At 63.7% G+C, this 113810-nt stretch carries 107 protein-coding genes and 2 tRNA genes (1 of these 109 running past the window's edge); 68 read left to right on the top strand and 41 right to left on the bottom strand.

The features are described 5' to 3' along the window. Positions 1–293: 293 nt before the first annotated feature. From tgt to coaD, 5 genes are all read right to left on the bottom strand, one after another. Entirely contained in the window at positions 294–1448 is a 1155-nt protein-coding gene (gene tgt, locus BA190_RS26560) for a tRNA guanosine(34) transglycosylase Tgt (protein ID WP_068295402.1), read from the bottom strand. Beyond that, a complete protein-coding gene (gene queA, locus BA190_RS26565; protein WP_068295032.1) occupies positions 1442–2500 on the bottom strand; it encodes a tRNA preQ1(34) S-adenosylmethionine ribosyltransferase-isomerase QueA in 1059 nt (352 codons plus the stop codon). The genes tgt and queA overlap by 7 nt, the downstream gene beginning before the upstream one ends. Before the next feature lie 189 nt (positions 2501–2689). Next, entirely contained in the window at positions 2690–3160 is a 471-nt protein-coding gene (locus tag BA190_RS26570) for a peptidylprolyl isomerase (protein WP_068295034.1), read from the bottom strand. Positions 3161–3256: 96 nt separating this feature from the next. Beyond that, the gene (locus BA190_RS26575) at positions 3257–3799 is read right to left on the bottom strand and encodes a peptidylprolyl isomerase (RefSeq protein ID WP_068295036.1); all 543 of its coding nucleotides are present in this window, start codon (positions 3797–3799) and stop codon (positions 3257–3259) included. Positions 3800–3876: 77 nt separating this feature from the next. After that, entirely contained in the window at positions 3877–4395 is a 519-nt protein-coding gene (coaD, locus tag BA190_RS26580) for a pantetheine-phosphate adenylyltransferase (protein ID WP_068295038.1), read from the bottom strand. 605 nt (positions 4396–5000) lie between these two features. On the opposite strand from coaD, the gene BA190_RS26585 reads away from it, so the two are divergent. Beyond that, positions 5001–5282: a hypothetical protein gene (locus BA190_RS26585; RefSeq protein ID WP_068295041.1), complete on the top strand. Its 282-nt coding sequence runs from the start codon at positions 5001–5003 to the stop codon at positions 5280–5282. Positions 5283–5428: 146 nt separating this feature from the next. Here the strand turns inward: BA190_RS26585 and gyrA are convergent, their stop codons facing one another. The 4 genes from gyrA to BA190_RS26605 form a co-directional block, all read right to left on the bottom strand. Next, positions 5429–8083, bottom strand: coding sequence for a DNA gyrase subunit A (gene gyrA, locus BA190_RS26590; RefSeq protein WP_245314967.1), 2655 nt, complete (start codon positions 8081–8083; stop codon positions 5429–5431). Between the two features lie 468 nt (positions 8084–8551). Continuing rightward, positions 8552–9274: a class I SAM-dependent methyltransferase gene (locus BA190_RS26595; protein WP_068295049.1), complete on the bottom strand. Its 723-nt coding sequence runs from the start codon at positions 9272–9274 to the stop codon at positions 8552–8554. A 78-nt stretch (positions 9275–9352) separates the two neighbouring features. Further along, positions 9353–10327: a quinone oxidoreductase gene (locus BA190_RS26600; protein WP_068295051.1), complete on the bottom strand. Its 975-nt coding sequence runs from the start codon at positions 10325–10327 to the stop codon at positions 9353–9355. A gap of 156 nt (positions 10328–10483) precedes the next feature. After that, entirely contained in the window at positions 10484–11185 is a 702-nt protein-coding gene (locus tag BA190_RS26605; RefSeq protein ID WP_245314965.1) for a phosphatidylcholine/phosphatidylserine synthase, read from the bottom strand. Between the two features lie 336 nt (positions 11186–11521). Here BA190_RS26605 and BA190_RS26610 point away from each other — a divergent pair, with 336 nt between their 5' ends. The 9 genes from BA190_RS26610 to BA190_RS26650 all read left to right on the top strand — a co-directional run bounded on the left by BA190_RS26610 (position 11522) and on the right by BA190_RS26650 (position 19683). Then, on the top strand, positions 11522–12457 hold the full coding sequence (locus BA190_RS26610) for a TerC/Alx family metal homeostasis membrane protein (RefSeq protein WP_068295062.1): 936 nt from the start codon (positions 11522–11524) through the stop codon (positions 12455–12457). Between the two features lie 306 nt (positions 12458–12763). Further along, positions 12764–13225, top strand: coding sequence for a 30S ribosomal protein S6 (rpsF, locus tag BA190_RS26615; protein WP_068295064.1), 462 nt, complete (start codon positions 12764–12766; stop codon positions 13223–13225). A gap of 2 nt (positions 13226–13227) precedes the next feature. Next, the gene (rpsR, locus tag BA190_RS26620; protein ID WP_068295067.1) at positions 13228–13467 is read left to right on the top strand and encodes a 30S ribosomal protein S18; all 240 of its coding nucleotides are present in this window, start codon (positions 13228–13230) and stop codon (positions 13465–13467) included. A 125-nt stretch (positions 13468–13592) separates the two neighbouring features. Further along, complete coding sequence (locus BA190_RS26625; protein WP_068295070.1) at positions 13593–14588, top strand: DUF2232 domain-containing protein; 996 nt, start codon at positions 13593–13595, stop codon at positions 14586–14588. Positions 14589–14607: 19 nt separating this feature from the next. Then, positions 14608–15180 carry a 50S ribosomal protein L9 gene (gene rplI, locus BA190_RS26630; RefSeq protein WP_068295073.1) on the top strand — a complete coding sequence of 191 codons (573 nt, stop codon included), beginning with the start codon at positions 14608–14610 and terminating at the stop codon, positions 15178–15180. A 154-nt stretch (positions 15181–15334) separates the two neighbouring features. Further along, positions 15335–16840: a replicative DNA helicase gene (locus BA190_RS26635; protein ID WP_068295076.1), complete on the top strand. Its 1506-nt coding sequence runs from the start codon at positions 15335–15337 to the stop codon at positions 16838–16840. 75 nt (positions 16841–16915) lie between these two features. Continuing rightward, positions 16916–18022, top strand: coding sequence for an alanine racemase (alr, locus tag BA190_RS26640; protein WP_068295405.1), 1107 nt, complete (start codon positions 16916–16918; stop codon positions 18020–18022). A gap of 56 nt (positions 18023–18078) precedes the next feature. Beyond that, positions 18079–18465, top strand: coding sequence for a VOC family protein (locus tag BA190_RS26645; RefSeq protein ID WP_068295078.1), 387 nt, complete (start codon positions 18079–18081; stop codon positions 18463–18465). Between the two features lie 213 nt (positions 18466–18678). Then, on the top strand, positions 18679–19683 hold the full coding sequence (locus tag BA190_RS26650) for a sterol desaturase family protein (RefSeq protein ID WP_068295081.1): 1005 nt from the start codon (positions 18679–18681) through the stop codon (positions 19681–19683). 28 nt (positions 19684–19711) lie between these two features. On the opposite strand, the gene BA190_RS26655 is transcribed toward BA190_RS26650, so the two are convergent. Beyond that, a complete protein-coding gene (locus tag BA190_RS26655) occupies positions 19712–20026 on the bottom strand; it encodes a polyhydroxyalkanoic acid system family protein (protein WP_068295084.1) in 315 nt (104 codons plus the stop codon). A 192-nt stretch (positions 20027–20218) separates the two neighbouring features. On the opposite strand from BA190_RS26655, the gene radA reads away from it, so the two are divergent. The 4 genes from radA (at position 20219) to BA190_RS26675 (ending at position 24977) form a co-directional block, all read left to right on the top strand. Continuing rightward, positions 20219–21622 carry a DNA repair protein RadA gene (gene radA / locus BA190_RS26660; RefSeq protein ID WP_068295087.1) on the top strand — a complete coding sequence of 468 codons (1404 nt, stop codon included), beginning with the start codon at positions 20219–20221 and terminating at the stop codon, positions 21620–21622. 303 nt (positions 21623–21925) lie between these two features. Next, positions 21926–22570, top strand: coding sequence for a CvpA family protein (locus BA190_RS26665; protein WP_068295090.1), 645 nt, complete (start codon positions 21926–21928; stop codon positions 22568–22570). 142 nt (positions 22571–22712) lie between these two features. Continuing rightward, positions 22713–24176, top strand: coding sequence for an amidophosphoribosyltransferase (gene purF, locus BA190_RS26670; RefSeq protein ID WP_068295094.1), 1464 nt, complete (start codon positions 22713–22715; stop codon positions 24174–24176). 60 nt (positions 24177–24236) lie between these two features. Continuing rightward, complete coding sequence (locus BA190_RS26675; protein ID WP_068295096.1) at positions 24237–24977, top strand: SDR family NAD(P)-dependent oxidoreductase; 741 nt, start codon at positions 24237–24239, stop codon at positions 24975–24977. An 86-nt stretch (positions 24978–25063) separates the two neighbouring features. Here the strand turns inward: BA190_RS26675 and der are convergent, their stop codons facing one another. The 3 genes from der to BA190_RS26690 form a co-directional block, all read right to left on the bottom strand. Further along, positions 25064–26470 (bottom strand): ribosome biogenesis GTPase Der, encoded by a 1407-nt coding sequence (gene der / locus BA190_RS26680; protein WP_068295099.1) that lies wholly within the window; start codon positions 26468–26470, stop codon positions 25064–25066. Positions 26471–26472: 2 nt separating this feature from the next. Next, complete coding sequence (locus BA190_RS26685) at positions 26473–27132, bottom strand: tetratricopeptide repeat protein (protein ID WP_068295105.1); 660 nt, start codon at positions 27130–27132, stop codon at positions 26473–26475. A gap of 234 nt (positions 27133–27366) precedes the next feature. After that, the gene (locus tag BA190_RS26690) at positions 27367–28239 is read right to left on the bottom strand and encodes a DUF2167 domain-containing protein (protein WP_068295107.1); all 873 of its coding nucleotides are present in this window, start codon (positions 28237–28239) and stop codon (positions 27367–27369) included. A gap of 164 nt (positions 28240–28403) precedes the next feature. On the opposite strand from BA190_RS26690, the gene BA190_RS26695 reads away from it, so the two are divergent. Then, positions 28404–29882 (top strand): AMP nucleosidase, encoded by a 1479-nt coding sequence (locus tag BA190_RS26695; RefSeq protein WP_068295109.1) that lies wholly within the window; start codon positions 28404–28406, stop codon positions 29880–29882. A gap of 231 nt (positions 29883–30113) precedes the next feature. Here the strand turns inward: BA190_RS26695 and panB are convergent, their stop codons facing one another. Continuing rightward, positions 30114–30935, bottom strand: a complete 822-nt coding sequence (panB, locus tag BA190_RS26700; RefSeq protein WP_068295110.1) for a 3-methyl-2-oxobutanoate hydroxymethyltransferase — start codon at positions 30933–30935, stop codon at positions 30114–30116. Between the two features lie 470 nt (positions 30936–31405). Here panB and BA190_RS26705 point away from each other — a divergent pair, with 470 nt between their 5' ends. Continuing rightward, positions 31406–32860: a hypothetical protein gene (locus BA190_RS26705; protein ID WP_068295114.1), complete on the top strand. Its 1455-nt coding sequence runs from the start codon at positions 31406–31408 to the stop codon at positions 32858–32860. Positions 32861–32979: 119 nt separating this feature from the next. Here the strand turns inward: BA190_RS26705 and BA190_RS26710 are convergent, their stop codons facing one another. After that, positions 32980–34371 (bottom strand): Nramp family divalent metal transporter, encoded by a 1392-nt coding sequence (locus BA190_RS26710; protein WP_371260412.1) that lies wholly within the window; start codon positions 34369–34371, stop codon positions 32980–32982. Positions 34372–34569: 198 nt separating this feature from the next. On the opposite strand from BA190_RS26710, the gene mntR reads away from it, so the two are divergent. Continuing rightward, positions 34570–35025, top strand: coding sequence for a manganese-binding transcriptional regulator MntR (gene mntR / locus BA190_RS26715; protein WP_068295122.1), 456 nt, complete (start codon positions 34570–34572; stop codon positions 35023–35025). Positions 35026–35394: 369 nt separating this feature from the next. After that, complete coding sequence (locus BA190_RS26720; protein WP_082980056.1) at positions 35395–38253, top strand: phosphoenolpyruvate carboxylase; 2859 nt, start codon at positions 35395–35397, stop codon at positions 38251–38253. A 100-nt stretch (positions 38254–38353) separates the two neighbouring features. On the opposite strand, the gene BA190_RS26725 is transcribed toward BA190_RS26720, so the two are convergent. The 9 genes from BA190_RS26725 to BA190_RS26760 form a co-directional block, all read right to left on the bottom strand. Beyond that, complete coding sequence (locus BA190_RS26725) at positions 38354–38557, bottom strand: heavy-metal-associated domain-containing protein (protein ID WP_068295128.1); 204 nt, start codon at positions 38555–38557, stop codon at positions 38354–38356. Between the two features lie 89 nt (positions 38558–38646). Next, positions 38647–39492, bottom strand: a complete 846-nt coding sequence (locus BA190_RS26730; protein ID WP_068295130.1) for a protein-L-isoaspartate O-methyltransferase — start codon at positions 39490–39492, stop codon at positions 38647–38649. A gap of 257 nt (positions 39493–39749) precedes the next feature. Further along, positions 39750–40025 (bottom strand): hypothetical protein, encoded by a 276-nt coding sequence (locus BA190_RS26735; RefSeq protein WP_068295132.1) that lies wholly within the window; start codon positions 40023–40025, stop codon positions 39750–39752. Further along, a complete protein-coding gene (locus BA190_RS36615) occupies positions 40022–41296 on the bottom strand; it encodes a hypothetical protein (protein ID WP_068295137.1) in 1275 nt (424 codons plus the stop codon). Before BA190_RS36615 ends, BA190_RS26735 begins: the two co-directional genes overlap by 4 nt. 4 nt (positions 41297–41300) lie before the next feature. Next, positions 41301–41576 carry a hypothetical protein gene (locus BA190_RS26745; RefSeq protein ID WP_068295141.1) on the bottom strand — a complete coding sequence of 92 codons (276 nt, stop codon included), beginning with the start codon at positions 41574–41576 and terminating at the stop codon, positions 41301–41303. Next, positions 41573–42004, bottom strand: a complete 432-nt coding sequence (locus BA190_RS26750; RefSeq protein ID WP_082980057.1) for a hypothetical protein — start codon at positions 42002–42004, stop codon at positions 41573–41575. The genes BA190_RS26745 and BA190_RS26750 overlap by 4 nt, the downstream gene beginning before the upstream one ends. Next, positions 42001–42171: a hypothetical protein gene (locus BA190_RS36155; RefSeq protein ID WP_156771711.1), complete on the bottom strand. Its 171-nt coding sequence runs from the start codon at positions 42169–42171 to the stop codon at positions 42001–42003. Before BA190_RS36155 ends, BA190_RS26750 begins: the two co-directional genes overlap by 4 nt. Next, the gene (locus tag BA190_RS26755; RefSeq protein WP_068295144.1) at positions 42158–42427 is read right to left on the bottom strand and encodes a hypothetical protein; all 270 of its coding nucleotides are present in this window, start codon (positions 42425–42427) and stop codon (positions 42158–42160) included. The genes BA190_RS36155 and BA190_RS26755 overlap by 14 nt, the downstream gene beginning before the upstream one ends. A gap of 65 nt (positions 42428–42492) precedes the next feature. Further along, positions 42493–43104: a LexA family transcriptional regulator gene (locus BA190_RS26760; protein ID WP_068295149.1), complete on the bottom strand. Its 612-nt coding sequence runs from the start codon at positions 43102–43104 to the stop codon at positions 42493–42495. A 110-nt stretch (positions 43105–43214) separates the two neighbouring features. Here BA190_RS26760 and BA190_RS26765 point away from each other — a divergent pair, with 110 nt between their 5' ends. The 17 genes from BA190_RS26765 (at position 43215) to BA190_RS26835 (ending at position 51793) form a co-directional block, all read left to right on the top strand. Continuing rightward, complete coding sequence (locus BA190_RS26765; RefSeq protein ID WP_162275223.1) at positions 43215–43463, top strand: helix-turn-helix domain-containing protein; 249 nt, start codon at positions 43215–43217, stop codon at positions 43461–43463. 188 nt (positions 43464–43651) lie between these two features. Next, a complete protein-coding gene (locus BA190_RS26770) occupies positions 43652–44110 on the top strand; it encodes a hypothetical protein (RefSeq protein WP_068295157.1) in 459 nt (152 codons plus the stop codon). Then, entirely contained in the window at positions 44107–44418 is a 312-nt protein-coding gene (locus BA190_RS26775) for a hypothetical protein (protein WP_068295161.1), read from the top strand. Before BA190_RS26770 ends, BA190_RS26775 begins: the two co-directional genes overlap by 4 nt. Then, complete coding sequence (locus tag BA190_RS26780) at positions 44415–44804, top strand: helix-turn-helix domain-containing protein (RefSeq protein ID WP_068295164.1); 390 nt, start codon at positions 44415–44417, stop codon at positions 44802–44804. The genes BA190_RS26775 and BA190_RS26780 overlap by 4 nt, the downstream gene beginning before the upstream one ends. Beyond that, positions 44801–44995 carry a hypothetical protein gene (locus BA190_RS26785; protein WP_068295167.1) on the top strand — a complete coding sequence of 65 codons (195 nt, stop codon included), beginning with the start codon at positions 44801–44803 and terminating at the stop codon, positions 44993–44995. Before BA190_RS26780 ends, BA190_RS26785 begins: the two co-directional genes overlap by 4 nt. Then, entirely contained in the window at positions 44992–45720 is a 729-nt protein-coding gene (locus BA190_RS26790) for a hypothetical protein (protein WP_068295169.1), read from the top strand. Before BA190_RS26785 ends, BA190_RS26790 begins: the two co-directional genes overlap by 4 nt. After that, positions 45713–46102 (top strand): hypothetical protein, encoded by a 390-nt coding sequence (locus BA190_RS26795; protein WP_068295172.1) that lies wholly within the window; start codon positions 45713–45715, stop codon positions 46100–46102. Before BA190_RS26790 ends, BA190_RS26795 begins: the two co-directional genes overlap by 8 nt. Next, positions 46102–46452, top strand: coding sequence for a hypothetical protein (locus tag BA190_RS36160; protein ID WP_156771712.1), 351 nt, complete (start codon positions 46102–46104; stop codon positions 46450–46452). The genes BA190_RS26795 and BA190_RS36160 overlap by 1 nt, the downstream gene beginning before the upstream one ends. Beyond that, positions 46449–47555 carry a toprim domain-containing protein gene (locus tag BA190_RS26800; RefSeq protein WP_068295175.1) on the top strand — a complete coding sequence of 369 codons (1107 nt, stop codon included), beginning with the start codon at positions 46449–46451 and terminating at the stop codon, positions 47553–47555. Before BA190_RS36160 ends, BA190_RS26800 begins: the two co-directional genes overlap by 4 nt. A gap of 4 nt (positions 47556–47559) precedes the next feature. Next, positions 47560–48471 carry a hypothetical protein gene (locus tag BA190_RS26805; protein WP_068295180.1) on the top strand — a complete coding sequence of 304 codons (912 nt, stop codon included), beginning with the start codon at positions 47560–47562 and terminating at the stop codon, positions 48469–48471. Between the two features lie 21 nt (positions 48472–48492). After that, positions 48493–50313: a hypothetical protein gene (locus BA190_RS26810; RefSeq protein ID WP_068295186.1), complete on the top strand. Its 1821-nt coding sequence runs from the start codon at positions 48493–48495 to the stop codon at positions 50311–50313. A gap of 1 nt (position 50314) precedes the next feature. Further along, positions 50315–50557: a hypothetical protein gene (locus tag BA190_RS36165; RefSeq protein WP_156771713.1), complete on the top strand. Its 243-nt coding sequence runs from the start codon at positions 50315–50317 to the stop codon at positions 50555–50557. Between the two features lie 20 nt (positions 50558–50577). Further along, positions 50578–50823, top strand: a complete 246-nt coding sequence (locus tag BA190_RS26815) for a DUF2312 domain-containing protein (protein WP_068295189.1) — start codon at positions 50578–50580, stop codon at positions 50821–50823. Positions 50824–50827: 4 nt separating this feature from the next. Continuing rightward, a complete protein-coding gene (locus tag BA190_RS26820) occupies positions 50828–51097 on the top strand; it encodes a hypothetical protein (protein ID WP_156771714.1) in 270 nt (89 codons plus the stop codon). After that, positions 51090–51368, top strand: coding sequence for a hypothetical protein (locus BA190_RS26825; RefSeq protein ID WP_068295200.1), 279 nt, complete (start codon positions 51090–51092; stop codon positions 51366–51368). Before BA190_RS26820 ends, BA190_RS26825 begins: the two co-directional genes overlap by 8 nt. A gap of 3 nt (positions 51369–51371) precedes the next feature. Beyond that, positions 51372–51602: a hypothetical protein gene (locus BA190_RS26830; protein ID WP_068295202.1), complete on the top strand. Its 231-nt coding sequence runs from the start codon at positions 51372–51374 to the stop codon at positions 51600–51602. Next, the gene (locus BA190_RS26835) at positions 51599–51793 is read left to right on the top strand and encodes a hypothetical protein (RefSeq protein WP_068295205.1); all 195 of its coding nucleotides are present in this window, start codon (positions 51599–51601) and stop codon (positions 51791–51793) included. Before BA190_RS26830 ends, BA190_RS26835 begins: the two co-directional genes overlap by 4 nt. On the opposite strand, the gene BA190_RS36170 is transcribed toward BA190_RS26835, so the two are convergent. Next, complete coding sequence (locus BA190_RS36170) at positions 51756–52058, bottom strand: hypothetical protein (RefSeq protein ID WP_156771715.1); 303 nt, start codon at positions 52056–52058, stop codon at positions 51756–51758. The two genes, BA190_RS26835 and BA190_RS36170, sit on opposite strands and share 38 nt — an antisense overlap. Before the next feature lie 583 nt (positions 52059–52641). Between BA190_RS36170 and BA190_RS26840 the strand changes: the two genes are divergently transcribed. The 17 genes from BA190_RS26840 to BA190_RS26920 all read left to right on the top strand — a co-directional run bounded on the left by BA190_RS26840 (position 52642) and on the right by BA190_RS26920 (position 74461). Then, complete coding sequence (locus BA190_RS26840) at positions 52642–53211, top strand: hypothetical protein (RefSeq protein ID WP_156771716.1); 570 nt, start codon at positions 52642–52644, stop codon at positions 53209–53211. 322 nt (positions 53212–53533) lie between these two features. Beyond that, positions 53534–55120: a hypothetical protein gene (locus BA190_RS26845; protein ID WP_068295219.1), complete on the top strand. Its 1587-nt coding sequence runs from the start codon at positions 53534–53536 to the stop codon at positions 55118–55120. Between the two features lies 1 nt (position 55121). Beyond that, on the top strand, positions 55122–55553 hold the full coding sequence (locus BA190_RS26850) for a hypothetical protein (RefSeq protein WP_068295221.1): 432 nt from the start codon (positions 55122–55124) through the stop codon (positions 55551–55553). Between the two features lie 2 nt (positions 55554–55555). Next, on the top strand, positions 55556–55777 hold the full coding sequence (locus BA190_RS26855) for a hypothetical protein (RefSeq protein ID WP_068295224.1): 222 nt from the start codon (positions 55556–55558) through the stop codon (positions 55775–55777). A gap of 4 nt (positions 55778–55781) precedes the next feature. Beyond that, complete coding sequence (locus BA190_RS26860) at positions 55782–57383, top strand: portal protein (RefSeq protein ID WP_068295227.1); 1602 nt, start codon at positions 55782–55784, stop codon at positions 57381–57383. Then, positions 57380–57748, top strand: a complete 369-nt coding sequence (locus BA190_RS26865; protein WP_068295236.1) for a hypothetical protein — start codon at positions 57380–57382, stop codon at positions 57746–57748. The genes BA190_RS26860 and BA190_RS26865 overlap by 4 nt, the downstream gene beginning before the upstream one ends. Positions 57749–57750: 2 nt before the next feature. Then, positions 57751–58674, top strand: a complete 924-nt coding sequence (locus BA190_RS26870) for a hypothetical protein (RefSeq protein WP_068295245.1) — start codon at positions 57751–57753, stop codon at positions 58672–58674. Between the two features lie 158 nt (positions 58675–58832). After that, the gene (locus BA190_RS26875; RefSeq protein WP_068295252.1) at positions 58833–59714 is read left to right on the top strand and encodes a phage capsid protein; all 882 of its coding nucleotides are present in this window, start codon (positions 58833–58835) and stop codon (positions 59712–59714) included. 57 nt (positions 59715–59771) lie between these two features. Further along, positions 59772–60077, top strand: coding sequence for a hypothetical protein (locus tag BA190_RS26880; RefSeq protein WP_068295254.1), 306 nt, complete (start codon positions 59772–59774; stop codon positions 60075–60077). A 63-nt stretch (positions 60078–60140) separates the two neighbouring features. Beyond that, positions 60141–60797 (top strand): hypothetical protein, encoded by a 657-nt coding sequence (locus BA190_RS26885; RefSeq protein ID WP_068295256.1) that lies wholly within the window; start codon positions 60141–60143, stop codon positions 60795–60797. 2 nt (positions 60798–60799) lie between these two features. Further along, the gene (locus BA190_RS26890; RefSeq protein ID WP_068295259.1) at positions 60800–63247 is read left to right on the top strand and encodes a hypothetical protein; all 2448 of its coding nucleotides are present in this window, start codon (positions 60800–60802) and stop codon (positions 63245–63247) included. A 26-nt stretch (positions 63248–63273) separates the two neighbouring features. After that, a complete protein-coding gene (locus BA190_RS26895; protein WP_068295262.1) occupies positions 63274–63837 on the top strand; it encodes a hypothetical protein in 564 nt (187 codons plus the stop codon). Between the two features lie 6 nt (positions 63838–63843). Beyond that, positions 63844–66504 carry a hypothetical protein gene (locus tag BA190_RS26900; RefSeq protein ID WP_068295264.1) on the top strand — a complete coding sequence of 887 codons (2661 nt, stop codon included), beginning with the start codon at positions 63844–63846 and terminating at the stop codon, positions 66502–66504. Then, positions 66501–69077 (top strand): hypothetical protein, encoded by a 2577-nt coding sequence (locus BA190_RS26905; protein ID WP_068295273.1) that lies wholly within the window; start codon positions 66501–66503, stop codon positions 69075–69077. Before BA190_RS26900 ends, BA190_RS26905 begins: the two co-directional genes overlap by 4 nt. A gap of 9 nt (positions 69078–69086) precedes the next feature. Continuing rightward, entirely contained in the window at positions 69087–71615 is a 2529-nt protein-coding gene (locus BA190_RS26910) for a hypothetical protein (protein WP_068295279.1), read from the top strand. A 39-nt stretch (positions 71616–71654) separates the two neighbouring features. Beyond that, positions 71655–72542, top strand: a complete 888-nt coding sequence (locus BA190_RS26915) for a hypothetical protein (protein ID WP_068295281.1) — start codon at positions 71655–71657, stop codon at positions 72540–72542. Then, positions 72539–74461 (top strand): hypothetical protein, encoded by a 1923-nt coding sequence (locus tag BA190_RS26920; protein ID WP_068295284.1) that lies wholly within the window; start codon positions 72539–72541, stop codon positions 74459–74461. The genes BA190_RS26915 and BA190_RS26920 overlap by 4 nt, the downstream gene beginning before the upstream one ends. Here BA190_RS26920 and BA190_RS26925 read toward each other — a convergent pair. Together BA190_RS26925 and BA190_RS26930 are read right to left on the bottom strand one after the other, a co-directional pair. Next, entirely contained in the window at positions 74454–74693 is a 240-nt protein-coding gene (locus tag BA190_RS26925) for a DUF2188 domain-containing protein (protein WP_068295287.1), read from the bottom strand. The genes BA190_RS26920 and BA190_RS26925 overlap by 8 nt on opposite strands. Before the next feature lie 3 nt (positions 74694–74696). Next, on the bottom strand, positions 74697–75392 hold the full coding sequence (locus tag BA190_RS26930) for a class I SAM-dependent methyltransferase (RefSeq protein WP_068295289.1): 696 nt from the start codon (positions 75390–75392) through the stop codon (positions 74697–74699). A gap of 167 nt (positions 75393–75559) precedes the next feature. Here BA190_RS26930 and BA190_RS26935 point away from each other — a divergent pair, with 167 nt between their 5' ends. From BA190_RS26935 to BA190_RS26950, 5 genes are read left to right on the top strand one after another with little or no spacing between them, the layout of a single operon-like run. Beyond that, on the top strand, positions 75560–76225 hold the full coding sequence (locus BA190_RS26935; RefSeq protein ID WP_068295294.1) for a TIGR02594 family protein: 666 nt from the start codon (positions 75560–75562) through the stop codon (positions 76223–76225). A 10-nt stretch (positions 76226–76235) separates the two neighbouring features. After that, entirely contained in the window at positions 76236–76469 is a 234-nt protein-coding gene (locus BA190_RS26940; protein ID WP_068295297.1) for a hypothetical protein, read from the top strand. Then, positions 76466–76696: a hypothetical protein gene (locus tag BA190_RS36175; RefSeq protein ID WP_156771717.1), complete on the top strand. Its 231-nt coding sequence runs from the start codon at positions 76466–76468 to the stop codon at positions 76694–76696. The genes BA190_RS26940 and BA190_RS36175 overlap by 4 nt, the downstream gene beginning before the upstream one ends. 10 nt (positions 76697–76706) lie before the next feature. Continuing rightward, positions 76707–76844 carry a hypothetical protein gene (locus tag BA190_RS36180; protein WP_156771718.1) on the top strand — a complete coding sequence of 46 codons (138 nt, stop codon included), beginning with the start codon at positions 76707–76709 and terminating at the stop codon, positions 76842–76844. Positions 76845–76861: 17 nt separating this feature from the next. After that, positions 76862–77257, top strand: a complete 396-nt coding sequence (locus BA190_RS26950; RefSeq protein ID WP_156771719.1) for a hypothetical protein — start codon at positions 76862–76864, stop codon at positions 77255–77257. A gap of 130 nt (positions 77258–77387) precedes the next feature. Here BA190_RS26950 and BA190_RS26955 read toward each other — a convergent pair. Next, positions 77388–77463: transfer RNA gene (locus BA190_RS26955), tRNA-Lys, on the bottom strand. Positions 77464–77676: 213 nt separating this feature from the next. Between BA190_RS26955 and gnd the strand changes: the two genes are divergently transcribed. The 5 genes from gnd to sseA are packed head-to-tail and all read left to right on the top strand — an operon-like array spanning position 77677 to position 83335. Beyond that, on the top strand, positions 77677–78669 hold the full coding sequence (gene gnd / locus BA190_RS26960; protein WP_068295306.1) for a phosphogluconate dehydrogenase (NAD(+)-dependent, decarboxylating): 993 nt from the start codon (positions 77677–77679) through the stop codon (positions 78667–78669). A gap of 3 nt (positions 78670–78672) precedes the next feature. Continuing rightward, complete coding sequence (gene zwf / locus BA190_RS26965) at positions 78673–80193, top strand: glucose-6-phosphate dehydrogenase (protein WP_068295309.1); 1521 nt, start codon at positions 78673–78675, stop codon at positions 80191–80193. Then, positions 80190–80915, top strand: a complete 726-nt coding sequence (gene pgl, locus BA190_RS26970; protein ID WP_068295312.1) for a 6-phosphogluconolactonase — start codon at positions 80190–80192, stop codon at positions 80913–80915. Before zwf ends, pgl begins: the two co-directional genes overlap by 4 nt. Positions 80916–80948: 33 nt before the next feature. After that, the gene (locus BA190_RS26975) at positions 80949–82481 is read left to right on the top strand and encodes a tetratricopeptide repeat protein (protein ID WP_156771720.1); all 1533 of its coding nucleotides are present in this window, start codon (positions 80949–80951) and stop codon (positions 82479–82481) included. An 8-nt stretch (positions 82482–82489) separates the two neighbouring features. Continuing rightward, positions 82490–83335 carry a 3-mercaptopyruvate sulfurtransferase gene (gene sseA, locus BA190_RS26980; protein WP_068295324.1) on the top strand — a complete coding sequence of 282 codons (846 nt, stop codon included), beginning with the start codon at positions 82490–82492 and terminating at the stop codon, positions 83333–83335. 106 nt (positions 83336–83441) lie between these two features. Here sseA and BA190_RS26985 read toward each other — a convergent pair whose 3' ends face one another. Next, positions 83442–84596, bottom strand: coding sequence for a septal ring lytic transglycosylase RlpA family protein (locus tag BA190_RS26985; protein ID WP_245314966.1), 1155 nt, complete (start codon positions 84594–84596; stop codon positions 83442–83444). A 680-nt stretch (positions 84597–85276) separates the two neighbouring features. Between BA190_RS26985 and BA190_RS26990 the strand changes: the two genes are divergently transcribed. The 4 genes from BA190_RS26990 to BA190_RS27005 are packed head-to-tail and all read left to right on the top strand — an operon-like array spanning position 85277 to position 94375. Then, entirely contained in the window at positions 85277–86662 is a 1386-nt protein-coding gene (locus BA190_RS26990; RefSeq protein WP_162275225.1) for an efflux transporter outer membrane subunit, read from the top strand. Positions 86663–86721: 59 nt separating this feature from the next. Continuing rightward, positions 86722–88086: an efflux RND transporter periplasmic adaptor subunit gene (locus BA190_RS26995; RefSeq protein ID WP_068295337.1), complete on the top strand. Its 1365-nt coding sequence runs from the start codon at positions 86722–86724 to the stop codon at positions 88084–88086. Next, positions 88083–91271 carry an efflux RND transporter permease subunit gene (locus BA190_RS27000; RefSeq protein WP_068295343.1) on the top strand — a complete coding sequence of 1063 codons (3189 nt, stop codon included), beginning with the start codon at positions 88083–88085 and terminating at the stop codon, positions 91269–91271. Before BA190_RS26995 ends, BA190_RS27000 begins: the two co-directional genes overlap by 4 nt. After that, positions 91268–94375, top strand: coding sequence for an efflux RND transporter permease subunit (locus BA190_RS27005; protein WP_068295349.1), 3108 nt, complete (start codon positions 91268–91270; stop codon positions 94373–94375). Before BA190_RS27000 ends, BA190_RS27005 begins: the two co-directional genes overlap by 4 nt. On the opposite strand, the gene BA190_RS27010 is transcribed toward BA190_RS27005, so the two are convergent. Beyond that, positions 94372–95052, bottom strand: a complete 681-nt coding sequence (locus tag BA190_RS27010; RefSeq protein WP_068295352.1) for a haloacid dehalogenase type II — start codon at positions 95050–95052, stop codon at positions 94372–94374. The genes BA190_RS27005 and BA190_RS27010 overlap by 4 nt on opposite strands. 118 nt (positions 95053–95170) lie before the next feature. After that, positions 95171–95977: a bifunctional 2-polyprenyl-6-hydroxyphenol methylase/3-demethylubiquinol 3-O-methyltransferase UbiG gene (locus tag BA190_RS27015; protein WP_068295355.1), complete on the bottom strand. Its 807-nt coding sequence runs from the start codon at positions 95975–95977 to the stop codon at positions 95171–95173. A gap of 387 nt (positions 95978–96364) precedes the next feature. Here BA190_RS27015 and BA190_RS27020 point away from each other — a divergent pair, with 387 nt between their 5' ends. Then, positions 96365–99166 carry an aminotransferase class I/II-fold pyridoxal phosphate-dependent enzyme gene (locus BA190_RS27020; RefSeq protein WP_068295357.1) on the top strand — a complete coding sequence of 934 codons (2802 nt, stop codon included), beginning with the start codon at positions 96365–96367 and terminating at the stop codon, positions 99164–99166. A 174-nt stretch (positions 99167–99340) separates the two neighbouring features. On the opposite strand, the gene BA190_RS27025 is transcribed toward BA190_RS27020, so the two are convergent. The 6 genes from BA190_RS27025 to BA190_RS27050 form a co-directional block, all read right to left on the bottom strand. Next, positions 99341–100561 (bottom strand): ROK family protein, encoded by a 1221-nt coding sequence (locus BA190_RS27025; RefSeq protein ID WP_068295360.1) that lies wholly within the window; start codon positions 100559–100561, stop codon positions 99341–99343. Between the two features lie 227 nt (positions 100562–100788). Then, the gene (locus BA190_RS27030) at positions 100789–101550 is read right to left on the bottom strand and encodes an SDR family NAD(P)-dependent oxidoreductase (RefSeq protein WP_068295361.1); all 762 of its coding nucleotides are present in this window, start codon (positions 101548–101550) and stop codon (positions 100789–100791) included. Between the two features lie 23 nt (positions 101551–101573). Further along, a complete protein-coding gene (locus BA190_RS27035; protein ID WP_068295363.1) occupies positions 101574–102518 on the bottom strand; it encodes an ABC transporter permease in 945 nt (314 codons plus the stop codon). Positions 102519–102520: 2 nt separating this feature from the next. After that, complete coding sequence (locus BA190_RS27040) at positions 102521–104023, bottom strand: sugar ABC transporter ATP-binding protein (protein WP_068295422.1); 1503 nt, start codon at positions 104021–104023, stop codon at positions 102521–102523. Positions 104024–104034: 11 nt separating this feature from the next. Beyond that, positions 104035–104994 (bottom strand): ABC transporter permease, encoded by a 960-nt coding sequence (locus BA190_RS27045; protein ID WP_068295366.1) that lies wholly within the window; start codon positions 104992–104994, stop codon positions 104035–104037. A gap of 124 nt (positions 104995–105118) precedes the next feature. Further along, positions 105119–106210 (bottom strand): sugar ABC transporter substrate-binding protein, encoded by a 1092-nt coding sequence (locus BA190_RS27050; protein ID WP_068295369.1) that lies wholly within the window; start codon positions 106208–106210, stop codon positions 105119–105121. 348 nt (positions 106211–106558) lie between these two features. On the opposite strand from BA190_RS27050, the gene BA190_RS27055 reads away from it, so the two are divergent. Next, positions 106559–106648 (top strand) — tRNA-Ser (locus BA190_RS27055). Positions 106649–106930: 282 nt separating this feature from the next. On the opposite strand, the gene BA190_RS27060 is transcribed toward BA190_RS27055, so the two are convergent. From BA190_RS27060 to BA190_RS27075, 4 genes are all read right to left on the bottom strand, one after another. Continuing rightward, positions 106931–107869 carry a GIY-YIG nuclease family protein gene (locus BA190_RS27060; RefSeq protein WP_068295372.1) on the bottom strand — a complete coding sequence of 313 codons (939 nt, stop codon included), beginning with the start codon at positions 107867–107869 and terminating at the stop codon, positions 106931–106933. Positions 107870–107946: 77 nt separating this feature from the next. After that, positions 107947–108660, bottom strand: a complete 714-nt coding sequence (locus BA190_RS27065; RefSeq protein ID WP_068295375.1) for a M48 family metallopeptidase — start codon at positions 108658–108660, stop codon at positions 107947–107949. Further along, positions 108657–111854 carry a type I restriction enzyme endonuclease domain-containing protein gene (locus tag BA190_RS27070; protein ID WP_068295378.1) on the bottom strand — a complete coding sequence of 1066 codons (3198 nt, stop codon included), beginning with the start codon at positions 111852–111854 and terminating at the stop codon, positions 108657–108659. Before BA190_RS27070 ends, BA190_RS27065 begins: the two co-directional genes overlap by 4 nt. After that, positions 111847–113810, bottom strand: partial view of an N-6 DNA methylase gene (locus BA190_RS27075; RefSeq protein WP_202908527.1) — the 3' portion only. 361 nt of this gene lie beyond the right edge of the window; the window shows 1964 of its 2325 coding nt (coding positions 362–2325); its start codon lies beyond the right edge, outside the window; its stop codon occupies positions 111847–111849. Before BA190_RS27075 ends, BA190_RS27070 begins: the two co-directional genes overlap by 8 nt.

Below are 113810 nucleotides of genomic sequence, written 5' to 3' on the forward strand. Positions count from 1 at the left end.
CTAAGATAAGGCGAGAGGCGCGAGGCCGGCCACCCCTTCGCCCCGTTTACGGGGAGAAGGTAAGGATGAGGGGCGGCGCGACCTCACAAACTGACGCCTTCCGTAGCCCCTCACCTCCATCCTCTCCCCGTAAACGGGGCGAGGGGGCTCATATGTCGAGCTCGATCTCCAACCCCCCTCATCTCGCCCAACCCCTTATCTTAGCGCCTATGGACGTCTCGTCCGCATCTTCCTTCTCTCCAGCGGGGCGCTTCCAAGAGCGGACGAGACGTCCGCGCACCCGGGAAGAGGCTTTACAGCCTGGCGATGTCGCCCCGAGCCCAGTTTTCCTTGGTCTCCGCCTTGAACGCGGCAAAGCGCCCTTCGGCGATGGCGGCGCGCATGCCGGCCATCAGCTCCTGGTAGTAAGCCAGGTTGATCCAGGTCAGCAGCATCATGCCGAGGATCTCGTTGGCCTTGGTCAGATGGTGCAGATAGGCCCGGCTGTAGTCGCGCGCGGCCGGACAGGAGGAAGCCTCGTCCAGTGGGCGTGGATCCTCGGCATGGCGGGCATTCTTGAGATTGACCTTGCCGAAACGTGAATAGGCCAGGCCATGGCGCCCGGCCCGGGTCGGCATCACGCAGTCGAACATGTCGATGCCGCGCGACACGCTTTCGATCAAATCGTCCGGCGTGCCGACGCCCATCAGATAGCGCGGCTTTTCACGCGGCAGATGCGGCTCGACGGTTTCGATCATGTCCAGCATCACCGCCTGCGGTTCGCCGACGGCGAGGCCCCCGATGGCGTAACCGGGGAAGCTCATGCCCGAAAGAGCCTGCGCGGAGGCGATGCGCAGATCGGGAATGTCGCCGCCCTGCACGATACCGAAGATCGCCTTGCCGGGCTGGGTGCCGAAGGCGCGCTTCGAGCGTTCGGCCCAGTCAAGCGACAGCCGCATGGCTCGCTCGATGTCCTTGCGGGTCGAGGGCAGGCGCACGCATTCGTCGAGCTGCATGATGATGTCGGAATCGAGCAGGGTCTGGATCTCGACCGAGCGCTCCGGCGTGAGACGATGATGGGAGCCGTCGATATGGCTCCTGAAGGTGACGCCGTTCTTGTCGAGCTTGCGCAAACCCGCCAGCGACATCACCTGGAAACCGCCGGAATCGGTGAGGATCGGCCCTTGCCAGCGCGAGAATTCGTGCAGGCCGCCGAGCGCCGCGACCCGCTCGGCGCCGGGGCGCAGCATGAGGTGGTACGTGTTGCCGAGGATGATGTCGGCGCCGAGGTCCTTCACCTGGTCGATATACATCGCCTTGACCGTGCCGGCGGTGCCGACCGGCATGAAGGCCGGTGTGCGCACGCTGCCGCGCCCCAGATGCAGGGCGCCGGTACGGGCGGCGCCCTCGGTGGCGTGGATGGCGAAGGAGACCTCGGCGGTGGCGGTCGTTTCAGGAGTTTTCAGCATGGCGCCCGCCATAGCAGACTGGCATCGCCATAGGAATAGAAGCGATAGCCCGTGGCGATGGCATGGGCATAGGCCGCCTTCATGGTGTCGTAGCCGGCGAAGGCCGAGACCAGCATCATCAGGGTCGAGCGGGGTAAATGGAAATTGGTCATCAGGGCATCGGCCGTGCGGAAGTCATGGCCTGGCGTGATGAAGATGGAAGTCTCGCCGGCGAAGGGCTTGATGATTTCGTCCGCCGCAGCAGCGCTTTCGAGCAGGCGCAGCGAGGTGGTGCCGACGGCGATGATGCGCCCTCCCCTCGCCTTGCCTTCATTGAGCGCTTGCGCCGTCTCGGCGGTCACAACCCCGAACTCGGCATGCATCTTGTGTTCGGATAGATCCTCGCCCTTCACCGGCAGGAAGGTGCCCGCGCCGACATGCAGCGTGACGAAATGGCGGGCAATGCCGGCCGCATCCAGCCTTGCAAACAGGTCCGGGGTGAAATGCAACCCGGCCGTGGGAGCGGCTACCGCGCCATCAGCCTTGGCATAGATGGTCTGGTAGTCCTCGCGATCCTGGGCATCCTCGGCTCGCTTGGAGGCGATATAGGGCGGCAGGGGAATGTGGCCGACGGTGGCGATCGCCACGTCCAGCTCGGCGCTTTCGAGTGAAAATCGCAGTGTGACCTCACCGCCTTCGCCCTTTTCCTCGACGGCGGCACTCAGATCTTCACCGAATTCGATGGTGTCACCCACGGCCAGGCGCTTGCCGGGGCGGGCGAAAGCCTTCCACTGCGCCGGCCCGAGGCGCTGGTGGAGCATCGCTTCGATGGTGGCCCCTGCCCCGCCCGGGCGGCGACGCAGGCCATCCAGCCTGGCGGGGATGACCTTGGTGTCGTTGAAGACCAGCATGTCACCCGCACGCAGCAGCGTCGGCAGCTCGGACACGGTGCGATCGGCGAGCGTGTTGCCGAGGGGATCGACTTCGAGCAGGCGCGCCTGATCGCGCGGCTCGGCGGGGCGAAGCGCGATGTTTTCGGCAGGAAGATGAAAATCGAAATCGGAAACGCGCATAGTCAACGTCCAAGCAACCCAATTTGACGGTGCTTTGTTACAGGGCGTCATTGCGAGCGCCGCGAAGCAATCCAGGCTCTGCGTTTCATGGCACCTGGATTGCTTCGCGGCGCTCGCAATGACGTTTTAAACTACAAAGGGCATCACCGGATCTCTCCGGTGATGCCCGATCTTCTGTCTCGGCTTTGTTCAGGCGATGTCGGCCTGAACGCGCATCGAGACGATCTTGTCGGGGTTCACCACCGGCTCGCCGCGCTTGATCTTGTCGACATTCTCCATGCCTTCCACGACCTTGCCCCAGACCGTGTACTGGCGGTCGAGGAACTTGGCGTTGTCGAACACGATGAAGAACTGCGAGTTGGCGGAGTTCGGCATCGAGGAGCGGGCCATCGAGCAGATGCCACGCACATGCGACTCGTCATTGAACTCGGCCGGCAGGTTCGGGTGCTTGGAGCCACCGGTGCCGCGGCCATCGGGGCAGCCGGCCTGCGCCATGAAGCCATCGATGACGCGATGGAAGACGATGCCGTCATAGAACTTCTCGCGGGCGAGCAGCTTGATGCGCTCGACATGCTGGGGCGCAAGGTCCGGGCGCAGTTCGATGACGACACGGCCCTGCGTGGTTTCCATGACGATCGTGTTTTCGGGATCAGCGGCCATCGGCACGCTCCTTTCTATCGGAAAGCGAAGTGGAATGACGGCTAGATAATCTCTGGCCGCCCGTCTTGCAATTGGCGAATGCAGTCGATGCCGGCCTTACTTGGCCAGTTGCATCTTGATGATCTTGTCGGGGTTGCTGACCATGCCGTTGTCATTGGCATCGCCCTTCTTGATCTTGTCGATGGCATCCATGCCCGAAACCACCTCACCGACGATGGTGTACTGGCCATCGAGGCTGGCCTGCGGGGCATACATGATGAAGAACTGCGAATTCGCCGAATTCGGGTCGGAGGAGCGGGCCATGCCGACGACGCCGCGCACGAATTTGGCCTTGTTGGTGAACTCGGCCTTGAGGTCGGGCAGGTCCGAGCCGCCGGTGCCGGTGCCGGTGGGATCACCGGTCTGTGCCATGAAGCCTTCGATCACGCGATGGAAGACAATGCCGTTGTAGAAACCGCGCTTCACCAGCGTCTTGATCTGCTCGACATGCTTGGGCGCCAGGTCGGGGCGCAGCTTGATGGTGGCACGGCCATACTGGGTGTCGAGATAGACCGTGTTGGCGTCGGCCTGCGCTGCCTGGGCGGGAGCCGCAGCGAAGAGGCCGATCATCACGGCCAAAGCGGAAAGAAAACGAAGCAAGGATTGTCTCCCTCGGAGGCGGAATGGATTGCGGATAGTTGAAGCGTCGACCTCAAGATCGGCACTCCAATGGAACGTTAGGAGGCCGGCTTGGCGAACCGGGCCTTCAGGCGACGCAGCACGCCCGCCGGCACGAATCCGGAGACGTCGCCGCCCATGGCTGCGATCTGGCGTACAAGCGTGGCGGTGATAGGGCGCACGATCGGCGAGGACGGCAGGAAGACGGTCTGCACACCGGGTGCCAGGGCCGCATTCATGCCGGCCATCTGCATTTCATAGTCGAGATCGGTGCCGTCCCTGAGGCCGCGGATCAGCAGGGTCGCTCCTACGCGCCGGGCCGCATCGACGGCAAGATCGGCGAATGTGACCACTTCCAATCGATCGGGACCGAGCAACGGGCCGCAATCCTCGCGGATCATGTCCATGCGCTCTTCGGCCGTGAACAAGGGGGCCTTGCCCGGATGCACGCCAATGGCGACCACCAGCCGATCGGCCACGGCCGCGGCATGCCGGATGACGTCGACATGGCCGTTGGTCAGGGGGTCGAAGGAGCCTGCATAGAAGGCCGTCTTGGGCGTGGCATGGGCTGAGGTCATGGCGCTCTCATTGTTGGGGCCTGTCGTTCGTCATGGTTTCACGTTTGCGAAGAGGAATTCTAACCGAAGAGACGAAATTCGAGGACGCAAGTCCTACGGTTTGGTCGCTTCGCTTGCTGCAACGCGGCGCCTTGCCAGCATTTTCTCCCCCAGCCGGCCATTTCTGGCCTCATTGAGCTCTCCACACCATTACGAACGACACGCCCTTAGGCTTAAGCCGAAGATCCAGGCATCCAGAATGTTTCATTTTGGTACACTCTGCGCCGACCATTGAGATGAGGCTCGTCTGCCGAAGGCAACGAAAATCGTTCCGATGATCGATTGTTCAGGGAACTTTCTGGCTGGACACCGCATTATCCGAGGCACGACACAGTTCAAGCGAAATGCCTCGGAATTTGCAGTTCAACGGGTGAATCCTGCCCCAAAACGGTTGATGCACATGGCCCTCGCTGTTCTCATCTCCACCGCCCTTTCCCGCGCAGACGCCAGGTCCGCGAGGACGGCGTGTGCGAAAGCGCACGGCGAGTCACGGCCGCATCATGGTTAATGAGTCATAAGTGATCAAACAAGGTTGAGACATACCTGAACTGATAGGATGCATGGCTATGACAACCCTTCGCCCAGCCCTGGCAATCGGTGCAAGCCTCTTCGCTCTCGCCGCCGCCTCTCTTCTCGATGTGGCCCGCATGCAACCCCAGCAGGTTGCCGCCAGCCGCGGTGACAGGCTGAACGTTGCATCCCTCGCTGCCGATTGCAGCAAGAATTCAATCATTGCCGCCTGCGCAGGCGACGCCGCTGCCAAGCAGGCGATGCCGCCGGTGACGCTGGTCCAAGTTTATCAGGACACCGGCAAGACCACGCTGGTCAAGGTCAAGCTGCCGCAATGATCCCCTCATTATCCCTCGCATCATCCGTAACCTGCGGTGATGCGATGGCTTCCTCCCTCCAAGACCGCCGGTTCGGCTGATCGCAAAAGCCCTTCCGGAACTTACAAACGGCACCCTTCGCGGGGTGCCGCTTTTTTTGTTTGGGGCTATTCTTCGCCGCCTTCCTCGTCTTCGTCACCCTCATCGCTGACGCGCTCGACGGAGACGACTTTTTCCTCCTCGGCCGTGTTGAAGACGATGACGCCTTGCGAGCCGCGTCCGACGATGCGGATGCCCTCGACCGGGCAGCGGATGAGCTGGCCGCCATCGGTCACCAGCATGATCTGGTCGCTGTGCTCGACGGCATAGGAGGACACCAGCTTGCCATTGCGCTGGTTGACGGCCATGGCCACGATGCCTTTGCCGCCACGGCCGGTGATACGATATTCGTAGGAGGAAGAGCGCTTGCCATAACCATTTTCGGAAATGGTGAGGATGAACTGCTCCTCGGCCGAGAGCTGGGCGTAACGCTCGGTGGAGATTTCCACGGAGGTATCGCTCGTCTCCTCCGTCTCATCGACGCCGTTGTCGCCGTTTTCGGTCTCACCGGCCACGGCGCGCCGCATCTTGAAATAGGCGGATCGTTCCTCGGGAGAAATCTCGCGATGGGCGATGATGTCCATGGCGATGACGGTGTCCTCACCCTCCAGCCTGATGCCGCGCACGCCCATGGAGTCGCGCCCCTTGAACACGCGGACATCGGGCACTGGGAAGCGGATGCATTGGCCGAGAGCCGTGGTGAGCATGACGTCGTCTGCCTCGGTACAGATCGAGACGTCCCTGATCTGCTCGCCTTCCTCCAGCTTCATCGCGATCTTGCCGGCGCGGTTGACCTGGACGAAATCCGAAAGATCGTTGCGCCGTACCGTGCCGGATGAGGTGGCAAACATGATGTGCAGCGTCGCCCACTGGTTCTCGTCCTCCGGCAGCGGCATGATCGAAGTGATCCGCTCGTCCGCCTCGATCGGCAGGAGGTTGATGAAGGCCTTGCCGCGCGCCTGGGGCGCTGCCAGCGGCAGACGCCAGACCTTCTCCTTGTAGACGCGTCCCTTGGAGGAGAAGAACAGTACCGGCGTGTGGGTGTTCGCCACGAACAGATAGGTGACGAAATCCTCTTCCTTGGTCTGCATGCCGGAGCGGCCCTTGCCGCCGCGGTGCTGCGCCCGATAGGTGGAGAGCGGCACCCGCTTGACATAGCCGGCATGGGACACGGTCACCACCATGTCCTCGCGCTGGATCAGGTCCTCATCCTCGAAATCGGCATCCGAATCGAGAATCTCGGTCCGACGCGGCGTGGCATGGGCAGCCTTGATTTCCTCGAGTTCCGTGCGGGCGATCGCCATGATGCGCTCGCGAGAGCGCAGGATGTCGAGATAATCGCGGATCTGGTCGGCGAGTGTCTGCAATTCGTCCCCGATCTCGTCGCGGCCGAGAGCTGTCAGGCGGGCCAGGCGCAGTTCCAGGATGGCGCGGGCCTGAACATCCGAGAGGCGATAGGTGCCGTCCTCGTTCATCGGATGCTTGGGATCGTCGACCAGCAGGATCAGGGGGGCGATGTCCCCCGTCGGCCAGTCGCGCCCCATCAGGGCCTCGCGGGCCGTGTTGGGATCCGGGCTGGTCCGGATGATGCGGATGACCTCGTCGATATTGGCGACGGCGGTGGCAAGGCCGCACAGGACATGGGCGCGGTCGCGCGCCTTGTTCAGCAGATATTTGGTGCGGCGGCTGATCACGACCTCGCGGAAGTCGACGAAGGCCGAGATCATGTCCTTGAGGTTGAGCAACTCGGGGCGGCCGCCATTCAGCGCCACCATGTTCGCCCCGAAGCTGGTCTGCAGCGAGGTGAAGCGGTAGAGCTGGTTCAGCACCACCTCGCCGACCGCGTCACGCTTGAGTTCGATGACGAGGCGCATGCCCTGGCGGTCGGACTCGTCGCGGACTTCGGCGATGCCCTCGATCCGCTTCTCGCGCACCAGTTCGGCGATGCGCTCCTGCAACGTCGCCTTGTTGACCTGGTAGGGAATGGCGGTGACGATGATGGCGTCGCGGTCCTTGCGGATTTCCTCGATCGTGGCGCTGGCGCGCATGATGATCGAACCGCGGCCGGTGTTGTAGGCCGAGCGGATGCCCGAACGGCCGACGATGTTGGCGGCGGTCGGGAAATCGGGGCCCGGGATCAGTTCCATCAGATCGTCGATGGTGATGGCCGGATTGTCGATATAGGCCAGGCAGCCGTCGATCACCTCGCCGAGATTGTGGGGCGGGATGTTGGTGGCCATGCCGACCGCGATGCCGCCGGCACCGTTGACCAGCAGGTTGGGAAAGCGCGCCGGCAGGACGGACGGCTCTTCCTTGGTGCCGTCATAGTTTTCCTGGAAGTCGACAGTATCCTTGTCGATGTCGTCGATCATCGCCACGGCGGCCTTCGACATGCGCGACTCGGTGTAGCGCATCGCCGCCGGCGGATCGCCGTCCACCGAGCCGAAATTGCCCTGCCCGTCCACCAGCATCAGGCGCATGGAGAAGGGCTGGGCCATGCGGACCAGGGCGTCGTAGATCGACTGGTCGCCATGGGGGTGATACTGACCCATGACGGCGCCGACGATGTTGGCCGACTTGACGTATTTGCGGTCGGGCGTGTGGTTGTTCTCGTACATGGAATGCACGATGCGCCGATGGACCGGCTTCAGGCCGTCACGCACGTCAGGCAGGGCACGGCTCACGATCACGCTCATGGCGTAATCGAGATAGCTGCGCCTCATCTCGTCGGTGATGGAAGTCGAGCGGATGTCGGACGGTTCCCCGTCATCCGGCCTCTTGTCGTTTTCGTCAGTCAATGCACGGCCTCAAACCGATTCTGCGGCGTCCTCATGAACAAATCGCGTCTTGGGAAAACGCTCCTTGCTCACGCTCTTCGTTCTCGACGCGTCCCAAGGCAAAATGCGCTCAAGCATGAACGCCAATTTGCTCTAGCCCCTTGTTTCGACGCATCTTTGCGATTTGAAGTCGTCCGTTCAAATCGCAAAACGCTTTGGCGACTCTCAGTGATTCCATTAAATCGCCAAACGCTTTAGCCCATTCCGCCCCCCGGTACCACCCTGGCGCTTCCGGTGCCAACAGCATTCTTCGATTTGTCTTTCAAAGGGTTATTCGCGACTCTTACCGAATGCTCTGGAGCCGAAAAACATGGCATGCGTGAGGCGAGCGGCCCTGACGATGAAAGCACCTGCTCATGCGGGCTTGCGCCCGCATACCCCGGTTGCGCATCCGTAGAAGAACTTCCGGTAGTCAACCTGCAGACCTTCCGCCTCCAGCATGCGGGCGAAGGCGGATGCATCGCCGAAATTGGTGCTGTAGGTGCCGATCATGGCGAAGTCCTGGGCTCCCTTCAGCAGGAAGCGCTCGATCATGGGCAGCACCATCTTGAGATGGAACAGATAGAGCGGACGAAGCCACCATCCCTTGGGATCGGAGGCCTCGATCAGCGAGAAACAACCGCCCGGCTTGAGGCAGCGGGCGATCAGGGCTGCAAGCTTGCGATGCTGGGCAGGATTGAACGTCTTCAGACCGAAGGTCGAAATCACGAAATCCGCGCTGCTGTCAGGTAAATTGCTGGACAGGACGTCATCTTCGATGAAGGCGATCTTGTGGGCCCGGTGAGCATGAAGGCGGGCCATGGCGCGCTGATGCATGCCCGTGGAGATATCGACGGCGACGATGCTTGCGGTCGTCGGATGGCGTTTCAGGAGATGAGGCCAGACCTCGCCGGTGCCGGCCATGAGATCATAGCCCATGGCAGCCGGAGCTGGCGGCGCCGGCAGCGCCTCGACGCATTGCCGGCGCCAGCGTTCGGTGAAGCCGAGCGAACACCAGGTGCTGAACGCGATATATTTATCGGAACAGCGATCGAAGACGCCTTTTACGAATTGGGGGTCGTAGATGTCCTCGGCCATTCGCCACCGCCATCAGAGTTTCGTGACGCCAGAGTCCTGACCTCATCTCGACCTCAACCATGGTCCATGACACAGCCGCTAGGGCAGCAGGATCGAGGATCCTGTCGTGCCCCGCCCTTCCAGATCCTCATGAGCCTTGCGGGCATCCTTGAGCTGATAGCGCTGGTTGACGGGGATCTTCACCTTGCCGGAGGCGACCGTCTCGAACAGGTCGCCGGCCGTCGCCAGCAGGTCGGCGCGTTCGGCGACATAGGTTCCCAAGGTTGGTCGGGTAGCAAAGAGCGAACCCTTCTGGGACAGGAGCAGCATGGGAACCGGCTCGACGGGGCCGGAGGCGTTGCCGAAGGAAACCCACATGCCGAGCGGCCGCAGACAGTCGAGCGAACCGGGGAAGGTATCCTTGCCGACGCCGTCATAGACCACCTCGCATTTGTGGCCATCGGTGATGTCGGCCACCCGCTTCACCCAGTCCTCGCTGCGGTAGAGAATGGTGTGGTCGGCGCCGTTGGCGCGCGCCAGCGCGGCCTTTTCTTCCGAGCCCACCGTGCCGATCACCGTCGCGCCGAGCGCCTTGGCCCATTGGCACAGGATCAGCCCGACACCGCCCGCGGCCGCATGCACCAGGACCGTCTGGCCGGTTGAGACCTTGAAAGTGCGCCGGATCAGATATTGCGCCGTCATGCCCTTGAGCATCATGCCGGCTGCCTGCTCGTAGGAAATCGCCTCCGGCAACGGCACGAGCCGGTTGGCGGGATAGGTGCGCTCGGAGGCATAGCTGCCGACGGCACCGGCATAGGCCACGCGGTCGCCGGGCTTGAATTCGCCCACCCCCTCGCCGACCGCGATCACTTCCCCCGCCCCTTCCGCGCCGAGGGTGAACGGCAGGGACGGCGCCTTGTAGAGGCCGGAGCGGTAATAGGTATCGATATAGTTCACGCCGCAGGCGTGCTGGCGGATCAGGACCTCGCCGGCGGCGGGCAGCGGCGTGGCGACCTCCTCATAGGTCAAAACCTCGGGGCCGCCGGTCTGATGAACGCGAATGGCTGCGGGCATGGCAAATACCTGTGGTTGAAATCACGTGATGAAACGAAGGGGCGCTTTCAGGTGGCTTGCAGCATGGCTCGACGTCCTGCCACCCGACGATGTTACCGACGCTTGCGATGATGTCCAGGGCCGCCGGAAGTCATGTGAACACCCGGGCCTCGGATACTACTTGGCCATGCGATCATGAACCGGTGCCGTGCGGAAATATCCGAGGATCAGGAAATAGACGCCGATGATGCAAAGCGCCCAGGTGACCCAGGGGGCCGGATCGACATTCTCCCAGATCGCCATGATTGCCAGCACGGACCATACCACCAGCAGGATCAGCGTGGGCAGCCTCAGCTTGGCCACGCGCAACGGATGCACGAACACGAAGGACGCGAAGGTCATCAGGCCGAGTGCCAGCACCGCCAGGAAGATGATCGTCATGGAGAGGATCGTCGGCTCGGCCGGGCTGAGCAGGAAGAAATAGAACACGATCAGGTTCCACACCGCCGGAAAGCCCTTGAACCAGGCGTCCTCCGTCTTCATCTCGTTGTCGGCGAAATACATCGCGCTGGTGAGAAGAATCACGGCCATGGCGATGAGGTTGAGCACATTGCTCGAACCGCCCAGCATGCCCGAACTGTAGAGGGCATAGGCCGGGACGATGACATAGGTCAGGTAGTCGATGATCAGATCGAGAGCGACGCCCGACCAGCGGGGCGAGGCTTCGGTGATGTTGATCTTGCGGGCAATCGTGCCGTCGATGCCGTCCACGAACAGGGCGAGCGCCAGCCAGGCGAACATCGTGCGCCAATCGTGCTGGACAGCCGCTATCAGGGCAAGAAATCCCCACAGCACGCCGCTGGCCGTAAACAGATGCACACCGAAAGCCAGCCGCTTCTGCTGCGGGGTTATCGGATTGCCGGAAGATATAGGAGGTGATGAAGCCAACGCTGCTCGGATTCTCTACTGAAGGAGCGTCATCATATCGCCACATAACCCCGGCGCTAGAATATTTTCGTCTCCAGGCCCGGGTGCCCACAAGAACGTCTGCGCAGGCACGTCCGTCCACCATGCGATCTCGCAGGGGCGGCCAGCGGTTGACACATCCCCTCCCCGGCACCATCACTGCACGAACCACCCACATCGCCGAGTCGGAAGCCGAAAACGAGCGCGCGATCCATGGAATGGCCCGGACTATCTCTGGCGTCCACCGATATGCTCGGAGCGCCCCCGTGGTTCTGGGCGATCTTCGCATCGTCCATCACCGTCATTCTCATCTTCGATCTGGGCTATCTCAATCGCCGCATTCCGGTGCTGTCGCTCGGCCAATCGATTGGTTTGACGGCGGCCTATGCCGTGCTGGCCGCCATGTTCGGTTGCGGCGCATGGCTGTATTTCGGCCCGGAGAAAGGATCGCTGTTCTTCACCGCCTATGCGCTCGAGCAGTCGCTTTCGATCGACAATGTCTTCGTGATGTCGGTGATCTTCGCCTTTTTTGGCGTGCCTCGACGATATCAGCATCGCGTGCTGTTCTGGGGGATCGTCGTCGCCATCGTCCTCAGGGGCATCTTCGTCGGCTTGGGCGCGGCGATCGTGGCGCGATTTGCCTGGGTGCTCTATCCGTTCGGCCTCTTCCTGGTCGTGACCGGGCTGCGCATGCTGCGCGGCGTGGACGAACAGGTGGACCTCGACCAGAACAAGGCGGTTGCCTGGTTCATGCGCCATTTGCGCATGACGACGAAAATCGAGAACGAGCACTTCTTCGTTCGCCTGCCCGATGGCGACGGCAAGCCCGTCCTGCACGCGACACCCCTGTTCGCCGCCTTTGCGGTGATCAACGTGGCGGACATCGTCTTTGCCGTGGACAGCGTGCCGGCGGTGCTGTCCCAGACGCAGGATCCCTTCATCGTCTACACCTCGAACATCTTCGCCATTCTCGGTTTGCGGGCGCTCTATTTCGTCATCGACGCGCTCATCGCCAAATTTCGCTATCTGAAGGTCGCGTTGGCGGCATTGCTGGTTTTTATCGGCGTCGTGATTTTCTATGAGCGCCTCGTCGGCGAGTTCGACAATGTGCTGACCATGGCGATCACCTTCGCGACGCTGGGGATCGCCATCCTCGCCTCGATCGCGACATCCGCGAAAACCTGATCGCATCAACCGGATCGGGCGAAGCCCCGTCATGTCGATGTTCGAATTGATCGCATGCGACGGCCTGCATCTGGTATAGACAACTTAGTCCTTGCGCTGATGCGGCAAACTCTGTAAGGACCCGGCTTCGCTTCGGCCGGAGGCTGAACGGATGGCTGCGCTTGCGCAGAGGAACCCCCAGGGTTCCGGCATCCCGTGTCTTCGCCCTCTTAAGACATTCCTCGACGGCCTGCCGGGTCACGAGGGGCTTCGCGCCAGGCGAACGTGACAACCACGACGCGTTGTAACCAAAGGACAGGCCATCTCATGCCGAATTACGAGCATGTCTTCCTGGCTCGCCAAGACGTGACCTCCCAGCAGGTCGAAGCGCTGACCGCCCAGTTCAAGGGTGTCATCGAAGCGCATGGCGGCACCGTCGGCAAGACCGAATATTGGGGCGTCAAGTCCCTGCAGTATCGCATCAAGAAGAACCGCAAGGCTCATTTCACGCTGCTGAACATCACCGCGCCGCATGCGGCCCTGGCTGAAGTCGAGCGTCAGATGTCGATCTCCGAAGATATCCTGCGCTTCCTCACCCTTTCCGTCGACGAGCTCGAGGAAGGTCCCTCGGCCATGCTGCGCAAGTCCGATCGCGACGAGCGTCGCGACGACGACCGTGGCTTCGGCTTCGGTGGCGGCCGTGGCGGCCCCCGTTCGGGCGGCAATGATCGTGGCCCGCGCCGCGAGCGCTTCGAAGGCTCTTCTGAAGAGCAGCAGGGAGAAGAGTGATCATGGCTACCGCACCTGGACGCCGCCCCTTCTTCCGTCGCCGCAAGACCTGCCCGTTCTCGGGCCCGAATGCGCCGAAGATCGACTACAAGGACGTTAAGCTCCTGCAGCGCTACATTTCCGAGCGCGGCAAGATCGTTCCTTCCCGTATCACCGCGGTTTCGGCCAAGAAGCAGCGCGAGCTGGCTCAGGCCATCAAGCGCGCCCGTTTCCTGGGCCTGCTGCCCTACGTGATCGGCTGATGACTTTGCGGCGAGGCGCTTTTGTGCCTCGCCGCCTATCTCCAACGACAGTCAGCCGGGCGATCCGGCCATGGCTGGGGTCTTCACCACAAGACCTCTAACCGCGACAGCGGGACAGCTCGACGATGCAACGCGATATTCCTATCGGCCTTGGTGCCGGCCTTGCCGCAGCCATCCTGGCGCTCGCTCCCCTGAGCGGCTCGGGCTTCGGCATCTTGCTCTCGGTTCTCTCCGCGTTGCCGATCACCCTGGCCACGCTGTGCTGGGGATACCGTGCCGGCCTTGCCGCCGCCATGGCAGTGCTGGCCCTGGTTGCCTCGGGCGTCGCCGCCCAATCTCCCGATTCCTCCCCCTTCCGTCTCGCCCTGCAGTTCGGTGTTTCCCGAGCCCTGCCGGCCTGGGGACTGGCTTATCTCGCCGTCGCCGGTTATGGCGACAGTGCGATTGATCGTGCGCCCCTCTCGCTTGGCACCTTGGCGGTCGTCGCTGCCGTGCTGGGAATGGCAGGGACCCTTTTCGGCATCCTCGCACTCGGCTCGACCCCCGAACAGGCGCTGGCCAATCTGCGCACCGAACTCATGCAGGCCTATCGCATCATGATGGGCGGATCGAAGGATCAACCGATTCCCGCCAAGGATGGCGTGGATCCGGAAGCGTTCCTGCAGGTCTTCAGCGTGATCCTGTTGCCGCTCGCCGCCTTGTTCACCACGGTGTCCAATCTTGGAGGCCTGTGGCTGTCGGCACGCATTGCCCTGATCTCGGGCCGCCTGCCTCGTCCCTGGCCCGACGTGGCGGCTGAAATCCGCCTGCCGATCTGGTCGCTGGGCCTGTTGGCGATTGCCAGCGCCGTTTCGCTGCTTCCAGGCACGGTCGGCTTTGCCGGGCAGTTGCTGCTGGCAGCGTTGCTCGGTGCCTTCCTGGTCCAGGGATTTGCCGCGGTGCATGTCCTGACACGGGGCGGCGCCATGCGTCCGCTGATCCTGGCCGTGACCTATCTGCTGTGTGTGTTCCTGTCCTGGATCGCGATGCCGCTGATGATCGTGTTCGGCCTGGTCGAGACTTTCTTCAATCTGCGCGGCCGCTTTGGCGACCGCTCCAATACCCCCAGTACCCCCCGATAGACGAACAAAGGAGATAAACATGGAAGTCATTCTGCTGGAGCGCGTTTCCAAGCTTGGCCAGATGGGCGAGACCGTGAAGGTGAAGGACGGCTATGCCCGTAACTTCCTTCTGCCCAACAACAAGGCCCTGCGCGCCACCAAGGCCAACAAGGAGCGCTTCGAGAACGAGCGCGTGCAGCTCGAAGCCCGCAATCTCGAGCTCAAGAAGGAAGCCGAAGCCGTTGCCGCCAAGCTGGAAGGCCAGACCTTCACGCTGATCCGCCAGGCTGGCGAGACCGGCCAGCTCTACGGTTCGGTCACGGCTCGCGACCTTGCCGAGACCTCGACCACCGGCGGCTTCACCGTGGCTCGTTCGCAGTTCGTGCTGAACACCCCGATCAAGACCATCGGCCTGCACAAGGTGCTCGTCCACCTGCATCCGGAAGTGGAAGTCACCGTCACCGCCAACATCGCCCGTTCGCCCGAAGAAGCCGAGCGTCAGATCCGCGGCGAAGACGTGCTGGCTCCGCAGGACGACGAGGACACCTTCGAGAACCCCGAGGACATCGAGATCCCCGGCGTTCCCGGCACCGGCGAGCAGCCCGAGGTCTGATTCTCGGCCCTTCGACACGATCAAGAGCCGGGCGCTTGTCGCCCGGCTTTTATTTTGCGCGGTTGTGAATCACTGTGAATTGCCGATCAAAGGCCAAGGGGAGCGGTTAGCGTGCTAAGCTTGCCGCCCGACGAATCACGATCCCAAGAGCCTGATGTCCACACCTGTCGAAGCCACCGTACACAAGCTCGAGACCGGCCAAGCCGTGACCTTTCGGCAGGCCCCCAGCAATGTCGAAGCCGAGCAGGCCCTGCTCGGCGCCATTCTGGTCAACAACGAAGCATTCTACCGGGTTTCCGACTTCCTGCTGCCCGAGCATTTCTTCGACCCCTTCCATCGCAGGATCTTCGAGATCGCCTCGAGCCTCGTGCGCGCCGGCAAGATGGCGACGCCCATCACGCTGAAGACCTTTCTCGGTCCGGACCAGGACATTGGCGGGCTCACCACGCAGCAATATCTCATCCGCCTCGCCACTGAAGCGACCACAGTCATCAACGCGGCCGATTATGGCCAGATCATCTATGACCTCGCTCTCCGGCGCTCCCTGATCCAGGTCGGTGAGGAACTGGTCAACGTCGCTTATGACGCCCCCGTCGACATGACCCCCGGCGACCAGATCGAGGAGGCAGAGCGCCGGTTGTTCGCTTTGGCCGAGACCGGACGCAACGAAGGCGGTTTCTCGACCTTCTCGGATGCGCTGAAGGATGCCATCGACATGGCCTCCGCCGCCTATCAGCGCGATGGACAATTGTCGGGTCTTGCCACCGGCCTCGACGATCTCGACCGGATGATGGGCGGCCTGCAGCCCTCCGACCTGATCGTCCTCGCCGGGCGTCCCGGCATGGGCAAGACGTCGCTCGCCACCAACATCGCCTACAACATCGCCAAGAACTACAAGTTCGAGATCCAGCCCGACGGCTCGCGCAAGACCATCGATGGCGGCGCGGTCGGTTTCTTCTCGCTGGAAATGTCGGCCGAGCAGCTCGCCACCCGCGTCGTGGCCGAACAGGCCAACGTGCCCTCCTACAAGATCCGGCGCGGCGACCTTTCCGAGGACGAGTTCAGCCGTCTCGTCACCGCCAGCCAGGACATGCAGACGACGCCGCTCTATATCGACGACAGCGGCGGCATCTCCATCGCCCAGCTCGTGGCGCGTTCGCGCCGCCTGAAACGCCAGCGCGGCCTCGATCTCCTGATCGTCGACTACATCCAGCTCCTCACCGGCTCGGGCAAGAAGGGCAGCGAGAACCGTGTGCAGGAAATCACCGAGATCACCACGGGTCTCAAGGCGCTGGCCAAGGAATTGAACGTGCCGCTCATCGGCTTGTCCCAGCTCTCGCGCCAGGTGGAATCGCGTGACGACAAGCGCCCGCAGCTCTCCGACCTGCGTGAATCCGGCTCGATCGAGCAGGACGCCGACGTGGTGATGTTCGTGTTCCGCGAGGAGTACTACGTGAAGAACAAGATGCCGAAGGAAGGCAGCGAGGAGTTCTTCAAATGGCAGGCCGAGATGGAAAGCCTGGCCGGTGTCGCCGAAGTGATCATCGGCAAGCAGCGCCACGGTCCGACCGGCACCGTCAAGGTGCAGTTCGACGCCGATGTCACTCGTTTCGGCAATCTTGCCCGCACCGATCATCTGCCGATCCAGACTGGCGAATAGGCGTCGACCATCTGGAAGGCGCGATCTTTGCGGTCCCGCCTTCCGCCAGATTCCAACCCGCTCTATGGTCTGCGCATGACCGATTCCCTGCCTCCTGTTTATGCCCGCCTGACCATCGACACCGACGCCCTCGCCGCCAATTGGCGGCGTTGCGGGCAGCAGCGGCCCAAGGCCGAATGCGCGGCCGTGGTGAAGGCCGATGGCTATGGCCTGGGCATCGACAATGTCGTACCCGCCCTTAGCCGGGCTGGCTGCGCTACCTTCTTCGTCGCCCAGATCGACGAAGGTATTCGCGTGCGCAAGCTCGCTCCGGATGCCACGATCTATGTCCTGAGCGGCCTTGCGCCCGGCCATGGCGACAGGTTTGCCGCGAATGCCCTGAGGCCGGCCTTGGGCTCGCGCGAAGAGTTGCGGGAATGGTCCGCCTTCGTTGCCGCCACCGGCTGGCAGGGAGGTGCCGCTTTGCACGTGGATACCGGCATGTCCCGGCTCGGGCTGCGCATCGACGAAGCCCATGCCCTGGCCGCGGAGGGAGAGCTCTTCAGACCTTCCCTGCTGATGAGCCACCTCGCCTGCGCCGATACGCCCGAACATCCGCTCAATGCCAGGCAGTTCGAGGCTTTTGCCGGCGTCAGATCGCTCTATCCGGATGTGCCCGCCTCGCTCTGCAATTCCTACGGCACCTTCCTGCCGGCAGAGATCGGCTACGATCTGCTGCGTCCGGGCGTGGCGCTGTACGGCTCCAACCCCCTGCCCGGTCAACCCAATCCAATGCGGCCGGTCATCACCCTTTCAGCTCAGGTCCTGCAGGTTCGCAACGTGCTTCCCGGCGAATATGTCGGCTATGGCGCGACCTGGACGAGTCGACAGCCCGCCCGCATTGCGATGGTGGCTATCGGCTATGCCGACGGCTACATGCGTTCGGGCTCCTCCTCCGACGATTTCGACTCAGCGCTGGCGTATGTCGCAGGCAAATACTGCCTGATCGCCGGACGCATCTCGATGGACATGACGGCGATCGACGTGACTGATCTGCCGGCAGACACGGTGAAACGGGGCGATTGGGTTGAACTGATCGGGCCGCATCTGCCGGTCGATGAGGTGGCACGCCGTGCCGGTACGATCGGCTATGAGATACTCACCAGCCTGGGGACTCGCTATGATCGGCACCTGGCGGTCTAGGCGATAGCGCCTGCCCTTGCCGTCGGTCGCCACAGGCGTTGCTCGGGAAGAATGCAATGATCGACCATTTCGGTTTTCCGGTTCGTGACTATCGGCGTTCCCGCGCTTTCTACGATCAGGTTCTCGCGCCGCTCGGCTATTCGGTGCAAAAGGAAGTCACGCGGGAGATGACCGGCAGCACGGCCCATTGCGGCTATGGCGAGAACGGGCGGCCTCAGTTCTGGATCGGCGACGGCGAGACCAGGGAAGGCAGCTTCCACATTGCCTTTGCCGCGAAAAACAAGGAGGCCGTCGACGCCTTTTATGCCGCCGCATTGGCGGCCGGCGCGCGCGCCAATGGCGCGCCTGGAATTCGGGCCCATTACCATCCCAACTACTATGCAGCCTTCGTGCTCGATCCGGATGGCCATAATATCGAGGCGGTCTGCCACCTGCCCGGCTGACGGGGCTCTTCCTTGACGGACCGGTGAAGGTCGATGCCGTCGATCTTCGTTGCACACATGTGTCGCGTCGAGTGAGCTTGTTTCTCTACGAGATTGTTCCCGGGCTTCCCGCTTTCGACAGCGATGTTGACTTTCATCGCTGTCTTTGACAATCGAGATTTTGCAACACGCTGCTCTTAACCCCTCATTTGAGAGCTTACGGAAAGTAATCTCATGCCGATTGCATCGGATGTCATCGCTGCTATTACAGATTTTGCGATGGCGCGCATCAATATATTATTGATGATGGCGACGTTCGTATCGGGTGGAGTGTTTGCTTTCTTGTTCTTGCTGGCGGATACGGATGTAAGTCGCAATATTCGAGGGTTTCTTCGCTTTTTTATGCCTGCTTCGGGGTGGTTGAGCCACTCGACGAAAATCGACGTTCTCCTGTACTTCATCATCAAATTCTCTTTTCGATGGGTGGCTCTTTTCGCAGCGATCCTGACCACGTTCCTGGCTGAGAAGGCCGGTGCGGCGCTGAGTGCCTGGTTCCAGTTCGATCAGAAATTGCAAGCCGGGCCGGTGACGATTGTCATATTATGTATAATTATGTTTATGTTCTCCGATCTCGGAGAATTCATAAGTCATTATACCCAGCACAAAAATCGTTATCTTTGGGAATTCCATAAGATTCATCACTCGGCCACTTTCCTGACGCCGCTTACTGCCTCGCGCGTGCATCCGGTGGGTGTACTTCTCGATGCCGTATTCATCGGCCTATGCCGAGTCATACCGGTTACCTTGATCGTATTCTTCTATGGTCTTTCCATCGTCGAGCTCCTGGCGATGCAGGCGAGCGCATCGCTGATCTTCTCGCTGCTGACATTGGGTACGCTCCAGCACACGCATTTTTCCATCAGCTTCGGGATCCTGGACCGTATCTTCATCAGTCCCCGCATGCATCAGGTCCATCACAGCGTGGCCCGCAAGCACTGGGACAAGAATATGGGTTCGAGATTGTCGATCTGGGACTGGATCGCCGGCACGGCCTATCTGGCGTCGCGGGATGAAGTGCAGAAATACGGCATCGGCACGGTGGAGGACGAGCGCGGCGACTATCAGAGGGTCTGGTGGTGCTTTCTCGGCCCGATCGTGAAATGCGCTGTCGCCATGCGGCGTGCCGTCACGCGGACAAAGCGCGTGATACTGCGCCCGGAGCGGGCCGGCGGCGAGTGAGGCTGCTGCTCGGGAATGCGGCTGGGCCTTAGCTCTTGTGTTCCAGCAACACCTGGCCGCGCTGTTGTATCAGCGTGGTCACCTTGTCTGCCAGCATGGTCAGGAAGATCGGCAGCAGGATGCTCACCGTCACCGTGTCGTCGCCGACATCGACGCTACCCGAAATGGTCTGCTTGAACACGCTCAGGCGGCACTCGAACCTGTCACCGTTCCAGGTTTCCTCGAGCGCCGTGAATTGCCCGGCATAGCTGTCGCGCAGTTGCGCAATGCCATCTTCGATGCGCTTGCGGGCAGCTGCACGGCCAAGGCTGTGAGGAATGGTGACGGTCAGCGGGCGCGACATGGGCTGTTCCAGGGTGTGGTGCGTGGTAGCCAAGATATAGGTTGTGGCTCGACGTGCCTGCAAGGGGAGGTCGTTCCTGGCCTGTGGGTTCAATTCTTGGCCTGTGGATTGCACTTGCAGGCCTGGGCGGCGGCAGGCCAGGGGCGGTCTGTCGGATTTGATCAGACTCGACCCGCCCGCTAGAAGGGCATCATGGCCAAACGAAGCCCCTCCTTCATCTGTCAGAATTGCGGTGCCGCCTATAATCGCTGGCAGGGCAAATGCGATGCCTGCGGCGAGTGGAACTCGATTGCCGAGGAAACCAGCGCCATCGCAGCCGTTCCCGCCTCGCAGCGTCCAAAAGGACGGGGACGCGTCTTTGCGCTCGAAAGCCTGACGGGATCGACCGACGAAGCGCCGCGCCTGGTCTCGGGGATCGGGGAACTCGACAGGGTCACCGGTGGAGGCTTCGTGCGAGGCTCGGTCCTCCTGTTGGGAGGCGATCCCGGCATCGGCAAATCCACCCTTCTGATCCAGGCCTGCGCGGCGCTTGCCAACCGCAACGCCCGGGTCATCTATATTTCGGGCGAGGAAGCTGCGGCGCAGGTGCGGCTGCGGGCGGAGCGGCTGGAGCTTGCCAGTGCACCGGTGGAACTGGCCTCCGAGACCTCGGTCGAGGACATCCTGGCGACCTTCGAGCACGGCCCGCCGCCGCGCCTGGTCGTCATCGATTCGATCCAGACCATGTGGACGGACACGGTCGAATCGGCGCCTGGTACCGTCACGCAGGTGCGCGGTTCGGCGCAGGCCCTGATCCGCTACGCCAAACGGTCCGGCAGTACCGTCATTCTCGTCGGCCACGTCACCAAGGACGGGCAGATCGCCGGCCCGCGCGTCGTCGAGCATATGGTCGATGCCGTGCTGTCGTTCGAAGGCGATGGCGGGCGTGATTTCCGCATCCTGCGCGGCGTGAAGAACCGCTTCGGTCCCACCGACGAGATCGGCGTGTTCGAAATGACCGGGCTCGGCCTGCGCGAGGTGACCAATCCCTCCGCCTTGTTCCTGTCCGAACGCGACCTCGGATCACCAGGCACGGCCGTGTTCGGGGGCATGGAGGGTACGAGGCCGCTTCTGGTCGAGATGCAGGCCCTGGTAGCGCCGACGAGCCTCGGTACGCCCCGGCGTGCGGTCGTGGGATGGGATTCCAGCCGCCTGTCCATGGTGTTGGCCGTGCTAGAAGCCCATTGCGGCGTCAAGCTGGGGGGGCACGATGTCTATCTCAACGTGGCCGGCGGCTTGCGCATCCAGGAGCCCGCGGCCGATCTTGCCGTGGCGGCAGCTTTGATCTCCTCTTTGACGGGCGCTCCCCTGCCCGCGGATGCCGTGTATTTCGGTGAAGTCTCGCTGTCTGGATCCGTCCGTCCGGTTGCGCATATGGGCCCCCGTTTGAAGGAAGCGGCCAAGCTCGGTTTCCATCGAGCCGTCTGTCCTGTGCCCGGAAACGAGTCGGGTTCGGACAGTGGCATGCGGGTGAACGGCGTTGCCTCACTTGCGACACTTGTTGCGGATATTGCCGCCTCCAAGCAAAATTCTCGCACCTCGCCCGCAGGCGGGTGAGGTGCGAGAATTTTGCGGATGTTTGAAACCTTGTCGATTCTCCGAGCGTGACCTGCCGGGCCACGCTCGGAGAATCGACTTGTGAAAGCCAAAGGCGGAAATCCACTAAAGTTTCGCCATGAAGCGGGCATTTCCGCCGATTGCGCTGCAGCAAATGGGTGACGCCGTGTCGAACCGTCGTTATAGAAAGGCGCGCGGCCTTGTCTGTCGCGTCGCCTATGCAGGTATTTGCAGTGTTTCCCGGTAAATCCCATTCGTGGGCTTTACCGGGAAACACTGCTTCCAAATCAGGATAGACCGCCAATGCCCGTAACGCTGCTGGATCTGATCGTCATCGGCGTCATGCTGATTTCGGCCCTTCTCGCAATGGTACGAGGCTTCACCCGCGAAGTTCTGGCCATTGCCGCCTGGGCCGCTGCCGCAATAGCCACCTTGTTGCTGTTCTCGCGGGTGCTGCCGCTGGTCACGCCCTATATCAAGAACGATACGCTGGCTCGTATCGCGACAGGTGCCGGCATCTTCCTGCTCGTTCTCCTGATCGCCTCCTTCATCACGATCCGTATCTCGGACATGATCCTGGACAGCCGGATCGGGGCGATCGATCGGACCTTCGGTTTCCTGTTCGGTGCGGCCCGCGGTCTTCTGCTCGCCATCGTCGCCTTCATCTTCTTCAGCTATCTGGTGCCGCCCAAGTCGGAGCCGACCTGGGTGCAGGATGCCAAATCCCGCCAGCTTCTGGTGTCCGGGCGCGACTGGATCCTTACCCTGTTGCCGAGCGATCCCGAAAACGTGATCCTCAAGCAATTGCGAGCCAATGAAGTGATCGGGCCTGGTGCCGACACCAACACCAATACGCAGGAACCGGATCCGGATGCCGCCGGCGCTCCCGCCGCTCCGCAGACCCAGCCGGCAACCCCAGCTCCGGCGGCGCCTGCGCCTGCACAATGATGCGATTGCATTGCCACAGTAAACTTCCCAGCAGGTATGCTGGAAAAGTCGATCGGTGGTATTATCTCAATGTCGAACGGAGCGGCGAAACCTGGTTTCGGGCCGCTCACCCTTTTTTGGAGAAAAAATCCAAGTGAGCGCCATGGCCCGTGACAACGACGATCTGGATCTCGACGCCGACCGCCTGCGTGAGGAATGCGGTGTGTTCGGCATCTTCGGACACAGCGAGGCAGCGGCGATCACCACCCTCGGTCTCCATGCCTTGCAGCATCGCGGGCAGGAAGCCTGCGGCATCGTCACCTTCGACGGTGTGCGCTACAATTCGGAACGGCGGCTCGGGCTGGTCGGCGACACCTTCTCCAAACGCGAGGTCATCGAGCGCCTGCCCGGCTCCCAGGCCATCGGCCACACCCGCTATTCGACGACGGGCGGCACCATCCTGCGTAATGTGCAGCCCTTGTTCGCGGAGCTCGAGGGCGGCGGTTTCGCCGTAGCCCACAACGGCAATCTCACCAACGGACTGACGCTGCGCCGTGAACTGATCGCCCGCGGCTCGATCTTCCAAGCTACCTCGGATAGCGAGGTGATCTTGCATCTTGTCGCGCGCTCGACACGCGAGAAGTTCATCGATCGCTTCATCGATGCCCTGTTCCAGATCGAGGGGGCCTATGCCTTTGTCGGCCTGACCAACCACATGCTGGTCGGCGCCCGCGATCCGCTCGGCATTCGCCCCCTGGTGCTGGGCGAACTCGATGGCTGCTACATTCTTGCTTCCGAGACCTGCGCCCTCGATATCATCGGTGCCCGCTTCGTGCGCGACATCGAGAATGGCGAGGTCGTCATCATCACCAAGGACGGCGTAGAATCACTGAAGCCCTTCCCGCGCGTGCCTCCCCGGCCCTGCATCTTCGAATATATCTATTTCGCCCGTCCGGACTCCATCGTTCACGGCCGCAGCGTCTATGCCGTGCGCAAGAACTTCGGCGCCCAGCTTGCCGCCGAAGCCAGCGTCGAAGCGGATGTGGTGGTGCCGGTGCCGGATTCCGGCGTTCCCGCGGCGATCGGCTATGCCCAGGCGGCGGGCCTGCCCTATGAACTCGGCATCATCCGCAACCACTATGTCGGACGCACCTTCATCCAGCCGACCCAGGCCATCCGCGAAATGGGCGTGCGCATGAAGCACAGCGCCAATCGTTCGGTCATCGAAGGCAAGCGTGTCGTGCTGATCGACGATTCGATCGTGCGCGGCACCACGTCGGTGAAGATCGTGCGCATGATGCGCGATGCGGGGGCCAAGGAAGTGCATTTCCGCATTTCCAGCCCGCCCATCACCCATCCCGACTATTACGGCATCGATACGCCCGACAGGGAAAACCTGCTGGCGGCGCGAATGGATCTGGAAGCCATGCGGGCCTATATGGGTGCCGACTCACTGGCTTTCCTGTCTGTCGATGGCGTCTACAAGGCATGCGGTTACGACCAGCGTGACTCTGTCCGCCCGCAGTTCACCGATCATTGCTTCACCGGCGACTATCCGACCTTCCTGACCGATGTGGTCGGCGAAGGCGCCAAGCAGCAGTTCTCCCTGCTCGCCGAAGCAAGCTGACGCGTCTCCACCCCGGTCCGGGGTGGGCACAGCAGCCCTATCCATCTTGTGAGTTTTCCGATGTCCGATCTTCTCAAAGGCCGCCTGGCGCTCGTCACCGGCGCATCGCGCGGCATTGGCCGTGCTACGGCCGTGGCCCTGGCCGAGGCGGGGGCGCATGTCATCGCCGTGGCCCGCACCGTCGGCGCGCTCGAGGATCTCGACGATGAAATCCGCCAGAAGGGCGGTGCTGCAACCCTGGTTCCTCTCGACATCAAGGATGGCGATGGCATCGATCGGCTCGGCTACACGCTGTTCGAACGCTATGGCAAGCTCGACATCCTGATCGGCAATGCCGGGGCACTCGGCGCGATCTCCCCCCTCGGCCATATCGAGCCCAAGGATTGGGACAATGTGTTTGCTGTGAACGTCACGGCCAATTGGCGCCTGATCCGCTCCTTCGATCCCCTGCTACGTAAATCCGATGCCGGACGCGCCATCTTCATCACGTCGGGTGCGGCCTGGAAGTCGACGGCCTATTGGGGGCTCTATGCGGCCACGAAGGCGGCCCTCAACTCCATGGTGGCGACCTATGCCGCCGAGACGGTGAATTCACCGATCCGGGCCAACCTCTTTTCGCCTGGCCCCGTCCGCACCCATATGCGCGCGGCCGCAATGCCGGGTGAAGACGCCGACACCCTGCCGCATCCCTCCAGCATTGCGCCCTCAATCCTCAAGCTCGCGAGTCCGGATCTTACCGAGACCGGGCAGGTCTACGAGATGCGCCAGGAACGCTTCCTCAGCTTCAGGGCGCCGGAATAATATCCTGGGAGCGCGGACATCTTGTCCGCTCTTGGAACCGCTATGCATACGGGGAAGAAGCGGACAAGATGTCCGCGCTCCCGGGATTATTTTTTTCGGTCGAAGGGGTTTTTCGGCGAACGCAGGCTGAGCCGGATCGGCACGCCGGGCATGTCGAAGGTCTCGCGCAGGCCGTTGACCAGATAGCGCTGGAAGCTGTCGGGCAGAGCGTCGAGCTGGTTGCCGAAGATGGCGAAATGCGGCGGGCGGGTCTTCACCTGCGTCATGTAGCGGATCTTGATACGGCGACCCGACACGGCCGGCGGCGGATGATGTTCGAGCACGCCCCCGAGCCAGCGGTTGAGGCGAGCCGTCGGCACACGGCGGTTCCACGTCGTGAAGGCACGGAAAGCGGCCTCCATCAAGCGGTCGAGGCCCTGTTCCGACAAGCCGGAAAGAGTGACCACCGGCGCGCCACGCAATTGCGGCAGCAGGCGCTCGAACATTTCGCGGGCGCTGGCGAGCGCCTTGTGGCGATCCTCGACCAGATCCCATTTGTTGAGGCCGATGACGACCGCCCTGCCCTCGCGCTCCACGAGATCGGCGATCTGCAGATCCTGCTTTTCGAAAGGTGTGGCGCTGTCGAGCAGCAGCACGACCACTTCCGCGAAACGGACCGCCCGCAGCCCATCCGAAACGGACAGCTTTTCGAGCTTGTCCTCGATGCGGGCCTTCTTGCGCATGCCGGCGGTATCGAACAGCTTGATGCGCTTGTCGCGCCAGGTCCAGTCCACCGAAATGGTGTCGCGGGTGATGCCGGCCTCGGGGCCGGTCAGCATGCGGTCCTGGCCGATCAGGGCGTTGACGAGGGTCGACTTGCCGGCATTCGGCCGGCCGATGATGGCGATGCGCAACGGGCGGGCCACGCCCGCACCGAGATCGATCGCCTCTTCCTCGCCTTCCTCGCCGCTGACGAGCGCATCGGTCTCCGCGACCTCCTCCTCGGGCTCATAGCCCGTGGCCGGCGCGATTTCGACGATCGCCTCGGCAAGATCCGCCATGCCCTCGCCATGCTCGGCCGAGATCGGCACGGGATCGCCGAGCCCGAGCGCGTAGGCTTCATAAGCGCCCTGGAAGCCGGTGCGGCTCTCGGTCTTGTTGGCGACCGCAATGACGGGCTTGCCGGACCGCCGTGCCACTTCCGCGAAATGTTCGTCCGCCGGGGTGACGCCGACACGGGCATCGAACATGAACAGGATCAGGTCACATTCGGCGATGGCGGCTTCCGTCTGGGCACGCATGCGCCCAGCGAGCGAGGCATCGTCGGCAACCTCGAGACCGGCGGTGTCGATCACCTTGAAATGGAGACTGCCGAGCCTGGCGTCGCCCTCGCGCCGGTCACGCGTCACGCCCGGGCGATCGTCGACGATGGCGAGCTTGCGACCGACCAGACGATTGAACAGGGTCGACTTGCCGACATTGGGCCGGCCGACGATGGCGATGGAAACAGCCATGGTCAGGCCTTGGCAGGCTGGTCGGAGGCGATGAGCTGCAGCATCAGCTCGGCCCGCTGACGTAGCGCCGGCGGTACATCCTTGTCGGTGATCACGGCCTGATACCATTTGGAGGCATTGGCAAGATCCTTGGCTTTCCACGCCGCAAGGCCGAGAACCTCACGCGCCGAATGACGCCAGGGCTCCCCCGCCGCGGTCAGGGGCTCGATCTTGCCGGCGAGATCCGCATAGGACGCGGTGTCGACCATGAGATAGCCGCCGCGCACCTTGGCGAGGCTCTGCAGCACAGGACCGAGCGAGGAATCGGCAGCCAGCGCCTCATAGGCCTTGATGCCATCCTCGACCTTGTCGTTGGCAGTCTCTGCCGCCAGGCGGAAACGGGCAAGGGTCTGATAGCCGGCGCTGCCGTCCTTCATCAGCGCACCGAGGGCAGCCGCAGCCTCCTTGGTCTTGCCGCTCTGGGCCAGCGAAATCGCCTCCTGGAAACGCGCGCCGGTGGCTTCAGCCTGCTGCTTCAGGTAATGCTGATAGGCGACGTAACCCGACACGCCGATGACCACGGCGAGAGCGGCGCCAAGAACGTAATTGCCATATTTCGCCCAGAGCTTCTGCGCCTTTTCACGGCGCATGTCCTCGCTGACTTCCTGGAAGATATCGGTCATAGACCCGGCTCGTATCCTCTAGAGCATGGCGCGCTGTAGCAAGAACGCCCTTTGCCCTGACTCTTTGGTTGGACGCGTCCTTGCGATTCGAGGTTTTTCCACCCAACCGCAGGACGCCTTGGTTCGCGCTGGCGCGAGATGTGTTTTCGGCGTAGAGGAGCGGCCCCTTGCCGTCAAGCAAACAGCGCTTCCGGTCGCCCAAACCGAGATTAAATCTCGGTATTCCAGCGGTTTTCACCGCCGCAGGGCTCGCAACGCGCTGCCGGCGAGAATGGCCAGTACCAGGAGCACTGCCAATAGCCACAGCCAGTTCGCCTTGAGATAGGCCAGCGCCGTGGCGCGAAGGCGGGGCGAGGTGGGAGTTATCAGGCTCGTGACTGGTCGCACTTCCAGCTTTCCCCTCACCGCGTCCTGATAACGATTGCCGGCGGTGAATTGCAGGCCCGCGAGGAAGGATTGGGCGATCGGCACATAGGACGACACCTCGGCGGCGGGCGAGACCAGGGTAAGCTCGAAATAGCCCTCGTTGCCCAGTGCATAGCCGTGGATGTTGGCCGTGCCCTCATCGGCTTCCCCACCCTTTTCGGGGCTGATTGCGCCCCAGATCAGTGTATGCTGCGCCTCGTCGTAATGGGGCCTGACCAGCCAATCGCGAACCTCGAGCCGGGGCTCGCCCCGTTTTTCACGGGCGGCATTGCCTTCCTCCGTGTTTGCCTTGAGGCGCGCCAGCAGATCACCTGCGTTCCAGCCGGGGGCCTCGGCATCGTCGATGCGCACACCGGAGCGATAATGAATGAAGACGACCCAATTCTGCTCGCCGGTCGGCACCAGCATGCCGAGAACACTGGGATCGCTCGGATAGTCCGAGGCGGAAGCCCAGGCCCCCGCTTCCGGCTGGCGTACGAAACCGGTGCCTTGCGGGAGCTTCAGCGTTGCCCGATTGTCCAGGGGAGCCATGGCGGGCCCTGGCAGCAGCACCTTCTGCATCGCCTCGACAGCCTGTTGCAGGACCTGTGCCTTGCGGATTCCGTCGGCCTCCTGCGCCAGCCCGTGGCCGGGCAGCAGGAAAGCCATAGCCGCGATGGCAAGCAGATACCTGGCGAACATGGGCAGTCTCCATTCGACGATGATGCCCTATAGCGCCAAATCCTTTGCAGTCCATGTCACGGCCGGAAATTTCCTCGATGGCGCGATGGGATGTCGTTGCGATGTCACCTGGGCTGAACTAGAAGATTGAAAAGGGAGAGCCGCAGCGCGGCTTCGAAATTGGAATGACTACTAAGCCCCGCCGCTTCGACAATGCGAGAGCGGCCGTAGCGGCGATCACGCAGCTCTATGACGCGAACACCGCGCGCCTGCGGGAGGCCTTCACGGCATTCACCCGTGGCAAGGATTTCGATCACCGCATTCGCGCCTATTACCCCTATGTCAGTGTCAACACGGACAGCTTGCCCACGCTCGATGCTCGTACGCCATTCGGATTCGTGGCCGATACCGGCACCTATGCGACGACGCTGACGCGGCCGGACATCTTCAGCCGCTATCTGGAGGAACAGATCGCGCTGCTGTTGCGCAACACGGGTGTGGATGTCGAAGTGGGTGAGAGCTCCACGCCGATCCCGATCCATTTCGCGCTCGGCGAAGACTTCCACGCCGAAAGCGGCCTCGATTACGGGCGCCTCGCCCTGCTGCCGCAGATCTTCGACGTGCCCGATCTCACCATCATGGACGATCGCATCGCCAACGGCATCGATGTGCGCTCGGCCGATGGTGCCAAGCCGCTGGCGCTGTTCACCGCGCCGCGTATCGACCTCTCGCTGATGCGCCTGAAGCACTATACCGGCACCTCGGCGCGGCATTTCCAGAATTTCGTGATCTTCACCAACTACCAGTTCTACATCGATGAATTCGTGCGGCTGGCGCAGACCATCCTGGCCAAGGGTGAAGGGGGCTCGCTGGGGTCCGGCTACACGGCCTTTGTCGAGCCGGGCAATGTCGTCACCGAGCTTGGGGGCGAAACCCAGCAGCTCGACGTGACCGGCCACCATCCGCCGCGCCTGCCGCAAATGCCGGCCTATCATCTCAAGCGTGCGGATGATTCCGGCATCACCATGATCAATATCGGCGTCGGCCCTTCCAACGCCAAAAACATTTCCGACCATGTCGCGGTGCTCAGGCCGCATGCCTGGCTGATGCTCGGGCATTGTGCGGGCCTGCGCAATTCGCAGATGCTGGGCGACTATGTGCTCGCCCATGCTTATCTGCGCCAGGATCAGGTGCTGGATGCCGATCTGCCACGCGAGGTGCCCGTGCCGGCCCTCGCCGAGATCCAGATTGCGATCGAGCGCGCTGTCGGAAGGGTCACGGGGTTGACCGGCTATGACCTCAAGCGGGTGATGCGGACGGGAACCGTTGCCACCGTCGACGACCGCAACTGGGAACTGCGTCCCTCGACGGTACAGAACCTGCCCTTCATCCAGAGCCGTGCGATCGCTCTGGACATGGAATCGAGCACCATCGCCGCCAATGGCTTCCGCTTCCGCGTGCCCTATGGCACGCTTCTGTGCGTTTCCGACAAGCCGCTGCATGGCCAGCTGAAATTGCCGGGCATGGCGGATTCCTTCTATCGCGAACGGGTCTCCCAACATCTCGCCGTCGGCCTGGAGACCATGGCCCTGCTGCGCGAGACGGACAAGCGCCAACTGCACTCCCGCAAGCTGCGCAGCTTCAACGAGGTGGCGTTTCAGTAAGGCTCGGGCGCTTGGTGATATTGTGATGGGGCTTCGCCGCCCCTCACCCTTACCCTCTCCCCGTAAGGACGGGGCGAGGGGGACCTCGATGTCGCGCCGCACACAGCAAATGCGACATCTCGCATCGAAGCGTGACGCCCGGCGCCCCTCTCCCCGCTTCTTGCGGGGGAGAGGGTAAGGGTGAGGGTGAGGGTGAGGGGCGGCGCTTCCCGTAAACGATCGTCGATCGCGCTATTTCTTCTTCATGCCATAGGTGTGTTCGGCCGCCGGGAAGCTGCGGTCGCGCACGGCTTCGGCGTAGCCCTGCACGGCTTCGCGGATCTGGTCGCCGAGCGAGCCGAAGCGCTTGACGAATTTCGGTACCCGGTCGGACAGGCCCAGCATGTCCTCCAGCACCAGCACCTGTCCGTCACAGGCCGGCGAGGCGCCGATGCCGATGGTCGGGATCGGTATGCTGGCGGAGATCTTGGCGGCGAGCGGCTCGGCGATTGCTTCGAGCACCACGGCGAAGGCCCCTGCTTCGGCGACCAGCTGGGCATCGCGCTCGATCGGGGCCCAATCGGCTTCTTCGCGCCCCTGCGCCCTGAAGGAACCGAGTGCCATGATCGATTGCGGCGTCAGACCGACATGGGCCATCACCGGCACGCCGCGCTCGGTGAGGAAGCGAATGGTGTCGGCCATGCGTTCGCCGCCTTCGAGCTTGATGGCGCCGCAACGGGTTTCCTTCAGGATTCGTGCCGCGTTATGGAAGGCCTGCTGCGGCGATTCCTCGTAGGAGCCGAACGGCATGTCGACCACCACCAGGGCATGCGAGGAGCCGCGCATCACCGCCCTGCCCTGCAGGATCATCATCTCCAGCGTCACCGGCAGCGTGGTTTCCATGCCGTGCATGACCATGCCCAGGCTGTCGCCGACCAGGATGCAGTCGACGAAGGGGTCGATGATGCGCGTGGTGTGGGTGTGATAGGAGGTGAGAACCACGATCGGTTCTCCTCCCTTGCGCAGGCGTATCTGCGGCGCGGTGACTCGCTGTGACTGATTTTGAACGGACACGAAATTCCTCCTGGGCGCCGAAAGGCCGGTGCTGATGTTACAGGCCGGCTGCGACGCCCTAATCATGGGCCGGAAGGATTCGATGCTCCTCCCGACGAAGAACGCTGGCGGTCACCCCAAACAACCTCGGCGCGACACCGCCTAGCCGTGGGACGACACAGCAATCCTCGAAAAGCGTCATGGCGTAAAGCGCCAGGCCCGAATATTCCCGTCCCTTGCCTTCTCTTGTTGTCGCACTGCAGCATCGTAGCATCCCCAATCAGGCTTTGCTCGGCTCTAGTGGGGCGCCTTAACCATATTCGTGAACTTTTCAGGGCGCTGCATCGACCCCAGCTGCATCTTCGTTAACAAATGGTTAAAGAATTTGTTTGCGCAGGCACTCCTCCGGACGCTATCTTTTCCGCTCTCGCGGCTGGATGGCCTTTTTCACGTCACAGTGGGTGCCCGTGTAGCGTTTGGGTGGGAACGATATGGCTGAACCCCTGAAGAAAGACGAGGCTCTCGCGGCCGCTGTTCGCGAAGCATTTCAGCGCCATATGGAAAATGCGCGCTTGGCTGCGGAGGCTTTGAAAGAAAAGCAGGCTGCGGCTACGGCGCAGCGTGCTGCTTCCTCGCCTGCTCGTGATCCGCGACTGATCGTGCCCAAGCCGGCCAATGAAGCCGGTGCGGCGGGGATAAAGGCGGTCGCCGAGACGAACGAAGCCAAGCCGGCGCGAGACGAGCCGACGCAAGGCAAGTCGAGCGAATCGAGGCCGGCCGAGGTCAAGCCTTCTTCCCCTTCCCTCAATCACCTGGTTGCGCTGGCGTCGCCGCCGAAGGAGCCTGCGTCCCGCCCCGCCGAGGCGCCGCTCCCCGAAGCCGAAGCCGAAGCGAAGCTCGTACCGACACCCGAGGCTCCGTCTTCACCTGCTGCCGTGCAGGCAGATCCCGCGCCGGCAGTGGAGGACAGTGCTGACGACAATGGCTTCGATTTCGGTGAGGCGCTCTTCATAGAGATCGCGCCCGAAGCGGAAAGGAAGCCGCAGGTCGAACCGCCGAAGATGCCGCGTGCGGCGTCGCTGGACACGCCTGCTCCCGCCCCCGAGCAGCCAGGCCCCGAGGCCGAGCAAGCCTTCGAATTCCGTGGTCCGCCTTCGCGCGAGCGGCCGCGGATGTCGACGGTAAGCGCGACGGCCGAGCCGCCGCAGGATCTGGACTTGAGAAATGGCGGCAGTTCACCGGCAGCATATGCCGATGCTGCAGCGACGCCCGTTGCTCCTACGGTCAAGGAAGAAAAACCGGTCATGCCGCAGCTGGCGCCGGCGCGGAAACCCACGCGCTTCGGTGTCAATCCGGCGGTCAATGCCAACGAGACGCGCGTTTCCCGGCGCAGTTGGGCAAAGATCAAGCTTCCACCGGCCCTGATCGCTTCCGCATTGCTCGCGGCCGGCATCGCAGCAGTCGGAGCCTATTTCTGGGCCAATCCGGACAAGCTGCAATCCTTGGGCAGCATGGTCGCGCCGCCCGCCTCGACGCCGCCGGAAACCAAGGTTGCCGCGGCACCTGCTCCAACTCCTTCTCCCGCGCCGGCACCGAGCGTCACTTCTCCGGCCTCGGCGCCCGCCCCTGCCCCGTCGAGTGCGACGCGTAGCGTCAGCACCATCGCCATTACCGTGGACGAGGTCGATCAGGCCGTGCAGTCGGCCCGTGAGTTATTGGCCAGCGGTGACGTGATCGGGGCGAGGGAAGCCCTGGAATCCTATCGAAGCGGCTCCGATCCACGTGCCTTGTTCGCCCTGGCCGAGACCTATGATCCGGCCATCGTCAAGGACGCCTCCCAGGCGAATGCGGCACAGGCAAAGGCTTTCTACGAAGCTGCTGCCAAGGCGGGCTCCCAGGATACGGCCGAGCGCCTTGCCCGTCTCGCTTTGGTCCATGCGAACTGACCTGACATCCCAAAAGCACAACGCGCCTTGGCGTAAATAATTACAGCGCCGGATCCGATTTCGAGATCGGATCCGGCGCTGTAGCAACGGCTGTGGCACGCGTCATGCCTTTCGCTGAGTCAGGCGCCTGTGAAGGTGTCGACCAGCAGCTTGATATCCAAGACCAGGATGACGCCCGCGATCACCCAGGAGAGCATCGTCAGCCAGATCGGCGTGACGAAGGCGCCCATCTTGCGCTTGTCCGAGACGAAGCGAACCAGCGGGATGATCGCGAAGGGCAGTTGCATCGACAAGATCACCTGGCTGAGCACCAGCAGCTTGTTGGTGCCCTGATCGCCGTAGAGGGCGGTGACGGCGACCACCGGCACGATGGCGATGCCGCGCGTGATCAGCCGGCGCGCCCAATCGGGAATGCGCAGGTGGAGGAACCCTTCCATCACGATCTGACCGGCGAGCGTGGCGGTTACCGTCGAGTTGACGCCCGAGGCCAGCAGGGCAACCGCAAGCAGCGTGGAGGCGATGCCGACACCGAGCATCGGCGACAGCAATTGATAGGCCTGCTCGATCTCCTCGACATCGGTCCGGCCATTCTGATGGAACACGGTTGCTGCCGTGATCAGGATCGCCGCGTTCACGAAGAGGGCCAGCATCAGCGCGATGGTGCTGTCGGTCACGGCCCAGCGGATGGCCGAGCGCTTGCCTTCCTCCGTGCGCTCATAGGCGCGGGTCTGCACGATCGATGAATGCAAATAGAGGTTGTGCGGCATCACGGTGGCACCGATGATGCCGATGGCGATGTAGAGAGCCTCGGGGTTGGTGACGACCTTGGCCTGCGGCAGGAACCCGCCGACGATATCGTGGATTGCGGGGGCGGCCAGGATGATCTGGATGATGAAGCAGCCGAAGATCACGATCAAAAGGCCGATCACGAAGGCTTCCAGCGTCCTGAAGCCACGCTGCATCAGCATCAGCACCAGGAAGACGTCGACCGCCGTGATGATGGCGCCATAGACCAGGGGAATGCCGAACAGGAGATTGAGGGCGATGGCCGTGCCGATGACCTCGGCGAGGTCACAGGCGATGATCGCCAACTCGCAGGCGAACCAGAGCATGAGGTTCACCGGGCGGGAATAGTGGTCACGGCAAGCTTGGGCGAGATCGCGCCCCGTGACGATGCCGAGCCGCGCCGCCAGAGCCTGCAGCACGATGGCCATCAGGTTCGACAGCAGGATCACGCTCAGTAGCGTATAGCCGAATTTCGAGCCGCCGGCGATGTCGGTTGCCCAATTGCCCGGGTCCATGTAGCCGACGGACACCATGTAGCCCGGACCAAGAAAGGCCAGGAACCGGCGCACCCACAAACCCGTCTTCGGCACGGGAATGCTGGCATTCATCGTCCCCAGGCTTGGCCGCCGTTCTTCGTCGGGAGCCACACGCCAGCCCCCCTGCTCGGCCGAGGCCGCTCCCGCACCATCCGCACTCATACCCTTCTCCACCACGATATTCCGCATCATTCCATCTCGATGAATATAGCATATGCTATACTCTAAAGATTGGTCAATGGATAAACGCCAAGGCTGTATTTCATCGCCGCCATTGATAAGGCTACGCGGATCGGGCATACCCGCAGTTGCAATGTTGCAAACCGAGTTGGTGGCGACCGTTCGTTGCCTTGGGATGCACACCGGAATCAACTTAGGAGAGCCGGCATGAAACGTTCCGCTGCGCTTTCACCCCCCGAACCCGGCCTGGTCGACGCCGTCGTCCATGTCGAGAGTTTCCGCCAGGCGCGCGAAGCACGCCGCCTCGAACTGATCGAGGACTATGTCGAACTGATCGCCGACCTGATCAGCGACGGCGGCGAAGCCAGGCAGGTCGATATCGCCGCCCGTCTCGGCGTGGCCCAGCCAACCGTCGCCAAAATGCTCAAACGGCTGGCGGACGAAGGTTTCGTGGCCCAGCGCCCCTATCGCGGCGTGTTTCTCACCGAAGCGGGCCAGGCGCTCGCCGAGGCCAGCCGTGAGCGCCACCATATCGTCGAGGCTTTCCTGCTGGCGCTTGGAATCGACGCGGATACCGCCCGGCGGGATGCCGAGGGCATCGAACACCATGTCAGCAAGGCTACCCTCGACGCCTTTTCGCGCTTCGTCAAAACCAAGGCTTAGGGACGATCGTCAGCCGTTTCTTCGCGTTTTGCCGGGGTGAAATTTCTGTTCCTCGACGATTTCGGCCGGCACGAATGGCGTCGTCGGTCGATCGGCAGCGGCCTCGAGCTGGGTCGGACTGGCTGCCGCAGCTGGGTCGGCGCCGAATATAAGCCGCTACGGAGCATGCTAGGAAAAAGAGGAAATTGCTTGTCCGCGCGCGTTCGAGTGCTGTCTTGCACGACGGAGGCGCAACGCAATCGGAACGAACCGGCCAGCCACGTTGATCGATTCTTTCGTTTTAGCTGTGTCTCCGGCACGATTTTTGCTCGTTTCCAACGCAGAGGTGGTTTATGGACCGCCTGAAAAACCTGTCGACCGAGAACCCAGATGGATGCACCCTTGCCGGAGCTTGGACCTGACGACCGTATCGTCGAGCTCGAACGTTTCTGCCGCGACAAGCTCGATAGCGCCCGCGCCAAACTGGTTGACGAGCCGCGCTACAACCCGGTGGCCCAACTGGCCTTCGAATTGTCGCGTGAGCTCGAAGCCGGGCGCTTGACGCGGGAGGATTTCGAGGCCCTGGCGCTACGCCTCAGCCAGGAGACCTTCGCTGCACGCGCCAAAGCCTTGCGGGACTATGTCGGTCCGCTCGATATGGCGGGCAACCGCAAGAGCCTGCGCCGTGTTGCCGAGCATTTGCTCGCAACTGGTCGCCGCGGCGTTTCCAGTGCCTCCCCATTGGCGCGCACCCAGCTCGGCATCGTCTTCACCGGGCATCCCACCTTCCTGCTTTCCAGCGCCAATCGGACGCGTCTGGCGCAGATGGCCGGCGGTGGCGAGGCATCGCTGCCTGATGCATTGATGGCACCGGACAACCCGATCACCCTGCAGGTCGAGCATGAGGCGGCGATGGTCGCCCTCGATGCGGCCAAGACGGCGATCGGTGAATTTGCACGTGTCGTCGCCGAAGTCCTGCGCGAGCGGCGGTCGCCGGAATGGCGCGCCGTCACGGTCGGCTATGCCGGTCTGGGCACCTGGATCGGCTATGATCTCGATGGACGCACCGATATTCGCTGGATCGATTCCTTCCGTTTTCGCCTCGCGGAAAAGCAGCACCAGATCGATCGCTATCTCGGCGAGGTCGTGCGCATTGCCGACCAGGTCGGGCCGGATTCGCAGACCGCACAGCGTCTCGAAGAACTGACCGCGCGGATCGAGCGTACGCGCGCCTGGAACGCCGACATTCTCGAAGCCTTCAACCAATCGCCGCTCGACCGCCCCGCACTCCGGCAGGCGGCCGATCTCCTCACCGCACGCCATGCGGATGCGGCTACCAGTGTTCGGCCCTACATCGCGCTGATCGACATCGCGATCGCCGATGCGCCGCCCGAGATCGCGCTCGACCTCGTTGCGCTGCGCAGCGAAATGCTGACCCTCGGCTTCGGGGTCGGCGAAGTGCATATGCGCATCAATGCCACGCAATTGCACAATGCCATGCGCCAGCATCTCGATATCGATTCGGAGGAGAACATCACCTCCCGATCGATGCTGGAACGCCTGGCGACATTCATTCGCGAAGCCCAGCCGGTCTCCGTCAATTTCGGCTCGCTCGATATCGAGCAGAAGACGGCGCTGCGCCAATTCGTGCTGGCGGCACAGATCCTCAAACATGTCGACCGGGATTCGAGCATCCGTCTGCTCATCGCCGAATGCGAGGCCCCGGCGACGGTGATGGCCGCGGTCTATTTTGCCCGCTTGTTCGGTGTCGAGGACAAGCTCGACGTTTCGCCCCTGTTCGAGACACCGACGGCGCTGGAAGGCGCGTCGCGATTCTTCGACGTGCTGTTCGGTATCGAGGAATATCGTCAGGCGGTACGCCGGCGGGGCCGGCTAGCGATCCAGACCGGTTTTTCGGATTCGGGCCGCTTCATGGGCCAGGTTACCGCGGCACTGGCGATCGAACGTCTGCACGGGCAATTGGCCAGAGCCTGCGAGCGCCACCGGCTGACGGATGTCGAAGTCCTGATCTTCGACACGCATGGCGAATCGGCCGGCCGTGGCGCCCATCCGGGAAGTTTCGAAGACCGAGCCTTCTATGTGATGAGTCCCTGGGCGCGTCGCGAGTTCGAAAGCCGGGGCATTGCCCTCAAGCATGAGATCAGCTTTCAGGGGGGCGACGGCTTCGTCTATTTCGAAACGCCCGAACTCGCCCTCGCCACGCTGACGCGCATGCTGGAGGCCGAAGTGGCCTGGCGGGAAATGCCGGCCAGCGACGATCCCTTCTATTCCAACACCACCTTTTCCTTCGACTTCTTCCGCAGGCTTGCCTCTTTTCATAGCAAACTGCTCGATGATCATGCTTATCACCGGGCACTCGGTTCTTTTGCCCAGGGCCTGCTGAACGAAACCGGTTCGCGCAAGTCGCGGCGTCAGTTCGACGTTTCCGGGGGCGAGGTACACCAGGTCCGGCGCATCAGGGCCATTCCTCACAATGCCATCCTGCAGCAACTCGGCCACCCCGCCACGGTGATCGCCGGCTTCGGCACGGCGCTGCGCGGCGATGAGGATCGCTTCATCGACACCTTCGCCAAATCGGACCGGCTGCGTCGCCTGACTTCGCATGTCGTGCATATGAAGCGGCGCTCCAGCATCAAGGCACTGGCCGCCTTCTCGACCCTGTTCGACCGTTCCTTCTGGTCGACGCGACCCTATGCTGGAGCCGAGCCGCATTTGGCCGAGCCCTGCCTGTTCATCACCCAATTGCTGGAGGATGATGACCGGGCCGCCTCGATCAACGAATTGGCGGTGAGGCTACGGCTCGATGCCATTGCACTGCATCGCCTGCTCGACCTTGCCGGGCAGGACCTGGGCAAATCGATCTCGGAAAACCGGGAGAGGCTCGACATGCTGCAGGCGGTACGCCTTGCCCTGCTCCAGCACATATTGCTGATGGCAGCGCGGGTGCCGAAATTCTCCACGCGCAACGATGTCTCGCGCGAGGACATCATGGAATTGATCTTCAGCCTGCGCATTCCCGAAGCGGTGGCGCTGCTGCGCGATGCCTATCCGGTGAATGGGCTGACCATGGAAGGCTATAGTCTCGCCGAGACTTTCAGCTATCCGGGCGACGCCCCCTCGAACTATGCGGCGCTCACGCGCAATCTTATCGATCCGATCGAAAGAACCTATCGGACGATCCTCGCCATCGGCGCCGCCATCGCGCTCGAGTTCGGGGCTCACGGCTAAAGTTGAGAATGATGGCGATTCCGTCGCATCGCGATTTTCTCGCTTGCAAGCAAAAGGGCCGGCCATCGCTGGCCGGCCCCTTTCTCTGTTGGCCTGGCAATCAGGCCGGCAACTTTTCGTTCTCGTAGCCGGCCTCGGCGATTGCCGCGCGCAATTTCGCCTCGTCGGCGGCGCTTGCCACTTTGACGGTCTGCGTCCCGAGGTCGATTTCGACGCCAGCGCCGGGATCGATCGCCTTCAGCGCTCCCGTAATCGTCTTGGCGCAATGGCCGCAGCTCATTTCTGGTATTTTCAACGTGATCATGCGAGGTCTCCAATCGATGAAGGCCTTGTAGGGCTTGCCATCATTGTAAGGTCAAGCGCCTTTTTGGACGCTCCCCTTTGCTCAAGCAGTCAGGCATCCAGCACAGCCGAAGAGAACCAAAGATCGGGATAGACGGCGATCGCGCTCTCATCCGGAGCCTTCGCAGTAGTAAGCCAAAGCGAGCGTATGGCCGAGACTTCACGAGAGGAGCGCGGCGCACGAATCGTTCGGATTTCGCGCGACGCTCCGGTGCAGGGAATGAACCAGGACGACATCAGGGGCCTGACGGCGAAGCCGGCGCCGCTGGCATCCACCCGCAGGGCAAGGCCGATCTCCTCGCGTGGACGCCAGGGGAGGATCAGGCGACCGCCGGGCTGCAGTGCGGCAAGCCAGGCAAGCGGCGGGGCGACCACGCCGGCATTGACATAGATGAGGTCGGAGGGCGGCAAGGCGACGCGCGTGGCATCGGCACGAATCACGCTCACGCCTTCGAACGGCTTGAGGTTGCGCCTTGCCTGCTCGGCGAGATCCTCCTCGATCTCGAATGCCGTTACATGTCCGCCAGGCAATGTCAGCACCGATAATATGGCGGTGTAATACCCCAGGCCGGCCCCGATATGGCTGACCCTCTCCCCTGCCCTGGGAGCCACCGCGCCCAGCCATGCCGCATGCAAGGACGGCTCGCCCGTATTGATCTGCTTGTCCGCCTTCAAGGCAACCAGGCGATTCCTGTAGAGGTGGATCGGGTCGGCATCCGGTGTCTCGACATAACCGCCATGATGGGTCATCAGCCAGGGGCCGGGCGGCAGGAAGGCTTCGCGCGGCACGAGTTCGAACGCCCTCTCGATGCGCGGGTCCCCCGATCCGCTTTCCTTCAGCATCGACCTGGCAAAATCACGACGTGCCTGCTCCAGCGCGGCCCTCTCGCTGGCCATGATGTCCCTACCTGCTCTGATCCCGTTGCAAAATCTAACATTCTTTGTGCAGATGGGCTTGCAGATAGTGCGAGCTGGATCCCGGATCGGGACAACCAGCCGTTTCATCGACAATGTCAGGAAAATCAGTGGTGAGCTCGGTGGGATTCGAACCCACGACCCCATGATTAAAAGTTATAGTGAAGTATAGTAAAATCAATTACTTACAGGGGATGAGTGTACGACCTTAGCCAAAAAGCGCTGAAAGTCGCACGCTACTAGAATGATCGGCCAGGCCGGATGAGATCGGCCATGTTGATCATATCATTATCGAGCGGTCTCTTATCGCCAATGATGGTCAGGCCGCCGACAATGCACATGGCGCGCCTCGGCAGTGGCCTCGCCTCGCGCTTGGCGGTGAGATCCGGCAAGAGCTCGCGCTGCATCTCCATGTAGATCTCGATCGGCAACGTCACCGCCACCTGGCTCACTGCGCCGTTCATTTTCTCGACGGCGTTGCCGAGCCGTACGATTGCATCAACCAGTTCACTCACTTCTTGCTCTCCCCTTCGACCTGGCCGTCATGCCAGCTGATCACCTTGGCGATCGCCTGGTCGGCGAGCTCGCGATGGTGTGACAGGTAGTGTTTCAGGATGGCATAGACGCTCGCCTCGCTGTGGCCGGTGATGGCGCAGATCTGCGGCACGGTGCAGCCGGCGCGGGCAAGCCAGGTCACGGCCGTGTCGCGCAGGTCCTGGTCGCGCGGAAGGCCCGTGTCGCTGCTGTCGAGCGCCGGCATGGGCTCGACCAGCCAGCTGCCATCCTGCGCCCTGACGCCGTCGACGGCGGCGTTGCGCACCTCGGCGAAGACATGGCGGTACCAGTCCGGCTTCCACGGCTCGCGCGTGCGCTCGTCGACCAGGGTGTGCAGTGGCTTGACCTTCCATTCCTCGCGCCTGGCGCGGGCGGCGGCGAGGCGCGCGGCCAGCGCCGGCGCCTCGGGGATCTCGACGATCGCCTTCGTCTTGGACTGGCGGAAGACGCGGCGGCCGTCGATCAGGCCGAGGTCGATCAGCTGCAGGCGGTCGGCCTGGCGCTGGCCGGTCCAGACGCCGAGCAGCACGCTGTCGCCGATCTCGGGGCGGCCCATGCTGTCGGCCGCCTTCACCAGGTGGTCTACCTCGGCCGGCGTCAAGGCGCGCACGCGCGGCGGCGGCGTCTGCAGGCCGAGGCCCTTGCAGGGATTGGCGACGAAGCCGACCTTGCCTCGCTTCATGCCCCATGAAATGGCGGCCGAGAGCGTGGCCAGCACGCCGCGCGCCGTCGACAGTCCGGTGTCGCGCCACAGATCTTCATAGAGGCCGTAGCAGATCGGGCCGGTGAGCGCGGCGACGGGCGAGACGAAAAGCTCGCCGTCCTGGCGCTGCAGGGCGTCGCGCTTGTAGCCGTAATCCTTGATGGTGGCTGAAGACAGGCCCTTCTCGTTGCGCTTGCCGTCGACGACGGCCTCGCCTTTCAGGCGGGGCGACGCGAACCAATCCTTGAACAAATCCTCGACGCTGTAGACGCGGCGGCCCTGCATGGGCTTGAGGCGCTTGCCGGCGGCCTTGTCCCTGCGGCGCTGCTCGATCTCGCCCACGCGTGCGGAAACCCATGCCAGGGTTTCTTCCTGCGTGAACCAGGCGCCCGTCTTGCCGTGGCGCAGATCCTCGCCCTTGTAGCCGAGCCGGCGCAGTTTCGGCCCCGGATTGAAGCGGGGCCGGCCGTCGCGCCAGCTGACATGCGGGATCGAAATGCGGATGGCGACCTTGGGTGATTCAGCCATGGTGCTACTCCTTCGCGCGCGAGTGTGAATCGCCGCATTCCAGCTTGGCAAGCTGGGGCATGAAGCCGCGCAGGCGGGCGACATCAAGGCCGGCCGGCGTGAGGCGGGCCAACATGTCCGTCGAGTGGACATAGCCCCCCCGCACCAGGGACTTGACCGTCTGACCGGCGAAGAACGGCCCGTAGCGGCTGCGGCTCCAGCGGTTGTTGGGAAAGAGGCGCATGGGGCCGAGCGATATCTCGCGCAGGGCGTCGGTTTGGGTCTTGGAAAGCTCGATCATGTCGCACCGCCTTGGCGGTCGAGCCGCTCGATCTCGGCCAGGATCAGGGCGCCGGCCTTTATGAGGCGCTTGCGAGGATCCGGTTCTGGTTTCAGCGTCCATCCGCATGCGATTTTAAGGTCCATATGGAGGCCGATGAAATCATCCTGATCTACGAGCTTATGGCCGCCAACCTCTGCCTCATAGGGGATGGCATAGAGTGCAGCCGCGAGGGCAAGCTCACCACTCTTATGGCTATCATCGTGTGCTCGGGTGTAGCCTTCTGCCTCGACCTGGCGCCGGCGTTCGTCCAGCACGTCGATCGCGGCGCGGCTGAGCAGGGGCGCCTGGACATGGCCCAGCCGGATATGCTCCTGCCATTGGGCTTCGCTCATCTGGCCTGACAGGTAGCAGGCGCGCAGGGCTTGCGGATCCAGGTTGACTGTCATTGCAGCCACTCCCGCACGGCGCCGCCGTCGATGCGCTCTTCGAGGATCTTGCGCAGGTCGCAGAGATCCTCGAGCCGGCGCTCGAGCGAGGCGATCAGGCCATCGAGGCAGATGAGCTCGAGGCGGGTCAATTCCCCTTCGGCGGGCTTCTTGTCAGTTCTGGACATAGCGCGCCTCCAGCAGCTTGCGGGCCTGCGCGACCGGATCGCGGGCGTCGGCCGCCTCGGGCTCGATCGCCGGCGCCTCCTGCCCTCCCCGCGCGAACCAGGCCTCGACCAGGGCGCGCGAGAACTTGTTGACCATGCCCGGCAGCGGCCGGGGGAAGCCGTGGTGTTCAGCCAGCAGCCGCGCCTTGCGGGCGGCGTGGCGCTCCTGCACGCCGAATTCGGCGGCAATCTCTTTCAATGTGATGACGTTCTGCATGTGCGACCTCTCGCATGACGATGCGCACAAGAATGTGCACAAATGCGAAAAAGTCAATGCACATCCTATGCAGCACGGATGCGCATGCTCCTGGTCACGACTCCCATGATCGCAACGCGCTCGCCGTCGACATAGAGCGGGCGGTCGGAAGCCGTCGGATCCATGGTCTTCGTGGTCAAGTGCGGCGCTTCGTAGTATCGCACCTTGGTTTCGGCGTTTCCGGCTTCGAGATTGTAGACTTGCGCGATGACCACATCGCCGCTTCTCGGCGTTATGCTTTGGTCGATCGTAACAATATCGCCCGGCATGTAGCCATGAAGTTCCAGCGCTCTACTGCCAATTACCCAATCGGAAAGGTTAGGATCGTTGCGACCAGCCTGCACAGTTTCCCCATGGTAGGGCACTGCTTCCCCTTCGGAAAATCCGGGCGGTTCCACAACGTCAGTTGGTGCTGGGATACCAAAGGCATCGGCAATCTGCCGAACCTTCAAAGCTGAAGGCGTGTCGGACCGGTCGCTGTCGAACCATCTGTAGATGGTCGAATGGCTGAAGCCGGCGCGCTTGGCGATCTCCTGGCGCGTCACGCGGAAGCGCCTTTCGATGCCCTCAATCCAGGCTTGTACGCGCTGGCGCTCGAATAGCGCCTGCTCTGAAAGAGCTCTTTTTGTCTGCTGCATTGCAAAAGGTCTCCAGGGTATCCCCGGCGTTACCCCCTGATGCACATTATGCAGCACGTAATTGATCCCTGGATTGCGCAAGTCTGCTATTGACACGGCGGACTATGCACATGATCGTGCACATTATGCAACATGTGATTCGCATTCGTGAGATTGAGCGGCAAGCCAGGCAGCTGAATATCAGTCTGCTGGATCTGTGCCGCCGCTCGGGCGTCTCCTATTCATCGGTGCGACGGTGGGAGCGTGGAACGGTCGAGCCCAAGGTGGGAACGCTGGAGCGCGAGCTCTCGGCACTCGATGCGGGACTGATCGCGGCGCGCAAGAAAATGCTCGCCGTGCTGGCGGGAGCGGCCGAATGAACCGGCTCGCGCAAAGCTCCCGATTGATCGCCACGGCCATGACCGTAGCCAAGCGCGCGGGTGATTCGCAGTCCAGGCCATGGCTTAACTTAAGCGCGACAACCGAAAAGGGGGTCGCGGTCGAAGTTATCGAGGGCCTCCGAAAAAATTTTCCTGTCAGTCATTCGAGGCTGGCGGCCGAAGCCGGGGTGAATGTGCGCTGGCTCTATCGTGTTCTCGCCGATCCGGAGCGTGCCTCCGATGCCTTGATCGGCAAGCTGGCCGATGGGTTGCGGCGCCTCCGCAAGGCGGAAGAGCTCGACGATGTCACCCGCCGCGCCCTGATGGAAGCCTCCTACGGCGCCTTCCTGACAGCGATAGCGCCTCGCCTCGGCGTGACGCCAACGCAGGTGTGGGCGGCGGATCCGCGCCGGGGCGCCACGGCCGACAAGCATTGGCTCGCCTGCAGCCACGTCCGGCAGGCGGCGATCTATCTCGCACACACGATGGTCGGCATTCCCCAACGGGCGATCGCCCGCACCGTCGGCCTGACGGAGGCAGCCGTATGCCTGGCCTGCCGATCGGTCGAGCAGCGCCGCGACGATCCCAATTTCGACCGCCTGCTCGACCAGGCGGCCCACGACGTCACAGGGAGATGGACGGTATGAGCACCTTGGAAAGAGACAAAGCCCGCTACCTCGCTGCCCTGCACGCGATGCAAAGCGGCGTCGCCTTCACGCCGGCAGACCAGCCCATGCCTGGATTTGTCAGCCGCGAATGCACGCCCAAGCATCTGAGGGTCGGCGTCAATTCTGCCTTGGTCGGATCGGGTGCGCTCCTTCGCGTCCTGATCGCCAAGGGCATTTGCACCGAAGAGGAATTCACCGCGGCGCTGGCCGACCAGGCCGAAGAGGAAGTCGCCAACTATGAGCGCGAACTGACGGCGCTGCTCGGCAAGCCGGTGAAACTGGGATGAGCAGCGCAGCCGCCGTCACCGTCGAACAGTGCCTGCGTGATCGCGTCGCAGAGCTCGAAGAGCTCGTCAGGCAGCAGCAGGAGGCCTTCGCTCCGACGCTGCAATGGCCGCCCGCCTTCAAGCTCACGGCGACCAAGGCGCGGCTGCTCGCGGCGCTGTTCAAGGCCAATGGCCGGATCGTGCCGCATTCGAGCCTGCGCTACCTGCTGCCGACCGACAATGGCGGCGATTGGGACGAAAACATCGTCAAGGTCCACATTTCCGGCCTGCGGCAGCGGCTCGCGCCCTTCGATCTCTTCATCCACACACATTGGGGTGTCGGCTATTCGCTGACCGGTCTCAGCCGTTCGCGCCTGGCTTCGATGCTCGGGGAGCAACAGGTATGAAGAACGGCAAGATTGAGCTGGACTTGGTGGAAGGCGATCGCATTGCGATGGCGGTGTCGGATGGCCACAGCGTGGTTTGCACCGCCAGTCTTGATGAAGAGCAGGCCTTGGTGCTGGCCGAACGGCTGGTGACGGCGGTGGAAGATCTGCGCGAAGCGCGGGCGCGCCAGGCCAAAGGCGCGACGCAATGAGCCGCCGCCCGAACCTTGCCGTTGTTGCCAGGCGCAGCGAGCCGCCGGACAGCCTCGATTATTTTCCGACGCCGCCTTGGGCGACGCGCGCCTTCGGGTGGGAAATGTCGCAGCGCGGCCTGCTCTCGCGCCAGCACACCATTTTGGAGCCGGCTTGCGGCGAAGGCCATATGGCGGCGGTGCTGCAGGAGTTTATCGACCCCACCATCTATGCCTCGGACATCTTTCCCTATGGCTATGGCGAGGTGGCGGATTTCCTCGACGGCGGCGAAAAGCCGGCGGTTGACTGGATCTTCTCCAATCCGCCCTTCAACCAGGCGCTCGCCTTCGTCGAGACGGCGCTGACGCATCCGGCGGCGCGGGCCCGTGTCGGCGTCGGCATGCTGGTGCGCACGGCCTGGCTGGAAGGTGGCGAGGTAAGCGGCCGATACGAGTTCTTCCGGCGCTTTCGCCCGGCTTTGATCCTGCAATATGCCGGCCGGGTGCCGATGCACAAAGGCCGTTGGGAACCGAAGGGCAGGTCTGCCACGGCCTATTGCTGGGTGATCTGGCTGCAGCCCGACAGGCCGCTCGGCGCCTGGCGGCCGACGCTGCAAAGCGGGCCGCTGTTCGACTGGATCGCGCCGGATATCCGGCGCACCTATGCGCGGCCGGACGATGTCCGCCGCTTCGCCCTGCCGGCCGGCGCCCCGCTCTTCGACGACAGCGAGGTGCCCTATGCCTGACCTGTTCTCGCAATCCCCTCAAGTCGACGCCGGCATGTCCCCCGCCAATGCGTCGCCGGTGGCCGTGGCCTCCTCCCCCACGGCCGCCGCTTCTCTCAGGCCGTCGCAGACGACGGCCGGCATTGAAGGGCCGGAGATCCTGACGGAGATCGGCACGGAAATCGAATGGCGGCGCCGCGTCTACGCCCGCCGTGTCGAGGAAGGGAAGATGACGCAGGCCAGCGCGGATCGAAAGATCCTGATCATGGAGCTGGTGCTCAACCGGCAGAGCTGGATCGAGAACCATGGCGAGTTCCTGAAAGCCTGCATGCGGCACAAAGGCACGCTGCAGGACTGCATCGACGTGATCGAGGGGCGCGGAAATTTCGAGAAGGGTCCGTAATGTCAGACAAGCCAAAGGTTATATTGGATGATCCCCGTCGATCTATGATTGAGCGATTGTCAATTCTTTATGCTCTTTCCACGTCAGGGCCGTGGAGTACCTATCAAAACGCCGTTCATCCGAAGCATGTTGGCGCGATAGGCGATGGTGATGACCATGCAATTCTCACTCATGGATGCTGCGGGTATAGTAATGCAAACTGGATAGCTGCCATTCACAACGAATGGCCCATGATTATTGAGCTGATCCAGCAGCTTTCAGGTGATCCGTCAATCGGCCACCTGGGTCCCGAAATTGCCGCATACCTGGATACCTTTCGGCAAGCAACGGAAAAGAAGGGGGCGTCATGAACGCCGCCCGCATTTCCGGTTCGGACCTCAAGGCCATGCTCTATGCGGCCGAGGGCGCGTCATTGATCCGCGACCTGTGCGGCGGCGGCCGGCGCGATGGTGGCTTGTGGGTTGCCCTGGCCCATTGGCGGGGCGAGCGCACGCCGGGCGCCTTCAAGGTCTATCTGGATCCGGCGCGGTTCGGCGGCTGGAACGATTACGGCACCGGCGACAAGGGCGACCTGATCGGCCTGATCGCCCTGACGCAGCATACCGACATGCCCGGCGCCTTCGCCTGGGCCCGGCAGCGGCTCGGCCTCGATCGGGCCGACCCGGAAGCGGTGAAGCGGGTGCAGCGCCAGGCGGCCGAGAGCCGCAAGAAATCCGAACGCGAGGAAGCCGAGCGCGCCAGGCGCAAGCGTGAATGGGCTTTCGAGCTGTTCCGCCATGCGACGCCGATCCTCGAAGACGATCGCACCGGCGCGACAGAGGCCGTGCGGCGCTACCTGGCCGGCCGCTCGATCGACGTGACGGCGATTCCGCACCTCGAGTCGCGCGAGATCCGCGCCTACGTGGTCGAGCATTGGATGACGGCCGAATATCGCGACGGCCGCAAGGTGAAGCCAGGCCATGTCGGCCCGGCGATGATCTGCGCCATTCGCCAGCGCACCGGCGTGGTGACGGCGGTGCATTGCACTTGGGTGAAGCCGGACGGCAGCGGCAAGGCGGGCATTCCGCAAGCCAAGCTGATGCGCGGCGATGTCGAGGGCGGCGTCGTCAGGCTGACGCGCGGGCCGACCGGCCTTGCGGTCGAGGCGGCGAACACGGACGGCAACGCCACGACGCTGGCGATCGGCGAAGGCATCGAGACCTGCCTGTCCTTCGGGCAGGAAGTGCCGGAATGCCGCGTGTGGGCGGCCACGATGCTGGCGAATATCGGCAATGTGCCGATCGACCAGCCCTGCGTCAGCGACGTGATCGTGCTGAAGGAAAACGACTGGCATTCGCGCCAGGCCCTCGACCAGTTCGAGCAAGCCCTTGAGCGCCTGCAAGGCTACGGCAAGCCGGTGGCGGCGGTAGCGAGCCATATCGGCTCGGATTTCAACGATCTGTTGAAGGGGTGAATGGATGGACAGAAACGTGATCATCGCCAGTGCGATGGCCGAGAGGGTTGGCCGGGTGCTCGCCTATAATCCCGAGCGGTTCGATGAACTGGCTAAAAATGACGTCGAGATCTATCGCTGGATCGAAGGCGTCGAGGGCTTGAGCAAGCCAGTCGAGCCGAAGGACGATCTGCATTACGAGGTGGGCGCGCAGCTGCTCGCCGGCTTCGTGCGCAACCATTCCACGGCGCCGATCGAGGCGCTGTTCCGAATGGCGCAGGGCCAAGGCCTGCATGCGGATCCCGTCGACGGCTGGGCCGATCTGCCCTTCCCGCGCCGCGTCGCCTTCAGCGTGTTCGCCACCATGCTCGGCCTGCTCGATAGCGAGTCGGACATCGAGGAAGAGCGCCAGGAGCTGCGCCAGCGCCTGGCCGGCTCGACGGCGCCGGTGCTGGCCTCGGCGCTCTCGGCCGATCCCCGCGATACCATTTTCGAGCAGCATCCCGATCCGCTCGAAACCAACCCGCACATGACCTTGAAGAGGATCGACGATGCGCCGGATGTGTCGACGGCCGGCGAAGGTAGTGAACCACAGACCCCTTCTTCGCCGCCTGAAGAAGGTGTGGGGACCGCATCGGATGAGCGCCTTGGAGGAAGCGAGGAAGGGCAAGATGGAACTGAAGGTTGCGAAGCCTCTGTGGCTGGTGACGCTGTGGATCCGGCAGTTTTGGAGCATGGAGACCAGGCGCAGCCCGAAGAAGGCAGTGCGGACGGTGCCGCTACCGCCCATGAGGAGCCCGGCGCGGCCTCGACAAAGCCGGCCGAAACCCCTGCCCCGGACGTGATGCAGTCGCCGGCGCCGGTGCGCGAAGTGGGGCCGAGCCTCGACGAAGTCGAGCCGGTCGCCAAGGCGCGCAAGGGCAAGAGCCGCAAGTAATCCTCTGAAATTGGAAGTGACATGGCCCAAGGGGGTGCAAAAGGCATCCGCGCGAAATTCGCGGATGCGCGGGACGAGCTCGCGCGCTCGGTGGCTCCCAAGGATCCGCCGATGGGCGATGCCGAGCAGTGGGGCTATCATGCCGGGCAATGGCCGGGAGCGCCGGCGAGCCGGATGCCGCCCAACTGCCCCGTCGTTCCCTTGGGCCGCAATGACGGCGTCTATTATTTCTTCGACAGCAACGGGCAGTTGAATTCGGTCAAGCGCAGCGACTTCAACAAGAAAACGCTGCTCGATCTCTTCGCCCGCTGCCCGAATTACCTCTACCACCACTGGCCACGCTGGGGTGCGCCGAAGGGCGGCAAGCCGAGCCAGATCAACGGGCTTGAGGTCGACGACTGCATTCAGTGCCTGATGAAGGCCTGCGCTGAGGTCGGCATCTTTTCGGCCGACGACGTGGTGCGCGGCCGTGGCATGTGGCTGACGGAAAGCGGCGGCCTGGTGTGGCATGCTGGCGAAGCGATCTATCGCGTGCAGGGAAAGCGCCTGCAGGCCTCGCCGCTCGGCATGATCGAGGGCGTGGTCTATCCCGGCCGGGCACAGGTTTCCGTGCCCTGGCAGGAGCCGGTGAGCCCGGAAGACAGCCCGGTCAAAAAGATCTTCGAACTGCTGCAGAGCTGGCAATGGGAACGGCCCGGCCTCGATCCGGTGCTGCTGATCGGCTGGATCGGCTCGGCCTTCCTCGGCGCCGCCCTGCCCTGGCGCCCGGCCCTGTTCCTCGCCGGCGACAAGCGCGTGGGCAAATCGACGCTGCAGGGCCTGCTGCGCGCTTTGTTCGGCAAGGGCCTGATCAAGGCTGCCAACACCACGGCCGCCGGCATCTACCAGAAGGTGAAAATGGACGTGCTGCCGGTCTCGATCGACGAGCTCGAGGCGAAGGCCGACGACAAGCGCGGGCCGGCGATCATCGAGCTCGCGCGCCTGGCTGCCTCGGGCGACGAAATGCTGCGCGGCGGCGCCGACCATGAGGGCGTCAGCTTCACGCTGCGCAACGTCTTCGCCTTCTCGGCCATCAATCCGCCGGCGATGGAGCCGGCCGACAAGCAGCGCATGATCTTCCTCAACCTGCACAAGCTGAAGGAGATCAAGGCGCCCGGCGACCTTTCCCTCGGCGCCGATGACGGGCGCATGATCCTGCGCGCCGTGATGGATGCCTGGCCGCACTTCGAGGCGAAATGGAAGTTCTGGCGCGAATCCCTGCTCGCGGCCGGCTTCGAGGATCGTGGCACCTATGGCGTGCCGCTGGCGATCGCCAACCTGCTGCTCGGCGACGAAGCGCTCGAAAAGGCGGGGCTGCACGTCGCCGACGAAAGCAATTCGATCGGCAAGCTGGTGGCCGAGGCCACGGCCGAGGAACGGGCCGAGCATGGCGAGAACTGGAGCGACTGCGTCGGCCATGTGCTCGGCACCATGATCGAGGCCTGGAAGGCCGGCGAAAAGAGCACGGTGGGCCATGCGCTCGATATTTTTGAACGTGGCGCCCATGACGAACACACCTTGCGCTCGCAGCTGCAGAGCGTCGGCCTCGGCTTCAAGACGGAGATCGTCGACGGCGAGGTGCGCGTGCTGCTCGCCATCCCGACAAAGACCTGGCCGCTCGTGACCAAGCTGTTCGCCGGCTCGAAGTGGGGCGGCGGCGTGTGGAGCCATGCGCTCAAGCAAGGCCCCGGCGATGTGGTGATCCGCGACCGGGGCAACGGCCAGAACATGAAGATCAACCGCGTGACCACCAGATGCCTGCTGGTGGATCTGAAGGCGTTCGACCAGGCGATAGGAGGGTGAAGTGAAGATAGTCGCGCACTGCGCCAAATGTGACCGGCCCATCGAGAAATTCCACGTCACTTATTACCCGCATCACTATCGCAATCGGCGGTACTGGATGGTGGAAGCCAATTGCCACGGCGAATGGGACGTCGGAACGATCTTCGAGCGGGATTTGCAGAATGGCATTCCAGACCCGCTGGTCGTGTCGCTCTTTGGCGAGAAGCCGCCGCTCGATCTTACCGACGAAGACATTCCATTTTGAAAGCACCTAGGAGGGTGACCATGACTGACGCAACCAGCGTAGCGGCCGACCAGCTGAAATCGATCATCGAGCGGGTCGAGCGGCTGGAGGAAGACAAGAAGGCAATCGCCGATGACATCAAGGAGGTCTACGGCGAGGCCAAAGCCAACGGCTTCGATGCCACGATCCTGCGCAAGATCATCTCGCTGCGCAAAAAGCCGGCCGCCGAGCGCGCCGAGGAAGACGCGATTCTAGAGCTGTATCTGCAAGCCCTAGGCATGGAGTGAGGCGATGGATTTTCACCCTTGCGTGCTGTGGACAGAGCTTGACGAACCCTGGGGCGTGTACGTGGAAGGGCATGTCGATGTCGCGACGGTCACGCCCTCCCTGCAGGCTGCTTTCGAGCGCGAGCGCTTCGGGAATGAATGGCCCTTCGAGGCCGGCGAGGTCGCCCACCTCTGGATGCGCTACGACAGCGAGAGGGAGGATGCGACGGCCTATTGGTGCGAAGCCGGCGAGCCTGGCGCGATCGCCGTGACGGGAGTGCGGATGAATGGCTGACACCTGCAAAACCTGCCTGCACTTCACGCCGGCCGGCGCGCCTGCCGCGCCCGCCGCTGGCCTCGACGATCCCGTGCCCGGCTTCTGCCAATGGGTGCCGCCGCCGATGCTGACGCGGCTGCACTCCATGGCGCAATCCGAGCCCAGCAATGAGATCGCCTATGAGCAGGTGATGCGCCAGGCGCCGCAGACGCATAGCGACAACGCCTGCAGCTGCTGGACACCGGCTGACCATAGAATCGCGCGCCTGCGCCGGCTGATGAGGAACTAGGCGATGTGCAACGCCTGCGGTTTCATGTGCTGCGCCGTCGATACGCTCGGCGGCTGCGGCTGCGACTTCTGCGAAGATCCGGATTGCTGGCCTGAGGATGATGAGCTCGACGTCTATCCGCCCTGCGCCTGGTGCGACAAGGAGGTCGAGACCCAAGGGCGGAAGGCTGGCGAGGCCTTCTGCAAGCCCTGCCGGGGCAATCTCGGCGTGTTCGTCTGTGAGGCAGTGCCATGATCATCCATCTCACCTATGGGTGGTGGATCCTCCCCACCCTGGTCACGCTGACCTCGTTTGCCTATGTGTGGCGTCGCCGCGTCGATGGCGGCAATTACGGCGCCGGCCATGTCTGGAATGCCTTCATGATGATGGCGGCGACATGTGCCTCGCTCATGGCCTGGCTGGCGTGGGCGCTGCTGGCTCGATAGCCAGGCGCTCATAGCTCGGCGGCCCGTTGATCGTCGGCCAGGTCTCGCGCACCAGGGCATAGCGATCGGGCCGCCGGCGGTCCTGGCATTGGGTGCAATACCCGTGCCCGATGATCCCGGCCAGGTCCTGCCGACCGGTGCGCATGCGCAGCAGCCGCCACGGTATCCATGTGTTGTGGCCGGCGCTGCAGCTGGCTTCCAGCCACCTCCAGCCCTCTCTTTCCGCCTCGTCGATGGTGGCGGGCATGTGCGCTTGCGTGCTCATGCCCTCTTCTCGCACATCTCGGCCAATGAGAACAAGATGAGAACAAAACATTTCCGTGGCCGGGCGCCGGCAGGCAAGGCTTAGCCCTATGCCCCTGGCCCCGAGCCCGATTTGCGCCCGCGATCCCTCTTTCCCCCACCCGTTGCCGATTAGAAGCGGCCTCGCCTTGGCGTCACTGCAGATGCAAGGCGGCATCTTCGTGCCGCTCAAGGCGAGAACATATGCGAGGGATCGCGCTTAAGCAGGCCACGGCCATGCCTATGCTTCGAGGGTGAGCAGCGGCGGTTATGCCGCATAACCGCTCATAACCTAGACATAACCGGAAATCATGAGCGCTGAGAAAGGGTTAGGGCCGGGTTATCCCGGTAATGAAGTCTTCGCGCGCGCGTATGTGAGTATACCTGTGCGCGCGCATGTATGCGCTAAGACATAACCACATAACCGCATTACCAGAGGGATTATCTATTTGATTATACTTGTGAAAAGCCGGTTATGTCGCGGTTATGCCCTCGCTCGATCGCTGCCCGACCAGCGCTAACCTATTGAAAATAGGGGTAATATGTCCGGATCCGACAAGACGGCCATGGCCAAGGTGGCTGAGACCGCAAATCAGGGGATTTCAGAGGCACACACGCCGGCCGCGCCAGGGGCTGGCGACGTCGAGGCCGCCCTCGCCGACCTGTTCGGGCTAGAGCTGCAGCAGCTGGAAGGCGCGACCATTGCCCCGCCGAAGAAAGGGCCGGGGCGGCCGCCTGGCAGTCCGAACCGTACCACCCTGCAATACGCCAAGCTGATGGCGGCCAAGGGCTATCGCAACCCGCTGGAGTTCCTGTGCGCGATCTTCAGCATGGACGTGAAGGAGCTCTGCGCGCGGACGGGGCTCAAGCTGTCCGATGCCTTCAATTCGCAGATCCGCGCGGCGGCCGAGGCCCTGCCCTATTTCGAACAGGCCATGCCGAAGGCGGTCGAGGTCAAGGCCGAGACGGCGCGGCCGCTGATCATCATCCAGGACGGGTCGGTGCGGCTCGGCGAGGCAGTGAGGCGGCCAGATGGCGCCATGTCGATCCACGATCTAGATCCGCAGCAATATCAAGAGGTTAGCGAGCCTGCGCCGCAAGGGTCGCATGACAAGGTGTCGCATGATGAGCGCTAGTGTATTGATAATGCTGCATAATCCGCCACCGGAACCGATGATTGAAAATCATTGGCTCGATGCATCAGCCCCTCGCGCGCGCGTGGCCAGCCCCTGGCCGGCGCCGGCGGCCGCCTACCCCCTCCCCCCTTCATTCCGTAGCGTCAGGCAGGCGGGCCGGCCCTCGAAAAACGGCGCCGGCCCTCTCCCCCTGGGTCCTAGCGTCTCACACCCGTGGCAAGTCTGGGACAGCGGCCCGAACCTAACAGGACTCGCGCGGGCCGAGGGGCTGGGCCGCCGGGCGGTCGCCCGTGGGCGCGGGCAAAGGGCGGAGGGATAGGCCGTGGCGACCGTCCAAACCATCTCGCGGGCCGAGCTCAAGGCGCTCTGCGGCTTCGACGTCCCGACCAGCCCGCAATTCGACCTGCTGAACTATGTCCCGCCCGGCCCTGTCGGCGCGGCCTATATCCGTTCCATGGGGCCGATCGACTGCATCACGGGCCCGGCGGGCAGCGGGAAGACGGTTGCCTCGGTCTTCAAGCCGATCAGGCTTTCCGTCGGCGCCGTGCCGGTTGGAAAGGACGGCGTCGTGCATGTGCGGGGCTGCGTGGTGCGCGACAACTATCGCGCGCTCTACCGCACTACCCTGCGCTCCTGGTTCCAGTTCTTTCCGCCGGATTGGGGCGGCTCCCGGTTCTTCGGCGGGCAGGATCGACCGGCGCAGCACGTCCTGCGCCTGGCTACCGTGCGCGGCGGGCGCGAGGTTCCGGTCGACCTGACGGTCGATTTCTTCGCTGTCGGCGATGTCGCGATCGAGGAATTGCTGAAGGGCTATGAATGTACGTGGGGCTGGTGCAACGAAGCCGATCTGCTGCATGAGCGCGTGCCGACCTTCCTCTACTCCCGCACCGGCCGCTATCCCGCGCGCGCGGATCTCGTCGATCCGGAGGCGCGCATTCCCCGCCTGGTGCAATGCGACTTCAACCCGACCGATATTGATCACCCGCTCTACCGCGACCTGGTCGAAGCGCCGCGGGAAAGCTTCAAATTCTTCCATCAGCCCTCCGGCCTGTCGGCCGAAGCCGAAAATCGCAGCGGCAAAACCTTCCTGCAGTACCAGGAGGAAGCGGCGACGATGACGAAGGAAGACAAGCGCCGCTTTGTCGACGGCCTGTGGGGCTATTCCTCGGATGGAAGGCCGGTCTACCACGCCGAATTCGACCAGAAGCGCCACGTCGCCGCCGGCACGATCAAGCCGGTGCCCGGCCTTCCGATTGATATCGGCTTCGACCAGGGCCTGTCGCCGGCGGCCATCCTGACGCAGACGCTGCCGACCGGGCAAATGCTTGTCCTGGCCGAGGTGGTGCCCGATCACGGCACCGGCATCGAGCGCTTCCTCGCGCAGCTGCTCGCGGTGCTGATGTCCGATCGGTTCCGGGGCCTGCCGCTTGGCCTGCTGGCGGCGGATCCGGCTGGCTTCTATGGCGCCGATCGCATCGCCGGACAGATGACATGGGCGGAATCGGTCGGCATGGGGCTCGGTCGGCCGATCCTGCCGGCGCCGTCGAATGAGCCGGATATCCGCATTGAATCCGTGCGCATCCTGCTGACGAAGTCGATCGACAACGCGACGCCGGCGCTTCTTATCGATCCTTCCTGCCGCATGGTGATCGGCGGCTTTGCTGCTCACTACAAGTTCAAGCGGATCCGCACCGCGACCTCCGATCGCTATGAGGATCGGCCGGAAAAGAACAAATATTCGAACCCGCATGACGCCCTGCAGTACATCACCCTGACGAAGCGCGGGCGCATGGGCGTGATCGAGGATGCCGCCAAGGGGCTGCGCGCCGGCGTGGTGCCGATCGGCCAGGCACGCGATCGGCGCGAGCGTCGAGCCGCCGGCGGCGATTTCAGCGTGTGGGACACCTGACATGCCCCGCCTCACCTTCGAAACGCCGGCGCCGCTGTTCGAAACCAAGGCCCTGGCGCTGGCGACCTTCGCCACGGCCAAGCCGCGGCTGGGCCAGGCCATCACGGTGCAGATCGCCGAATGCGACAGCTTCGGGATCCGTCTCGATGGCGACCTGGTCGCCGCGCTGTTCTTCCTCGAGCTCGCCCAAAGCGACGATGAAGGGCGGCGCCTGGTCGAGGTGGCGCTCGCCGTGGATCCGCGCGGCGCCCCGCATATGCGCGAGGGCCTGGCCTTCGCGCGCTTAATCTTCGCCCGCGTGCTCGAAACTGGTCCTGTCGCGCTCCAGGCCATGGTTCGGGCGGGAAATCCGGCCGGCCATCGTATGGCGCGCCTCATGGGCTTTGTCGCCGTCGCCGAAAAGGACGGCTTCGTCACCTACAGAAAGGCTTGAGGATGAGCAGCATGTTCGGGGGCGGTGCCGAAAAGGCCGCCAAGCGCCAGGAGCGCATGCAGGCAAACCAGAACCGCATCGCCCTGGCGCGCTCGCAGCAGGACGCGCAGGGTCGCGAACAGGAAACCGCCACCAACATGGCGGCCCTGGCCAAGGCCCCGCGCGGCCGTCGCCTGCTGATGGGCGATACCGGCGGTTCCTCGACGATCGGCGGCGGGGCCTGACATTATGGCAGCGGCCGCGCCCTTCGATCTGAAACAGCATCGCAAGCGCGCGGAACGCGCATGGGGTGAAAAGAACATCTGGCAGGGCCTGTACGACCAGGCCTATGAATACGCCATCCCCTATCGCCAGCCGACGCGCCGGCGCGGCCAGGCCGTGAACCGCATCGACAATCTCTTCGACGACACGGCCATCACCTCGACATTTCACGGCGCCGGCACCCTGAAAGAGGATCTGTTTCCGTCGGGACAGGGGTGGTTCAAATATGAGCCGGGCCCAGTCGCCAAGCTCGCGGCCAAGATGGACGCCGAGAATGGTGCCAAATTTGCGGCGGATATCGAGGCCGTCTCGGATCAGATCGTGCCGTTCTTCCAGACTGGTGAATTCGACCAGGCCGCCAACGAAGCCTGCATCGATCTCTATGCCGGTACCGGCGCGATCCTGCCGCTTGACGGCGACGATGAAAATCCGGTCGACTTCGTGGCGATTCCGACCGAGGAGCTCGCGACGGAATGGGCTAAGAACAAGCTCCTGGCCGGATACTGGCGAACGGAGGAAACACGCCGCTCGATCAAGTTTCAATTCCCGAAGGGCAAATTCCCCGAGGAATTCGAGCGAGCCCTCGCCGCGGATGGCGCCGATGAGCTGGTCGAGATCAACCAGGACTTCGTGCGCGTTGGCAAGCGATGGAAACTGATCGTTACTCTCAAGGAGAGCACCGAGCCGGTGGTGACGGAAACCTACCGGACACAGCCCATCGTCATCGCGCGCTATCACAAGGTCCCAGGCGAGAATTGGGGTCGCGGCCCGATCATGCTCACCTTGCCGGCTATCAAGACGAGCAACAAGGCGCAGGAGCTCGTGCTCAAGGCTTTCGCTATCCAGATGCTCGGCATCTGGGGTTATCGCCCGGGCGGCGCCTTCAACCCGGATACGGCGCGCCTGGCGCCCGGCGCCATGTGGCCGATGAATTCGACCGGCGGCGTGATGGGGCCGGATGTGCAGCGCCTCGATCCGGCCACCGGCCGCGTCGACATGGGCCAGCTGGTGACGCAAAACCTCACCGACAGGATCCGCACCGGCCTGCATGACGATCGGGTCGAGAGCAAGGGCAAGACGCCGGTCTCGGCCTCCGAATTCGTGGGTAGTCTTCAGCGCATGAAGGATAATTACATCGGCGCCTTTGGGCGCCTGGTGCATGAGATTATCCCGCCACTGGTGCGCCGCGTCTCGGAAATCCTCTATCGCAAGGGCCTGCTGCAGACTGATCTCAAACCCGACCAGCTGTTCGTGCAGGTGCGCATTCTCTCGCCATTGGCCGATGCCATGCGCATCAGCCACCTCGATCCCTTCCTTAAGTTCCTGCAGCTCCTGGAAGCGCTAGGGCAGGATCCGAACCGTTTCATCGATCTCGACCAGGCGATCGATGATCTCATGACGGAACTTAACATCCGCTCGAAATGGCGCCGTACGGCCCAACAGCGGGCGGAGATCGACCAGGCCAATGCCCAGAAGCAGGCCGGCGCCGCCGTTACCGAGGCGCTGGTCAGGAAACCCGAAATCGTGGCCGACGCCATGAAGCCGCAAGCCACGGAAGCCGCCGCATGACCGAAAAACCGGAAGCCAGTTTCGGGCCGCGCGAGGCGCAGCCGCTCGACGTCCTGCAGCAGCTCGCGAAAACGCAGGGCTGGAAGTTCTTCGAGGCCGATGATCGCCAGTCGACCGCCCCGCTCGAAGACGACATGGCCCAGCTCGCCAATGATGCCCGCCTGGTCTTCGAGACCGAACAGGGCCGACGCGTGCTGGAATGGCTGGCCGACACCACGGTGCGCCGCCCCGTCTGGTCCTACGGCATTCAGGACCCGATGGCCTATGTCGCCATGCGCGAGGGCCAGAACGCTGTTTTCTTCAATCTCCTCAAGCTCCTGGCATTCGGGCGCGAGGAAAAACCACCCCAACGTGAGGGAACCTGACCATGCATCGCCGTTTCCTGCTTTCGAGTTTCATGCTGCAAGACTGGATTTTCCGCGCGCCCGATGGCGATGGCGTTGGTAGCGGCTCCCCCGGTGGCGGAAGTGATGCCTCCGGCTCCGGCGGTGACGGTGGCGGCGGTGGCGGCGATCCTGGCGCTGCTGCCGCCGCTGCCGCTGCAGCCGCCGCCGCGGCGGCGGGCCAGCCCTATCGGCCGGAAGGCCTGCCCGATCACTATTACGGGGCGAGCGATCGCGAGACGATCGACAAGCTCTTCAAGGTGGCGGACGGCTATCGCAAGGGCGAAGCCGAGCGGACGGAAAAGTTCGGCGCCATGCCGAAGGATGCCGCCGGCTACACCCTGACGGTGCCGGATGAGATCAAGCCCTATCTCGGCGACCTCACCAAGGATCCCGTCTATCTGCAGGCACAGAAGCATGCCTTCGCCATGGGGCTGACGCAAAAGCAGTTCGACGGCTTTGCCGGCGCCTACATCAAGGATGTCGTCGCCGGCGGCGAGCTCGAGCCGCCATGGGATCCTGCCAAAGAGCAGGAAGCGCTGATCCCGGCGGCGCAGATGCCCGACCTGGTCGAGCGCAACCGCGAGGTCGAGCGCCGTTCCCGCGACGCCATCGCGTGGGTGCAGACCCTGAAGACGCGCGGCCTCGACGAAAGCGCCGTTGCCATGCTCGAAAGCACCCTCGATACCGCCGCCGGCATCAAGGCGGTCGAGTATTTCCGCGCGCAGCTGCGCGAGACGGCGCCGCTGGTCGGCGGCCAGGGCGCCGGCGGCGTTTCGGCGCAGGATCTGCGCGCCAGGGCGGCCGATCCGAAGAACGATCCCACCTCGACCAAATTCGACCCGGCTTTCGCGGCCGAGACGGATGCCATGTACAAGCGCTTCTATGGCGACGGTCAACGCAACTGACCCGCGCTTAACACTCTTCCACGCGCACGATTCTGATGGCGGCTACCGGGATGGACCGGGGCCGCCATCGGCCATCATGGCACCCTGCCAAAGACCCGATCGGCGACCCTGCAATCGGCCCGGATGCGAGACGAACCCTCACATTCGGAGACGATCAGATGTCTACCCGTGCCCCCGCATGGTTTGAAACCAAATATATCGATGGCGTCACCCATCGCCTGCAGTCCAAGGGCTGGCTGCTGAAGCCGGCCACGCGCGGCCCCGACGAAGTCAGGGGCAATACCGTGATCTGGAAGCGCGCCGGCATGGGCGAGGCGCAGCAGGCTTCGACCTCGATTGAAGATGCGTCCAGCATGAACCTCGATCGCGACACGGTGCAGGCCACAATGGTCGATTGGGAAGCCAATGACTGGATCAAGAAGCGCGATCTGGAGAAGATGAGCCAGAACGAGCAGGCGGTGGTCCAGCAGTCCGGCGCCATGGCGATCGGTCGCCGCTTCGACCGCATCGTGATGGGTGCCTTCGATGCCGAGGGCGGAACCATTCTCACCGTGGGCGATGGCTCGACCGCCATTTCTCCGGTGAACATCATGGACGCGCAGGGCCAGATCTTCAACGAAGGCTCGGGCGCCTATGAGTACTGGTGTGCCATCCCCTCGATCTTCATGCAGCAGCTCGAGCTCTATCGCGAGTTCTCCTCCGCCGATTGGGTGGCCGATGCGTATCCGCTGCTGAAGCAGATCGGCGCCCGGCGCTATCGCGGCATCAACGTCATCCCGCTGCCCAGCCACCCCACCAACGCCGCCAAGAACTTCTTCAACATCCCGGCGGCCAACCAGATGGACGGCTACATGTGGGTGGATGGTGCGCTCGGCATGGCGAGCTCGAACAGCCTGGAATCGCGCATCGACTATATCGCGACGAAAAAGGCCTGGTTCGCGGCGAACGACATGTCGGCTTGCGCCAAGGTGATCCTGCCGGAAGGCGTGCGCCGCCTGCGCTTCGCCACCAACGTGGCCCTGTCGCGACCGACGCCCTGATGAAATGGCGCCCGGTACGCCGGGCGTTCTTCCCCTCACTTTTTCTGGAGATCTTCCATGTCTTTCTGCGCAAAAGCCCTGCGCCGGCTCGACAGCCAGACGCCGGTGGGCGATGCCGCCGGCAACGCGACCTCGACCCTGGTGCAGACTTCGACCTATGCGACCAACGACGCGGCCGCCACGGTCGAGACCGCCGGCTATTTCAATGCGGCCCGTGACGCCGGCCGTGTCAGCAAGGGCGATATCATCCTCGCCACCATGGTGAACGCCGGCACGCCGGTGCTCAAGGCCTATGTGGTCACGGCGGCGCCGGTGCCGACCGGCAACGTCACGATCGCCCTGGCTGCCACGGCCGCCGGCTGATCCCGCTTTCCGACCAAACCAGCCCGCGCCCTTCCGGCGCGGGCTCCGTCATGAGGGCGCTCCATGGCCGATTCACCCGTCACGGCAATCACCGACATCATGATCGCCAACAACGCCCTTGCCGTCTTCGCCGGCGGGGCGATCATGGCTTTCGACGAAGACACCGACCTCGCCGCCAAGGTCAATGCGACCTATGTCGACACGATCGAATCCTGCCTCGCCGCCCATCCCTGGACTTTCGCGCTCAAGACGGCGTCGCTGCAGCAGCTGACGGCCGATCCGCAGAACGATTACCGCTATGCCTTCCAGCTGCCGGGCGATCGCATCGGCCTGCCGATCGCCATCCTGCCCAGCCTGCGGGGTCGCGATCGCCTGCGCGACTTCGCCATCGAGGGCGATCGCCTCTGCGCCGATCGGGCGCCGCTCTGGGCCGGCTATCGCTGCCGGCCGGCCGTCACGGCCTGGCCTGCCGCCTTCCGGCAGTTCGCCACCCGGGCGCTGGCGGCCGCGCTGGCCATGCCGGTTTCGCAGGATGCGAACCTCGCCGCTGCCCTCGACCAGGATGCCTGGGGCGCGGCCAGCCAGGACCGCCGCGGCGGTCTCTTCCTCAAGGCCATGCAGCAGGATCTTTCCCATCCCGGCCCGCAACCGCTCTGGGCCTCGGATCCGCTCACCGATGCCTGGTATGGCGGTGCCTCCTCCGGCGAGTGGTGGGCCTGACCATGGTTGCACGCCCCGGAACCCAACGCACCAACTTCAACGCCGGCGAGCTCTCCGTCGAGCTGTTCGATCGCACCGACGTGAAAACCTGGTATGCCGGCGCCAAGCTGATGGATGGCCTGGAACCTGTGCCGCAAGGCGGCTGGAAGCAACTGCCCCGCTCGCGCCATCGCGCCCGGCTCGGCCGCGCCTTTGCCCAGATCACCAGCCAGGCGCTTTCTCCCGTCGCTGGCGTCACGGCCGCACAGGTGCTGGCGACCGTCGATCTCGGTTCGGCGCAGATGGTGGCCGGAATCGACCTGAGCGGCTTCCTGGCCTCGCTCGAGCTCCGCGGCGCCTACATCACCGTCGACGTCTCAAACTCGGCCGGCGCGCCCGGCCCGCTGATGACCGGCGGACTGACGGTGCTCACCACGGCGCGCACCAGGCGCCTGGCCTATCCGCCGGGGGGCGCGGTTTCCGGTCGCTATGTCCATGTCAACCTGGCGCTCGCGCCCTCGGCTTCTACCGATTTCACGCTCGGCACGATCTCGATCCTGTCCGAAAGCTTCGGCCTGTCCTGCCGCCTGAAACCCTTCGGCGCGGCGCGCGACCGGCCCTATGTGGTGGCGCTCTCGCCCGGCAATGCCGAGATCTTCCGCTCTGGCCTCTATGTCGCGTCCTGCCCGATCCCACACACCGCCGCGCAACTGGCCGAGATCTCGACGACGCAGCGTTTCGATACCATGCTGCTCTGGCATCCCGACGTGCAGCCCTGGCGCCTGCTGCGTACCGGCGGCGACTCGGACTGGCAGTCCGATCCGGCTCCTTTCGAGAACATCCCGCTCGCCGACCTCGGCGGCACCTATACCAATGCCGTCGCGGAAGTCTGGAACGTCTATATCACCTGGCTGGAATTGGGCTTCGGCTTCAAGTTCGTGCTGAATATCGACGGCTCGGAAACCTCGGAAGCCGAGTTGAAGACGATCGGCAGCGCGATCGACTATGCCGGCAGCGCGGCCGATCTCAAGCGCGTCATCGAGCTGCTGCCGGCGATCGGCGCCGCCGGCATCACGGTAACGGCGGCCGACGCGCCGGTCTCCGGCACCAAGACGGTGATCTACACCGTCACATTCGACGGCAAGGTCAAGGGCCAGGGCTATTCGATCACCGGCCATCCGACCTCGCAGGCCGACGGCGCCGTCACCACCTCGCGCGTCACCAAGGGCGTGCGCGCCGGCGAGGCCATCATGTCGGCCGCGCGCGGCTATCCGCGTTGCGGCACCTTCTACCAGGACCGCCTGGTGCTCGGCGGCTTCAAGGCGCTCGGCTCGGCCTATGTGATGTCCGGCCCGGGCGAGTATTACAACCTGCAGACGCTGATCGAAGCGCCCTCGGCGCCGATCCTCGACAATCTCGATACGGACGGCTCGGAAGTCATCCTGCAATTCGTCAAGTCGAAGCAGCTCGTGGCTTTCACCGACGCCGCCAATCGCTTCCTGACCAATCGGGCGATCACGCGCAGCGAGCCGCGCAACTGGTCCTATTCCTCGAATGACGGCTGCCGCCCCGGCGTGCCGGTGATCGAGAGCGAGTCCTCGCTGATCTTCGCCAACGAGAGCGGCACCATGCTGATGGCCGCGACCTATTCGGACGTCAGCCAGGGCTATGACAGCCAGCCGATTTCCCTGCTCGCCTCGCAGCTTCTGCAGAAGGTCGACGACCTGGCCCTGCAGAAATCGCAGGAAGAGACCGACTCGCAACGGCTGTGGATCGTCAACAACAACGGCACCCTGCGCGTCGGACTGCTGATCCGCAACCAGGACGTCAATGCCTTCGTGCGCTGGTCGACGCCGGGGCTGGTGCGCTCGGCGGCCGTGGATCCCGACAGCCTGGTCTGCCTGGCCGTGCAGCGCCAGGTCGCCGGTGTGCCCTGGCTGATCTTCGAAACGCTCGAAGCCGGCCTGCTGTTCGACCAGGCCGTGACGAAGGTGCAGGCGCCCTCGACCACGGCCAGCGGCTTCGACGCACTGGAAGGCGCAACCGTCTGGGCTGATTGCGACGGCTATATCGAGGGGCCGTTCACCGTCGCCGGCGGCAGCTTCACCATGCCCTATGCCGCCACCACCATCACGGCCGGGCGCTGGACGCCGCCGGTTTTCGAGGATCTGCCGCTGTCCAAGGTGGTCAATGGCGACATGACGGTGCTCAAGCGCCCGTGCCGCGTGCACACCGTCCGCCTCGAGCTCCTCGAAACCACCTCGGTCGCCATCGGCGCCAATGGCCGCCCGGCCCGCGACGTTGCCCTGTCGCGCTTCGGCGGGCCGGTCGACCAGCCGCCGGCGCCCTATACGGGCCCGGTGATGGCTTCGGGTCTCGACGGCTGGTCGCCCGACGGCAGCGCGGTTATCACGCAGGTGCGGCCCGGCAAACTGTCCCTGCGCTCCTATGTGCGCGAAGCCAAGACTTGACGCAAAGAAAGACTTGAGGGCCGACCATGACGATGCTCATTCCCGCCGCTTTCTCGGCGCTGACCTCGGCCTTTACGGGCGGCACCGCTGCGGCGACCACGGCCGGCGCGGCCGCCACCACGGCCTCGACCTTCTCGCTCGGTTCGCTGTTCACCACCATGCTGTCAGGCGGCGCCACGGCGATCTCGGCCATGGCGGCGATGAATGCCGGCAAGCAACAGGCGGCCGCCTACAATCTCGAAGCCAGCCAGGCCATGGCCGACAATGCGCAGGAATCGGTCGAGGGCCGCGTGCGCCGCGATTCCATGCGCAAGGATCTGATCAAGCAATTGGGCGAGCAGGATGTCGCCTATGCGGCATCCGGCCTCGATCTCTCCTTCGGCTCGCCCCTGCAGGCCCGCGACGACGCCAAGGCCGACGCGGCGCGGGCGCTCTCGACCGATCTCGACAATGAGACGGTCACGCGCAACCGGCTGACGCAGCGGGCGCAGGCCCTGCGCGCCATGGCGCGCGACGCCAAGTCCGCCGGGCGCATGAAGGCCCTCGGCCTGGCCTTCGATTTCGGCACCGATGTTCTCAAGCGCGGATAATCCTTCATGGCCAATCGCTTCACGTCACCTGTTCGCGTCTCGGAATTCGATCCGAAGGCCCAGCCGGTCGGCCCGCTGGCCAGCGTGCCGCGACAGACGGAAGGGTCGCAGACGACGTCGACCGTCGCCGGCATTTCCGCCAAGCTCGCCGACAAATTCTCGCGGCTGGCCGACCAGGCCGCGCAGGTCGAGGGCCAGCGCGCCGGGCTGGCGGCCGGCGCCGATCCCAATTTCCGGCCGTCCGGCTCGATGTCGATTAGGGGTCGCGCCTTCGACGACGCGGCCGTGAACGTCTATTCGAGCAATCTCACCGCCAAGCTCGGCTCGGACATGGCCGATGCCTTCGAAGCCAATCGCGACAACCCGGCCGGCTTCGCCGCGGCGGCAGAGAAGATCCGGCAAACCTACCAGAAAGACCATGTGTTTCCGGAAGTCGCGGCCGACTTTAACCATCGCTGGTCCGGCCTGCAGCTGGCCTATCGCACCAAGGTCGGCGACAATTTCAAAGAAAAGACCAACAATGAGGCGACGGCGAACCTGGTCTCGGATCTCGACCGGAGCCAGACCTCGCGGGCCCAGATCATCGCCGCCGGCGGTGCCAATGCCGCCGAGCAGACCGATCTCAGTATTGCCGACGACACGGCTCGCATCAATGACATGGTCAAGCGCTACGGCATGAATCCCGTGGTGGCGCAGAAGCTGCTGATCGGCATCCGGCATGACAATGCCTCGGCGCTGATGGTGGCCAATGCCTCCAAGCTGAAGACGCCTGAAGAGGTCGACGCCTTCTCGGAGAAGCTGAAATCGGACTTCGGCGCCGGCAAGATCAAGGATCTCGACGGCGATGCCTATGACAAGCTGCAGGGCCAGCTCGGGCGGCTGGCCACCAGCATGCGCACGGGCCAGCACACAAAGGCGAACGATCTCGAAAAGAAGTTCGACGACGTGCTCGATCGCGCCGGCAAGGGCCAGGCGCCGACGCAGGCCGAAATGACCGGTCTCGCCCTGGAGGCCGGCACCCTCGGCGATGCCGGCATGGCCATGCTGGCCAAGGCCCAGCGCCGGCTGCTCGGCTCACAGGCCATCGCCCTGGCGCCGACCGTCGGCGCCGCGCAATCCTGGTTGCGCGATCGCGAGGCCGGCCAGCGCGCCGGCGTCGGCGGCATCATCCGCGAGGCCGCGGCGCAGCTCGGCACCACGCCGGAGGATCTCGCCACGGTGATCTCCTATGAGACCATCGGCTCCTTCAACCCGTCGAAATGGGGCGGCAAAGGCGGCAACTACATGGGCCTGATCCAGTTCGGGCCGTCCGAGCGCAAGCAATTCGGCGCCTATGAAGGCCAGTCCTTCCGCGACCAGATGGGTGCCGTGGTGCGCTATCTGAAGGCGCGCGGCTTCCAGCCCGGCATGGACATCTACGATCTCTATTCGACCATCAATGCCGGCCAGCCCGGCCGCTACAACGCTTCCGACGGCAACGGCACCGTGCGGGGCCATGTGCAGCGCATGCTGACTTCGCACCGGGCGCGTGCCCTCGCCGTGCTCGGCGGCGGCGGCGATGTCGTGACGGAGGCCGGCGTCAGCGCCGGCGGCATGACGAAAGACCAGGCCGATGACAACATCTTTTTCCAGAAGGTCATCGACGCCAGGCGCACCGCCGAGGGCTCCGATCCGCTCGGCGCGGCGGTGAATCTCGGTCTGACGCCCTCGATCGCCCCAATCGATTTCGCCTCGCCGCAATTCGCTGGCCAGATCGGCCCGCGCGTGGCGCAGGCCAAGGCGATCGGCCTGGCGCAGGGGCGATCGCCCACCTTCTTCACGCCGGACGAGTCGACGCAGATCAAGGCCATCGTCAATCGTGGCGGGCAGGAATCGATCGACTTCATGAAATCGATCGTCACCGGCGCCGGCGCCGATGCTCCGGCCGTGCTGAAGGAGGTCGGCAACGGCGCGCCCGAAATGGCCTTCGCCACCTCGGTCTCCGTCGCGGCCGGATCCGACCGCTTCGCCGCCAATGTCGCCAACGCCATCAAGGCGCGCAACGAGCCGGGAGCCGACAAGTTGCCGACCATCAAGGCCGACGATGCCAAGGCCTCGACGGATGCGGCCTTGGGCGGCGCCCTGGCGGGCCTGTCCGACACGGCGCAGCAGAACTTGCTGCATTCGGTCGACCTCTGGTATCAGAGCGAGGCGCGCACGCGGCGCGTGGATCCGTCAACCGATCCCGACAAGTCGAGGGCGCTCTATGAAGAGGGCCTGCAGGAGGCGTCGGGCCGCACCGTCGTCAACGGCGTCAGCTATGGCGGGCTGCAGAAATTCGAGGGCTCGGCCTGGCACGGCCGCGCCGGCGGCGTCGTCGTGGTCAAGCCGAACGTCCGGGCCGACAAGTTCGTCGACCTGCTCAACAGCATCGGCGACGAAGATCTGAAATCCCTTCCCGATGCCATGCGGCCGGTCGGCGCGAATGGCAAGCCCATGCCGATCGCCGACCTGATCGACCGGGCGCTGCCGGTGCTGACGGCGTCGGGCGATTACGCCTTCAGCCTGACGGATCCCGCCCTCGGCCGCTTCGCGCCGGTGCGCACGGCGAGCGGCGCGCCCTTCGTCCTGCCCTGGCGCCAGCTCGAGGGCGTGCTGCGCGAGCGCATGCCGGAGGCCTTCCGATGACCGAACTCTTCGGGATGTACGAGCCCTCCCTCTACCTCACCATGCCGGAGGGCGTCGGCGATACGGAGGCGGAACGCACCCGGCTGGAGCGCCTGAAATCCGGTGCGCAGGATCTCGGCCAGGCGGCCTCCGACGTCCTCGACGCCGACAAGCGCGCCGCGGCGGGACAGCAGTTCCGCGCGGCTTCCGATCAGCGTTGGCTGCTCGACAGCACGGCCGGCGCCGAGAACCGGCGCATTCGCGCCTATGACGCAGCCATCCAGCGCATTCGCCAGCTGACGGGCGTCAAGCTCGAAAACCCGATGTTCAACGCCTATGACGGCGACGTGCTGCGCGAGGCCATCAGCGCCGGCGTCGAGGGCGGCGATCTCGAAACCCTGCAGCAGAACACGCCGGAACTGCTGCGCCGCGGCCGGGAAGTCTTCGACCGGAAGGTCGCCGAGCTGCGCAAGCAAAGGCCGGAATGGGCCGATGCGCCGGAACTCACCTACGATATCGAGGGCGACCAGGCGCGCATTGCGCAGAACGTGGTGCAGGCCAGCGAGGCGGCGCAAAAGGATGAGAGCGGCAACGCCACCTTGAACACGCTTGCCGGTTTCGGCGGCGGCTTCGCCGGCGATGTCGGCACGCCCGAATTCTCCCTCGGCCTGCTGGCGGGCGGCCCGGCCGGCACCATCGGGCGCGGCCTGGTCACGCGCGTGATCGCCGGCGCCCTGGCGGATGGCGCCGTCAATGCCGGCGTCACGGCGATTGCCCAGCCGACCATTCAGGCCGATCGCAAGTCCCTCGGCTTGGAGAATGGCGACGATCTCGCCTGGCAGAACGTGAAGGACAGCTTCGTCTATGGCGCGATCGGCGGCGGGCTGCTGCGTGCCGGTATCGAGGTTCCCGGCTACCTGGCCGGCCGCCGCGCCAGGGCGGCACCCGGCAGCGTCAACGACGCGGCCCTGCGCGGCCATGACGTCTCGGCCGCGATCAGCGAAGCGGTGCTGCAGCCGCCTGCCGGCGTGGCTCGATCGGCGGCGCAGGGCACCTTCGCCGAAGGGCTCGATGCCGCCGTCAATCCCGGCAGTCCGCGGCCCTTCGCCGTGCGGCCGACCTTCTTCGTGACGAAGGATGCCGAGGCCGCCATTGCCGGTCGCCGCCTGCGCGGCACGCTCGACGATGCCGAATGGCTGCGTTCCGATCGCCGCCTGATCGACACCGCCCTCGCCTCGGAAGATCCCGTCATCCGCGCCACCGGCGCAATGGCCGATCTCAGCGCCTATGCCTGGCGCCGGGTGCGCGACGGCGACATCCTGCCCGACCACGGCCTTGCCATCGCCCTGACCACCGACGATGCCACCCTGCAATCGCTTCTCGCCAGCCGGCTGCGCGAGGCCGGCCCGATCTCCATGGGCGAGGCGCGCCAGATCATCACCGACGAATTGTCGGCGCGCGGCGCCGTTTCCTCGGCGCATGCCATGCTCGGCCTGGCCGGCGAGGTCGAGACGCCGTCCGCCTATGCGGAGCGCGCCCTGCAGGAGACCATGCCCGACCAGATGCGCCGGCTATCCGAGCTTGAAAACGCCGTGGCCGGCAATCAGCGCGAGCTCGGCGTGCTGCGCGCCGAAAGCCTGGACAATGAACGCTTCGGCGCCACCCGCGCCGCCTTCATCCAGGCCGGCGAGCTCGACGCCAAATATCAGCGCCTGCTCGCCTCGGCCGAGAAGGCGACGTCGGAGGTGCAGCGCGCCGGCATCATGCAGCGCGCCGATGCCGTGCAGAACGAAGTTCGCGGCCTGTTCGGCAAGCTGGATCCCGCCGTGGTCGCACGGCTGGAGGAACTGGAAGCTGCCTTGCCGTTGCGCGAGACCGCCCTGCGCGATGCCCTGTCGGCGCGCGATGGCCTGGCCGCCGAGATCGAGACGGCGCGGCAGGGCTATATTCGCGAGTTCTTCAACCGGCCATCGCTCGAGCGGGTAGCGCCGGCGCGGGCCGAGGCCTCGCCTCCCGTCTCGGCGCCTGCCAGTGTCCTGGAGCTCACCGGCGATGATTTGAGCAACCGCTACGCCATCGAGACGAATGGCCGATCGATGAGCAGGAAGGTGTACTCGGAATCCCGCCCGGATCGACTTCGGCAAATGGTCTCTGAAATTCAACAATTCCTCGCCGACGGTAAAACAGTCACGGCTTTCCATCGACGCCAGCCCACGGCAATCGCTTCCGTGGTTGATGGCAAGCTCTATGATCCGGCCGGCAAGGAAATCGCGGCCGGAAGCATCATGCGTCTGCACGATAAGGACGCCGCTCTGCGGGTCGAAGATCCGGCGCCAGCCGCTAGCGCCGCAGGCAAGCCCGCTGAAGCCTCTCCCGCCTCCGCCGCTCCGGCGGAGTCAAAAACCGCGGAAAGCCCGCCAGCGACCGCCGCAGAGTCCGCGCGGGCCACTCCAGCGCGCAAGCTTACCGTCAAGGATCATGTGCCCATGGTCGGCGATGACGGGGCCGTGGTGATGGCGACCCCGGAAATGCTCGCCACCGCCGGCGAGCGCAACCGTCATCTTTCCGGCCTGGTGCAGGCCTGCAGACTGTAGGAGATCCCGATGGCGCTTCGTGACTGCCTCGCCTCGGCCGCCGCGCAGGGCGAGATCACGCGCGAGGAAGCCGACCGGCTGGCCTCGATGTATGAGGAACATGTGCAGGCGGCGCGCGGCACCGACGATCCGCGCGGCGCCGAGGCCGTGGCGCAGGCCAGCCTCGCCAAGCAATTGAGCGACGATGCCCTGCGCAAGGAAAGGCTGGCGAACCTGCAGGCCAATGCCACCCGCCGCGTGCTGGCGCAGGCCGAGGCCTATGCCGGCCCGGTCAAGGGCAAGGCCGACATCATCGAAGGCTTTCTCGGCACGATCGAGAACCGCAATGCCGGCCTCTATGGCGGATCCTCGGTGATCGGCCGGCGCGACGCGTTGATCGGCAGCTATCACGGCCAGATGGAAAACATGCTGACGGAAACCCGGCGCAAGCTCGGTTCCGGTTTCCGCCGCGGCTCGACCGATCTGCGCGACATGGTGCGCGAAGCCTATGGCCAGGCGACCGGCAACGCGCAGGCCAAGGCCTGGTACGATGCTTTCGCGAGGACGGCCGAGCAGGCGCGCCAGGACTTCAACGCCGCCGGCGGCGATATCGGCCAGCTGAAGGACTGGCGCCTGCCGCAGGGCCATGACGCCGTCGCCATCCAGCGCGCCGGGCGCGAGACCTGGAAGCAGTATATCGGCGAGCAGCTCGACGTCTCGAAGATGCGCGACCCGCTGTCCGGCGGCCCGCTCTCGCCGGAACGGCTGAACGAAGCGCTCGACGCCATCTATGAGCGTGTCGTCACCAATGGCGCCGTCGACCTGGAGCCGTCCGGCCAGGCGCGCGGCCGGGGCGCCCTCGCCAACCAGCGCCAGGAAGAGCGCTTCCTGCACTTCAAGGATGCCCAAGCCTGGCTCGCCTATAATGACCGCTTCGGCGGCGGCGACATTCATCGCACCCTGACGGAGCATTTCCACGGCATGGCCAAGGATACCGCCGCCATGGAAGTGCTCGGCCCCAATCCGAATGCCACGATCGAGTGGATGAAACAGGTGGTCGACCATGAGGCGGCCGAGGCGGCCCTCGGCCGGCAAAGCCGCTATACAGGCAAGGATCCCGCCGGCAAGCTGAAGAAAGGCGCGACCGGCACGAACCGGATCGATCGCCTGTGGACCGTGGTCAACGGTTCGGTCGGCACCGGCTCGATGGCGCTGGCCGATACCATGGGCGCCGTGCGCAACACGCTGATGGCGGCGCAGCTCGCCGGCGCGGCCGCGACCTCCTTCGTCTCGGATCCCTTCCAGCAGATGCTGGCCGGCAGCTTCGCCGGGATCCCGCGCCTGCGCATGATCGGCAGCACGGTGAAAACCCTGCTGTCGGGACAGACAAGGCGCGAGATCGACCGGGCCGGCATCGTGATGGCCGACGCGGCCGAGCACCTCAATGGCGAGATCCGCCGCGCCACCCTGACGGCGACGGCGCATGAAGCCTCGAAATGGCTGCCCGATCGTACTTTCGCCTGGACAGGTCTCACGCCCTGGACGCGGACGTTGCGCCGGGCAAACGGCCTGTCCTTCATGTTCGAAGCCGGCGATCGCGCCAGCCTGTCGCTGGCCCAGATGGCGGCGAGCCGGAACAAGGGGGCCCAGCGTTTCGGCCGCTGGCTCGAAGGCTTCGGCATCGACGAAGACACCTGGTCGATCATCCGCGGCGCCGAGGGCGCCGACCATGGCAGCGCCGGCCGCATGATCCGCCCGGCCGACGTGATGGCCCGCGATCGCGAGGCAGGCCTGCGCTATTCGGAGGCGCTGCATGCCTTTATCGAGGAAGCCACGCCGGAAGGCACCAGCCGGGCGCGCGTGATGGTCGGCCGCGATACCAAGGCCGGCACCCTCGCCGGCGAGACGGTGCGCTCGACGACGTCATATCTGACCTATCCCACCTCGACGATGCTGTCGCTCACCCGCATGATCGCGCATGAGGCACAGGGCGGCGGCTTCGGCGGCGTGGCGCGCGGCACGGCCTTTGCCACGGGCGCCGTGATCTCCCTCACCCTCGCCGGCGCCATGGCCGAGCAGGTCTATCACCTGCGCAATGGCAAGGATCCGCGCAACATGGCCGACCATGAATTCTGGATCAAGGCGTTCGCCCGCGGCGGTGCCCTCGGCTACTACGGCGACTATGTGCTCGGCGACTACAAGCGCGGTTCGGGCGAGGCGGCTTCGCGCTTCGCCGGCCCGGTCGCAGGCGCCGTCGGCGACCTCCTCGCCCTCGCCAACGTCAACGCCCTGACGGCGGACGAAGACGCCAATCGCGGGCGCCAGGCTGCGAAGATCGCCCGGCAATACACGCCCTTCGCCCGCATGTGGTGGCTCAAGCCCGTGGCCGATCGCGTGCTGTTCGACCAGCTGCAGCTGCTCGCCGATCCGCGCGCGCATTCGGCATGGGATCGCGAGTCGCGGCGCATCTTCAAGGAAACCGGCCAGCGGGAATGGTGGAATCGCAGCCAGGCCGAGCCCAGCCGTGCGCCCAACTTCTCGCATCTGTTCGGCGACTAGACCCGCTTAACGCCCTGCCCGTGCCGGCATTCTGCTGGCATGAGCGCAAATCTCCCCATCGTCCGCGACAATCGCCGCCGCGACTTAGATGCCGCTGTCGGTCAGACTGTCTTCACCCTGCCCGTCCCGGTGTTCGATCTCGCCGACGTGGTGGTCTACTCACGCCTGGTCGCGACGGAGGGCGTCTATACCCGCCTCCTGACGGGCTTCACCCTGGCATTCGTGCCGGGGGGCAGCGGTTCGGTGCAAGTGACCTTCACCACGGCGCCGCGCACGTCAGAGTCGGCGCCGGCGACATCGATCCGCGTCGAGGCCAGGCGCGTGCAGGAACGTGTCACCAACGCCACGCGCAACGGGGTGGTGCAGTCATCGTCGCTCGAGGCGGATCTCGACCGGATCTCGACCGTGGTGCAGGAGTTGCGGCGCGACATCGACGATGCGATCGATGCGATTCCCCAGCGCATCCCCGGCGTGGCGGTTGACTACAAGGGGCTTGAGATCTGGGGCGTTCTGCCGGGCACCAGGCCCGACAGTGTCGCGACCGTCAGCCAGATCGGCAGCGCCCTGCGCCTGGCAACCGAGGCCGAGGCGGCGGCCGGCCTGATCGAGAATGCCGTGCTCAATCCCAAGACGCTTTTCGCCGCGCTCCGCGCCTTGGGCCTGATCGGCACCACGGGCACGTTCGCCACCTTCCGGCAGATCGGCGCGGCCTTGGCCGACATCGCCAACCCGTCCGGCGCCAATGTCACGCCAATCATCCGGGATGCCATCGATCCACTCGGAGCAGACGCGGCCTCGCAGCAGTGGAATGCCGGTGCGCCCGTCAGCCCGGCCGACGATCTCTATGTGCTGATCCAGACGACGCTTGGCTGGTCTTCCGCGCAGATGACCACCTTCATGACCCTCGCCCGGAGCAAGCCCGCATGATCCGCTCTCTCGTTTTCGTGATTGCCCTCCTGGCAGCGACTGCGGTCGCGCAGGCTAAGGGCACGCCGACCCTCCAAATCGACAATACCGGTACCACCCGCTGCCTTACCGTTTGGGATCTGACGTCGCCGAACGTCGATAAAGGCATTCAGATCGGTTGCGTCGATACGCGCATCGGCTCCTGGGATCTGCCGGTCGCTTCGCGGAACCTGTCTCAAATCACCGAGCGCGAGCTGCGGGCCTTCGGCTATCGCGGCGACAACGTCTCTCGCACGCTGGCGTCGGCGCCGACTATCAACGGGCGTCCGACGACAGGTTGGACGCTGGCGCAGTGGCAAGCCATCTTGCCGGCCGCGACCGCCCTCACAGATGAGCTCGATTGGGTGGTGCTGCAGTCATTCATCAAGGCGGCCGGCTCCAATCCCATTTCGATCAACCTTGGACCCGGCAAGCCCACCGTCAACAAGACGCTGTCGGCGTGCGGGCCCAATGTCCGCATCAATGGCTCGGGAGCGCAGTCTACCGTCTTCAACGTCAACGCCGACGTGGATCTGATCAACTATTGCCAGGGCGGCTCCGATCCGCTTGTCTCGGCGCGTGTTGAGCTGGAAAACTTCGGAGCGGTCAAGACGGCCAACACCAGCGCCAACTATGCCCTTCAAGCGCGGTTCCGCCCTCAGACAAACCTGCTTGCCAAGAACCTGAATTTTCAGGGCTTCAATAATTGCATTCGCACCGAGAATGGCGCGGGCATGGTTATTGATACCGTGTTTTGCTACACGCAGCGCGCCGGCGGCTCTACGGGCCTCGGTACCGGCTTGGAGATCCAGGGCGGCCCGCACACCGATGCCGGTACCGGCCAGGCGGTCGGCGGCACCTTCATCAACCACATCAGCAACAATCTGATGCAGGGGTATGAACTCGGCTATCGGTTCTATGCTCTTGGCGCCGGCCTTGAGGATCAGCGCGTCACCAACTCGGCGGCCGGCGGTGTTCGCCGAGGCCTGCAGATCACTGGCGCGATGACCGGCAGTGCCGGCAATTACTCGCCGTTCGAGATCAGCATCGATAACTTTTCCTGCGATGCGACGACAACTTGCCTCGACATCGACCGCGGCTGGCATACGACTATCCGGGGCGGCGATTTCTTGCTGGCTCCGGCCATCGCATCGACGACTTGGAATGGCACCGGGGCGGACTTCATTCGCATCTGTCGCGCCGACACGGTGACGCTGCGGGATGCGTTCATTTCGAACAACGCTCAAGCCATCGCCATCGGCGACTTCATCCATGTTCGTTCGGACAATTCGTGCGGCCTGACCGGCCCGATCAACCCGTTGGTTGTCCAGATCACCGGCAACACGATCGAGGCTGCCAACCTGGCCTTTACGTCGAGCGTGTTCAAGGCTGACGCCGGATCTGTCGGCATCCTGTTCAAGGATAATGTCTTCACATCGTCCTTCGTGCCGATCGAGCCGCCGGCGAACTATATCGTCTGGAACAACACCGACAACAACTCGGCGCTTTTCAGGAATGTTAATCTTGGCTTCACGGCTCAGAGCAACCCGGCTGCCTTCGCGATCAGCACCAACTCGAACTTCAATGCGGCGTCGCTGAGCCTGCCTCCTGGCAAGTGGCTCTGCCAGGGCAACATCCAGTACCTGCCGGCTGGTGGCACAACCCTGGCCGTCGTCCAGGGCGCCTTGAACACCACCTCGGCGACCATTCCGGCCAATGGCGTTCAAGGTGGCTTCCAAGAAGTCACCAACCAGTCGGCAGGACAGGGCGGCATCTTCAACACGGGCAGCTATGCCTTCGACCTGACGGCCTCCAGCACGATCTACCTGGTGGGGGTCGCGCAGTTTTCCGGCGGCACGTCGAACGCGAATGGCAACCTGCAATGTGTCCGCATCAGGTGACGCCGTGCATATATGACCATTTCAGGTGAAACTCGCCGTCATCCCCTCTGACAAACACGTCGGCGTCCCTATGCTGGGCCGCCGACTGCGCCTCGGCGGCGCTGACGGCGAATTTGAAGGCCTCATCCCTGGTCGGGTAGACCTTCGATCGCATCCCGTTCCGCTCGATTTGGACATCGAATCCGAAACCGGTCGGATCGCGGTCGACGTAATAGCTTCTGCGAATGGCCATCTCTCAACCTCCCCAAGGCAGTTTGTTGCCCTTCACGAAGTTGCTGCCCTCCCGATTGTCGCCCTTCTGGATGAAAATCAGGTTGTGGTAGAAATGCATGCCGAACACGTTCAGATCCGTATAGGTCGGGCTGTAGGCGGGGGCGTGCATCTCTTCCCAATTGAGCCCGTCGATCAGGGATTTGAAGAACTCCATGGTAGTGATCTGGCGTGTGGCGGGAGCCAAAGGGCTGCCGAAGATCGGCCAGTAGGATGTCTGGACGTCCTCGACCACATACCAACCGTTGGGCGCCACGAACTGGAACAGCATCCAGAACGTGGGGATGACGTGTTCGGGCCGGTGCGATCCATCGTCGATGATGATGTCGAACTGGTTGCCCTCAGCCTCGTCTATGATCTGGGCGATGGCGCGGGGATCTCCTTGGGAGCCATGATAGGTCTTGATCCGGTCACTGGCGACGCCCGGCTTGGGGTGGTAGTCCAGCCCCACGATCTGGCCCTTTGGGAAGTACTCGCGCCACATTCTCAGTGAGTGGCCGCCTGCATTCGGATCGCCATAGCCGCCGATGCCGATTTCAAGCAGACGAACAGGATCGTCACGCAGTGCTGAGAAATGACGATGATAGTGCTGCGTATATCGGTGTTCGGTAGCCTTGTCGGTCCCATGCTGTTTCGCCAGCTTTGTTAGATCATCGTCCATATTCAAAGACTTCCCCCGCCCATGGATGCCTGTTCAGCAAAGTAATCTTGCTGATAGGCGCACCAAAAGTAGCCAGAAGTCGCAGGACAGCAACCCCCAACCGCACGGCGGCGCGCTAATCGCCCTGTCGTGAGCCTCACACTCGCGGTGAACAAGTGAGGCCTTCCATGGACGTTCTCTCGATTCAAACCCGCCTGAAGACGCTGGGCTACGATCCCGGACCGCTCGACAATGATTTCGGGCCGCGCACCCGCGCCGCCGTCATCGCCTTCCAGAAAGCCCGCAAGCTGGAGCCAGACGGCATCGTCGGCCGGCTGACGGCCGCCGCCCTGTGGGCCGGCGTCAAGACAAAGGAGCCGGCCTGGCTGGTCGAGGCCCGCAAGGATCTCGGCCTGCGCGAGGCACCGGGCCCGAAGGACAATCCCGACGTGGTGCGGATGTTCGCCGAGGCGGGCCATCCCGAAGTCAAGCACGATGCCGTCGCCTGGTGCGCGGCCGCCGTCGGCGCTTGGCTAGCCCGCGCCGGCATCAAGGGCACCGGCAGCTTGTGGGCGCTCGACTATGCCAAATGGGGGCAGGCCCTGCCCGGCCCTCGGCTCGGCGCCATCGCCGTGAAGCGCCGGCGCGGCGGCGGTCACGTCACCCTGGTGGTCGGCGGCGCGGGCGATCGCGTCTTCTGTCTCGGCGGCAACCAGGACGATGCCGTGACGATCGCCTCCTATCCGGCCGCGGCTTTCGCTTATCGCTGGCCCAGCGATGTGAAGATCCCAGAACCGCCGGCGCGGCTGCCCACCACCATCACGGGCGCTCGCGCCGGCGTCTCTGAAGCCTGAAAGGATCTCCATGTTCACTTCCTTTGACAAGGCGATCGCTGCTTTCATTACGTCGTTGGTCAGCATCCTGGTGCTGCTGGGAATTTATGTCCCCGCCTTCTTGCAGGATCCTGCAACCATCGGCTCGATTGCAGCTATCGTTTCCGGAATTATCGGCGGCATCACCTATGGCATGCCCAACAAGTCGCCGGAGAAAACCTCCGGCGTCGGCACCAGCCAGTCGGCGCAGGGCCCGCCCAAGTGACTGCCTGGCTCACCATCGCGGCGCTCGCGCTCCGCGTCTTCGGCGCCCTGGTCGACCAGGCCAGGGCGTCGCGTCAATCCGACGAATCGAAGTCCGCCGCTCTTGCACGGGTTCTCAACGATGCTCTCGCTACGATCGAAAAGGCCAAGGCCGCCCGCGCTGATGCTGCTGCTCGCGACGCCGCTCCTGGCGGGCTGCAGCAGCCTGACGGCTTCCGGCGGGATTGACGACGCGGCCGTGCATCGCACGGCAATCCTGGCCGCCTGCGGATCCTTCGAGCCGATCCGCTACAGCGGCCGTGATACGGAAGAGACCCAGCGCCAGGCGCGCGCCCACAACGCCGCCGGCGTCGCAATCTGCGGATGGAAGCCCTGATCATGGAGGAAAACCCCATGCAGAAGCCTACCTGGTGGTCGAATAATCTTTCCCTCGGCAATGTCATCACGATCGTGATGCTGGTCTTCGGCATGGGCGTCGGCTGGCAGAAGCTCGAAGCCAACGACCTGGCGGCCGAGACCTGGCGCAAGGATCGCGACAAAGCGATCGACGAATTGAGGGTGAAGGTCGCCCCGATCGAGGGCCTGATCTACCGCCTGGGGCAACAGGAAGCGAATGTCGCGCAGATCAATGCCCGTGTCGATCGGGCCGTCGACTCGATCTCAGACCAGCTGAAGGAACTGCGCAAGGACGTCGGCCAGGTCGGCACCGCGGTTGCCGTTCTCACCCGCTCGATCGAGACGCAGGGGCGTCGCGACGACGCCTTGCCGTCGACCGGACGGCCCCGCTGAAACCCATGATTATGAACAAAGGTCGCACATGCGACCTGTGCGACCCCTTAGACTGATCGCACAGGGGTCGCATGTTCTGTTTGCGTTCCGAAGGGCTCGGAAAATTCTTGAGCAATTTCAAGGGTGTTTTTGGTGAGCTCGCTGGGATTCGAACCCAGGACCCCATGATTAAAAGTCACGTGCTCTACCGACTGAGCTACGAGCTCTCACCAGGCAGGACCTTGCCCTGCAATTGCGGTGTCTCTAAGCGTCATGAGCGGATGGGTCAAGCTGCCATTGCGGCGTGCCATGCAAAAATGGCGCGTCATCCCCTCGTCATGCTCATGAAGTGATGAATACATGCGCTTGCGACAGCTGAAAACGGTGCTAAGCACGTAACGGACGATAAGCTGCCGGGGGCGGCAAAAGGAGATCAGCCAATGCAATTGGGAATCATCGGCCTGGGCCGCATGGGCGGCAACATTGCCCGCCGCCTGATGAAGAACGGCCACACCACCGTCGTCTATGACCGCGCTCCTCCGGCGGTCCAGGCTCTGGTGGCCGAAGGCTCGGTTGGTGCGAGCGATCTTGCCGATCTCGTCTCGAAGCTGACGCCGCCGCGCGCCGTCTGGGTCATGCTGCCGGCGGGGGCCATCACCCAGGGCACCATCGACCAGCTTTCGCGCCTGATGTCTCCGGGCGACGTGATCATCGATGGCGGCAACACCAATTGGAAGGACGACGTCCGCCGCGGCAAGGAACTGGCCGCCAAGGGGCTCGATTATATCGATGTCGGCACCTCCGGCGGTGTCTGGGGCCTGGATCGCGGTTATTGCATGATGATCGGCGGCAAGACCGAAACGGTCACCCGCCTCGATCCGATCTTCGCCACGCTGGCGCCGGGCATCGGCAATGTGCCGCGCACACCGGGGCGCGACAAGCACGATCCGCGCGCCGAGCAGGGTTATATCCACGCCGGCCCCTGCGGCGCCGGACATTTCGTCAAGATGATCCACAACGGCATCGAATACGGCCTGATGCAGGCCTATGCGGAAGGTTTCGACATCCTGCGCTCCGCTGCCAACGAAGGCCGGGCCGAAGGCGAGAAATTCGATTTCAACATGGCCGATATCGCCGAAGTCTGGCGTCGCGGCAGCGTCGTCACGTCCTGGCTGCTCGACCTGACGGCGAGCGCGCTCGCCGCCGACGAGGAATTGAGCGAATATTCCGGTTTCGTGGAAGATTCCGGCGAAGGACGCTGGACGATCGAGGCGGCCATCGACCAGGCCGTACCGGCCGAAGTCCTTACCGCCGCTCTCTACACCCGTTTCCGCTCCCGCCAGGAGCACACCTATGCGGAGAAGATCCTCTCCGCCATGCGTAAGGGGTTCGGCGGTCACGTCGAACCGAAGAATTCCGCGCCCAAGGCTTGAGTTATGAATGCCCACCACATCAACAAGGGCGGCGCTGCCGGCCCTTGCTGCTTCGTCGTTTTCGGCGCCAATGGCGACCTGACCAAGCGCCTGCTCGTCCCTGCCCTCTATAATCTTGCGGCCACCGGCCTGCTGCCGGAAAACTTCGCCATTATCGGCGTGGTGCGCCGGCCCATGGCGGACGATGTCTTCCGCCAGTCCCTGGTGGATGGCCTCAAGCAGTTCGCCACCCGCCCGGTCGACCAGGCCGTCGCCGACAAACTCTTCGCCTGCGTCACCAGCGTGGTCGCCGAAGTCGAGAACCCAGACAGTTTCCGGGATCTCGCCCGGCACCTGGAAAAGGTCGAGGGCGCGCGCAACACCGGCGGCAACCGCCTCTTCTACCTGGCGACGCCGCCATCGGGCTTCGCGCCGATCACCCGGCTCCTGCAGGAGGTCGGCCTCAGCCAGGAGGTGGAAGGCGGGCCCTGGCGGCGCGTCATCATCGAAAAGCCGTTCGGCACCGATCTTGCTTCGGCCCAGGCCCTCAACCGGCAGCTCTTGAGCGTGCTGAGCGAAGACCAGATCTATCGGATGGATCACTATCTGGGCAAGGAGACGGTCCAGAACATCATGATCCTGCGCTTCGCCAATGGCCTGTTCGAGCCGATCTGGAACCGCGATCATATTGACCATGTCCAGATCAGCGTGGCCGAGACCGTCACGGTCGAGCGCCGCGGCGCCTTCTACGACGCCACCGGCGCCCTGCGCGACATGGTGCCGAACCATCTGTGCCAGCTGCTGTCACTGGTCGCCATGGAGCCGCCGGCCCGCTACTCGGCCAATTCGGTGCGTTCGGAGAAGGCGGAGGCCCTGGCGGCAATCACGCAATACACGCCCGAACAGGCGATCCTGAACTCGGTGCGGGCGCAATACGGCCCCGGCATCATCAAGGATACCCCGATCACGGCCTATCGTGCCTCGCAGGACGTCAATCCCAAGAGCGTCACGCCGACCTTCACCGCGATCAAATTCGCCATCGACAATTGGCGCTGGGCGGGGGTGCCCTTCTATCTGCGCACCGGCAAGGCTCTCGCCAAGCGCAAGACCGAAGTGGCGATCCGCTTCAAGGATGCGCCGATCGCCATGTTCCGCGACACCGCCTTGTCCGGCATGGGTCCCAACACGCTGGTGCTCGACATTCAGCCGGAGGAAGGCATCACGCTGCACTTCAACGCCAAGGTGCCGGGCCCCAAGATCGACCTGGCCGGTGTCGGCATGGACTTCAAATACAAGGATTATTTCGAGGCGGCCGCGAGCACCGGCTATGAAACGCTGATCTATGACTGCATGATCGGTGACGCCATGCTGTTCCAGCGCGCCGATGGAGTCGAGGCCGGCTGGGCGGCAGTACAGCCCTTCCTCGATGCCTGGGCCAATGCAGGCGATCGAGGGCTCGCCACCTATGCGGCCGGTTCCGAAGGCCCGGCGGCAGCAGAGGTCATGCTTGCCCGTGACGGACGCAGCTGGCGGCCGATCGCATGAGCAGCGAACGCATCATCGATGTCTCGGACAATGCCGACGCCCTGGCCGACCGTGCGGCCGACTGGTTCGTCGCCGAACTCAAGGGACGGCCGGGGCCGATTGCCGTGGCGCTATCCGGGGGCTCGACACCCAAGCGCCTCTATGAGCGCCTGGCTCGCGATCCCTGGCGTTCCGCCCTGCCCTTCGAGCGCATTCATTGGTTCTGGGGCGATGAGCGCATCGTGCCTGCCGACGATGCCAGGCGCAACACGCTGATGGCCAAGGCGGCCCTGCTCGATCATGTCCCGGTGCCCGAGCAGAACATCCATGAGATCGCGGCCGCACCCGTCTCGCCCGAGGCGGCAGCGCAGGACTATGAGCAGGCACTCAAGGCTTATTATGGCGCCGAGGTGCTCGATCCGGATCGGCCGCTCTTCGATATCATGCTGCTCGGCATCGGGTCCGACGGGCATACGGCTTCCCTCTTTCCGGGCAAGCCAGCCCTGGCGGTAAGGGACCGCTGGGTCGTTCACTCCGATCCGGGCCTGGATCCCTTCGTGCCGCGGGTCACCCTGACCTTCCCTGCCATTGCCTCCAGCCGGGCTGTCGCTTTCCTCGCGGCCGGGGCCGACAAGCGGGAGACGCTCTCAAAGGTCTTCGCGGGGGCCGATCTGCCGTCGGCCCATGTCGAGGCCGCCGGTCCGATTCACTGGTTCCTGGACAAGGCAGCCGTGCCTGGTTGACCTGCTGGCAGTTTCGCTGTCTTGGCGAAGGGCGTGGCTTTTGGGGGAATGATGGCGGGACGAGTAAGCGTAGCCGCGCTGGCCGCGATGCTGGCGACGGGCCTCGCCGGGCAGGCTTCGGCGGAGATGTTCCCGATCTATCGGTCGGACGACTATTGCCTGGATACCGTCGGCCGTCCGCCGAAGGTGACGTTGGACAGCCCGGACATGGTCGCCTGCTTCAACCGGGAGGCGACGGCCTATGTCGAGTTGAACGATATCTGGGCCAAGGTGCCGGATGCCATTCAGAGCGCCTGCTATGCCGAAGGCCGGACCAGGATCGAAACGGGAGCCGGCTCCTACGCCAGGCACCTGGCCTGTACACAGCGCGAGATTGCCGATCGGTCCCGTCCCAGCACCGGCATGCCGGTGACCGACTGCGACCGCCTCGCTTCGCGCGGCGGAAGCGATCCGCTCTCCCTCGCTCCGGGGTTTGCCATGGGCGACATCGATCACGCCAAGGCGATCCCGGCTTGTGAGCAGGCCCTGGCCGGGCAGCCGAAGGAAGGACGGTTCGCCTACATGCTCGGGCGGTCCCTGGAAGGGGCCGGACAGTATGAGAAGGCACGCCAATCCTATCTCCAGGCCATCGATCTCGGTGAGAAACGAGCGTTCCTCAACCTGGGCAACCTCTCCGAGGAAGGCCATGGCGCGGAGCCGGATCTTGCGGCGGCCGTGGCATGGTACAGGAAGGGCGCCGATGCCGGCGAAAGCGGCTGCGAGAACAACCTTGCCGGGCTCTATCTCAGGGGAGACGGCGTCGAACAGAGCGCCGAGCAAGCCCTGGTTCTCTATCGCCAAGCCTTCGAGCATGGCGACGGCGAAGCTGCCTATAATCTAGGGGTCATGTACGAACAGGGCAACGGCGTCGAAGCGGATACTGCCGCTGCCGTCGACTACTATCGCAAGGCTGCAACCGCCGGCAGTGCCAACGGGCAATATGAACTCGCTCGGCGCTATGCCAAGGGAGATGGGGTCGAGAGGAACGCGGCTCTTGCCGTGGTCTGGTACACCAAGGCAGCGCAACAAGGCCTGGGCTCGGCTCAGATGGATCTCGGCTATGCCTATGACGAGGGGCTGGGTTTGTCCCCCGAACCGGCTGAAGCAGCCAGATGGTATGCCAAGGCCGCAGACAATGGATATAACGCGGCGCGGCACAACCTGGCGTTGTTCTACGCCGAAGGCAAGGGCGTCCCCAAGGATCCCGCCAGGGCGGTTTCTCTGTATCGACAGGCTGCCGAGGATGGCTATATCCCTTCCCAGACCAATCTTGCCGCGCAACTTGCCGATGGTACCGGTGCGCCCAAGGACGAAGTCGAGGCGTTGAAATGGTTCAGGCTGGCGGCCGGGCAGGACGAACCGGTTGCCCAGTTCAATCTCGGCGTTTTCTATGAAAACGGGCGCGGGATCCGCGCCAGCAAGAAGGACGCCATCGCCTGGTATCGCAAGGCCGCCGCCCAGGGGCATGAGAAAGCCAAGGTGGCTCTCGATCGGCTCATCGGCAAGAAAACCCGCAAGAAGGCATAGGAAATACCATGACCTCCTCTCCCCATCTGGTTTCCACCGCTTGGCTGGCCGCGCATCTTGGCGACGAGAATCTGGCGGTCGTCGATGGTTCCTGGCATCTGCCGGCGACCAATCGCAATGGTCATGCGGAATATCTGGCTGCTCATATTCCCGGCGCCGTCTTTTTCGATATCGACAAGATCGTGGATGCGAGCAGCGGGCTGCCCCATATGTTGCCCAGCCCCGAGGTTTTCTCTGCAGCCGTCGGTGCTCTCGGCATCACCGAGAACAAGCATATCGTCGTCTATGACGGTGCCGGCCTGTTCTCGGCGCCACGGGTGTGGTGGACCTTCCGGATCTTCGGCGCATCCAGGGTCTCCGTCCTCGATGGCGGTTTTCCGCTTTGGCAGGTCGAGAACCGTCCGGTCGAGAGCGGTGAGATGCAGCCGGTGCCGGCTCGCTTCACCGCGCGTTTCGATGGTAGCCAGGTGAAGAGCGTCGACCAGGTCCAGGCTGCCTTGGCGCAGGGCAGTGCGGAAATCGTCGATGCCCGGCCGGCGGAGCGCTTCCGCGGGGACGCGCCGGAACCGCGGCCGGGCGTACGCCCGGGGCACATGCCGGGTGCCCGTAACCTTCCCTATGCCGCTGTTGTCGAAAATGGCCGCCTGGCCTCCCCGGAGACAATCACGGAGGCGATGGCAGCGGCTGGCATCGATACCCAAAAACCGCTGGTGACGAGCTGTGGCTCGGGCGTGTCGGCTGCCATTCTGGCCCTGGCCTTCGATGCCGTCGGCAAGCCGGTCGAGGGCATCTATGACGGATCCTGGGCCGAATGGGGCGCCCGGCCGGATCTGCCTTTGGCAACGGGCGATTGAAACGCTTCGCTCTACGACGGCAAAAATCGCTTCATCTGCGCAAAAATAAAGCTCGCACAAGGATATGTGCGAGCTTTTTGATTCTTTGGTTGGCTGGCGATCCGGCCTATTGTCCCGCCATCGAAGCGGTGACGGGCGGGGTCGGCACCAGAACTGCAGGCCCATGAGCCGGTGTCGCTGCAAAGGCCTGAGCCGTCGGCTGCACGGCCATGGCCGGTTCCATCGATGCGTCGGGCGCCTTGGCCTTCGCCAGATTCACCTGACCGACGGAGCCGGTCGGCACCTTGCCCAGGACACCGTCCGAACTGCGCGGGCGCGAGGGCGGCAGCGGCGTGAACGCCATATTGGTCAAGCCAGCCACTTCGGTGGTGGCCACGGGCGGATCCATCGGATCGGCCTGGGCAATGACCGGCGGCACCATCACCGGCTTGATCTCGGGGGCTGCAAGGCTGGAAGGCCTCGCTTCGGTTGCCGAAGCCACCTGCGTTACGGCCTTGACCGGCAGGATCGGTGTCACTGTCGGCCGGGTCGGCGGCGCTGCGTCGGCGACCATGGTGTTCGGGAGGCCGGCCGGCAGCGGCGCCGGCGTGCCGTCGGTCCGCAAGGTCGCCAACAGCATCTTGTTGTCGGATCCGGATTCGGGAGCGCGGCCGACATACTCGACCTTCACCCGGCCGACGCCGGAACCCTTGAATTGCAAAAGGTCAGCGGCCCGGCTCGACAGGTCAATCAGGCGGCCATGTACATAGGGGCCGCGATCGTTCACGCGAACGACGATCGAGGTGCCGTTGGTCAGATTGGTGACGCGGGCATAGCTCGGCAGCGGCATGGTCTTGTGCGCGGCCGAAAGCCCCGTCATGTCGAAGCGTTCGCCGACAGCCGTCTTGCGGCCGTTGAAGCCCGGGCCGTACCAAGACGCCAGACCGACGGCGGTGTATTTGGAATCATGGCTTGCCGGCACATAGCGCTTGCCGCCGATGGCATAGGGCTTGTCCGTACCGTTCTTGCTGCGAACGGGCGGGGTGGCCACACGCATGCCGGCAGGCGGAGGTACCATGGTCGTGCTGGCAGCGGCCGCAACCTGCGTGGTGGCGGGCTTGGGGGCGTAGGCCTGGTTGGGTGCGGCGCAGCTTGCCAACGCGGCACAGCCGACAAGGGCAACGGTCGCCTTGACGACTGCCCCGGATACCCGGGAAGGAGATGAAGTGTCGGAAATACGCAACTCGACGCGATTTGGAACAGTCGAGAGGTTTTCCGCCATCTCAGAATCCTTCTTATGGAGCGAAGAGGCGCCGTGGTCTGCGAGCGGCCATGGCGTGTCCAGCACGACATGGCGGGGCGCAGTACGAACGCAACCTGCTGTTTCATTTCGAAGCACGAAGCCGTTCTGCACTTCGTGTCCGGTTATGGATTTCCCCCGATTTCCGCCATAAAGACGCCCTGACATTGCGTCTGAATTGCGGCAGGGTTTCCAAACCGTAAACAGCCGATAGCGCAAGATCAGACAAATTGAAAGCCCCCGAACGGGCCCATGCGGCACCAGGACACCGGCCCGCTCGTCGCAGCGGTCATGGTGAGGTCAATATTTCCTGAACAAAATCAGTAGGAAAAGGGCGGTTAACCAGTACGGTCGAGCATTGTTCGATTGCCGGCAAAAAAGTTCACTTCACACAACTTTACAGAGCAGAACCACCCCCGCAAACACGGTCCTGCCATAGTCGCCGGGCCAGTTTGAGGCGGGCCGGATGACGGAAAGGAATCGAGGGATGGCGCTCGACAGCAAACAGGTATTCCCGGATCGCTCGCGCAATGCCGTCGACTTGGCTATGTGCTTGGCATGTTGGTGATTCCTGCCCTAGGGTCACTGGAACACACCTTTTCGAAGGCCCCATCGTGAAGTTTTCTCGTCGTCAGATGCGTACTTCAGCAACGGCAGTCGGTATGTTGACCGGGCTTGCGGCAATGCTGGCCGGTTGCGCCGATGTTCGCCCGCTCAATCTCGCGATCGCCGTGCCGAGCGCTTACGACCAGGCTGCGAAGGCGAAGCCGGCCGGGCCGTTGCGTACGGATTGGTGGCGCAGCTTCGGCTCCCCCGAACTGACGGCGCTGGTCGCTCAGGCGCAGATGGGCAATCTCGACATCGCGACCGCCATCGCCAATATCGAACAGGCCCAGGCGGGCATCACCATTGCACGGGCCCCCTTGTTTCCCCAGATCGATGGCGACATCTCGGCCCAGCGGGCCCGTGCCGCCTCGTCGACGGGGCGTGTCGGGCGTGGGCGCGCCACCTACGGCCTGTCGGCGAATGCCAGCTACGAGATCGATTTCTGGGGCAAGAACAGCCAGGCCCTGGCCAGTGCCAGGTCGAGCGAGGCTGCAAGCCGCTTCGATCGCGACACGGTGGAACTGACGGCGATCGCCAATGTGGCGGATGCCTATTTCTCCATTCTCGGCGCCCAGGATAGGCTGCGCATTGCGCGTGAGAACGTCGCCAGCGCCAGCCGGATCATGACGCTGATCAACAACCAGCTCAAAGCCGGGACGGCGACGTCGCTGCAGGTCGCCCAGCAGCAGAGTCTGCTCGACCAGCAGCGCGCCAGCATTCCGCCGCTCGAATTGTCGGTGACGCAGAACAAGGCGGCCGTCGCCCTGCTGGTCGGCAAGCCCCCTGCCCTGGTGGACATCAAAGGCGGCGGCTTGGGACGTTTGCGCGTGCCGGTCGTCGCGGCAGGACTTCCCTCGCAATTGCTGACGCGCCGGCCCGATATCGCGGCCGCCGAAGCCAGTCTGATGGCATCCCATCAGGACGCCTTGTCGGCGAGAGCCGCCCAATTCCCCTCGATTTCCCTGACCGGGCAAGGCGGCGTGCAGAGCGCCGCGCTCAAGAGCCTGTTCGACCCGGCGTCCGGTTTCTATTCGATCGCAGCGGGCCTGACGCAGCCCATCTTCGATGGCGGAACCCTGCGCGGCAATGTCGAAAGAGCCAATGGCGTGCAGAGCGCCCAGGTCGCCGCCTATCGCAAGACGGTGGTGCAGGCCTTCGTCGATGTCGAGAACGCCTTGGCGGCCGTGCGCCAATATGCCCGCCAGGAGGCGCTGCAGCAGGCCGTGGTGGTGAGTTCGCGCAAGGCCTATGCCATCTCCGAGCAGCAGTTGCGCGAAGGCACCGTCGATCTGGTGACGGTGCTGCAGACCGAGCAAACTCTCTTCAACGCCCAGGACACGCTGGTACAGGTCAAGCTGCTGCGTCTGCAGGCGTTGATCAGCCTTCATCAGGCATTGGGCGGCGGCTGGACCCTTTCCGCCGCGCAAATGCCGCAAAACTAGGGCGTGTCGTGGTGATGCGAAATCCTGCTCGCGCCCGTTGCCGATTCGAGTGAGTTGAAATGCCCAAACTTTCGCGCAGCCTCGCGACATTGGCCATTCTGCTGGCTGCCGGAGCTGGAGCGGCCTATCTGACACGCGATCGCTGGCGCGCTTCGGCTCCGCCATGGCTGCAGGCCTATCTGCCGCCAGCCGAGAGCGCAGACCAGGGCAAGCCCGTGGCACCACGGTCGGGCGGCGGCCGGCGAGGCCGGCGCGGCAGCTTCGACGGCGGGCCCCTGCCGGTGCTGATCGCCGAAGCCAAGACAGCCGATGTGCCGGTCTATCTCTACGGCGTCGGCACGGTGAAGGCCTACAATACCGTGACGATCACGCCCCAGGTGAGCGGACAGATCGTCGACATGCCGTTTCGGGAAGGCCAGGACGTCAAGAAGGGCGACGTGATCGCCCGTATCGACGATTCGACCTATAAGGCCGCGCTGGACCAGGCCATTGCCAAGAAGGCCCAGGACCAGGCCCTGCTCGACAATGCCAAGCGCGACCTCCAGCGCTATATCGGCTTGGCCGCCAGCAATTCGGTAACCCGGCAGACGGCCGATACGCAGCGCTCCACCGTGGCGCAATATGAGGCCCAGCTCAAATCGGACGATGCGGCCATAGCCAGCGCCCAGGCGACCCTGGCCTATACCACCATCACCGCACCGATCGACGGTCGGGCTGGCATCCGCAGCGTTGACGTGGGCAATGTCGTACAAGCCTCGGGCAGTACGGGCCTCGTCACGCTGACCCAGCTCAAGCCCATCGCCGTGCTGTTCTCGGTGCCGCAGCAGGCCCTGGCCGAGATCGCGTCGGCCGGCGGCAAGGAGCCTTTGCAGGTCGAGGCGCTTCGCGGTGACAACAAGGTCCTGATCGATACCGGCAAGCTCGAGGTCGTCAACAACGAGGTGGATGCCAGTACAGGCACGATTCAACTCAAGGCAGTCTTTCCCAACGATGCCCTGGGTTTGTGGCCGGGAGCCTTCGTGAATGCCAAGCTCAAGGTGAGGACACTGGCAGGTGTCGTCGTTGCGCCGACTGCGGCGATCCAGCGTGGCCCCAACGGCACCTTCGTCTATGTGCTCGGCGACGACGGCACCGCCAAGATGCGGCCGGTCACCGTCAGCCAGCAGGGCGATCAGGAGGTTGTCGTCGATAGTGGCCTGAAAAATGGCGAGAAGATCATCACCACCGGCTTTGCCAGGCTGAGCGACGGCGCCAAGGTCGAGGTTTCCAAATCGGGCGCCATACCGGCCGAGGAAGATGAAGAAGGGCTGGGCGCGCCGGCTGCGCAGTCGGAGACCGGCAGCAAGGCGGAAGGAGGCGAAGGCCAACCGCAACGCAAAGGGCATCGTCGCCAGCAGGGCGGCGGCGCTGCGCCGGCACCATGAACGGGGTTTCCGCCCCGTTCATCCTTCGGCCGATCGCTACCTCGCTGCTCGGCATCGCCGTGCTGCTGGGAGGCCTGCTCGGTTACTTCGCGCTGCCGATCGCGCCCCTGCCCCAGGTCGACTTCCCGACGATCCAGATCACCACCCAGTTGCCGGGCGCCGAGCCGGAAACCATGGCGAAACTGGTGACGGCCCCCCTGGAGCGCAATCTCGGCCAGATCCCGTCGATTGCGACCATGGTGTCGTCGTCGGCCTTCGGCATCAGCCAGATCACGCTGCAATTCAATCTGGACCGCGACATCGACGGGGCCGCCCAGGACGTGCAGGCGGCCATCAACGCCTCGGCCTCCACCCTGCCCTCAGGACTGCCCTACCCGCCGAGCTATGCCAAGGTGAACCCGGCCGATACGCCGATCCTGACGCTGGCGCTGCGCTCGAAGACGCAGACCATCCGGAACCTCTCCGACATGGCCGACACCCTGCTGGCCCAGCGTTTCGCCGAGGTCAGCGGCGTCGGCCATGTCGACGTGCAGGGCGGCGTGCGCCCGGCCTTGCGCGTGCAGGTCAACCTCGCCCGTGCCGCTGCTTACGGGCTCGGCCTGGAGGACATCAGGCTTGCCATCACCACCTCGACCGTTGCCGGCGCCAAGGGGTCGCTCAACGGGGCGGCCCAGTCCTATACGATCGCGGCCAATGACCAGATCAGCGCGGCCGATGCCTTTGCCGACGTGGTGATCGCCTATCGCAACAGCGCTCCCGTGCGTCTCAAGGACATCGCCAATGTGGTCGAGGGCCTCGAGAACGCACGCGTGGGCGCCTATTACAACGGCCAGCCGGCCGTGGTGATCGACATCATGCGCCAGCCGGGCGCGAATGTGATCGCGACGGTCAAGAGCGTGCTGGCGGCGCTGCCGGAGCTTCGCCGCAGCCTGCCAGCCGATGTTTCGCTCGAGGTCGTCAACGATCGCACGCAGACCATCCAGGCCTCGATCGACGAAGTGGAGATGACCCTGGCCCTCAGCGTCGGCCTGGTGATTCTCGTCGTCTTCATCTTCCTCAGGACCCTGCGTGCCACCATCATCGCGGGAGTCGCGCTGCCACTCTCGCTGATCGCCTCCTTCGGCGTCATGTGGTTCTGCGGCTTCAGCCTCGACAATCTCTCGCTGATGGCGCTCACCATCGGCGCCGGTTTCGTGGTCGACGATGCCATCGTGATGATCGAGAACATCGTGCGGCACATCGAGGAGGGAGAGAAACCCTTCGATGCCGCGCTCAAGGGTGCCAAGGAAATCGGCTTCACCATCATTTCGCTGACGGTGTCGCTGATCGCCGTCTTCATTCCTCTCCTGTTCATGACGGGCATCGTCGGGCGTATGTTCCGCGAATTCGCCCTGACCCTGACCATTGCCGTGGTGGTCTCGGCCGTGATCTCGCTGACCCTGACGCCGATGATGTGCGCGCGCCTGCTCAAACCGGGCCATGGCGAGCGCAAGGGGGTGCTGGATTGGATTGACCGCGGCTTCGACACCGTCATCCGCGGCTATCGGGCCAGCCTGGTGTGGACATTGCGCCATGGCTTTCTGATGCTGCTCCTGACGCTCGGAACGCTGGCGACCACGATCTGGCTCTATGTCGCCATGCCGAAGGGCTTCCTGCCCCAGCAGGATACCGGGCTGATCACGGCCGTGATCCAGGCCGAGCCGACGGCCTCCTTCGATGCCATGAAGAGGGCACAGGCAAGCATCACCGAGATTGCCCGCAAGGATCCCGATATCCTTTCCGCCATTGCCACCATCGGCGTCTCCGGGAGCAATCTGACCTCCAATACCGGCTCGCTCTCCCTGGTGCTCAAGCCGCGCAACGAGCGCAAGGCGGATGCCACCGACATCATCCAGCGCCTGCAGGCCGAGACCAGCCGGCTGCCGGGCCTGCGCGTGACCTATCAGAGCGTGCAGGATATCCGCATCACCGCCCGCGCCGGCCGCGCGCCTTACCAATATACGCTGACCGGAACCGATGCGGGCGACGTCGACCGCTGGGCCGATCAACTGGCCGACGAACTCGAACGCTCCGGCGTAATGCGCGATGTCACCTCGGAAGTGCAGAATGGCGGCGCCAGGCTCTTCGTGGATGTCGACCGGGACACCGCTTCCCGTCTCGGCGTCTCCATGCAGGACATCTCCAACGCCCTGAACAACGCTTTCGGCCAGCGCCAGATCGCAACGATCTATGCCCAGGCCAACCAGTATCGCGTCATCCTGGAAGCCGAGCCGGACGACCAGGTGGGACCGAGCGTGCTCAGCCGGATCTATGTCGCCAGTTCCGCCAGCACCTCCGGGCTTGCCACCACCACCAATCCCACCGCGGGAACGGTCGGCGCCAGCGGCACGGCGACCAACATACCGACGGCATCGGGCGCCGCCGACAACCAGGTTCCCCTCAGCGCCTTCACCAGCATCCGTCACGAGACGGCGCCGCTGGTGGTCGAGCATGACGATCAGTTCCCCTCGGCGACCATCAGCTTCGATGTCGCCCATGGGGCCTCGCTCAGCGACGCCGTTGCGGCGATCCGCAAGGCACAGACCGCGATCGGCATGCCGGCATCGATCTCCACCCGTTTCACCGGCGATGCCGCCGAGTTCTCGTCCTCGCTCGCCAACCAGCCCTGGCTGATCCTGGCAGCGGTGATCACCATCTATATCGTGCTGGGTGTCCTCTATGAGAGCGCCATCCATCCGGTGACGATCCTCTCGACCCTGCCGTCGGCCGGCGTCGGCGCCCTGCTCGCGCTCGAATATACCGGCCACGAGCTTTCGCTCATCGCGCTGATCGGCATCGTGCTCCTGATGGGCATCGTCAAGAAGAACGCCATCATGATGATCGACTTCGCCATCGAGGCGCAGCGCGAGCAGGGCATGGATCCGCACGAGGCGATCGTCACCGCGTCCGCCCTGCGTTTCCGCCCCATCATGATGACCACCCTGGCGGCCCTGTTCGGCGCCCTGCCCCTGGCGCTCGGCCACGGCATGGGATCGGAACTGCGCATACCGCTCGGCATCACCATCATTGGCGGTTTGCTGCTCAGCCAGTTGCTGACGCTCTACACCACGCCAGTGATCTATCTCGGCTTCGAGCGACTGCGTGAGCGTTTTGCCCGCAAGCCACAGGCGATGCCACAGGCATGAGCATCTCGGAGCCCTTCATCCGCAGGCCGATCGGCACCATCCTGCTGGCGATGGGGCTCCTGCTGGTGGGGCTCGCCGCCTATCGTCAATTGCCGGTTTCGAGCCTGCCTGCCATCGACCTGCCGACCATCGTGGTGACGGCGAGCCGCCCCGGCGCCGACCCGTCGACCATGGCTGCCAGCGTCGCGGCGCCGCTGGAGCGCAAGCTCGGCTCGATCGCCGGCGTGACTGAGATCACCTCGCGCTCGTCGCTCGGCTCCACCCTCATCATTATCCAGTTCGATATTTCGCGGAATGTCGACAGTGCGGCCCAGGACGTGCAGGCAGCCATCAATGCCGCGGCCTCCGACCTGCCGTCGGACCTGTCGACGGCCCCCTCCTTCCGCAAGTTCAACCCGAATGCCCGTCCCATCCTGATCCTGGCGATGACCTCGGACACGGTGGGGGCCAGCGACATGTTCGACGCCGCCGACAGTGTGATCGTGCAGCGCATCTCCCAGGTCGAGGGGGTCGGCGAAGTCGCCGTCAGCGGTGCCGATCAGCCGGCGATCCGGGTTACGCTCAACCCCGATCGCATCGCGGCCATGGGCCTGTCGATGGAGGGGGTACGCCAGGCGATCGTGGCAGCCAACGCCATCAGTCCCCTCGGCTCCCTGGATGGCCCCGACATCGTCATGGCGCTCGATGCCGGCGGCCAGATGTCGGCGCCCGAGGACTATGCGTCCATCATCATCCGTGCCGGCAACGGCACCGCCGTGCGACTCGGCGACATCGCGACGGTGGAGCGCGGCGTCCGCAATCTCAACTCCAGCGCGACCTATAACGGCAAGCCGGCCATCCTGCTCAACATCACCAAGGAGGCCAACGGCAACGTCATCGATACCGTGAACGCCATCAAGGCGTTACTGCCGGTTTTGAAGACACGAATTCCGGCCGGTATCGACATCGACATCCTGACCGACCGGACCACCACGATCCGAGCCAGCGTCGACGACATGCAATGGACGCTGATGGCTTCCGTCATCCTGGTCGTGCTGGTGGTTTTCATCTTTCTCCGCCGCTCCACGCCGGTCCTGGCAGCCGGCGTCACCGTGCCCCTGTCGCTGGCCGCCACCTTCGGGGCGATGTGGCTTGCCGATTTTTCCATCGACAATCTTTCCTTGATGGCGCTGGTGGTCTCGGTCGGTTTCGTCGTCGACGACGCCATCGTCATGGTCGAGAATGTGCATGCCAAGCGCGAAGCCGGCCTGCCGCCGCTGCAGGCCGCCATCGAGGGCGCCCGGCAGATCGGCTTCACCGTGGTGTCGATCAGCCTCTCGCTCCTGGCCGTCTTCATTCCCTTGCTCTTTGCCGGAGGAATCACCGGCAAGTTCCTGTTCGAATTCGCGATGACGCTGGCTTTTGCGGTGATCGCCTCGACGGTGATCTCGCTCACCCTGACGCCGATGATCCTGGCCCATCGCGGGCATGACAGTGTCGGCGACGGGCGCGGCATGTTCGATCGCGTGGTCGAGGGCGTGCTGCAGCGGGTGGTGAGCTTCTACGGCGCCAGCCTGCGCGGCGTACTCAGCCACGGCTTCCCAACTCTGCTGGTCATCTTCGCTACGGTCTTCGGTACCGGCTGGCTCTACTATGCCTTGCCGAAATCCCTGGTGCCTCAGGATGATGGCGGATTCATTCAAGGTTTTTCTCAAGCTTCCTCGGATGCGTCCTACGATGCGGTGGTGGTCTGGCAACGCGAGGTCGCGACCATCATTCAGCGCAACCCCTATGTCACCGGTGTCGGTTCCTCCATTGGCTCGAGCCCCTTCGGCGGCACCAATTCCGGCCAGCTCAGCATTTCCTTGCTGCCCCCGGACCAGCGCCCGCCCACCGAGGAGGTCATCGCTCAGTTGCGCAAGGGCGTGCGTGCCGTCGCCGGCCTGAACGTATTCATGTTCTCGCCGCAGGACGTGTCTGCCGGCGGGCGCCAGTCCCAGTCGCAATATCAATATACGCTGTGGTCGGGGGATGCCGACCTTCTGGTCGAATGGGCTCCGAAGGTGATGGAGAGGCTGAAGACCGTTCCTGGCTTGACGGATGTCAATTCCGACAGGCAACGCAATGGCTTGCAAGCAAAACTTGTGATTGACCGCGAGGCAGCGGCGCGCCTTGGCGTGGCTATTACCTCCATCGATAGCGCCCTCAACAACGCATTTTCGCAACGGCAGATCTCGACGATCTACACCCAGCGGAACCAATATCGCGTGGTGCTTGCCGCATCTCCCGAGCAAAGCCGCGATCCCAGTGACATGACGGGCCTCTACGTACCCGGCCGGTCGGGCCTGGTGCCGCTTTCGGCGGTCGCCTCCGTGGAGCGCGGGCTCGCGCCGCAGCAGGTCAATCACCAGGGACAATATCCAGCCATTACCCTCTCCTACAATCTGACGCCGGGCACCAAGATCCAGGATGCATCGGAGGCTATCGAGGCAGCGGTCGCCGGCATGCACCTGCCCGCCGATATCAGGGGTGAGTTTGCCGGTGATGCCAAGCAGGCGGCCCAATCCGGATCAAGCCAGCCCCTGCTGATCCTGGCGGCCTTGCTGGCGGTCTATATCGTGCTCGGCGTTCTCTATGAGAGCCTGGCGCATCCGCTCACCATTCTCTCGACCCTGCCTTCAGCCGGTTTGGGGGGGCTGCTCGCCCTGCATTTCGCCAATATGGAACTGACGATCGTCGCCTTCATCGGCATCATCCTGCTGATCGGCATCGTCAAGAAGAATGGCATCATGCTGGTGGATTTCGCCCTGGAAGCCGAACGCGACCGCAATCTCAGCGCCAGGGAGGCTATCTTCGAGGCCTGCCTGGTGCGATTCCGGCCGATCCTGATGACAACGCTGGCCGCCATTCTGGGCGCCCTGCCCCTGATCCTGGCGACCGGCCCCGGCACGGAATTGCGCCGGCCGCTCGGCGTCACCATCGTCGGGGGCCTGATCGTCAGCCAGATCCTCACGCTCTACACCACGCCGGTGATCTATCTGATGCTGTCGCGCCTTCACCGCCGCTGGAGCGTCAAGCCCCAGCGGCCGGCAGGAGACACTAGGCCCGCCTCGAATCCGGGTTAAACGAACAGGGGCATGAGATCCGCCAGGCTTGCTCCCGTGCCATCGGGAGAAACACCCAGTCTTTCAGGAGGGTGCCCGGCACGGTTCACCCAAAAGGTACGATAGCCGAACCAGGTTGCGCCACAGATATCCCAGCCATTCGACGAGACGAAGAGAATGCGTTCGGGTGCCAGGTTCAGGCGGTCCGGGCCCAGCTGGTAAGCGGCACTTGCCGTCTTGTAGCAGCCGGCCGCGTCGACACTGAGGACATCGTCGAAGAGGCCATCGAGGCCCGATGATTGAATCGCGGCTTCGAGCATGGCCGGTGTGCCATTCGAGAGGATGCCGAGCCGTACCCCCTTCTGCCTGAGATGCGCCAGGGTCGCAGGCACTTCCGGAAAGCTCGGCAAGGACCAGTAGGCGGCCAGCAATTCATCCCGCTTTTGCCGAGGCGCTGTCAGGCCGAGCCGCTCGATCGAATAGTCCAGGGCCTCGCCCGTGACCGTGGCAAAATCGGCATAATTTCTGCTGATCGTACGCAGCCACGTGTAGTTGAGCTGCTTGTCGCGCCAGAGGGTGGAGAGCGGGGCACCGTGCCCTGGAAAAGCCGAATCCGCCTTTTCGGCAATGAAAGAAAGGTCGAGCAATGTGCCGTAAGCATCGAATAAAATGGCTGAAAAAGGAAGTGGCGTGGTCATAGGGAAGCTCCGCGTTACCTTTTCATAATATTGGTCGTACCGACGTGGCGCCGCTGCGGATAAAGATTGCCGTCGCAGCGCGGCAATCGCTGAATGATGACGGCGGACAACCGGCCTCTCAAGGCCGCCTCGCCGTATAGATCGCCGTCATGAAATGCCGCGAGACGCTGCCGCCGAATTCCTCGTCGACGATGGCTCCGAGGCGATCGAGAAACTCCCTGCGCTCGATTTCGGGCAGGCGGGCGACGGGAGAAAAGGTCGCCGTCAGACCCAGGATTTGCGGCCTGCTCAAAACGGGACGCCAGCGCACTTCCTCGGCTAGGATGGACCCGAACCCTGCCTGCTCGAGCTCCACGACACGGCGCTTGGTGTCGAGGCCGAAATGCCCCTTCGGCCCATCGCCATGCGAGGGACTTTTCGATAAGCGCTCGAACAGCCCATGTGTGCGGCGCTGGAAAGTGTCGGTCTCGTCCGGGTCCCCGAAGATGTTCCACCACATCGCCCAGTGCCCGCCAGGGCGCAGGAGACGGAATGCCCTGGTCAAGGCGAGGCCGGGGTCGATCCAGTGCAGGGAGGTTGCGGCAATGCCGAGATCGAAGGAGCCGGGCGGCATGACGGCTTCTTCGAACGGTGCAATCTGCACGGCCAGCCGCGATGCATGGACGGCTTGGCTGTCGGCGAGAAAGGCTGCCAGCCTCGCATCCGGTTCGACAGCCGTCACCCGGCAACCCATGGCAAGCAAGGGAGCGGTGGCCAGGCCGGTTCCTGCCCCGACCTCGAAAACCGTCTTGCCCTCGCCAGCTCCGCAGCGGGTCCTGAGGATATCGAACACCCGTTCGGGATAGGCAGGGCGGAACGCGGCATAAGCGAGGGCATTTTCCCCGAAAAGCGCCCTGCCGGCAGTTCGCGCAATCGTCGATGCCATGGCGTCACCCGTTTTCCTTGCTCTTCTCACATGGTCCAGCGCCGGCCGGTCTCCCGTCATCCCTATGGTACCTGCCTGTGCGGAAGATGAATGAATAACGGGCCACCTCCTGCGAAATAGCTCGGATACGCACTGAAATCCGCTTGTGCGACACCCCGGTGACTGTAATCTGACTGCCAATATCAAGAGATCCAGGGAGGATTGGCCGACAGATTCGACATTGAGCCGATCAGTATCTTCGACGATGCGTGACGGACGGAGCGTTTGCATAAGGGAATGTGCCTGGGGCTAGTCCAAAGCATAGTCCTGAAAAACCAACCTGTGATGTCCGCTACCACCTCTCACGGAAGAAATCACAAAGTATAACGATAAGCGTTGGAGGAACATATGAGTGCCGGGGTCTCGTTCGACAAAAGCAAGAACTCGCTGAGCCGTCATCGCAGCGTATGGGAAATGCGCTCTGAAAGTTGGATCGGCCTTGTCGACGATCTGAGCCGATTGGTCGCCCTCCCGCCTGACCATCCCGAACGCCAGTCCCGGCTTGCCCATATCAACGAGCTGATCGCCGCCCTGGTGCCGATCGAAAGCTATTGGGCCTTTCCGGGCGGCAGGGTTTTCGCGGATCTCTGCAGCTGGATCGAACGGGGAGAACTGGCACGTGCGCACCAGACCGCGCGCCGCATCCATCGCGTGCTGGTAGCCCGGACCTATCGGCATGAAGCAAGCTCGCTCGATGGAGAGGGCGAACTGCCCTCGCAGATCGAGACCGAAAGCGAACGTCAGGCGCAATTGTCGCGCCCCTATTTCGAGGTGCTCATCGTCGACGAGATGTCGGCGAGCGAGGAGGCAGCGCTACGCAGGCGCGTTCAGCGCAAGCGCCATGCCGAAGACGAGTTCATCTTCGACATCGTGATCGTCCCCAGTTTCGAAGACGCCCTGATCGCGACCCTGGTGAACTTCAATCTGCAGGCGGTGGTGATCCGCCACGGCTTTCCCTTCCGCTCGATCTATAGCGACGACATGCTGCGCCGCTTCCTCGACGGCGTCCAGGATGGCATCGAGACCATACCCGAATTCGAGCGCGGGCCGCTGCTCGGCCGCCAGATCGCGCGCTTGCGTCCGGAGCTCGATCTCTATCTCGTCACCGACATGAAGGTGGAGGATATCGCGGCAACCGCCGGCGAAGTGTTCAAGCGCATCTTCTTCGGCGAAGAGGACCATGTCGAACTCTATGGCGCCATCATGCAGGGCGTCGGCGAGCGCTACCACACGCCCTTCTTCGATGCCCTGCGCGACTATGCCAAGCAGCCGACGGGCGTGTTCCATGCCCTGCCGCTCGCCCGCGGCAAGGCGATCCTCAATTCGAGCTGGATCGGCGATCTCTCGCAATTCTACGGCATGAACCTGTTCATGGCCGAGACCTCGGCGACCTCAGGCGGCCTGGATTCCCTGCTCGATCCCGTCGGGCCCTTGAAAGTCGCCCAGGAACATGCAGCCCGTGCCTTCGGCGCCCGCCGCACCTATTTCGCCACCAACGGCACCTCGACCTGCAACAAGATCGTGGTGCAGGCCCTGGTGAGGCCCGACGACATCGTGCTGGTCGATCGCAACTGCCACAAATCGCACCATTACGGCCTGGTGCTGGCGGGAGCGCAGGTCGCCTATCTCGATTCCTATCCGCTCGACCAATATTCGATGTATGGCGCGGTGCCGATCCGCCACATCAAGGAGCAGTTGCTGACCTTCAAGCGCGCCGGCACGCTCGATCGCGTCCGCATGGTGCTTTTGACCAACTGCACTTTCGACGGCATCGTCTATGACGTCGAGCGCGTCATGCTGGAATGCCTGGCGATCAAACCGGATCTGGTCTTCCTCTGGGACGAGGCCTGGTTCGCCTTCGCGCGCTGCCATCCCGTCTACCGTCCAAGGACGGCGATGGCCACGGCGGCGCGCCTTGCCGAGATGTTCAAGAATCCGGCCTATGCCAAGCGCTATGAGGAGTTCGCGGCCAGCGTCGATTGGGACGACGAAGAAGCCCTGCTCGAACGGCAGTTGATCCCGGATCCCGACAAGGTGCGCATACGGGCCTATGCCACCCATTCCACGCACAAGACGCTGACGGCTCTGCGCCAGGGCTCGATGATCCATGTCTGGGACCAGGATTTCCGCGACAAGGCGGAAGAGGCTTTCCATGAAGCCTACATGACCCACACCTCGACCTCGCCCAACTACCAGATCCTGGCGTCCCTCGATGTCGGGCGGCGGCAGGTTGAGCTCGAGGGCTACGAACTGGTGCAGCGCCAGCTCGAACTGGCGATGAACCTACGCGACCAGGTGCAAGCCCATCCTTTGCTCAAGCGCTATTTCCGTTTCCTGGCGGTCGGGGACCTCGTGCCGCTGCAGCACCGAGAATCCGGCGTCGAGAGCTATTTCAACGAGGAGACGGGCTGGAACAATTTCGAGCTCGCCTGGCGCACCGACGAGTTCGCGCTCGACCCGACCCGGGCGACGCTGGCGATCGGAGCCACCGGGCTCGACGGCGACACCTTCAAGAACAAGGAACTGATGGACAAATACGGCATCCAGATCAACAAGACCTCACGCAACACCGTGTTGTTCATGACCAATATCGGTTCGACACGCTCGGCGGTGGCCTATCTGATCGAGGTGCTGGTCAAGATCGCCCGGGACCTCGACCGCCGTGCCGCCGACATGAGCAGCATCGAGCGGCGCATCCATGCCAAGAAGGTACGGTCGCTGACGCTGGAGCATCCGCCCCTGCCCGACTTCTCCAGTTTCCATCGGGCCTTCCGCGGCGACAATCTCACCAGCAATACGCAAACCCGCAATGGCGACATCCGCAGCGCCTTCTTCCTGTCCTATGATGACAGCAACTGCGAATATGTGAACATGATGGAGGCCTCCCGGGCGATCCAGGCCGGGCGCGAACTGGTCTCCGCCCTGTTCGTGATCCCCTACCCACCCGGCTTCCCCATCCTGGTGCCCGGGCAGGTGATCAGCATGGAGATCCTGCAATTCATGTCGGCCCTCGACGTGCACGAGATCCACGGCTATCGCCCCGATCTCGGCTTCCGCATCTTCAGCGAGGAGGCCCTGGCGCGCACCGAAGAACGGACCCTGGCCAAGACGACCGTGATCCAGGCCCAGCAGGAAGCCATGCAGAACTGAAGCACGGCGCCGATGCCGGGAAGCACGGTTTTCCGGCATCGACTCGAAGCTTCCCGCTGATCGAAACTCGTCATTGCGAGCGAAGCCAAGCAATCCATGGGGGGGCTCGCCGCGCTGAGCTGGATTGCTTCGCTTCGCTCGCAATGACGCTTGACCTAAAGAAAATGGGCGGCGTCAGAACAGATTGCCGTAGAGCGGCATGGCGGCGGCACCGAGAGCTGCGACGAGGTCGCTCGGCGCCTGTGCCCGTTCCAGCACGATCGGCTTGGGCCGTGCATTCATCTGATAGGCCGCAACGGTTCGGCGGGTGCGCTCGACGAGGCGCCCCAGCACGGGCTCGGGCAGCAGGCCGCTCATCAGGATGCTGGAGATGTCGACGATGTTGGAGACGCTGGTTAGCGCGCGGCCGAGATCGGTCCCCGCCTGCTCGACCCAGCGGCCGAGATCGGGATCGTCGCAAAAGCCCGGCGCGGTGAAATCGAGGGCCTCGACAGTGGGCTTGCCCAGGAAACGCGCCAACCCGCGCAGAGACACCACCGTTTCCAGGCAGCCGCGGGCGCCGCAATAGCAGATCTCGCCGTCGGGATAGGTATGGATATGGCCGATCTCGCCGGCATTGCCATAGGAGCCGCGCACGGCGCGGCGGTTGAAGATCAGGGCGCCGCCGAGGCCATAGCCGACAAAGGCATAGATATAGCTCGGCAGATGATGGCCGCCGCCGAACCAGTATTCCCCCAGGCCGGCCGCGGCTCCGTTTATGGCGATGAAGACATCGTGGCCGATCAGGTCCGACAGCGCCTTTTCGAAGGGATAATTGCGCCAGGCGGGGTACTGGCTTGATTGCCCTACGGCCCCTCTGTCGTGATCGACCGGCCCCATGACGGAAACGCCGACGCCCAACAGGCGCTTCGGCCTCAGGGGATGGGCGTCGAGCCGGGAGAACAGCGTGGCGAGCAGATGCGTCGAAGCTTCGGGTTCCTCGATCCGCAACTGCTCCTTTTCATGCGCGATGATGTTGCCGGCGACATCGACGAGCACGGCGCGGGCAAATTCATGATCGAAATGCAGGCCGATCGTGGCGGCGTAGCCCGAGATCAGGCGCAACCCGCGGATGGGCTGTCCCAGGCGGGGGCGCCCGGCTCGATCCGCCGCGGGCGCGGCCGCGACTTCCGCCACCAGTCCTTCTTCCATCAGCGCCGCGACGATCTGGGTGATGGCGGAAGGGGTCAGGCCCGTTTCGGCAGCGAGATGCGTGCGCCCGATTCCGGGCGATTGCCGAATGCCCTCGATCACCAGGCCGCGATTGAGATCGCCGACCCGCGAGGCATTATAGCCTCGCTGCCTGCGCCGCCCGGCGGACGATGGGGCCGGTCTTTCCCGGTTGGACTCATTCATGACGCGACCAAAACCGGCAGGGCTTTCGGCCCTACCTTGAGAAACATAGGTTGTTCACCCTAAAGCGCTTTGCGATTAGGCGGAATCACCAAGAATCGCAAAGCCCCTTTCGCCGAGCCCCTGAAGCGGCCCGGAAACAACGGGCTGGAGCACACAGGCGCTGACGTCAGAACGCACCTTGCTCCAGCCGCGACAGCCCGGCCCATCCGGAGCCGGAACGAGCGGGATCAACGGGTGAGATAGCCGCCGTCCACGACCAGGACCTCACCGGTGACATAGCTCGATGCCGGCGCACACAGGAACAGCACGCAGGCGGCAACTTCCTCCGGCTGTCCCACCCTGGCCATCGGGGTCATGTCGCGCCAGATCGGGAACCACTCCGGGTTTTCGATGCCGCCGCGCGACATGTTGGTGTCGATATAGCCGGGCGCCACTGCGTTGACGCGGATGTTCTCGGCGGCGAACTCGCTGGCCAGGCTCTTCGTCATCATGTGAACCGCGGCCTTGGAGGCGTTATAGGCGACCTGGTTCTGCGGCACGTTGGAAATGAAGCCGGAAATCGAGCCGACATTCACGATCGCGCCGCTGCCTTGCTTGCGCATCGGCACGAGGGCGGCACGGCAGCCGCGAAAGACAGCATCGACATTGGTGTCCATCACCTGGCGCCAGCGTTCCTCGTCGAAATCCGGGGTGTCGCCGTGGCTGGCAATGCCGGCATTGTTGACGAGGATATCGAGCCGCCCCCAGCGAGCGACGGCGGCATCGACCAATTGCTGCGGCGCGGCCGGGTCGCGAATGTCGGCCTGGACGAAGGCGACGTCATAGCCGGCCTCGGCCAGGCTCTTTTCAGCTTCCTCGACCTTGCTCCGCCCCGAGATCAGGAGCTTCGCGCCGGCCTCGCCCAGGGCGTGCGCGACGGCCAGCCCAATGCCGCGATTGCCGCCGGTGATGAGGGCGGTCTTGCCGTCCAGACGAAATTTCTCGAGCATTCGTTTTTCCTGTGTGGTGGTGGTCATTTCATCACGCCCTTGGGCGCATGGCCGCTGTTGAGGCAGACGGCAAGGATCAGGATCGTGCCGAAGACGATCTGTTGTGCGAGGGCGTTGACCCCGACGAAGGTCATGCCCGTGCGGAAGACGGCGATCAGCATGGTACCCGCCAGCGTGCGCAGGACGCCGCCATTGCCGCCGGTCAGCGAAGTACCGCCCAGCACGACAGCGGCAATGGCCGGGAGCAGGAATTCGTTGGCGATGGTGGGCGTTCCACTCGACAGACGGCCCGCGAGCATGATCCCGGACAGGGCGGCAAAGGCGCCGGCCAGGGCAAAGACGGCAAGCTTGATCCTGATGACGCGGATACCGGATACGGTCGCGGCCGGTTCGCTGCAACCCACGGCCTTCATCATCTTGCCGAAGGGCATCGCCTGTTCCAGCACGAAGGCCAGGACAAAGACGGCCAGACTGACCCAGATTTCATTGGGCAGGCCGAGCGTGGAGCCGATAATCCAGCCCAGCGTGTCGCTGCGGATTTCGCCGGAGATGCCGATCGCCCGCTGGCCCGAAATCCATAGGGCGGCCGTCGCCGCGATGCCGCCGGTCGCAAGGGTGGCGACGAAACTGGGGATGCGCAGCTTGCCATGCACGAAGCCCGAAAGCAGGCCGAACAGTCCGCCGACGACAATGGCGGCCGGAATGGCGGCCAGGCCGTATCCCGGCAGCAGAAGCGCGAGCACGATGGAGGCGACGGCCGCCACCGATTGCATCGACAGATCGACCGAGCCGACAAAGATCACGAAGGTCATGCCCAGAGCCATCACGAACAGCGTGGCGTTGTCGGCCATCAGGCCGACCAGGGTCATGGGATCGAGAAAGCGGGTGTCGAACAGGCCCACGGCGAGGATGGCGAGGACCAGCGCGATCCAGGGCAGATAGGGGGTGAGGAAACGCAGGCGCACCATGCTCACACCATGTGCCGGATGAGGTCGAGCGGTTCAGGCGGCGGTACCGCCAGCGTGTCGAAGCGTGCCGTCTGGCGCCCGTCCTTCATCACGATGATGGTATGTGCGAGCCCCAGCGCCTCTTCGAGGGTGTCGCCGATCAGGATGACGGAACAGCCATTGGCGCAAAGCTCGCGGATCAGGCCATAGACATCCTCCTTGGCGCCGACATCGAGGCCACGGGTGGGATGATCGAGCAGGAAGACGCGAGCACCGGCATTGTACCATTTCGCCAGCACCACCTTTTGCTGATTGCCGCCCGACAGATTGGCGCAAAGCGTATCGGCGCTGGGCGTCTTGATCCGCATGCGCTCGATGAGGCTGCGCGTCGCGCGGCCGATCTCGCCGAATTTCAGGATGCCGAAGCGGCTCATGCCCTTGAGATGAGCGAGGCTGATATTCTCCTCGACCGACATTTCCTCGACGATGCCTTCGAATTTGCGCTCGCGCGGGACATAGCCGAGGCCCAGGGACACCGCCTGGCTCGGGGAGACGAAACGCAGATTGCGGCCGCGATAGTGGGCGCTGCCCAGGTGGATCTTCTCCAGGCCGAACAGGCTTCGGATCAGGGCTTCGCTGCCGGCTCCCTCGGTCCCGACGAGGGCGAGAACTTCACCGACATGAAGATCGAGATCGATGTCGGCATAGGCCCGCGCCCGCGCCAGTCCCCTGGCCTTCAGGGCTATTTCCTCTCCAAATGGCGCCCTTCCGTCCTCCTTGTAGTAGGAGCCGGTGGCGGCACGCCCGACCATCAGGTGATGGATGCGTTCCGGACTTGCCTCTCCCTTGGCCATCCGGCTGACGACGACGCCATCCTTGAGAACGTAGACCCGATCGGAAATGTCGATGACCTCGTCGAGACGATGCGAGACGAAGATGATGCCGGCACGCTGCTTCAGCTTGCGGATGACATCGAAGAGAATGTCGATCTCCGCCTGCTCCAGTACCGATGTCGGTTCGTCGAGCAGGATGCATAGGCTTCCTTCCACCGCCTCCTCCAGGGTCAGGACCTTGGCGAGTTCGACCATCTGGCGTTGTACGAAGCTCAGTTCCGAGGTGACGGTCAGGGGATCGATGTCCAGGCCAACCTTGGCAAGCTGATGCCTGGCGGCGGCGGCCATGCGCCGCCAATCGATGCGGCCGAGGCGGATGAACGGGGTTTCGTTGCCCAGGAAGATGTTCTCCGCCACCGACAAATTGGTGATCAGGGATTGCTCCTGGAACACCATGCCGATGCCGCGCGCTGCCGCATCCTTGGGACCGGAGATCGAGGTCGCCTTGCCGTGAATGCGGATCTCGCCGGCATCGGGTTGATTGATGCCGTTGAGCACCTTCATTAGCGTCGATTTGCCGGCCCCGTTCTCGCCGACCAGGCCGACGACCTCGCCGGCCTTGACGGTGATCGAGACATTCTTGAGGGCCTCGACCCTGCCGAAGCGCTTGGTGATGTCGAGAAGTTCGAGCATGGCGCCGGCCCTCACTTCACCACGGAGAGCGCGCGCAGGGGCGTATTCAAGAGCACCGCGCCGATGATCACCACGCCGAGCACGCCCTGCTGCACGAAAGTGGGCAGGCCGATGATGATCATGCCGTTGTTGAGCACCATCACGATCAGCACGCCGACGAGGGTATTGAATACCCCGCCCTTGCCGCCGGTCAGCGCCGTTCCGCCCACCACGACGGCACTGACCGCGGTGAATAGCTGTCCGCTGCCGATCAAGGCGCTGCCGGCGCCCAGCCGTGCGCAGGCGAGGACGGCTCCGACGCCGAAGAAGCCCCCAGCCAGCGTGAAGGCGAGGATGCGGACGCGCCCGGCGGCGACGCCGGACGCCCTGGCGAGGTCCTCGCCGCCGCCCAGCGCCATGATGTGGCGGCCGAGGCGCGTATGATCCTGCACATACCAGGCGACGAGCAGCATGAAGGCCGCGACATAGACGGCCAGGGGCACGCCGCCCAGGCGAGAGAGCGCAAGAGCCCGGATCGACGGATCGAGAATCTGCACCCTTTCACCGCCAAGCAGGACGGTGGCGAGGCCGGTGCCGACGAAACCCATGCCGAGGCTGACCATGAAGGAGGGTACCTTCATGGCCACGTGGATGGTCCCGACGATGCAACCGAAGACGGCTGCCGTCGCCAGTGCCAGCGGCAGTGCGAGCAGGCCGAGATCGAAGCCGGTGCCGGCGGAATTGGCCACGAAGGCGCAGAGCGCCGCCGCCGTCACGGCCATCGACCCCTCGATCGACAGATCGATGGATCCCATCAGGATGATGAAGGTCACGCCCAGAGCCAGGGTCAGGGGGGCAGCTGCCGATGCGGCCACGCGGATGAGATTGCCGAGCGAGAGAAAATGCGCATCCAGCAGCGAAATGCCGAGGCACAGGCCGAGCAGGACCAGGACCGGCGCGGCACGCGCGAGGGATTGTCTGGTGATCACCATTTCGACTGTCTCGGTTCGAGAATTCCGCACGGATCCTTGCGAGAGGGGCGATGCGCGGACGCCGGTGGGGAAAGGCTGGGAGAGACCTTGCCCCGCGTGCCGCGCATCGCCGACGGGCGCGATCTCAATAGGTGATCTGGCCCGTAACCTTGCCCCACAGATCGTTCCAGTCGACCTTGGGTGTCGTGTCGATATTGGCCTTCCAATAGGCCTCGACATCCGCTTGCGTGATCAGGACGCCGGTGCCGTAGAATTCGCGATGTTCCTTGGGCTCCTTGGAGGGAGAGAACGCGCCGGTTGCCGCATGATAGCCGAGGGAAAGGGCGATGCCGCCGATCCAATAGGGATTCCAGTCGACGGTTGCGGCCATCTCCTTGTTACGGATCGCCGTGACGGCATCCTTGGTGCCGTCGATGCCGGTGACCAGGACCTTGCCGGCAAGGCCCTCGGCGCGCAGCGCCTCGAGCGCGCCGACGGCCATGCCGTCATTGGCGGCCCAGATGCCCTTGATCTTGTCGCCGAAGCGGGTGATCCAGGCGGCGACGACGTTGTTGGCCTTGGTGGAATCCCAGTCGGCATCCTGGAAATCGAGGAGTTCCACCTTGCCATTGGCCTTGATGGCATTCATCAGGCCCTGCTTGCGCTGGATGGCCGGCGCGTTGGAGGCAATGCCGCCGAGCGCCACGATGCCACCCTCGCCGCCGAAACTGTCGAACAGGGCCTTGGCCGTCTGCTCGCCGGCCGGCACGCCGTTGAACGACATGTGCGCGACGTAGTTGTCACCGAAATCCCAGGGATGCAGATCGTCCGGCTTGTTCCAGACCGTCACGACATGGGCGCCCGCCTTGGCGACGGCTTCCACGATCGGCCGGGCATCGGGAACATCGTTGGGGTCGACACCGAGCACCAGCTTGTTGCCGACCTTGGCGAGCATGGCCTTGATATCGGCAATCCCCTTTTCGCTGTTGCCCTCCGTCACCAGGGCCGCATAGGGCGCGCTCACCGTATCGGCATAGGCCTTCGAACCCTTGTCCCAGGCGACGTGAAAGGCGTTCGACAGCGAACGGATCGAGCTGGCGAGCTGAAGGTCGGAAGCCGCGAAGGCGCGCCTTGCCCCGGCGGGCAGCAACAGCGACCCGGCCGCAAGGGCCGAGCCGATCAGGAAGCGGCGACGTTCGATCAGCGCCGCCTCGATGAAATCAAGGGCAGAAGCCATTGGACTATTCCTCCTCGGATCTCGTTGTTCGAGAGACGGCTTTTCATGCTTATGTTTCGCGCCGTCGATCTTTAATTAAATTGATGAATTTAAGTGAGTCAAGCCTGTTTCTGCCCTGGAGATGCGGAGCTCGCCGGTCGGATGACGCCGGGGGCGCGCCAGACGCATTGCCGATCGATTGTCTGGATTGATTTTGGTTGCGAACCAGCCATAGCGATCGCCCCCGCGTCGCCGGCGACGCGGGGGATCATAGCCTTTCTCGACGCAGAAGGTCTTGACGAAGCCCCCTACTCTGCTAGACCGCCCGTAATCGCACGCAGCCATGCGGTGGCAGTGGTGCGAAGATGCGGAAGGGTGGCCGAGTGGTTTAAGGCAACGGTCTTGAAAACCGTCGTAGGCGCAAGTCTACCGTGGGTTCGAATCCCACCCCTTCCGCCACTTGCCTCTGCGAAAGCGTTCTCCCGATCCGGCCGCGGCCGGATTTTTCCGTTGTTTTCGAGGGTTATGCGGGATGGGCTGAGCACCGGCGTCGGCGCCAGGCGGCCCGGAAGTGGTCTCTCCGGGCCGATATTCTCCGGACCTGATGACTGCGCCAGTTTGGTGAAATGCTTGCAAGTAACTGAAAGCGGAGAACTTTTTGAGAGCGTCCGCTAAGCGGTTCGACTTGGGTGGCTTTAGCGAGATGGAACAGAAATCCAACTTGCTACCGCCTTGGCGGCCTCACTCGGAGGCGCAGTCTGACATGCCTTGAGAGGCTTCCCAGTCGGCGTAATTGCGTCCGTCCGGAAGCTTCCAGAGGATCCGGCCATTGGCGCTCGCACCAATTACCGCCGCAGCTGCGGCAGAGGCAGACGTGAAGCTGTAGGCGCTTGTGAAGACAAGAAAATCGCCTTCCTCGCGGAGGACACCCTTCTCGACAAGGGTGTTCCGGAGCGTGACCGTCCCTCTCGGTATTGTTCGCGTCGTCCGGACCCTTGCCCTCGAACCTGCTGCGACGACGAAATCCCCGGAGGGCCCAATTCCCATCTCTGCCGCGAAGCCCTCGCCTCGGAAGAAGAACCGAGGGCTTTCATGGATTTCAGCCTCTGGCAGTTCTCGCCCTGCGATCTGCTCCGGCGCACGACCGCGGACTTCTCGGAAGAGATCCCAGCCCAGGGCTCCAACCAGCGTTTTTGTCTGATCCACGAACTCGTCCATGGCTGCGCGGTCGGGGAGTGGTAGCTTGCCCGCGTCGTCAGACGGCGTGCGCGTGTTGGGCAGGGTCCAGCGGGGATTGCTAACGACGCCCCGGATCAGGCAGGCTTCGACATAACGCGCGTGGCTCTTCGTCAGGTTCTCGTCCTTGCTGATTAGCACGACCGTGTCGGTCCAGAATCCTTTGGCATCGCGACCGGCCTCATTCGAGTTGTGATACGATAGTCGTGCGCCGACGCCTTCGGACTCGCCGATATACGCAAGCTGCCTGTCCTGCGCGTCTTCATCGGCACCGATGAGGATGTAGACGCCTGGCCGTTCGATCTCAGGGAAAGCTTCCCGAACCCGACGTAGCTGATTGCGTCGAAAGGCAATGGCTTGGATAGTTGACATCGAGATCTGTGCCACCCGAATGCCGTTCGGATCGCCGTCGAGAAGGAAGATGTTGATCGAGCGGGGCTTCATGAAGGTGACCGAATGATTGAATTATGCCGCCAATTTAGAAGGGGCGTCAAAGAACACACGATTTTGTGCCAATGCCTTCAAAGCTCGCCACCTTTTTTCTTCAGCCAACCTTTACGACTTTCATAGTCTGGCATGACCGAACCGAGCATTTTCCAGAATTTTTCTGAATGGTTTGGAACCTTTATGTGCACTAGCTCGTGCACGACAACATATTCGATGATCCTGGGTGGCAGCTGCATTGTCCGCCAGTGGAAGTTCAATGTCCCATCTGCGCTGCATGAGCCCCACCTGTATCCAAGATCCATTACATGGACGAAGCGCCCGGGCTCCACACCAACGATTCTCTTCCACCTCTGAACAGTCTCATTCAGGTAGGGATGTGCCGCCCTAGTATAGTATTCTTCAATCCGCTTGCCCCCCGAGGCAGCTTGCTCTCGCCGCAACAGAAGCCGATCGCCCTCGAACCTGACGCTCGGCACACCGGTCGCATTCTTGGGAACATCGACGAGTTTGAGGCGATAGTGCTTCCCAAGCAGATGGAAGCCTTCGCCATCCACAAACTCTGCGATCCGAAAAACGTCCTCGCGCGCACTTTCGGCCTGCTCAGCGAGCTTTTGGTGAACCCATAGTAGCTTTGAGGCTATAAGCTTTGTCGCCTCATCTAGCGCTACTTCCTGCGGGAGATGAGCAACGAGAGATTTGTCTCGTTCAACCGTAACGCCGACCGTTCTCCGCCTTGTGCTTCGCTTCACTGAGAAGACGAGCTCGTCAATCTCGATCGTTTCGCTCATGAGGTGAATGCGGCTCGGTTTGCCCTCGCTACCCCCATGCAGTCAGAAGAAATCGCGTCCAAGTCACCGAAATCGAAGATGCTGCTATTATCGAGATGCTGAAAAATCCAGCGCCTAGCCTCCTCTTGGCTTACCGAATTGTCCCAGAATCCTGAGACAGCGCTTTCCTCTCGCAAGTGCTGAACGATCCTGGCGGAAAGCTCTGCCAAGTCCGCATCTCGATCATCATTGCCATAGCGCAGTCGGAGGATCCCGAAGATCGGAGCTTCCGTGTGAGGTTCCAGACCATGGACCGTGAAGCCGCCACCGGAGCGAGCGGTAGCTTCGTCGATCAGCGCCTGAAGTTGCCGGGCAATCTCATCCCAGTCCTCGTGGTGGCTCGTGAGAATGCCCTCAAGGCGATCGCTGAGCGTTTTGTACTTCGCAGGGTCCTTCTCGAAAGAAATCGAGATGTGATGGCGCAAGGCGTTTTCCATTTCCGCCGCCTTCGCCCGACCGCTTGGTTTACACGCCACCTCGGCGGCAAAGTTCGGGTCCAGGATCTCGATTGGAGGTACTTTCGGATCGATGCCCTGCGCCTCGATGAAGGCATCAAGCATGGCTTGAACCTTGTGGGCGACCCCCCGGACGTCGAGCGAACGATCTCGGTAAAGGTTCGCCGCGGCCTTGGCGATGAACGCAAAAATCTTCACGTCACGCGTAAATGGTCGTGCCTCCGGCCGCGGCATGAGGGCATCGAACAAGCCGACGAGTTTCTTGACGAGAACGAGGAACTTAGCCCGGAACTTCTGGTCCTTCAGCTTGGCTACGCATGCGTCGACGTAGGCTTGCAGGTCGGACCCGAGGGTTATCCCGACATCGGAGAAGTGTTTGACCACTGCGTCACGCGCTTGCCGCAGCTCCGGCAAGAGGTCTTCAGGCTTTCCGATGCCGCCGGTCAGATCGCTTTGGTCTTCCGCGTCGTAGATCGCCAAAGCGTCCGCGAGGTTCTTTCCGACACCGTAGTAGTCGACCACGATACCGAAGCGCTTGGCCTCCCCTGCCGTCCGGTTGGTGCGAGCGATGGCTTGCAGTAGCTCGGCGCCCGATATCGCCCGATCGAGATACATCGCCTGTTCGACCTTGGCGTCAAAGCCGGTGAGCAGCTTGCTTTTCACCACCAGGATCGCGAGCGCGTCCTGGGACAGCGGCTTCTTGAAGCGTTCGATGCGCTGCTTTGTCTCCGAAACACCGCCCCAGGCCTTCAGATGTGGCAGGTCGTTGTGGTCCACGGATATGACCGCCGCGAACTCGAGCGCCTTGATCGCGTCCAGATAGGGCAGCGCCGTGGAGAGGAACGCCACGTCGCCGCCAGCCTCCTGCGCATCTTCCGGAGCAATATCCTTCAGGATGTCCGCAGCGCCCTCGACGGCGGCAACGATCTCGTCGCGGGCGTCATTCAAGGCGTCGACGTACTGGACCGCCAATTCCCTGCTCGCTGCGACGAGCTGCGCTTTCAGGTCGTTGGGGAGAATGTTGACGATGTAGTGCCGGAGCACATCGATCGCTTTGGCCTTCAGCGGGTCAGCCGCGTTGAGGACACGCGCACGCGTTGCATAGCGGTCCTTGATCGCCTCGCGCTCGTCGGCCGACTTTCCGGCAAAGGTGGCGTCGAACAAGCCGTCCAGTGTGCCCTTGTCCGTGACGTCGGCCTTCAGCTCCCGCCCCTCGTAGAGGATTTTCACGATGGCGCCGTCGGCCTCTGCGTCCCGGAGGAGATAGCGGTCGATGTAGGTGCCAAAGATCTCCCGAGTCTTCTTTTTGTTCTTCTCTTCGATCGGCGTCCCGGTGAACCCAATGCGCGCGGCGTTAGGCAGAGCGTCGAGCAGGTTCTGGTGGAGCCCGCTGGTGTGCGAGCGGTGCGCTTCGTCGATGAGGACGAGGACGTCCTCGCTCTCGTTCAGGACGGGGAACGCCTTTCGCTCGCCGATCTTCGCGACCAGTTTGGCCACCACAGGCTTGCGGCCGGTGAGGAGGTCATCCCGCAGACCAACCCGGAGGGCCGCCAGCTTTTCGCGCTCCGACATAAGTGCATCTATCTCGGCCTGCAGCGCATGAACCGCCTTCATCGCGTCGACCTGATCGGCATGGGGCAGCTTCCGTAGGGGAAGCCGAAGAAGCGACGTGCGGGCGATGTTCTTCATGCTGCCGCTCGTCCCGGTCGCTTCGCCTGTGATGAACGCGCGAGCCTGGCGCGTCTGCAGGATGGTGGCGACCCATTCCGGCAGTATTCCCTCGGAGTCCTTAACCCGGATCGCCCAGAGGCGATCTGGCAGGAACAGGCCTGGATGATCCTGAACTACGAAAGCGTTTTCGCCGACCAGTTGAGGCGTGTTCATCCGGCTGAACAGGATCAGGCCAGCTTCGACAGGGCATTTGAGACGGCTTTCCTCGCGCGGCCATACCGCCTTCGACTCAAGCGGCCTAAAGCGTCCACCGCCGACGGCGCTGGTCTTCAGAACTCCGAATTCTCCCGCAGCGGGTGGCCGGTCATCTGCATTTACACTGCAACCAGAGGAGATCGATCCAACAACGTCAGCAAGGGTGGCAGGAGCATCCGTCCGTCCAATCTGCGCCGGCACCGTAATCAAGTCATCGAGAAGACCGAGCCGTATCGTTTGATGTTTCTCAATTGCTGCGTCGGTTTCTTGAACAGCGTCGTCGATGGCGTCGAGGATGTCCGAAATCAACCGCTGAGGCGGACCTTCAATCTCCGCGATCTCGAACCGGTCGAAGAAGCCGGCGGGCACGCGGCGCTGTCCGGCCGACCCTGTCATTGACGCTTCGCCCGCACGCAGGAACGCTGGATGCCGCGTCCAGTGATAGATGAACCGCGGATCATGCCCGGGCTTGGCCCGCAGCACATGAAATTCGGTGCTTCCGAGCCCAAAATCGGTTTCGAGCTCGGAGAGCAGCGCGACCTTCCCGTTCTCGAAGCAGGGTGTGATTTTGGCGACGATCACGTCGCCGCGCTGAAACAACGTGTATCCCCTGCGACCATCAGAAAGCGGGCGGTTCTCGGTCGAGCGCCATCCTCCGCCTTCTGCAACGGCGGCCATGGGGATGAAGGCAACGGGAGCGTCGGCAGCAGTTCCGTTGGTGTCAGTAGCCGGATTGATGAATGCGAAATCGGAGAGCTTGGCTGTGTCAGGCATACCCAAGCTCCAGCAGGTAGCCGTCGAGCCTCGTCGTCGCGTCCGACCTCCGGCTCTCGATCCTTTTGAGGCTGACCCGATACTTGTCCCAGAGCCGCTCCAAGTCGGCCACCAGAGCGCCAACACGGCGGACGCGGGCGCGCTCGAGCCGGTCGAGCAGCCGCTCGCGGTCAATGTCGAGCACCAGTTCGCGGCAATCATCGTCGTCCAGTTCGGCCCTCGCGGCCGTCAGTCGCTCGACGAACGCCGCCTTGAGCAGCCGCAGCGTGGCGCGCGCCTCCTTCAACTCTTCCTTGATCGCCTCATAGGGTACGAGCATGGCGTCGATGGTCTCAGCCCCCTCGACCAGCGGCGCTAGGCGGCGCTCGATGGCTGCTAATTCGGCCTCGAACTCCCGCACATCCGTGCCCTGCGCGCGCATCCAGTCGATGGAGCCCTTGGACGGCTTGCCGGTGCCCGTGGTCTTCACCAGCTCCTTCCGGCGCTTGTCGTCATCCTTCATTTCGGCGCGCAGTTCCTTGCGCCGCTTTTCCAGTTCCTTGGCGAGGTTGCTGCCTTCCTCGGCCCCGTCCAGCCAGTCCTCGGCGCCCTCGACCCCGTCGCCCGTCTCCCAGGCTTCCTTCTCGGCCTTGACCCGCTCCACCTCGGCCTGCGCGGCGGACAGTTCGGTGACGTAGTCCGCCATGCGATGGCGCACGAAGGGATGTGCGAGCAGCTCCTCCAGCGTGACCTTCACGGTCTTCTTGGCGTCGCTATCCTCGTCGTCGTCCGCGTCTTCATCCTCCAGCGCCGAGCGCAATGTCTCGACCCAGCCGTCGACCAGTTCGGCGAACCCGTTCTCGACGATGACGCGCAGCTCGTAGCGGATTTCGTCCCACCAGCCCGCGATGGAACCCATCAGCGCATAGCGGTCGAGGCAGCCGACCGGCAACATGGCGGGCTCGAAGCTGTCGAGCATCTCGCGGCGTAGCGGCATCAGGCGCTTGCTTTCGGGAAGCTCCGCCAACCCGGACCGCGCCGACGACCACCAGGTATCGAAGGCCGCGACCATCTCACCCTGCCGGGTCGCGACGCCGGGGTCTGACTCAACCAAGGCCCTGATACCGGCACGCTTCTCGACGGCATCAGCGAACTCGGCGTAGTCGGCATCGCGGCCGACGAATGGCGTGTCGACGTCGAAGCCTTGTGCCTGCGCATGCGGGCGGATGCTCTCGATCTCCCGCTTCGGCACGCCGCCATGGAGGTGGGCGCGCATATCGTGGGGCTCGGGCGGTGGGCTGCTGTCGGCATAGCGCCGGATGTTCAGGTTGCCGGCTTCGTCCTTGATGATGGCGGCGTTGTCGATGACCGTCGCGAAGCCGGGCACGTCAGTGAACGCGTCGTAAGCGCTGACGATCTTCTCTATGTGCTCCGGGTCGATGAAGTTCTGCGCGCGCCCTTCGCGATACTCGCGGTCCGCGTTGATGAAGAGCACCTTGCCCTTGCGCGCTTCCGGCTTCCCGTCCGGGTGGCGCATCACAAGGATGCAGGCCGGGATACCGGTTCCGTAGAAGAGGTTCTGCGGCAGGCCGATCACGGCCTCGATGCAGTCCTCTTCGAGCAGAGCGATCCGGATTTTCTTCTCTTCGCCGCCACGGAACAGCACGCCGTGCGGCATCACCACAGCCATCTTCCCGGTCTGCTTCAGGCTGGCCAGCATGTGCTGGGCGAACATCAGGTCGGCCTTCTTGCCCGTCGTGGGGCACCAGCCGAAGCGAAAGCGGTCGCCAAACTGGATCCCGCGCTTGCTGTAGTTCTGACTGAATGGCGGATTGGCGATCACCCGGTCGAACCGCATGAGGCGGCCGTCCTCGATATGCTTCGGATCGACGAGCGTGTCGCCGTTCCGGATGTCGGCGTCGGGGATGCCATGGAGCAGCAGGTTCATCCGGCAGATGGCCCAAACCGCGCCGTTGT

Source organism: Labrys sp. WJW (genome assembly GCF_001676615.1).
Classification (GTDB): Bacteria; Pseudomonadota; Alphaproteobacteria; order Rhizobiales; family Labraceae; genus Labrys; species Labrys sedimenti.

What these genes read in the sequence shown, in the direction of transcription:
- BA190_RS36170 (WP_156771715.1), bottom strand. Translation starts at nt 52,058, where the DNA reads ATGAGCACGCAAGCGCACATGCCCGCCACCATCGACGAGGCGGAAAGA.
- BA190_RS27050 (WP_068295369.1), bottom strand. Translation starts at nt 106,210, where the DNA reads ATGGCTTCTGCCCTTGATTTCATCGAGGCGGCGCTGATCGAACGTCGC.
- BA190_RS27045 (WP_068295366.1), bottom strand. Translation starts at nt 104,994, where the DNA reads ATGGTGATCACCAGACAATCCCTCGCGCGTGCCGCGCCGGTCCTGGTC.
- BA190_RS26830 (WP_068295202.1), top strand. Translation starts at nt 51,372, where the DNA reads ATGTGCAACGCCTGCGGTTTCATGTGCTGCGCCGTCGATACGCTCGGC.
- BA190_RS26800 (WP_068295175.1), top strand. Translation starts at nt 46,449, where the DNA reads ATGAACGCCGCCCGCATTTCCGGTTCGGACCTCAAGGCCATGCTCTAT.
- BA190_RS26750 (WP_082980057.1), bottom strand. Translation starts at nt 42,004, where the DNA reads ATGACAGTCAACCTGGATCCGCAAGCCCTGCGCGCCTGCTACCTGTCA.
- queA (WP_068295032.1), bottom strand. Translation starts at nt 2,500, where the DNA reads ATGCGCGTTTCCGATTTCGATTTTCATCTTCCTGCCGAAAACATCGCG.
- BA190_RS26855 (WP_068295224.1), top strand. Translation starts at nt 55,556, where the DNA reads ATGAGCAGCATGTTCGGGGGCGGTGCCGAAAAGGCCGCCAAGCGCCAG.
- BA190_RS26650 (WP_068295081.1), top strand. Translation starts at nt 18,679, where the DNA reads ATGCCGATTGCATCGGATGTCATCGCTGCTATTACAGATTTTGCGATG.
- BA190_RS27030 (WP_068295361.1), bottom strand. Translation starts at nt 101,550, where the DNA reads ATGCTCGAGAAATTTCGTCTGGACGGCAAGACCGCCCTCATCACCGGC.
- BA190_RS26570 (WP_068295034.1), bottom strand. Translation starts at nt 3,160, where the DNA reads ATGGCCGCTGATCCCGAAAACACGATCGTCATGGAAACCACGCAGGGC.
- BA190_RS26880 (WP_068295254.1), top strand. Translation starts at nt 59,772, where the DNA reads ATGTCTTTCTGCGCAAAAGCCCTGCGCCGGCTCGACAGCCAGACGCCG.
- purF (WP_068295094.1), top strand. Translation starts at nt 22,713, where the DNA reads ATGGCCCGTGACAACGACGATCTGGATCTCGACGCCGACCGCCTGCGT.
- BA190_RS26665 (WP_068295090.1), top strand. Translation starts at nt 21,926, where the DNA reads ATGCCCGTAACGCTGCTGGATCTGATCGTCATCGGCGTCATGCTGATT.
- gyrA (WP_245314967.1), bottom strand. Translation starts at nt 8,083, where the DNA reads ATGAGGCGCAGCTATCTCGATTACGCCATGAGCGTGATCGTGAGCCGT.
- BA190_RS26985 (WP_245314966.1), bottom strand. Translation starts at nt 84,596, where the DNA reads ATGGCGGAAAACCTCTCGACTGTTCCAAATCGCGTCGAGTTGCGTATT.
- BA190_RS26885 (WP_068295256.1), top strand. Translation starts at nt 60,141, where the DNA reads ATGGCCGATTCACCCGTCACGGCAATCACCGACATCATGATCGCCAAC.
- BA190_RS27065 (WP_068295375.1), bottom strand. Translation starts at nt 108,660, where the DNA reads ATGAGCGAAACGATCGAGATTGACGAGCTCGTCTTCTCAGTGAAGCGA.
- BA190_RS27025 (WP_068295360.1), bottom strand. Translation starts at nt 100,561, where the DNA reads ATGAATGAGTCCAACCGGGAAAGACCGGCCCCATCGTCCGCCGGGCGG.
- BA190_RS26995 (WP_068295337.1), top strand. Translation starts at nt 86,722, where the DNA reads ATGCCCAAACTTTCGCGCAGCCTCGCGACATTGGCCATTCTGCTGGCT.
- BA190_RS26990 (WP_162275225.1), top strand. Translation starts at nt 85,277, where the DNA reads ATGTTGACCGGGCTTGCGGCAATGCTGGCCGGTTGCGCCGATGTTCGC.
- BA190_RS26705 (WP_068295114.1), top strand. Translation starts at nt 31,406, where the DNA reads ATGGCTGAACCCCTGAAGAAAGACGAGGCTCTCGCGGCCGCTGTTCGC.
- pgl (WP_068295312.1), top strand. Translation starts at nt 80,190, where the DNA reads ATGAGCAGCGAACGCATCATCGATGTCTCGGACAATGCCGACGCCCTG.
- sseA (WP_068295324.1), top strand. Translation starts at nt 82,490, where the DNA reads ATGACCTCCTCTCCCCATCTGGTTTCCACCGCTTGGCTGGCCGCGCAT.
- BA190_RS26790 (WP_068295169.1), top strand. Translation starts at nt 44,992, where the DNA reads ATGAGCCGCCGCCCGAACCTTGCCGTTGTTGCCAGGCGCAGCGAGCCG.
- BA190_RS26925 (WP_068295287.1), bottom strand. Translation starts at nt 74,693, where the DNA reads ATGGCCATTCGCAGAAGCTATTACGTCGACCGCGATCCGACCGGTTTC.
- BA190_RS26840 (WP_156771716.1), top strand. Translation starts at nt 52,642, where the DNA reads ATGGCCAAGGTGGCTGAGACCGCAAATCAGGGGATTTCAGAGGCACAC.
- rpsF (WP_068295064.1), top strand. Translation starts at nt 12,764, where the DNA reads ATGCCGAATTACGAGCATGTCTTCCTGGCTCGCCAAGACGTGACCTCC.
- BA190_RS26900 (WP_068295264.1), top strand. Translation starts at nt 63,844, where the DNA reads ATGGCCAATCGCTTCACGTCACCTGTTCGCGTCTCGGAATTCGATCCG.
- BA190_RS26950 (WP_156771719.1), top strand. Translation starts at nt 76,862, where the DNA reads ATGCAGAAGCCTACCTGGTGGTCGAATAATCTTTCCCTCGGCAATGTC.
- BA190_RS26725 (WP_068295128.1), bottom strand. Translation starts at nt 38,557, where the DNA reads ATGATCACGTTGAAAATACCAGAAATGAGCTGCGGCCATTGCGCCAAG.
- BA190_RS26695 (WP_068295109.1), top strand. Translation starts at nt 28,404, where the DNA reads ATGACTACTAAGCCCCGCCGCTTCGACAATGCGAGAGCGGCCGTAGCG.
- BA190_RS26815 (WP_068295189.1), top strand. Translation starts at nt 50,578, where the DNA reads ATGACTGACGCAACCAGCGTAGCGGCCGACCAGCTGAAATCGATCATC.
- BA190_RS27010 (WP_068295352.1), bottom strand. Translation starts at nt 95,052, where the DNA reads ATGACCACGCCACTTCCTTTTTCAGCCATTTTATTCGATGCTTACGGC.
- BA190_RS36615 (WP_068295137.1), bottom strand. Translation starts at nt 41,296, where the DNA reads ATGGCTGAATCACCCAAGGTCGCCATCCGCATTTCGATCCCGCATGTC.
- coaD (WP_068295038.1), bottom strand. Translation starts at nt 4,395, where the DNA reads ATGACCTCAGCCCATGCCACGCCCAAGACGGCCTTCTATGCAGGCTCC.
- BA190_RS27020 (WP_068295357.1), top strand. Translation starts at nt 96,365, where the DNA reads ATGAGTGCCGGGGTCTCGTTCGACAAAAGCAAGAACTCGCTGAGCCGT.
- der (WP_068295099.1), bottom strand. Translation starts at nt 26,470, where the DNA reads ATGGCTGTTTCCATCGCCATCGTCGGCCGGCCCAATGTCGGCAAGTCG.
- BA190_RS26825 (WP_068295200.1), top strand. Translation starts at nt 51,090, where the DNA reads ATGGCTGACACCTGCAAAACCTGCCTGCACTTCACGCCGGCCGGCGCG.
- BA190_RS27000 (WP_068295343.1), top strand. Translation starts at nt 88,083, where the DNA reads ATGAACGGGGTTTCCGCCCCGTTCATCCTTCGGCCGATCGCTACCTCG.
- mntR (WP_068295122.1), top strand. Translation starts at nt 34,570, where the DNA reads ATGAAACGTTCCGCTGCGCTTTCACCCCCCGAACCCGGCCTGGTCGAC.
- BA190_RS26690 (WP_068295107.1), bottom strand. Translation starts at nt 28,239, where the DNA reads ATGTTCGCCAGGTATCTGCTTGCCATCGCGGCTATGGCTTTCCTGCTG.
- BA190_RS26940 (WP_068295297.1), top strand. Translation starts at nt 76,236, where the DNA reads ATGTTCACTTCCTTTGACAAGGCGATCGCTGCTTTCATTACGTCGTTG.
- BA190_RS36155 (WP_156771711.1), bottom strand. Translation starts at nt 42,171, where the DNA reads ATGTCCAGAACTGACAAGAAGCCCGCCGAAGGGGAATTGACCCGCCTC.
- BA190_RS26625 (WP_068295070.1), top strand. Translation starts at nt 13,593, where the DNA reads ATGCAACGCGATATTCCTATCGGCCTTGGTGCCGGCCTTGCCGCAGCC.
- BA190_RS26875 (WP_068295252.1), top strand. Translation starts at nt 58,833, where the DNA reads ATGTCTACCCGTGCCCCCGCATGGTTTGAAACCAAATATATCGATGGC.
- BA190_RS26910 (WP_068295279.1), top strand. Translation starts at nt 69,087, where the DNA reads ATGGCGCTTCGTGACTGCCTCGCCTCGGCCGCCGCGCAGGGCGAGATC.
- BA190_RS26930 (WP_068295289.1), bottom strand. Translation starts at nt 75,392, where the DNA reads ATGGACGATGATCTAACAAAGCTGGCGAAACAGCATGGGACCGACAAG.
- gnd (WP_068295306.1), top strand. Translation starts at nt 77,677, where the DNA reads ATGCAATTGGGAATCATCGGCCTGGGCCGCATGGGCGGCAACATTGCC.
- BA190_RS27005 (WP_068295349.1), top strand. Translation starts at nt 91,268, where the DNA reads ATGAGCATCTCGGAGCCCTTCATCCGCAGGCCGATCGGCACCATCCTG.
- BA190_RS26895 (WP_068295262.1), top strand. Translation starts at nt 63,274, where the DNA reads ATGACGATGCTCATTCCCGCCGCTTTCTCGGCGCTGACCTCGGCCTTT.
- BA190_RS26850 (WP_068295221.1), top strand. Translation starts at nt 55,122, where the DNA reads ATGCCCCGCCTCACCTTCGAAACGCCGGCGCCGCTGTTCGAAACCAAG.
- BA190_RS27040 (WP_068295422.1), bottom strand. Translation starts at nt 104,023, where the DNA reads ATGCTCGAACTTCTCGACATCACCAAGCGCTTCGGCAGGGTCGAGGCC.
- rpsR (WP_068295067.1), top strand. Translation starts at nt 13,228, where the DNA reads ATGGCTACCGCACCTGGACGCCGCCCCTTCTTCCGTCGCCGCAAGACC.
- alr (WP_068295405.1), top strand. Translation starts at nt 16,916, where the DNA reads ATGACCGATTCCCTGCCTCCTGTTTATGCCCGCCTGACCATCGACACC.
- BA190_RS26905 (WP_068295273.1), top strand. Translation starts at nt 66,501, where the DNA reads ATGACCGAACTCTTCGGGATGTACGAGCCCTCCCTCTACCTCACCATG.
- BA190_RS26935 (WP_068295294.1), top strand. Translation starts at nt 75,560, where the DNA reads ATGGACGTTCTCTCGATTCAAACCCGCCTGAAGACGCTGGGCTACGAT.
- BA190_RS26635 (WP_068295076.1), top strand. Translation starts at nt 15,335, where the DNA reads ATGTCCACACCTGTCGAAGCCACCGTACACAAGCTCGAGACCGGCCAA.
- radA (WP_068295087.1), top strand. Translation starts at nt 20,219, where the DNA reads ATGGCCAAACGAAGCCCCTCCTTCATCTGTCAGAATTGCGGTGCCGCC.
- BA190_RS26860 (WP_068295227.1), top strand. Translation starts at nt 55,782, where the DNA reads ATGGCAGCGGCCGCGCCCTTCGATCTGAAACAGCATCGCAAGCGCGCG.
- BA190_RS26835 (WP_068295205.1), top strand. Translation starts at nt 51,599, where the DNA reads ATGATCATCCATCTCACCTATGGGTGGTGGATCCTCCCCACCCTGGTC.
- BA190_RS26645 (WP_068295078.1), top strand. Translation starts at nt 18,079, where the DNA reads ATGATCGACCATTTCGGTTTTCCGGTTCGTGACTATCGGCGTTCCCGC.
- BA190_RS26780 (WP_068295164.1), top strand. Translation starts at nt 44,415, where the DNA reads ATGAGCAGCGCAGCCGCCGTCACCGTCGAACAGTGCCTGCGTGATCGC.
- BA190_RS26915 (WP_068295281.1), top strand. Translation starts at nt 71,655, where the DNA reads ATGAGCGCAAATCTCCCCATCGTCCGCGACAATCGCCGCCGCGACTTA.
- BA190_RS27070 (WP_068295378.1), bottom strand. Translation starts at nt 111,854, where the DNA reads ATGCCTGACACAGCCAAGCTCTCCGATTTCGCATTCATCAATCCGGCT.
- tgt (WP_068295402.1), bottom strand. Translation starts at nt 1,448, where the DNA reads ATGCTGAAAACTCCTGAAACGACCGCCACCGCCGAGGTCTCCTTCGCC.
- BA190_RS26760 (WP_068295149.1), bottom strand. Translation starts at nt 43,104, where the DNA reads ATGCAGCAGACAAAAAGAGCTCTTTCAGAGCAGGCGCTATTCGAGCGC.
- BA190_RS26675 (WP_068295096.1), top strand. Translation starts at nt 24,237, where the DNA reads ATGTCCGATCTTCTCAAAGGCCGCCTGGCGCTCGTCACCGGCGCATCG.
- BA190_RS26810 (WP_068295186.1), top strand. Translation starts at nt 48,493, where the DNA reads ATGGCCCAAGGGGGTGCAAAAGGCATCCGCGCGAAATTCGCGGATGCG.
- zwf (WP_068295309.1), top strand. Translation starts at nt 78,673, where the DNA reads ATGAATGCCCACCACATCAACAAGGGCGGCGCTGCCGGCCCTTGCTGC.
- BA190_RS26820 (WP_156771714.1), top strand. Translation starts at nt 50,828, where the DNA reads ATGGATTTTCACCCTTGCGTGCTGTGGACAGAGCTTGACGAACCCTGG.
- BA190_RS26745 (WP_068295141.1), bottom strand. Translation starts at nt 41,576, where the DNA reads ATGATCGAGCTTTCCAAGACCCAAACCGACGCCCTGCGCGAGATATCG.
- BA190_RS26785 (WP_068295167.1), top strand. Translation starts at nt 44,801, where the DNA reads ATGAAGAACGGCAAGATTGAGCTGGACTTGGTGGAAGGCGATCGCATT.
- BA190_RS26655 (WP_068295084.1), bottom strand. Translation starts at nt 20,026, where the DNA reads ATGTCGCGCCCGCTGACCGTCACCATTCCTCACAGCCTTGGCCGTGCA.
- BA190_RS26920 (WP_068295284.1), top strand. Translation starts at nt 72,539, where the DNA reads ATGATCCGCTCTCTCGTTTTCGTGATTGCCCTCCTGGCAGCGACTGCG.
- BA190_RS26730 (WP_068295130.1), bottom strand. Translation starts at nt 39,492, where the DNA reads ATGGCCAGCGAGAGGGCCGCGCTGGAGCAGGCACGTCGTGATTTTGCC.
- BA190_RS26585 (WP_068295041.1), top strand. Translation starts at nt 5,001, where the DNA reads ATGACAACCCTTCGCCCAGCCCTGGCAATCGGTGCAAGCCTCTTCGCT.
- BA190_RS26795 (WP_068295172.1), top strand. Translation starts at nt 45,713, where the DNA reads ATGCCTGACCTGTTCTCGCAATCCCCTCAAGTCGACGCCGGCATGTCC.
- BA190_RS26710 (WP_371260412.1), bottom strand. Translation starts at nt 34,371, where the DNA reads ATGCGGAATATCGTGGTGGAGAAGGGTATGAGTGCGGATGGTGCGGGA.
- BA190_RS26805 (WP_068295180.1), top strand. Translation starts at nt 47,560, where the DNA reads ATGGACAGAAACGTGATCATCGCCAGTGCGATGGCCGAGAGGGTTGGC.
- BA190_RS36160 (WP_156771712.1), top strand. Translation starts at nt 46,102, where the DNA reads ATGTCAGACAAGCCAAAGGTTATATTGGATGATCCCCGTCGATCTATG.
- BA190_RS26610 (WP_068295062.1), top strand. Translation starts at nt 11,522, where the DNA reads ATGCTCGGAGCGCCCCCGTGGTTCTGGGCGATCTTCGCATCGTCCATC.
- BA190_RS26600 (WP_068295051.1), bottom strand. Translation starts at nt 10,327, where the DNA reads ATGCCCGCAGCCATTCGCGTTCATCAGACCGGCGGCCCCGAGGTTTTG.
- BA190_RS26765 (WP_162275223.1), top strand. Translation starts at nt 43,215, where the DNA reads ATGATCGTGCACATTATGCAACATGTGATTCGCATTCGTGAGATTGAG.
- rplI (WP_068295073.1), top strand. Translation starts at nt 14,608, where the DNA reads ATGGAAGTCATTCTGCTGGAGCGCGTTTCCAAGCTTGGCCAGATGGGC.
- BA190_RS26890 (WP_068295259.1), top strand. Translation starts at nt 60,800, where the DNA reads ATGGTTGCACGCCCCGGAACCCAACGCACCAACTTCAACGCCGGCGAG.
- BA190_RS26865 (WP_068295236.1), top strand. Translation starts at nt 57,380, where the DNA reads ATGACCGAAAAACCGGAAGCCAGTTTCGGGCCGCGCGAGGCGCAGCCG.
- BA190_RS27035 (WP_068295363.1), bottom strand. Translation starts at nt 102,518, where the DNA reads ATGGTGCGCCTGCGTTTCCTCACCCCCTATCTGCCCTGGATCGCGCTG.
- BA190_RS26720 (WP_082980056.1), top strand. Translation starts at nt 35,395, where the DNA reads ATGGATGCACCCTTGCCGGAGCTTGGACCTGACGACCGTATCGTCGAG.
- BA190_RS26870 (WP_068295245.1), top strand. Translation starts at nt 57,751, where the DNA reads ATGCATCGCCGTTTCCTGCTTTCGAGTTTCATGCTGCAAGACTGGATT.
- BA190_RS26595 (WP_068295049.1), bottom strand. Translation starts at nt 9,274, where the DNA reads ATGGCCGAGGACATCTACGACCCCCAATTCGTAAAAGGCGTCTTCGAT.
- BA190_RS26755 (WP_068295144.1), bottom strand. Translation starts at nt 42,427, where the DNA reads ATGCAGAACGTCATCACATTGAAAGAGATTGCCGCCGAATTCGGCGTG.
- BA190_RS26775 (WP_068295161.1), top strand. Translation starts at nt 44,107, where the DNA reads ATGAGCACCTTGGAAAGAGACAAAGCCCGCTACCTCGCTGCCCTGCAC.
- BA190_RS27060 (WP_068295372.1), bottom strand. Translation starts at nt 107,869, where the DNA reads ATGAAGCCCCGCTCGATCAACATCTTCCTTCTCGACGGCGATCCGAAC.
- BA190_RS27015 (WP_068295355.1), bottom strand. Translation starts at nt 95,977, where the DNA reads ATGGCATCGACGATTGCGCGAACTGCCGGCAGGGCGCTTTTCGGGGAA.
- BA190_RS26685 (WP_068295105.1), bottom strand. Translation starts at nt 27,132, where the DNA reads ATGACCGATATCTTCCAGGAAGTCAGCGAGGACATGCGCCGTGAAAAG.